92 protein-coding genes, 1 pseudogene and 1 riboswitch (1 of these 94 running past the window's edge) are annotated in these 115,343 nt (G+C 48.9%); of the genes and pseudogenes, 21 read left to right on the top strand and 72 right to left on the bottom strand.

Translation table 11 applies throughout. The annotated features are described in order from the left end of the window. Positions 1 to 849: the 5' portion of an ABC transporter substrate-binding protein gene (locus tag BLS15_RS14240; protein ID WP_090512119.1), read on the bottom strand. 204 nt of this gene lie to the left of the window's left edge; only the first 849 of its 1,053 coding nucleotides appear in the window; it begins with the start codon at positions 847 to 849; its stop codon lies beyond the left edge, outside the window. Between the two features lie 67 nt (positions 850 to 916). After that, entirely contained in the window at positions 917 to 2,311 is a 1,395-nt protein-coding gene (locus BLS15_RS14235; RefSeq protein WP_090512115.1) for an NCS2 family permease, read from the bottom strand. 248 nt (positions 2,312 to 2,559) lie between these two features. Then, positions 2,560 to 2,660: riboswitch (purine riboswitch) on the bottom strand. A 387-nt stretch (positions 2,661 to 3,047) separates the two neighbouring features. Here BLS15_RS14235 and BLS15_RS14230 point away from each other — a divergent pair. Then, the gene (locus BLS15_RS14230; RefSeq protein ID WP_090512110.1) at positions 3,048 to 5,453 is read left to right on the top strand and encodes a S8 family serine peptidase; all 2,406 of its coding nucleotides are present in this window, start codon (positions 3,048 to 3,050) and stop codon (positions 5,451 to 5,453) included. A 116-nt stretch (positions 5,454 to 5,569) separates the two neighbouring features. Here the strand turns inward: BLS15_RS14230 and guaA are convergent, their stop codons facing one another. Then, the gene (guaA, locus tag BLS15_RS14225) at positions 5,570 to 7,111 is read right to left on the bottom strand and encodes a glutamine-hydrolyzing GMP synthase (protein ID WP_028533672.1); all 1,542 of its coding nucleotides are present in this window, start codon (positions 7,109 to 7,111) and stop codon (positions 5,570 to 5,572) included. Positions 7,112 to 7,347: 236 nt separating this feature from the next. On the opposite strand from guaA, the gene BLS15_RS14220 reads away from it, so the two are divergent. Next, positions 7,348 to 8,484 carry a hypothetical protein gene (locus tag BLS15_RS14220; protein WP_090512106.1) on the top strand — a complete coding sequence of 379 codons (1,137 nt, stop codon included), beginning with the start codon at positions 7,348 to 7,350 and terminating at the stop codon, positions 8,482 to 8,484. Between the two features lie 304 nt (positions 8,485 to 8,788). On the opposite strand, the gene BLS15_RS14215 is transcribed toward BLS15_RS14220, so the two are convergent. The 7 genes from BLS15_RS14215 to tdh form a co-directional block, all read right to left on the bottom strand. Further along, the gene (locus BLS15_RS14215) at positions 8,789 to 9,754 is read right to left on the bottom strand and encodes an ABC transporter ATP-binding protein (RefSeq protein WP_028533670.1); all 966 of its coding nucleotides are present in this window, start codon (positions 9,752 to 9,754) and stop codon (positions 8,789 to 8,791) included. After that, positions 9,747 to 10,730, bottom strand: coding sequence for an ABC transporter ATP-binding protein (locus BLS15_RS14210; protein WP_090512101.1), 984 nt, complete (start codon positions 10,728 to 10,730; stop codon positions 9,747 to 9,749). Before BLS15_RS14210 ends, BLS15_RS14215 begins: the two co-directional genes overlap by 8 nt. A gap of 14 nt (positions 10,731 to 10,744) precedes the next feature. Further along, the gene (gene opp4C / locus BLS15_RS14205) at positions 10,745 to 11,671 is read right to left on the bottom strand and encodes an oligopeptide ABC transporter permease (protein ID WP_028533668.1); all 927 of its coding nucleotides are present in this window, start codon (positions 11,669 to 11,671) and stop codon (positions 10,745 to 10,747) included. A gap of 12 nt (positions 11,672 to 11,683) precedes the next feature. Beyond that, the gene (locus BLS15_RS14200; protein ID WP_028533667.1) at positions 11,684 to 12,640 is read right to left on the bottom strand and encodes an ABC transporter permease; all 957 of its coding nucleotides are present in this window, start codon (positions 12,638 to 12,640) and stop codon (positions 11,684 to 11,686) included. Positions 12,641 to 12,712: 72 nt separating this feature from the next. Continuing rightward, positions 12,713 to 14,452 carry an ABC transporter substrate-binding protein gene (locus tag BLS15_RS14195; protein WP_028533666.1) on the bottom strand — a complete coding sequence of 580 codons (1,740 nt, stop codon included), beginning with the start codon at positions 14,450 to 14,452 and terminating at the stop codon, positions 12,713 to 12,715. A 677-nt stretch (positions 14,453 to 15,129) separates the two neighbouring features. Then, positions 15,130 to 16,308: a glycine C-acetyltransferase gene (locus tag BLS15_RS14190; protein WP_090512097.1), complete on the bottom strand. Its 1,179-nt coding sequence runs from the start codon at positions 16,306 to 16,308 to the stop codon at positions 15,130 to 15,132. 60 nt (positions 16,309 to 16,368) lie between these two features. After that, complete coding sequence (tdh, locus tag BLS15_RS14185; protein WP_021252224.1) at positions 16,369 to 17,427, bottom strand: L-threonine 3-dehydrogenase; 1,059 nt, start codon at positions 17,425 to 17,427, stop codon at positions 16,369 to 16,371. A gap of 159 nt (positions 17,428 to 17,586) precedes the next feature. On the opposite strand from tdh, the gene BLS15_RS14180 reads away from it, so the two are divergent. Both BLS15_RS14180 and BLS15_RS14175 read left to right on the top strand, forming a co-directional pair. After that, a complete protein-coding gene (locus tag BLS15_RS14180) occupies positions 17,587 to 18,153 on the top strand; it encodes a helix-turn-helix domain-containing protein (RefSeq protein ID WP_021252225.1) in 567 nt (188 codons plus the stop codon). 126 nt (positions 18,154 to 18,279) lie between these two features. Beyond that, on the top strand, positions 18,280 to 19,362 hold the full coding sequence (locus tag BLS15_RS14175; protein WP_021252226.1) for a ChbG/HpnK family deacetylase: 1,083 nt from the start codon (positions 18,280 to 18,282) through the stop codon (positions 19,360 to 19,362). 70 nt (positions 19,363 to 19,432) lie between these two features. On the opposite strand, the gene BLS15_RS14170 is transcribed toward BLS15_RS14175, so the two are convergent. The 6 genes from BLS15_RS14170 to BLS15_RS14145 form a co-directional block, all read right to left on the bottom strand. Next, positions 19,433 to 22,126 carry a transglutaminase-like domain-containing protein gene (locus BLS15_RS14170; protein WP_021252227.1) on the bottom strand — a complete coding sequence of 898 codons (2,694 nt, stop codon included), beginning with the start codon at positions 22,124 to 22,126 and terminating at the stop codon, positions 19,433 to 19,435. Beyond that, on the bottom strand, positions 22,089 to 23,600 hold the full coding sequence (locus BLS15_RS14165) for a DUF58 domain-containing protein (RefSeq protein ID WP_021252228.1): 1,512 nt from the start codon (positions 23,598 to 23,600) through the stop codon (positions 22,089 to 22,091). The genes BLS15_RS14170 and BLS15_RS14165 overlap by 38 nt, the downstream gene beginning before the upstream one ends. Further along, entirely contained in the window at positions 23,597 to 24,790 is a 1,194-nt protein-coding gene (locus BLS15_RS14160) for an AAA family ATPase (RefSeq protein WP_021252229.1), read from the bottom strand. The genes BLS15_RS14165 and BLS15_RS14160 overlap by 4 nt, the downstream gene beginning before the upstream one ends. Positions 24,791 to 25,038: 248 nt before the next feature. After that, positions 25,039 to 26,514 carry a polysaccharide deacetylase family protein gene (locus BLS15_RS14155; RefSeq protein WP_021252230.1) on the bottom strand — a complete coding sequence of 492 codons (1,476 nt, stop codon included), beginning with the start codon at positions 26,512 to 26,514 and terminating at the stop codon, positions 25,039 to 25,041. A gap of 308 nt (positions 26,515 to 26,822) precedes the next feature. Further along, positions 26,823 to 28,178, bottom strand: coding sequence for an FtsW/RodA/SpoVE family cell cycle protein (locus BLS15_RS14150; protein WP_175460765.1), 1,356 nt, complete (start codon positions 28,176 to 28,178; stop codon positions 26,823 to 26,825). Between the two features lie 2 nt (positions 28,179 to 28,180). After that, entirely contained in the window at positions 28,181 to 28,513 is a 333-nt protein-coding gene (locus tag BLS15_RS14145) for a PadR family transcriptional regulator (protein WP_021252232.1), read from the bottom strand. 252 nt (positions 28,514 to 28,765) lie between these two features. Between BLS15_RS14145 and BLS15_RS14140 the strand changes: the two genes are divergently transcribed. The 3 genes from BLS15_RS14140 (at position 28,766) to BLS15_RS14130 (ending at position 31,489) form a co-directional block, all read left to right on the top strand. Beyond that, complete coding sequence (locus BLS15_RS14140; protein ID WP_021252233.1) at positions 28,766 to 29,542, top strand: ABC transporter permease; 777 nt, start codon at positions 28,766 to 28,768, stop codon at positions 29,540 to 29,542. Further along, positions 29,539 to 30,330, top strand: coding sequence for an ABC transporter permease (locus BLS15_RS14135; RefSeq protein ID WP_021252234.1), 792 nt, complete (start codon positions 29,539 to 29,541; stop codon positions 30,328 to 30,330). The genes BLS15_RS14140 and BLS15_RS14135 overlap by 4 nt, the downstream gene beginning before the upstream one ends. Before the next feature lie 181 nt (positions 30,331 to 30,511). After that, entirely contained in the window at positions 30,512 to 31,489 is a 978-nt protein-coding gene (locus BLS15_RS14130) for an ABC transporter ATP-binding protein (RefSeq protein WP_021252235.1), read from the top strand. Positions 31,490 to 31,689: 200 nt separating this feature from the next. On the opposite strand, the gene bcp is transcribed toward BLS15_RS14130, so the two are convergent. The 4 genes from bcp to BLS15_RS14110 all read right to left on the bottom strand — a co-directional run bounded on the left by bcp (position 31,690) and on the right by BLS15_RS14110 (position 35,040). After that, positions 31,690 to 32,169: a thioredoxin-dependent thiol peroxidase gene (gene bcp, locus BLS15_RS14125; protein ID WP_021252236.1), complete on the bottom strand. Its 480-nt coding sequence runs from the start codon at positions 32,167 to 32,169 to the stop codon at positions 31,690 to 31,692. A gap of 171 nt (positions 32,170 to 32,340) precedes the next feature. Further along, positions 32,341 to 33,126 (bottom strand): ABC transporter permease, encoded by a 786-nt coding sequence (locus BLS15_RS14120; RefSeq protein ID WP_021252237.1) that lies wholly within the window; start codon positions 33,124 to 33,126, stop codon positions 32,341 to 32,343. A gap of 5 nt (positions 33,127 to 33,131) precedes the next feature. Then, on the bottom strand, positions 33,132 to 33,926 hold the full coding sequence (locus tag BLS15_RS14115) for an ABC transporter permease (protein WP_021252238.1): 795 nt from the start codon (positions 33,924 to 33,926) through the stop codon (positions 33,132 to 33,134). Beyond that, entirely contained in the window at positions 33,919 to 35,040 is a 1,122-nt protein-coding gene (locus tag BLS15_RS14110) for an ABC transporter ATP-binding protein (RefSeq protein WP_021252239.1), read from the bottom strand. The genes BLS15_RS14115 and BLS15_RS14110 overlap by 8 nt, the downstream gene beginning before the upstream one ends. 181 nt (positions 35,041 to 35,221) lie before the next feature. On the opposite strand from BLS15_RS14110, the gene BLS15_RS14105 reads away from it, so the two are divergent. Then, positions 35,222 to 36,256 carry an LCP family protein gene (locus tag BLS15_RS14105; protein WP_072730527.1) on the top strand — a complete coding sequence of 345 codons (1,035 nt, stop codon included), beginning with the start codon at positions 35,222 to 35,224 and terminating at the stop codon, positions 36,254 to 36,256. Positions 36,257 to 36,271: 15 nt separating this feature from the next. After that, positions 36,272 to 37,588 carry a glutamate-1-semialdehyde 2,1-aminomutase gene (locus tag BLS15_RS14100; RefSeq protein ID WP_021252241.1) on the top strand — a complete coding sequence of 439 codons (1,317 nt, stop codon included), beginning with the start codon at positions 36,272 to 36,274 and terminating at the stop codon, positions 37,586 to 37,588. 108 nt (positions 37,589 to 37,696) lie between these two features. Here BLS15_RS14100 and BLS15_RS14095 read toward each other — a convergent pair whose 3' ends face one another. From BLS15_RS14095 to BLS15_RS14055, 9 genes are all read right to left on the bottom strand, one after another. Then, positions 37,697 to 38,509, bottom strand: coding sequence for a J domain-containing protein (locus BLS15_RS14095; protein ID WP_231515207.1), 813 nt, complete (start codon positions 38,507 to 38,509; stop codon positions 37,697 to 37,699). A 45-nt stretch (positions 38,510 to 38,554) separates the two neighbouring features. Then, positions 38,555 to 39,253 (bottom strand): helix-turn-helix transcriptional regulator, encoded by a 699-nt coding sequence (locus tag BLS15_RS14090; RefSeq protein WP_021252243.1) that lies wholly within the window; start codon positions 39,251 to 39,253, stop codon positions 38,555 to 38,557. Between the two features lie 282 nt (positions 39,254 to 39,535). After that, positions 39,536 to 40,987 (bottom strand): PTS transporter subunit EIIC, encoded by a 1,452-nt coding sequence (locus tag BLS15_RS14085; RefSeq protein WP_021252244.1) that lies wholly within the window; start codon positions 40,985 to 40,987, stop codon positions 39,536 to 39,538. A gap of 208 nt (positions 40,988 to 41,195) precedes the next feature. After that, the gene (locus tag BLS15_RS14080) at positions 41,196 to 42,053 is read right to left on the bottom strand and encodes a glucose PTS transporter transcription antiterminator GlcT (protein WP_021252245.1); all 858 of its coding nucleotides are present in this window, start codon (positions 42,051 to 42,053) and stop codon (positions 41,196 to 41,198) included. Positions 42,054 to 42,303: 250 nt separating this feature from the next. Beyond that, complete coding sequence (gene ptsP / locus BLS15_RS14075; protein WP_021252246.1) at positions 42,304 to 44,037, bottom strand: phosphoenolpyruvate--protein phosphotransferase; 1,734 nt, start codon at positions 44,035 to 44,037, stop codon at positions 42,304 to 42,306. A 42-nt stretch (positions 44,038 to 44,079) separates the two neighbouring features. Beyond that, on the bottom strand, positions 44,080 to 44,340 hold the full coding sequence (locus BLS15_RS14070) for an HPr family phosphocarrier protein (protein WP_021252247.1): 261 nt from the start codon (positions 44,338 to 44,340) through the stop codon (positions 44,080 to 44,082). A 93-nt stretch (positions 44,341 to 44,433) separates the two neighbouring features. Next, on the bottom strand, positions 44,434 to 44,916 hold the full coding sequence (locus BLS15_RS14065) for a PTS sugar transporter subunit IIA (RefSeq protein WP_090512088.1): 483 nt from the start codon (positions 44,914 to 44,916) through the stop codon (positions 44,434 to 44,436). A gap of 513 nt (positions 44,917 to 45,429) precedes the next feature. Beyond that, the gene (locus BLS15_RS14060) at positions 45,430 to 46,221 is read right to left on the bottom strand and encodes a DeoR/GlpR family DNA-binding transcription regulator (RefSeq protein ID WP_021252249.1); all 792 of its coding nucleotides are present in this window, start codon (positions 46,219 to 46,221) and stop codon (positions 45,430 to 45,432) included. A 141-nt stretch (positions 46,222 to 46,362) separates the two neighbouring features. After that, positions 46,363 to 47,421: an SIS domain-containing protein gene (locus tag BLS15_RS14055; RefSeq protein WP_028533653.1), complete on the bottom strand. Its 1,059-nt coding sequence runs from the start codon at positions 47,419 to 47,421 to the stop codon at positions 46,363 to 46,365. A 90-nt stretch (positions 47,422 to 47,511) separates the two neighbouring features. Here BLS15_RS14055 and BLS15_RS14050 point away from each other — a divergent pair, with 90 nt between their 5' ends. Beyond that, positions 47,512 to 48,381, top strand: a complete 870-nt coding sequence (locus BLS15_RS14050) for a class II fructose-bisphosphate aldolase (protein ID WP_021252251.1) — start codon at positions 47,512 to 47,514, stop codon at positions 48,379 to 48,381. A 20-nt stretch (positions 48,382 to 48,401) separates the two neighbouring features. Then, the gene (gene pfkB / locus BLS15_RS14045; RefSeq protein WP_021252252.1) at positions 48,402 to 49,334 is read left to right on the top strand and encodes a 1-phosphofructokinase; all 933 of its coding nucleotides are present in this window, start codon (positions 48,402 to 48,404) and stop codon (positions 49,332 to 49,334) included. Between the two features lie 67 nt (positions 49,335 to 49,401). Here the strand turns inward: pfkB and BLS15_RS14040 are convergent, their stop codons facing one another. The 6 genes and pseudogenes from BLS15_RS14040 to ptsG form a co-directional block, all read right to left on the bottom strand. After that, positions 49,402 to 50,460: a methyltransferase domain-containing protein gene (locus BLS15_RS14040; RefSeq protein ID WP_090512083.1), complete on the bottom strand. Its 1,059-nt coding sequence runs from the start codon at positions 50,458 to 50,460 to the stop codon at positions 49,402 to 49,404. Positions 50,461 to 51,126: 666 nt separating this feature from the next. Then, positions 51,127 to 51,180 (bottom strand): annotated as a pseudogene (locus BLS15_RS29965) (hypothetical protein); the annotation flags it as partial. Positions 51,181 to 51,892: 712 nt separating this feature from the next. After that, positions 51,893 to 53,131 carry an aminotransferase class I/II-fold pyridoxal phosphate-dependent enzyme gene (locus BLS15_RS14020; protein WP_254777340.1) on the bottom strand — a complete coding sequence of 413 codons (1,239 nt, stop codon included), beginning with the start codon at positions 53,129 to 53,131 and terminating at the stop codon, positions 51,893 to 51,895. Further along, a complete protein-coding gene (gene bioB, locus BLS15_RS14015) occupies positions 53,119 to 54,123 on the bottom strand; it encodes a biotin synthase BioB (protein ID WP_021252256.1) in 1,005 nt (334 codons plus the stop codon). The genes BLS15_RS14020 and bioB overlap by 13 nt, the downstream gene beginning before the upstream one ends. Before the next feature lie 296 nt (positions 54,124 to 54,419). Beyond that, positions 54,420 to 55,199: a dethiobiotin synthase gene (gene bioD / locus BLS15_RS14010; protein ID WP_090512079.1), complete on the bottom strand. Its 780-nt coding sequence runs from the start codon at positions 55,197 to 55,199 to the stop codon at positions 54,420 to 54,422. 436 nt (positions 55,200 to 55,635) lie between these two features. Beyond that, a complete protein-coding gene (gene ptsG, locus BLS15_RS14005) occupies positions 55,636 to 57,270 on the bottom strand; it encodes a glucose-specific PTS transporter subunit IIBC (protein WP_021252258.1) in 1,635 nt (544 codons plus the stop codon). Between the two features lie 214 nt (positions 57,271 to 57,484). Between ptsG and BLS15_RS14000 the strand changes: the two genes are divergently transcribed. Together BLS15_RS14000 and BLS15_RS13995 are read left to right on the top strand one after the other, a co-directional pair. Beyond that, a complete protein-coding gene (locus BLS15_RS14000; protein ID WP_021252259.1) occupies positions 57,485 to 58,267 on the top strand; it encodes a MerR family transcriptional regulator in 783 nt (260 codons plus the stop codon). After that, on the top strand, positions 58,251 to 59,153 hold the full coding sequence (locus BLS15_RS13995; RefSeq protein WP_090512076.1) for an alpha/beta fold hydrolase: 903 nt from the start codon (positions 58,251 to 58,253) through the stop codon (positions 59,151 to 59,153). The genes BLS15_RS14000 and BLS15_RS13995 overlap by 17 nt, the downstream gene beginning before the upstream one ends. A gap of 135 nt (positions 59,154 to 59,288) precedes the next feature. Here the strand turns inward: BLS15_RS13995 and BLS15_RS13990 are convergent, their stop codons facing one another. Next, complete coding sequence (locus tag BLS15_RS13990) at positions 59,289 to 60,164, bottom strand: ROK family protein (RefSeq protein ID WP_021252261.1); 876 nt, start codon at positions 60,162 to 60,164, stop codon at positions 59,289 to 59,291. Between the two features lie 326 nt (positions 60,165 to 60,490). Between BLS15_RS13990 and trpB the strand changes: the two genes are divergently transcribed. After that, on the top strand, positions 60,491 to 61,651 hold the full coding sequence (gene trpB, locus BLS15_RS13985; RefSeq protein ID WP_028533648.1) for a tryptophan synthase subunit beta: 1,161 nt from the start codon (positions 60,491 to 60,493) through the stop codon (positions 61,649 to 61,651). A gap of 72 nt (positions 61,652 to 61,723) precedes the next feature. Here trpB and BLS15_RS13980 read toward each other — a convergent pair whose 3' ends face one another. The 8 genes from BLS15_RS13980 to BLS15_RS29015 form a co-directional block, all read right to left on the bottom strand. After that, the gene (locus BLS15_RS13980; protein WP_090512071.1) at positions 61,724 to 63,082 is read right to left on the bottom strand and encodes an ABC transporter substrate-binding protein; all 1,359 of its coding nucleotides are present in this window, start codon (positions 63,080 to 63,082) and stop codon (positions 61,724 to 61,726) included. A gap of 45 nt (positions 63,083 to 63,127) precedes the next feature. Continuing rightward, positions 63,128 to 64,477 (bottom strand): ABC transporter substrate-binding protein, encoded by a 1,350-nt coding sequence (locus BLS15_RS13975; RefSeq protein WP_028533646.1) that lies wholly within the window; start codon positions 64,475 to 64,477, stop codon positions 63,128 to 63,130. A gap of 81 nt (positions 64,478 to 64,558) precedes the next feature. After that, entirely contained in the window at positions 64,559 to 65,323 is a 765-nt protein-coding gene (locus tag BLS15_RS13970; RefSeq protein ID WP_028533645.1) for a hypothetical protein, read from the bottom strand. Between the two features lie 189 nt (positions 65,324 to 65,512). After that, complete coding sequence (locus tag BLS15_RS13965) at positions 65,513 to 67,249, bottom strand: DUF4179 domain-containing protein (protein ID WP_231515204.1); 1,737 nt, start codon at positions 67,247 to 67,249, stop codon at positions 65,513 to 65,515. A gap of 267 nt (positions 67,250 to 67,516) precedes the next feature. After that, positions 67,517 to 68,251, bottom strand: coding sequence for a hypothetical protein (locus BLS15_RS13960; protein ID WP_028533643.1), 735 nt, complete (start codon positions 68,249 to 68,251; stop codon positions 67,517 to 67,519). A 21-nt stretch (positions 68,252 to 68,272) separates the two neighbouring features. Continuing rightward, positions 68,273 to 69,046, bottom strand: coding sequence for a hypothetical protein (locus tag BLS15_RS13955; RefSeq protein WP_028533642.1), 774 nt, complete (start codon positions 69,044 to 69,046; stop codon positions 68,273 to 68,275). A gap of 193 nt (positions 69,047 to 69,239) precedes the next feature. Continuing rightward, positions 69,240 to 70,979 carry a DUF4179 domain-containing protein gene (locus BLS15_RS13950; protein ID WP_231515203.1) on the bottom strand — a complete coding sequence of 580 codons (1,740 nt, stop codon included), beginning with the start codon at positions 70,977 to 70,979 and terminating at the stop codon, positions 69,240 to 69,242. After that, positions 70,918 to 71,469 carry an RNA polymerase sigma factor gene (locus tag BLS15_RS29015; RefSeq protein ID WP_175460776.1) on the bottom strand — a complete coding sequence of 184 codons (552 nt, stop codon included), beginning with the start codon at positions 71,467 to 71,469 and terminating at the stop codon, positions 70,918 to 70,920. The genes BLS15_RS13950 and BLS15_RS29015 overlap by 62 nt, the downstream gene beginning before the upstream one ends. A 245-nt stretch (positions 71,470 to 71,714) precedes the next feature. Here BLS15_RS29015 and BLS15_RS13945 point away from each other — a divergent pair, with 245 nt between their 5' ends. Beyond that, positions 71,715 to 73,091 carry a C39 family peptidase gene (locus BLS15_RS13945; RefSeq protein ID WP_021252272.1) on the top strand — a complete coding sequence of 459 codons (1,377 nt, stop codon included), beginning with the start codon at positions 71,715 to 71,717 and terminating at the stop codon, positions 73,089 to 73,091. Positions 73,092 to 73,215: 124 nt separating this feature from the next. Here BLS15_RS13945 and BLS15_RS29010 read toward each other — a convergent pair whose 3' ends face one another. The 15 genes from BLS15_RS29010 to BLS15_RS13875 form a co-directional block, all read right to left on the bottom strand. Next, on the bottom strand, positions 73,216 to 73,389 hold the full coding sequence (locus tag BLS15_RS29010) for a hypothetical protein (protein WP_155987356.1): 174 nt from the start codon (positions 73,387 to 73,389) through the stop codon (positions 73,216 to 73,218). Between the two features lie 201 nt (positions 73,390 to 73,590). Continuing rightward, positions 73,591 to 76,155: a DUF4179 domain-containing protein gene (locus BLS15_RS13940; protein ID WP_021252274.1), complete on the bottom strand. Its 2,565-nt coding sequence runs from the start codon at positions 76,153 to 76,155 to the stop codon at positions 73,591 to 73,593. Beyond that, positions 76,155 to 76,682 carry an RNA polymerase sigma factor gene (locus BLS15_RS13935; RefSeq protein WP_005543265.1) on the bottom strand — a complete coding sequence of 176 codons (528 nt, stop codon included), beginning with the start codon at positions 76,680 to 76,682 and terminating at the stop codon, positions 76,155 to 76,157. The genes BLS15_RS13940 and BLS15_RS13935 overlap by 1 nt, the downstream gene beginning before the upstream one ends. A 290-nt stretch (positions 76,683 to 76,972) precedes the next feature. After that, positions 76,973 to 77,959, bottom strand: a complete 987-nt coding sequence (locus BLS15_RS13930; RefSeq protein ID WP_021252275.1) for a PQQ-binding-like beta-propeller repeat protein — start codon at positions 77,957 to 77,959, stop codon at positions 76,973 to 76,975. A gap of 86 nt (positions 77,960 to 78,045) precedes the next feature. Beyond that, positions 78,046 to 78,327, bottom strand: a complete 282-nt coding sequence (locus BLS15_RS13925; RefSeq protein ID WP_036590108.1) for a hypothetical protein — start codon at positions 78,325 to 78,327, stop codon at positions 78,046 to 78,048. Positions 78,328 to 78,361: 34 nt separating this feature from the next. Next, a complete protein-coding gene (locus BLS15_RS13920) occupies positions 78,362 to 79,219 on the bottom strand; it encodes an inositol monophosphatase family protein (protein WP_028533641.1) in 858 nt (285 codons plus the stop codon). A 101-nt stretch (positions 79,220 to 79,320) separates the two neighbouring features. Beyond that, positions 79,321 to 80,145 carry a sulfite exporter TauE/SafE family protein gene (locus BLS15_RS13915; protein WP_028533640.1) on the bottom strand — a complete coding sequence of 275 codons (825 nt, stop codon included), beginning with the start codon at positions 80,143 to 80,145 and terminating at the stop codon, positions 79,321 to 79,323. Positions 80,146 to 80,291: 146 nt separating this feature from the next. Next, a complete protein-coding gene (fabI, locus tag BLS15_RS13910; protein WP_021252279.1) occupies positions 80,292 to 81,062 on the bottom strand; it encodes an enoyl-ACP reductase FabI in 771 nt (256 codons plus the stop codon). Between the two features lie 151 nt (positions 81,063 to 81,213). Then, positions 81,214 to 82,215 carry a UV DNA damage repair endonuclease UvsE gene (gene uvsE, locus BLS15_RS13905; RefSeq protein ID WP_021252280.1) on the bottom strand — a complete coding sequence of 334 codons (1,002 nt, stop codon included), beginning with the start codon at positions 82,213 to 82,215 and terminating at the stop codon, positions 81,214 to 81,216. A gap of 267 nt (positions 82,216 to 82,482) precedes the next feature. Next, entirely contained in the window at positions 82,483 to 82,911 is a 429-nt protein-coding gene (locus BLS15_RS13900) for a PaaI family thioesterase (protein ID WP_021252281.1), read from the bottom strand. Positions 82,912 to 83,008: 97 nt separating this feature from the next. Further along, positions 83,009 to 84,688, bottom strand: coding sequence for a long-chain-fatty-acid--CoA ligase (locus tag BLS15_RS13895; protein WP_021252282.1), 1,680 nt, complete (start codon positions 84,686 to 84,688; stop codon positions 83,009 to 83,011). Positions 84,689 to 84,725: 37 nt separating this feature from the next. Then, complete coding sequence (locus BLS15_RS13890) at positions 84,726 to 86,504, bottom strand: acyl-CoA dehydrogenase family protein (RefSeq protein WP_036590154.1); 1,779 nt, start codon at positions 86,502 to 86,504, stop codon at positions 84,726 to 84,728. A gap of 109 nt (positions 86,505 to 86,613) precedes the next feature. Next, entirely contained in the window at positions 86,614 to 87,795 is a 1,182-nt protein-coding gene (locus BLS15_RS13885; RefSeq protein ID WP_028533638.1) for an acetyl-CoA C-acyltransferase, read from the bottom strand. A 34-nt stretch (positions 87,796 to 87,829) separates the two neighbouring features. Then, entirely contained in the window at positions 87,830 to 90,226 is a 2,397-nt protein-coding gene (locus BLS15_RS13880; RefSeq protein ID WP_028533637.1) for a 3-hydroxyacyl-CoA dehydrogenase/enoyl-CoA hydratase family protein, read from the bottom strand. A gap of 425 nt (positions 90,227 to 90,651) precedes the next feature. Beyond that, a complete protein-coding gene (locus BLS15_RS13875) occupies positions 90,652 to 92,826 on the bottom strand; it encodes a heterodisulfide reductase-related iron-sulfur binding cluster (protein ID WP_028533636.1) in 2,175 nt (724 codons plus the stop codon). A gap of 209 nt (positions 92,827 to 93,035) precedes the next feature. Here BLS15_RS13875 and BLS15_RS13870 point away from each other — a divergent pair, with 209 nt between their 5' ends. The 3 genes from BLS15_RS13870 (at position 93,036) to BLS15_RS13860 (ending at position 95,684) form a co-directional block, all read left to right on the top strand. Further along, positions 93,036 to 93,620 (top strand): TetR/AcrR family transcriptional regulator, encoded by a 585-nt coding sequence (locus BLS15_RS13870; protein WP_028533635.1) that lies wholly within the window; start codon positions 93,036 to 93,038, stop codon positions 93,618 to 93,620. 268 nt (positions 93,621 to 93,888) lie between these two features. Continuing rightward, complete coding sequence (locus tag BLS15_RS13865; RefSeq protein WP_090512067.1) at positions 93,889 to 94,647, top strand: electron transfer flavoprotein subunit beta/FixA family protein; 759 nt, start codon at positions 93,889 to 93,891, stop codon at positions 94,645 to 94,647. Positions 94,648 to 94,703: 56 nt separating this feature from the next. Then, on the top strand, positions 94,704 to 95,684 hold the full coding sequence (locus tag BLS15_RS13860) for an electron transfer flavoprotein subunit alpha/FixB family protein (RefSeq protein ID WP_090512062.1): 981 nt from the start codon (positions 94,704 to 94,706) through the stop codon (positions 95,682 to 95,684). Between the two features lie 231 nt (positions 95,685 to 95,915). Here BLS15_RS13860 and BLS15_RS13855 read toward each other — a convergent pair whose 3' ends face one another. Next, entirely contained in the window at positions 95,916 to 96,239 is a 324-nt protein-coding gene (locus BLS15_RS13855) for a hypothetical protein (RefSeq protein WP_021256091.1), read from the bottom strand. A 271-nt stretch (positions 96,240 to 96,510) separates the two neighbouring features. Between BLS15_RS13855 and BLS15_RS13850 the strand changes: the two genes are divergently transcribed. The 3 genes from BLS15_RS13850 (at position 96,511) to BLS15_RS13840 (ending at position 99,972) form a co-directional block, all read left to right on the top strand. Further along, a complete protein-coding gene (locus tag BLS15_RS13850; RefSeq protein ID WP_021256092.1) occupies positions 96,511 to 97,584 on the top strand; it encodes a hypothetical protein in 1,074 nt (357 codons plus the stop codon). 297 nt (positions 97,585 to 97,881) lie between these two features. Then, positions 97,882 to 98,868, top strand: a complete 987-nt coding sequence (locus tag BLS15_RS29005; RefSeq protein WP_090512057.1) for a hypothetical protein — start codon at positions 97,882 to 97,884, stop codon at positions 98,866 to 98,868. A gap of 30 nt (positions 98,869 to 98,898) precedes the next feature. Further along, complete coding sequence (locus BLS15_RS13840) at positions 98,899 to 99,972, top strand: hypothetical protein (RefSeq protein ID WP_090512053.1); 1,074 nt, start codon at positions 98,899 to 98,901, stop codon at positions 99,970 to 99,972. A 187-nt stretch (positions 99,973 to 100,159) separates the two neighbouring features. On the opposite strand, the gene BLS15_RS13835 is transcribed toward BLS15_RS13840, so the two are convergent. From BLS15_RS13835 to BLS15_RS13780, 12 genes are all read right to left on the bottom strand, one after another. Continuing rightward, positions 100,160 to 101,011: an SGNH/GDSL hydrolase family protein gene (locus BLS15_RS13835; RefSeq protein ID WP_175460763.1), complete on the bottom strand. Its 852-nt coding sequence runs from the start codon at positions 101,009 to 101,011 to the stop codon at positions 100,160 to 100,162. A gap of 76 nt (positions 101,012 to 101,087) precedes the next feature. After that, positions 101,088 to 102,455, bottom strand: coding sequence for a nucleotide sugar dehydrogenase (locus BLS15_RS13830; RefSeq protein ID WP_036667638.1), 1,368 nt, complete (start codon positions 102,453 to 102,455; stop codon positions 101,088 to 101,090). A gap of 45 nt (positions 102,456 to 102,500) precedes the next feature. Beyond that, on the bottom strand, positions 102,501 to 103,307 hold the full coding sequence (locus tag BLS15_RS13825; protein ID WP_021256097.1) for a response regulator: 807 nt from the start codon (positions 103,305 to 103,307) through the stop codon (positions 102,501 to 102,503). 27 nt (positions 103,308 to 103,334) lie between these two features. Then, entirely contained in the window at positions 103,335 to 104,723 is a 1,389-nt protein-coding gene (locus BLS15_RS13820; RefSeq protein WP_028533629.1) for a glycosyltransferase family 2 protein, read from the bottom strand. Positions 104,724 to 104,754: 31 nt separating this feature from the next. Further along, the gene (locus BLS15_RS13815) at positions 104,755 to 105,948 is read right to left on the bottom strand and encodes a HEAT repeat domain-containing protein (RefSeq protein ID WP_021256099.1); all 1,194 of its coding nucleotides are present in this window, start codon (positions 105,946 to 105,948) and stop codon (positions 104,755 to 104,757) included. A 127-nt stretch (positions 105,949 to 106,075) separates the two neighbouring features. Further along, the gene (locus tag BLS15_RS13810) at positions 106,076 to 108,295 is read right to left on the bottom strand and encodes a hypothetical protein (protein ID WP_021256100.1); all 2,220 of its coding nucleotides are present in this window, start codon (positions 108,293 to 108,295) and stop codon (positions 106,076 to 106,078) included. A gap of 397 nt (positions 108,296 to 108,692) precedes the next feature. Then, positions 108,693 to 110,222, bottom strand: coding sequence for a PH domain-containing protein (locus tag BLS15_RS13805; protein WP_021256101.1), 1,530 nt, complete (start codon positions 110,220 to 110,222; stop codon positions 108,693 to 108,695). Further along, positions 110,212 to 110,691, bottom strand: coding sequence for a PH domain-containing protein (locus tag BLS15_RS13800; RefSeq protein WP_021256102.1), 480 nt, complete (start codon positions 110,689 to 110,691; stop codon positions 110,212 to 110,214). Before BLS15_RS13800 ends, BLS15_RS13805 begins: the two co-directional genes overlap by 11 nt. A gap of 27 nt (positions 110,692 to 110,718) precedes the next feature. Further along, positions 110,719 to 111,768 (bottom strand): LolA family protein, encoded by a 1,050-nt coding sequence (locus BLS15_RS13795; RefSeq protein WP_028533626.1) that lies wholly within the window; start codon positions 111,766 to 111,768, stop codon positions 110,719 to 110,721. 2 nt (positions 111,769 to 111,770) lie between these two features. Beyond that, the gene (locus BLS15_RS13790) at positions 111,771 to 113,267 is read right to left on the bottom strand and encodes a sensor histidine kinase (protein WP_021256104.1); all 1,497 of its coding nucleotides are present in this window, start codon (positions 113,265 to 113,267) and stop codon (positions 111,771 to 111,773) included. Next, complete coding sequence (locus BLS15_RS13785) at positions 113,264 to 113,971, bottom strand: response regulator transcription factor (protein ID WP_021256105.1); 708 nt, start codon at positions 113,969 to 113,971, stop codon at positions 113,264 to 113,266. The genes BLS15_RS13790 and BLS15_RS13785 overlap by 4 nt, the downstream gene beginning before the upstream one ends. A gap of 246 nt (positions 113,972 to 114,217) precedes the next feature. Further along, positions 114,218 to 115,321: a D-alanine--D-alanine ligase gene (locus BLS15_RS13780; RefSeq protein ID WP_021256106.1), complete on the bottom strand. Its 1,104-nt coding sequence runs from the start codon at positions 115,319 to 115,321 to the stop codon at positions 114,218 to 114,220. Positions 115,322 to 115,343: the final 22 nt, after the last annotated feature.

Raw genomic sequence — 115,343 nt, 5'->3', positions numbered from 1 at the left:
CCAGTTAATGAACTTTTCTGCCAGCTCTTTATGTTTCGAGCCTTTTACAATGTTGACCGTGTTCAAGAGCGCATATGCGCCTTCCTTCGGCGTTACGAACTTAGCGGATGGCAGAGCTTCCGTCAAGCTGCCCAAGAAGGTGTCCTGCATTGGTGCAGCCACAACCTCACCTTGCGCGAACATATTAACCAAGTCAGCGGACTTGGAGTAATACTTCACGACGCCAGGATTGATTTCTTTCATCGCTTTGAAGGCCGCTTCCGTATCCATATCCTTGCTGCCCGCTACCTTCGCCGCAAAATCCATCATCATTGGCCCTGTTGTAATCGTAATGTTAGGCAGGGCAATTTTATTTTTCAATTCAGGCTTCCACAGGTCGCTCCATGATTCAATCGGCGTTTTTGCCTCATCGCTGTTCACCGCAAGTCCAAGCTGCGCTACCGTGTGCGCCGGGCCATAGTCTTCGCCGATCGGCGCCTTAGCGATATCATACAGCTGCTCGATGTTCGGAATGTTCTTGCGATCAATCTTCTCGAACAAGCCTTCTTCAGCACCCTGCAGTGCATAGTAGTCGGACAAGTAGATCAGGTCTACCTTCGAGCTGCCTTGACGGACTTTGTTCAAGCGATCCGTGTTGTTGCCGATCTCTGTCACGATCTTAACGTTATACTCTTTCTCGAACGGCTCGTACACGTTCTTCTTCATCGCATCCTCGGCAAAGCCCCAAGTCGAGATAACCAATTCTGTCGGTGCTTCCTTGCCGCCTTCAGCTGCCTTGTCCCCGCCGCAAGCTCCCAGCAGTGTGCCCATCGAAAGTACGAATGTAAGTGTTAACGCTAATTTTTTCATGAAGTCCCATCCCCCTGAAGCCATTCTAAGTTGTGTATCTCGTGTAGTAAGTGTTCAAAAGCGAATCTTAGTGGCCGCCCATTGCGACATAGCGGACAATAACCAGTACGAACAGCACCCACATAAGCCAGTGAATCTTATATTTCTCACCCTTGCCGAATACGTTCGCTACGAACGCCAGCAGGACGTAACCAAGAATACCGAAGGAAATACCGTTCGCAATGCTGTACGTGAACGGCATGAATGCAATCGTCATAAATGCCGGAATCCCAATAACCAAGTCTTTGAAGTTAATTTCCGTAACGGCTTGCATCATCAATACGCCAACGACGATAAGCGCTGCTGCTGTAGCTGGACCTGGAATCAATGCAACTGCAGGAGCCAAGAACAGGGACAACAAGAAGCAAATCCCTGTGGTTACAGACGTAAGTCCTGTGCGTCCACCTTCTGCTACACCCGCGGAGCTTTCTACGAATGCAGTCACGGTACTTGTACCAAGTGCCGCACCACCCGCTACCGCAACAGAGTCAACGAACATCGCTTTCCCTACACGCTTGTTGCCTTCTTCACGATTTTTCATGAATCCAGCACGGTTGGCTGTACCAACCAATGTTCCGAATGTATCGAACAATTCAACGAATGTGAACGTTAGAATGATGGATACGATACCCACACCCATGATGCCAGCGAAATCGAACTCGAAGAAGCTCAATTGTGTCAAATCTGGAACCCAGTTTGCACCGTTCAACGAACTGAAATCGACGCGCCCCATCAAAATCGCAGCGACCGTCGTTCCCAAAATACCGAACAAAATCGCGCCGCGTACGTTCAAAATCATAAGAATCGAAATAAGTGCCAAGCCGATGATTGTAAGCAGTACATCAGGATTGGAGAAGCTGCCTAAGCCGAATACTGTTTCAAAACCTTGAAGCGGTGTGAATGTACCCTTAGGAATATCATTCACGGTCTCAACGGACACGGACAACATTCCGCTATTTTTCAAGCCGACAATCGTAATGAACAAGCCGATACCGACTGTAATCGCATGCTTCAGTGCATCAGGAACTGCTTCAAGCAGCATTTGACGTACATGTGTAATCGTAAGCAGGAAGAAGATAATCCCGGAAATAAATACTGCCGTCAGTGCCATTTGCCATGTGATCGGATGTTCCGAGCCAGCAGTCGATACGACGACTGTTGCAAAGTAAGCATTCAGCCCCATCCCTGGTGCCAAGGCAACCGGGAAATTAACGAAGATCCCCATCGCAATGGTGAAAATACCGCCTGCAATAGCTGTTGCAAGAAATACGGGATACCATTCCATGCCGGTCTTACCGAAGGCCGTTAGAATGTTCGGATTAACGGCCAAGATGTACGCCATCGCCATAAAGGTCGTAATACCCGCCATAATCTCCGTACTAATTGTCGAACCGTTCTCCTTGATTTTGAAGAAGCGCTCCATGTGTATAACATCCTCCCCATGACATCTCATGAATGTGTGTTTACTGCTGCTTCTGTTTCCCCCAGTAACCTGTCTAAGCACAAAAAAAGAACTCAGGTTGTTCTCCCGAGCTCTGGCGTGAAAAGAAGTGAGGCATTCCCTACTCGCACTGCCCGCTATATGAATGAATAGCAAGTTCCCATCCTGATATTGCACACAGATTATGGGCAGGCAGAGCGTATAAGACGAATCTTCTAGCTAGATTCATCCGGAAAGCCGTTCCTCTTCGTAGCCAGATCATTTACGGTGATCTCGTAGAAACTCTCAGGCCAATTCCCAAGATTATACGAAAAAGTTGCGTTATTAGGTTATCTACTCACATTGTATAGGCATTCGGCAGGGTTGTCAACGCCATTTCCGAACAATAAACAAAATATCTTATAACTCGTTCGTGTTTTGTGGCGAAAACAAATCAATTTCTCCATTACTGAAATCAACATTCTATGATGTCCCAGCATGCTAGAATTACAAAAAAAATTTTTCTGGAAAATCAAAGTAAAACTATTGAATTAATTCATTATTTTTTATAAAATGGGTTCATACATTTTTACCCAGTTCTGAAACTATTATGATTGCTTTTTACAAATGGTATTCGGGTAAACATGTAAATCTAGCATTTTGGAGGTGAGTTTATACGTTAAAAATGCCAGCTTTGTCAGACTAGACTATACTCTTTTATACCAAGGAGGAATAGCATTTGGCGAACAAAAACAACAAAAAAGTGCTTTCAATGATCATGTCGATTGCCATGGCAATCAGCCTGATGTCACCAGCGGTGTCAGCCTATGAAGGCCCCGCGAACAATTCAACCGAGAAGCTGCTCTATTTGCGAACAGGCACCGTCGATCTCCAGAATGAAAATGAACACTACGGACTGCAGCATGATGAAGAAAGCACGCAACGCCATTTGTACGTTGTTCAATTCAACGACGTCATCACAGATTCCTCCAAACAGCTCTTGCAACAGGCTGGAGCGGAACTCGGAGATTATCTCCCTGACTATGCTTATCTCGTACGCATGAACCCGCAACAAGCCGGCAACCTCGCCACCAACGATCAGATTTACAGAGTCACCCTCTTTCAGCCAGAATGGAAGAACGGCAACCTCGCCACATCCGAAAACACTTCACCAAGCAACTATGTCATCTCAGTATTCAGGGGCAGTGAGGCAGAAGTTGCCCAATCACTTAAGCAGCAAGCCATCCCCGTTACCGATGTGCAAGAAGGCTACATCGAAGCTGTATTAAGCAACGAATCACTCCCGCTCGTTCTTAATCAACCAGATGTCACCTTCGTCGAATCTAAGCCTCAAGAAGAGATCCTCAACGACTTCGTCACGAATCAAGTTGGGGCTGCTACGTCGAATGGCGTATGGAGCAAGGGATTGACCGGAAAAGGTCAAGTGGTTACCGTAGCCGACAGCGGCTTGGATTCCGGTAATCTAAGCACACTCCATAAAGATTTCGAAGGTCAGCTGCATACGACTCCTGTTCCTAACCCCGAAGGAACATGGAAGGATACGATCGGTCATGGCACACATGTAGCCGGTACCGTGCTCGGCACAGGAGCAATGTCCAATGGGAAATATAAAGGCGTAGCCTATGGAGCCAAACTGTTCGCCCAAACAATTGGCTGTGGTGGTACTTCTATCTGCCCAGGCGACCTGCGCGACTTGTTCGGCTCTGCGAAGCAGCAAGGATCGTTCATCCATACCAACTCCTGGGGCGCCAGCAGCTACAGCTACAATTCCAACTCTGCTCGCGCTGATGAATATACGTTCAACAATAAAGACTTCACCGTATTGTTCGCCGCAGGGAACGATGGCAGCGGGAACAACACCATCAATTCACCTGGCAATGCCAAAAACACCATTACGGTTGGTAATCTTCAAAAAACAAATTCGAATCAAATTGCCCCAACCTCCAGCAGAGGATATGCATCAGATGGAAGAGTTAAGCCTGACCTCGTCGTTACTGGTACCTCAATTATTTCTGCTCGTTCTTCAGCCTCAACTAGACCTGCAAATCCAAATCAGTACTACACCAACATGACCGGTACCTCCATGGCTACTCCAGCTGTCGCAGGATCGGCAGCCATCGTTCGCCAATTTTATACCGAGAACAAGCACGTAACGCCTTCCTCGGCACTCATCAAAGCTACGCTCATTAATGGAGCTGAAGATGTAGGCTATGGATGGATGAGCAGAGAAACAGGATGGGGACGCGTTAACCTCGTGAATTCACTTACCCCTACTGACGGAAGAACCAATAGCTTCATCGACAACACCACAGGTATCAAAACAAACGATTCTATCTCCTACCGCGTCAAGGCCGAAGCCGGCAAACCTCTCAAGATATCTCTTGTCTGGAGCGATTACCAAGGTGCCGTTCAAGCTGGCAAGCAATTGGTCAATGACCTCGATCTTGAAGTAAAAACCCCAACTGGCGAACTCTACAAAGGCAACTGCTTCGTACAAAATACAGCTAGCACAAGCTGTTCCAATTATGACCACATCAACAACGTGGAAAATGCATATCTTTCAACTCCAACTACGGGCGAATATACGGTGACCATCAAAGGATACAATGTGCCACAAGGCCCTCAGCCATTTGCATTAGTTGTATCGGGCAATCATTCTTCTATTCTCGGTCAAGGCCCTGAACAACCAGAACCGGTTGTGCTGAAGGCACCTGAGCAGCTGGCTGTAACGGCAGTCACGTATAATTCAGTAAACCTGAGTTGGAGCGATCCGAACACAGGAATTCAAGGCCTTACGTACGAAATCTATCAACAACAGCAAAAAATCGGAACCAGCAGTCAAACCAATTATGCTGCAACCGGTCTGAGTCCAGGCAATACGTATACCTTTACGGTCAGGATCATTGACGGACAAGGCAATGTCTCCCCTCATAGTCAATCCGTAACGGCTAATCTCCCAAATCCGGAGGGGAATACAGATCCATGGCAGGCAGGTAAGGCATACAAGGCAGGCGATCTTGTCTCTTATAATGGTGTGATTTATAAGTGTGTGCAACCGCATACATCTTTGACTGGCTGGGAGCCTTCGAATGTACCAGCACTCTGGTCTCCTGTACAGAAATAGGTAGCCGCCTCATCACTAACGAAGGAAAGTGAACCCTATTTCAATACCGTAACGCAAAAAGGCTATACCGCGGTTAAACGCGGTATAGCCTTTAAATTGTTAAGATTCGAATGGAATTACTCCCACTCGATTGTTGCTGGTGGCTTCGAAGTTACGTCATACACGATACGGTTAACGTTCTCGACTTCGTTGACGATACGTACGGAGATCTTCTCAAGAATATCCCACGGGATACGTGCCCAGTCAGCCGTCATGCCGTCGATGGATGTTACCGCACGGATACCTACTGTGTAGGAATACGTACGAGCGTCACCCATAACGCCGACACTCTTCATGTCCGGCAATGCTGTGAAGTACTGCCAAATTTCATTGTCCAAGCCAGCTTTCGCGATTTCCTCGCGCAAGATCGCGTCGGATTCACGAACGATTGTCAGCTTGTCCTCTGTTACTTCACCCAGTACGCGGATTGCAAGACCCGGTCCTGGGAATGGCTGACGCCATACGATTTCACGCGGCAAGCCGAGCTCTTCGCCGACTTTGCGAACTTCGTCCTTGAACAACGTGTTCAAAGGTTCGATAAGCTTGAACTTCATGTCCTCAGGCAAGCCGCCAACGTTGTGGTGGGACTTGATCGTCTGAGCAGTTGCTGTTCCACTCTCTACGATGTCCGTATACAATGTGCCTTGTGCCAAGAAGTCGAAGTCGCCCAGCTTCGCAGACTCTTCATCGAAGCAGTAAATGAACTCGTTGCCGATGATTTTACGTTTTTTCTCCGGATCAGATACACCCGCAAGCTTGCTCATGAAGCGCTCGCGTGCATCAATTTTGACCACATGCATATCGAACTTGCCGACGAATGTCTCCATTACGCCTTCAGCTTCGCCTTTGCGCAGCAAGTTGTGATCGATGAACATACATGTCAGTTGATCACCAATTGCCTTATGAATAAGTGCCGCTACAACGGAGGAATCTACACCGCCGCTAAGCGCGCACAATACTTTACGATCGCCGACTGTCTCGCGAATTTCTTGCACCTTGTCCTCGATGAATGTTTCCATCGACCAGTCGCCCTTGCATTCGCATACACGGAACAAGAAGTTGCGAATCATTTCATTTCCGTATACAGAATGACGTACTTCAGGGTGGAATTGTACCGCATGGAAACGTTTTTCCGGATGGCTCATTGCCGCAATTGGAGCATGCTCCGTACCTGCGTCAACGCGGAAGCCTTCTGGAAGCTCAACAACCAAGTCCGTATGGCTCATCCATACCGTTTGGTTTGCTTCCAAGCCATGTGCCAATTCACTGCCTGGCTGGAATACAACATCAGCTTTCCCGTACTCGCGCTTGCCTGCACGCTCAACTTTACCCTTCAGCTGATGCGACATCATTTGCATACCGTAGCAAATCCCCATGATTGGAAGACCCAATTCATAAATACGCGGATCTACCATTGGTGAATTTTCTTCGTATACGCTCGCTGGACCGCCAGAGAATACGATCCCCTTTGGATTCAGTTCTTGAATGCGTTCGATTGAAGTATTGTATGGAACCAGTTCACTGTACACGCCCATATCGCGAATACGACGTGCGATGAGCTGGTTATATTGTCCGCCAAAATCGAGGACAACGATCATTTCATGATGTTGCTTTGTCATTGCCGTGCCTCCCTAATACATATTGTCCACTATTATAACGAAATTGAAAAACGTCAGTCAATGTGTTATGTGATCAAGTTTGGATAACTATATAAAATTACTGGTAAAGTGTTATTATTTTTCTTCAATTTGAAAAGTATTCAAGTTATTATAGGATCGAAACAGTAAAATCATGGAACATCAGCCTCTTCCCATAGCGGTAACAGCTGATCCCCCCTAAAAATCGAGGTGTGTATATGCGAAAATCTGTTCATGGTTATTGTGCACTATTGTTGTTTATTTCCCTCTTCATTCCATCTATAAGAACTGTCAGTGCCGAAAATGCTCCATTGCTGTCTCCCCTTCCCAATACAAGCCTTTACTCTCAGCTTTATCATCTGTCAGACGACACAACACTGCTCGTTGAACCCAATTACGAGAAGAATTATTCAACATTGAATGCGATCAATCTGCCACAAGCCAAAATACTGTGGAGCAAGAAATTCCCCGAAATTTATGACGTATATGTCTTGGCCAACCCTACCAAAATCGTAGTCATGACTCGCGATAACGACAACCTAAAGAAAATCGTTCTCGATCAACACGGGAATACATTATCCCAACAATTATACCGTAATATTAAGCTTAATCTGGAATTAAACAGCATTAGCATCAAGGTGAGATGGTCGCCGCCACAGCAGAACATCGAAGAGCAAATTGTCGTACTTGAGCAGAATTATTATAAAAAGAAGTCGATTGCATCCCTTTACTCATCTCCTTGGATCAAGCCTCTCCTCCGTAAAGATATGCGAATCGAACCTGGAAGTTATGAGCATCTAACTATTATGGATATCGCCTTCCGAGCTCCCAATCTGGTCGTCCAGTACGAAGGGTCTGGCATTATGCAATCCCAATTTTTCTATAAGATCATCAATATTCGTAATTCGCAGGAGTCGACAATTCTAATCGAGGGGAATATACAAACCGATTTCGGTGTACAAGATGGAAACCTCATTATAACAACGGAGCATAACAGTATCGGAAGCCCGTTCGGCCCAGATCATAATAAAGGTAATTTGGTGTATGCTGTGTACGATTTGAACACAAAAAAGCAAATTCATCAGCAAGTATCTACCTTCACAGACAATGATACCTTCGGTTGGAATGCTTCCTACCAAGCCGGGAAGATATGGATGCATGATTTATCAGATAGCAAGTGGATCATTACAGATACATTTGGGAAAGCGTTAATTGAGGAACAAACAACTGTATTCCCAGAGGGGGTTGTACGCTTTATTACATACGCCCCTGTCGACAAAAAAGCGTATTTCATCGTGTACAAACACAAAGAAACAGCCAAATTGCTTGCATTGGAAGTCACGGACAGAAACTGATATTGTTCATAAAAATGGAAAATGCCTCGAAGTCGCAATCCGACTGTCGGGGCATTCTATTGGATTTGCGTATCAAAACCAGCCGATTTTCAGCACCGAGAAGGTTGCAAGAACTCTTAGCTGATGCTTCCGTAGCGAGTTTTGCTTCGCAAAACTTGTAAGGAGCAGCGGAATGTAGGCCAACTACATGAGCAGCTGCAATGTTTCCGGCAGGAAACATACGTCGAAAGCATACGCTGTTCGAGAGTGAATGCAAGATTCGATGCCGAATTACCCATTACATTACTTCGTGATCAAAATCGGCTTATACGAGGTGGCAGGCCACTTGATGGTCGTTACCTACATCCCTGAATACCGGAACCTGCTCACGACAAATATCGGTCGCAAACGGACAGCGTGTGTGGAACTTACAGCCAGATGGAGGATTGGCTGGATTCGGAATATCCCCCTGCAGGACGATTCGTTCACGCTTCAGCTTAGGTATCGGAATCGGCACAGCTGATAACAGTGCCTTCGTATACGGATGCAGCGGATTGCGGAACAATTCGTCTCGCGACGCCGTCTCCATCATGGTGCCCAAGTACATAACGCCGATCCGATCACACAGATGCTCCACGACGCTTAGGTCGTGGGAGATAAACAAATACGTCAAGCCGCGTGTCTTCTGCAGCTTGCGGAATAAGTTAATAATCTGCGCCTGAATCGATACATCGAGGGCAGATACTGGCTCGTCTGCAATAATGAGATCCGGGTCTAGGATAAGCGCTCTGGCAATTCCGATGCGCTGACGTTGGCCACCTGAGAACTCATGTGGAAAGCGATCATACTGATAGGCCGATAGACCGCATGCTTCCATAACCTCAAGCACTCGATCCCGAACTTCTTCCTTCGTGGTCATCCCATGATTCAGCAGCGCCTCGCCAATGGCATCGCCGACGCGAACACGCGGATTCAAAGAACTATACGGATCTTGGAAGATGAGCTGCATCTTCGGTCTCAGCTTGCGCAGTTCCTTCTCCTGCATGCCATAGATATCAACCCCCTGAAACTTCACTTCGCCTTCTGTCTTCTCCAGCAAGCGTATAATGGTACGTCCTACCGTACTCTTCCCGCTGCCGGATTCGCCAACCAAGCCGAACGTCTCTCCCCGCTTGATGGTGAAGCTGATATCATCTACGGCCTTCACATGGCCGACGGTTCGATTGAATATGCCTGAGGTGATCGGAAAGTACTTTTTCAAATGCTTCACTTCGAGCAATGTCTCAGCCATGTTGAATTCCCTCCTCATACAACCAGCAAGCAACCTGATGCCGTTCAGCTGTATCCTTCAGCTGTGGCTGCTTCGTTGTGCACACGGACATGCAGCGGTCACAGCGATCATGGAAATAGCAGGACTCAGTCAAAGACAATGGGTTAGGTACCTGTCCCGGAATCGAATACAAGTCATCCTGACGCTGGCCGATGACAGGCTTCGAACGAAGCAGACCTTGTGTGTAAGGATGCTTCGGATTCTCGAACAGCTCGACAACTTCGCCTTCTTCCACGATCTTGCCGGAGTACATCACGATTACGTAATCAGCGATTTCTGCAACGACACCAAGGTCGTGGGTGATGAGCAGAATAGACATATTCGAATCTTCTTTGATTTGACGCAGCATATCCAGAATTTGCGCCTGAATCGTTACATCAAGTGCCGTCGTCGGTTCATCCGCAATGAGCAGCTTCGGATTACAGGACATCGCGATTGCAATCATAATCCGCTGCAGCATGCCCCCGCTCAACTGATGCGGGTAACTGTCCAAGATCTGTTCTGCACGAGAGATTCCAACCAGCTCTACCAGCTCACGAGCCTGAGCTCGCGCATCCTTCTTCGATAGCTTCATATGCACCATGAGAGGCTCCATAATCTGCTTGCCGATCGTAAGCACCGGGTTCAGAGAGGACATTGGCTCCTGGAATATCATCGCAATATCGTTACCACGGATTTGGCGCAGCTCTTCCTTCGGAATGTGGAGCAGATCCTTGCCACCGAACTGAATATTACCGTTCACCACTTTACCTGCTGGCTCTTCGACGAGCCCCATTATGGACATTGCGGTTACACTTTTGCCGCAGCCCGATTCGCCGACGATGCATACGGTTTCCCCTTCACGAATACGCAGGCTAATATCATTGACTGCCTTAACTGCCCCTGCTTCGGTATAAAAATAAGTACTGAGATGATCAATTTCGATTACATTTTTCATCAACTGTCATTCCCTTACTTCTTCTGTTTAGGATCGAGAACATCTCGCAAACCATCGCCAAATACGTTAATAGCGATTACTGTAGTAAAGATAGCAACCCCGGGCGGTATCCATAGCCACGGACGCTTCTCAAAGTCCATAATGCTGTTCGCCGCCTCAATCATATTCCCCCACGTAGGAGTTGGAGGCAGTACCCCCAGACCGAAGAAGCTGAGTGTGGATTCGCTCAATATCGCTCCGCCCGTACTTAAAGTAGCAGCTACGATAATAAGAGGTGCAATATTCGGAATCATATGGTTGAAGAGCTTGCGCTTGTCATCAAGCCCAAGCACAATTGTCGCCTGCATAAATTCTCGTTCGCGAATACTGAGCATCTGGCTTCTCACCAGTCGTGCTAATCCAGGCCAGCCTATAAAGCTGAGTATAATCATGATGAAATACATACGATATTCCGTTGGTACCTTCCACTCGGACATCAAAGCCCCCAGTATGAACAAGATCGGCATGCTCGGAATTGTCAGCAGCAAGTCAGCAATCCGCATAATTACTTGATCGACAACACCACGATAATATGCCGCAACCGCACCGAGAATTGAACCTATAAATACGGAGATAATCATTGATGCAAAGCCTACAGTTAATGATATGCGCCCGGCTTGCAGCAGCCGTGTCAACACATCTCGTCCGAGCCCGTCTGTACCGAGCCAATGCTTCATCGAAGGTGCTTTGTTCATCATAGCCAGATTGCTCTTGCCATCCACATATGGTGAGAATAGTGGTCCGATGAAACAAGCCAAGAACATAAATATGAAGAAGAACAAGCCGAATACGGCCAGTTTATTTTTTAATAGTTTGTGAAATGCTTGACGCCATAGAGACGTTCGTGCCGCTGCTGGCACCGTCCGCTGAACCTCTGTTACCCCGCCGGTAATGGAAGACATGATGGAACCCCCTTAATGCAATCTGACGCGCGGATCGGCGACTTTATACAATACATCGGAAATAAGTGTGCCAATTATCGTCAAGATAGCAATGAACATCGTAAAGCCCATGAGCAGCGGATAGTCCCTCGTACCGAAGGATTGCATGTACAACTGCCCGATCCCAGGCCAGTTAAAAATTTTCTCGATAATCATCGAACCACCGAACAATCCTGGAAGTTCAAATCCCACCAGGGTGATTGCTGGAAGCATCGCATTGCGAAGCGCATGCCGATACAGCACCACTCGCTCCTTCATCCCCTTTGCTCTAGCTGTCCGAACATAGTCCTGCCGAATAACGTCAATCATGTTGCTGCGGAAATATCGAGTTAATGAACCTACTCCGAGCAATACCATTACTGCTACCGGCATCACCATATGATCCACGACTTCCCATACATGAGCCATCCCTGTAGCATTGCTTCCTGTTGTAATCATTCCTCCGGGAGGCAATATCTTCAAATCAACTGCGAGCAGCTTAATCAGATACAATCCGATAAAGAACGATGGAATGGACATCGCAGCAAATAAAAAGACCATTACGGCCGTATCAAAGAAGGAATACTGCTTGTACGCCGATACAACCCCGATAATAACCGCCAATAGCCATGTGAAAAAGGTAGATACAATGGCTAGCAAAAACGAATTCCACACATAATCATTAAACAGCGTCACTACAGGCTTCTGCTGTGCAAGAGAATATCCAAAATTGCCATGGAACGCATTGGTCATCCAGTTCCAATACCGCTCCAGCACCGGTTGGTTAAGACCATATATGGCCCTGAGCTCCTCCTTCCGTTCAGGCGACAGCTTCGTATTTCCCGCCAAAAAATCACCTGGCATCATTGCAAACAGCACAAAAATAAATAAGGATGCGGCAGACAAAATGAGGATCATGTACAAAAGTCTTCGCAGTAAAAAGTTACTCATGATCGCACTCCTTTTGGAAGTCATTCGCCCCTGGCTGCGAATGAAGATGCAGGCCAGGGGCTCCAATAATCATTATTTCAATTCCCAGTCAAACACGCTTCCAGCTACGCCAGTCAGCGGAGTAACCTTCAAGCCATGGATGCGTCCGTTGTAGGCATATACGGATTTGCGATAGCTTGCGAAGATGTAAGGCATATCATCGTTCAACACTTGGAACAATTCTTTATAGATTTTCTTGCGCTCTTCAATATCCGAGGTTGCCAAGCCCTTCTCGTACAACTCCTTCACCTTCGGGTTGTCATAGCCCTTTACTTCACCGTTCACGAAGCGGCGAACGCCATCCGCAGGATCCACCAGAACTGGCGTTGAGAAGGAAGCAATGTCGTAATCGCCACTGTCTGATTTCGCACCAAGTGCGTTGAAATCTGCGAACAGCTCTGGCTCAAATTGAACCCCTATCGCTGCGTAATTTTCCTTCGCAATCGTTACGAACAAGTCATTCCCCTTACTCTTGGAACCGATAAAGTGGAGTTTCAGCTTTTGCCCGTCCTTCTCGCGAATGCCGTCGCTACCAGGTTTCCAGCCAGCTTCGTCAAGCAATGTTTTTGCTTTTTCCGGATCATAGTTGTATGGGTTAATTCCCTCTTCTGTATATGCCCAAGAAGTTGGTGAACTTGGGATGTTCGCCACTTGACCTGCGCCTTGGTTCGCATCTACGTAGATGGATTGGCGATCCAGTCCATAAGTCAATGCCTGACGAACGCGCTTGTCTTTGAACGTGGCGTGCTCGTGGTTAAATGCCAAGAAGCTATAGTTGCTGGATATAACCGGAACGAGATTCAAGAAGCCCAAGGATTTCAGCTTCTCAATATTTTCTTGTGTTGCCGTGAAGGAACCGTAATCCTGCTCACCTGTCTCGATGAACTGCCACGTATCGCCCTCCGTTGTTTTGTATATGAAATGCTCAGTCTTTGCCTTGCCCTTATAATAATTTTCGTTAGCGACAAAGCGAACCTCTTGCCCAGGAATAAACTTCTCAAGCTTGTATGGGCCTGTTCCAACCGGATTCGCATGCAAATTTTTGATAAAGTCCTGAGATTGACCAGGTTTGTAATCTTTGCCGTAGTAAGCTTTGGACAACACATCCCCGCCAAGAACCGTCAACGCTTGAGCATTTCCTTTTTCCAACGTGACGGAAATTGTATTGGCGTCGATGACCTTAATACCAGAAATGGAAGTTGCTTTGCCTTCTTTGAATGCCTTTGCCCCTTCAATACCAATGATGGACAGATCCTCCTCACCGGAGTAACCCTTGTCATTTACCAGTGTCCATGTGAACGCAACATCATCCGCCGTAATCGGTGAGCCGTCACTGAACTTCAAGCCTTGGCGCAAATGGAACGTAAATGTTTTTCCATCCTCCGTAATCTCCCATTTCTCGGCCAATCCTGGAATCGGCAGTCCCTTCTCGTCATTCGTAACGAGTGGAGTGTACAGAATGGAGGACACGTTGCCGTCATACCCGCTCTGCTGGAAGTAAGGTGTAAATGCACCGCTCGGATCTACCAATCCGACAATGATCGTATCGGTACGCTTCTTCGCTTGTTCTGGGAGCTTCGACATATCCGAAGCACTAACCGGTTCTGTCAACAAATCCGCAGGAGGCGTCGCGGTCTCTCCCGAACTGGAGTTGTTGGATGACACCTGACTTTGTCCTTGGTCTGCAGGTGCGGCACTGTCATTCGAGCAAGCTGCCAGAAGCAAGCTGCTAGCCATCGTTAGAGATAAAAGAAGAAGCAATGTTTTCTTCATGTTGACCCTCCTGAAATGAACAAGTATATTATCGACTATTCCTATAAGCTCAGTAGGAATTTCATAGGCCTAATTATAGTCCAGTGGTAAATTTATGTACATAGTAAAAATGGTTCAATTTATGATCAATAAGTCGGATTTTCCGTATATTTACCACATATTCCTGTAAAAACTTCCGTTTAATCTAAATATCTCTTTATTACACTGATTATCTAACTCGTTAATGAAGAAAAAGCTATCTGCTCAAAAGCATAGTTGTACGGCGATGATGTCAGAGCGGTGACGCTTGGTCATGTGATGGGGTATCGTTCTGTTACCATAGGGATTTTCTATATTTCTGTAAAAAAATTAATAAATATACATTTTAGAGGTATCGCTAACTCTCCGAGGGATTGTCCACCATATAAAGTCAAAAAACACTGTTATTCCACGGTTCATGAACATAAAAGACGACTTTGAAATAGAGACAAAACACCTATCATTCACGTGCATATGTATGTATTTCTATGTATTATACTGCATAGATCCGAAGATTGATAGTTATTTTTTTACATTAAGATTCCGGTCATTAGGCTGCGACTAGTCTCAACGGTTCAGCTATATATAGCGCTTACATTTAGAAAATATTCAAAGAAGCTTGCAGATATGCCTAAGCATATCTACAAGCCTCCTCAACCTTACAATATTCCAAATTCAGTGCCAACCTTCTTCAACACATCTCGTGCAAACTCCAAATCATCAGCTGTATGTTGTGCGGTTACAATTAATCGAACCCGGCCACGCTCTAGCGCTACAGTCGGATATACAATTCCTTGCGCACATATCCCTTCTTCCAACAATCGCTGTGAGAAGGCCATCGTTCGTGCCGGATCACCCACAATAATCGGGATAATCGGCGTCTCACTCTCTCCGGTATCGAATCCGTCTGCCTGCAAGGAAGCACGGAATGAATTCGCGTTGGTCCACAGCCTCTCCGTCAGCTCCGGTTCACGCTGCAGAACGTCGATGGCTGCCAAGCATGTTGCCGCGACAGAAGGTGGAAGCGCCGTGCTGAATAGGAACGAACGCGCCGTATGGGTTAAATAGTCCTTCAACACTTGAGAGCTGGCCACATATCCCCCAACAGCTCCAATCGCCTTGGACAAAGTACCTACTTGAATATGCACCCGGCCATGCAGCCCAAAATGATCGGTAGATCCCTTGCCGCATTTGCCAAGCACGCCGCTTGCATGCGCATCATCGACATAGACAAGGGCGTCATACCGTTCAGCCAGCTCTACAATACTCGGCAGTGGGGCAATATCCCCATCCATGCTGAATACGCCATCTGTTACCACAATCCGTTGACGATACGAGCCGGATTCCTTGAGTACGTCTTCAAGCTGATCCATATTTTTATGCGCATAAATGCGTTTATTGGTTTTCGTTAGGCGGATGCCATCAATAATACTCGCATGGTTCAATTCATCACTGATAACCACATCATCCGGACCAAGAATAGAAGATAGCACACCTAGATTCGTCGTAAAACCAGACTGGAATACAAGTGTAGCCTCCGTCCCCTTGAATGCCGCCAAGCGCTGCTCCAGTTGGTCATGAATGTCGAGAGTCCCCGTAATCGTTCGTACCGAGCCTGCCCCTACTCCATAGTCTTCAATCGCCTCAATGGCAGCTTTCTTAAGGGCTGGATGCTTCGTCAATCCCAAATAGTTGTTCGAAGACATTTGCAGCACACGGCGACCATCCTGTAACGTCATCCAAGAATCGGAGCCCCCCTCCCATACAGTGAGCGGCCGATACCGTCCTTCTGCCTTCAGGCTCTTCAGTTGACCCTCGATTACTTCAAATCCTGCCATTAGTCCAACCTCCCGAATTAGATTACATATTGAATCATTTGAATCCTTCACCTAAGGAACCTATATTGCTCGGTTAAGGTCATGCGAGAATACAATTTTCCCACATTTCCCAGACGCCATTAGCTCAAATGCTTCTTCATACTGATCCAGTCGGAAATGATGCGTAACGAGCGGCTCTAAATTCAAGCGGCCGCGATTGAGCAGACCCTTGATCTGATACCAAGTATCGAACATGCGCCGTCCTGTAATCCCTTCAATATGCAGACCTTTGAAAATAATATCTCTTGCCAAGTCAAATGGTACTTCCTCTGTAGGAATACCAAGCAGAGATACGCGAGCAGCTTGTGCAGCCGCTTTCAAAGCATCGCGGATCGCCCCAGGATGACCGGACATTTCCAGCACGACCTCTGCGCCCTCACCGCCAGTATGCTGCATTAAGGTGTCGACAAGCGGCTCCTCCGCACTATTAATGATGACATCAGAGCCCATCGCTTTGGCCATATCCAATCGGTACGAATTCACATCTACAGCAATTACAGTTCCGCTTCCGCAGGCCTTCGCTACCGCAATCGCCATCAGTCCGATCGGTCCGACGCCGATAACCGCTACACTCTTGCCTACGATATCGCCGGACAACGCAGCCTGCACCGCATTGCCGAGTGGATCCTGCAAGCATGCAATATGCGGCGGAAGCTTCGGATCGTTATGGATGACATTGCTGTCTCGAACGACTGCATATTCCGCGAAACAGCCTGGTATCGTTATGCCGAAGCTGCGTGTGTTCGCGCACACATGCGCATTGCCCGTACGACAAGCCTTGCACATCCCACAGACCACATGCCCTTCGCCTGACACATAATCCCCTGGCTTCACATTCGTCACTTCATTGCCAACGGCAGTAACTACGCCTGCGAATTCATGACCGAACACATTAGGTGTAACAACGGTCCGCGCAGCCCAATCATCCCATTTGTAAATATGAACATCCGTACCGCATATCGAGGATGCCTGCACCCGAATGAGTACGTCATGGGGGCCATAGACAGGTATAGGTACCTCTTGTAATACTGCTCCAGGCTTGCGCTCTGCCTTCACTAATCCGATCATCGTTTGGGTCATAAACTGATTGCCCCTTCCTCGATTTTTTCTTACAATAGAAGCAGTAAATATTTCTAACATTTTCCTGTATAATATATTATACGTTTGTGCGTTATATTGTACATGGTGATTTGTATGATTTTGGAACGGATTGGATGAACAACCAGAGAGGAGTATCCCATGTCAGAACCGATACATAAGAAAATCGGCAAGAATCTACAAGAAATACGCAAATCACGGGGCCTTAGCCTTGATCAAGTATCCGAAATGAGTGGAGTAAGCAAGGGGATGCTGGGGCAAATTGAACGCGGAGAATCGAATCCAACCATTTCTGTTCTATGGAAAATTGTGAATGGACTCCGGATTTCATTTGCAACTTTAATGGAAGAATCAACCCCGAACGTCACCGTTGTGCACATGGACGAAACGACGCCCCTTGTGGAAGAAGAGGGGGATTACCGCGCATATCCAATTTTCCCGTTCGAGCAGGATAAAGGATTTGAAGTATATAGTGTCGTCATCGAGCCGGGCTGCAGCTATACCTCCGAGCCGCATTACGAGGGTGTCGATGAATTCATCATGGTCATGAATGGACAGCTTCAAGTCGGCATTGGCGGAAACACGTATATCCTCGAACCGAATACGGCGCTCCGTTTCACCGCGAACGAAAGTCATACATACATCAACAATACGGATGAAGTAATCCGCTATATCACACTGCTTCATTACCCTACCGTGGGCAAATAATCGAGACGGGCATAGGGCTCTCCTTTTTAATTGTCAGCTAATTTATGGATATGTGGACAATTGCACTTTCCTTTGCACCCGCCTCATCATCTATTAGTACTAAAACAATAGAAGGTGGGATTGTCATTGTCTCGATATGTAATCATTAATGCTGACGACCTCGGTCTATCGAACAGCGTGAATCGCGGTATCTTGGAAGCTCACCGGCTTGGAACAGTCAGCAGTGCGTCCTTAATGATCAACACCCCTGGCTTCCTCGATGCTGTGTCCATTGCTCGATCTACCCCCTCACTGGGAGTGGGACTGCACTGCAATTTAACCTATGGCTCGCCTGTTACCGATCCAGCTCTTATCCCTTCTCTCGTACGAGAGGACGGTTCCTTCCACGGCATGCTGGATGATTGGACTGAGCAAGATATCTCACTTGAACTCGACAATCAGTATCAGCGCATGGTGCAGCATGGTCTTCATCCTACCCATATTGATTCGCACCACCATATCCATTTCTATAGTCAAGGCGTATACGCATGGGTCAAACGCCTTGCTCAACAGGAGCAGCTTCCTGTGCGTGTGCACCCTAGTAGGCCAGATCCCGAACTTCCATGGGTTGCGGACACGCTAATGATGCACACATTTAGCAAAGACACAGGTGTATCCCTGCTCTTGAAGCTGGTGAACAATGCCCCGCAAGGAATCACGGAGATTCTATGCCACCCTGGATATGTGGATGACGATGTTAGGCGCTTATCGACGTGGACGACAGCGAGAGAAGAGGAATTGCAGGTCTTCCTCGATCCCCAAATTTCTGCCCACCTTGCGAGCCTGCACAAGCGCGGTGCTCTTCACTTGGTCCATTATGGACAGCTGCCAACCATTCGCACACATGGCGATCTTCGATATTGGACTGATGCATCTATGTCTATCCCTGCTGCTAAGGAGAGCGCTGCTCCAGTTCACTACCCACGTAAACGCAGAACCGCTTCCTCCACTTCCATACGGAATCGCAAATACGGTAAAAAAAGAAAACGTAGAACCGCGCGTTCCGGTGCCAGACTTACTCGACGCAGCAGTAGACGTATCAATAAGCGCATCAATAGACGTCTCCGCAAACGTCCGCTTAGAGGAGGAGCCGTGCTTGCCAAGAAGCGTGTACGAAGCAAAACATCTTGGCAAAATCGTCGAATCTCCAAGAGAAAAAAATCTGCGTAATTCCTATCAGGCATAAGTCTCCATGATAATCGGCGGAAATAAAAAAATGAATCCTCCCTAATTGGAGGATTCATCGCTTATCTCGATTACAGTCGCGAAGCACTCGTGCACAGCCATCAACAAACTGCTGCTGTACAGCTGCATTCCCTTGCTGCCCCCCGAAGAAAAGCAAATTGCATGCAGTTATAAATTGATCTAGCGGTTCCTTATCACGCTCCAAGTCTTGATGTTCTGTATGGCGTGTCGGATTGCTTGCAGATGGAATACGAGTTCTGGCAGCTTGCCCAGCATACTCATTCCATGTCATTCCACATGGCTTAGCACCGTATTTGCGCTCGACAAGCGACCAAGCGATACGCCCCATTTCCTGTACGCGACTCATACGGAAGCTGTGCTGCTGCGCATGCACCAGTCGGCGAAGTTTGCGCTGCATCGCATTGCGCTGCCATGCCCATTTCATAGTGAGCAATAGAAACACGATAAAGATCACGCCACCAAATAGGAGAACCGGCATCTGTGTAACCGCCTTGCGGACAAGGGATAGCAACGCTGTACCAATCCCACTGCGGGAAGCCTCGCTTGTCCATTCCTCGGGAACACGCTGAAGCGCATGCCATTCCTGCTCAATATGGGCACGAGTGGCCTGTACTCTAGCGTCCCACCATTGTGCGATCTTGTTGCCGAACTGACGAACGGCGCCCCAACCCTCTCCAGTCTTCTCGGCTGCTGCATCGTTCAACATCGCGACAACCTCTGGTGGCGTACGGTACCCGGCTTGTTCTGATGCAGCAGTAGATAATCCGCCCGTACCTTCGCTTATGGGAGTAGAAGCCGTAATGACGTCAGGATTCGAAGCAGCCACAGAGCCTCCTGGTACGCCTATAGGCGGAGTCGCTTCAAACGGCACCCATCCTATGGAGGCGAAATACACCTCAACCCAGGAATGAGCATCCGTCCCTCGAATTGTGTAATGTCCAGGCGAATCAGCTTCTCCCAGAGCGAACCCCTTCACCCAGCGGGCTGGAATGCCCTGAGTTCGAAGCAGCACGGCCATTGATGTCGAGAAATGATTGCAATACCCCTGCCTCGAGTCAAACAGAAAATAATCGACAAAATCCCTTCCGGCTGGCGGGACGGTTGTATCCGACTTGGTATACATGTATTCCTGCTGCAAAAACTGCTGCACCCTCCGAACCTTGTCATATTGACTGTCCGCCCCCGCTGTAATGCGTTTACCTAGCTCACGAACGCGATTCGGAAGCGCCTCTGGCAGCTGCAATCCCGCCGCACGTATATCATCCGGCCAAGTCTTCTCCGGTGCTGATTGAAGCAGTTCTGTCTGAAAACGAAACACCCTTGTCTCATACTGATAGGTTAATGGAATCCCCGTCGTATCCGATATTCCGATGTCAGCTCCGTACCGTTCAGATAGAGGATTATAACGGACGAAATACTGTGAAGGAACTTCATTCCCAGCCTCTTCCGCATTAGCATTAGGAACCCAAGAGGTTATCCGCTCAGGAACCCCTCCGAACAGCAAGGGATACTTCGGCTTGAACCCCTTCCATATAATCGTCTGTTGAAAAGGTTCCGACCACCCTTCATGCCCACCCGTTTGGTCTAATTTCAAAGAGCTTGACAGTTCAATTTTCTCTTCTCCCTTTTGCGGGCTCGTCCAGCCCCTCCCCGTATAGATGGATTTGCTCTCTCCCCGCCAATACGTAGGCTCAGGAGATATCGCGGTGAACCATTCCTCATTATTGTCACGCAATGGTCGTCCCAGCTCAGAGTCGTCTGTGCTATAGCCTGTTACCATCATCGATGTACGGACTTGGTCCTGCCCCTCTACAGCCGATCCGTTATTCCCATCTTTTCTTCCCCTGCCTCGTTCCGCCAAATCATTTGGTTGTAATGACTGCGTCAATGCTTCGAACGATGCCAGCGGCATTGGCTTCGGCCATGCATACACCTGCCTGATTCCTTCAGCAATCCCAACCACGGCTAAGGATAGCAGCAAGGCGCACAACAACCAGCTAAATGGCCAATGACCAATTCGTGAGCGTTCTGTATCAGATTCCAACTGTTCATCCAAATACAGCCACGCTGACAAGAGCAATCCCCAGCCAACCGATCGCGCGATCGATCCCGTTATATCAAGACCGAATCCCAATTCGAATCCGAATAAATAAACAATTGTTGACACCGTAAAAAAGAGCACCGTCCTGCGGCTTAACATAAGCGATTGAATCGATGACGCCAGCATCGCCCAACCGATGAGAAGAAGCAGTGTCCGCAATTCACCACTTGTGTTCAGCCAATGGCCATCCATCCAGCCATTGATATCTGTGCGCAGTGCGGTACCGATTCTTCCTATGCCTGCTAACAAAGAACGGACAAACCCTTCACCCATTAGCCAGGTGTCTGACGCATGGGGAAGTACTCGAACGGAGCCGAACATCCAAGCGGTCGTTCCAATCGCCACCATCCCATACAGAACCACAGACAGTGCAGTATGGTGAACAATTAAGCCAAGAAGCAAATATATCGCCACCGCAACGAGAAATGGGCGAACATCGCTCAAGTCAATATTGCCTCCCACCTCTTGCAGGGGATAGAACCACTCTGCGAACAAGGCGAAAAGCAGTACAGTAAATCCAGCAGCCTTCCAACGCATCAACCAGGTAAGCTTGCTGCTTGGAGCCGCAGATGTATGCAGCGGTTGCGATTTACCCTTGTGCTGTCGTCCAACTGTCGGTAGATACACGATACTCACCTCGGTTCTCACTATCGTTCATTCGGTCACTGCTTCTCACTCCGACTCGCTCACTTGCTGCCGCCGAGACACTCGCATTCGCTGTGTTCTGGCTGCCCACAATTCTAGTCGCTGATGGCTCGAATCGTTGCATCTCGTCAGCATTCAGCCATTGATCCACTTGGTGAAGCCCCGTAAAATGCTGTGCAGCCCCCCACTTCTGGGAGTGTCTGTCCCAACTTACAACGGCAAGCCTTCTAGGGACTGCTGCATTTGCATGCACCATCGAAGGAGTTCCCTCTTCATAGTTCCAACGGTGTTCTACACGCTTGCCCAGCTGCTCGGCAGCGAGTGCGATAATAGCATTCCGAGCACCATGCACACTAGCTCCATCACTAATCCAGAATAAGCGAACGGTATGTCCCGCTTCCATCTTCTGTCTTACAAGGGCTGCTGCCGCTGAAACCGTTGCTTCCATTTGTTGCAGCAGCTTCGTTTCCTTTTGCAAGTCACCCATATTTGCCTTCGCGCTCGATTTCTGATTCGCAGTCGTTTTGGTATTTGTACTTTTATTTGTGTTTTTATTTATGTTCGTATTTGTTTTTGAGTTCATGTTCGTCGTATGCTGAGTCAGCTCATTCCGCCACCCTGTATCATCCACTGCAATATCCCATTGTTCGAGTTGTCCCGCTTCAGGAACACGAACTGCAAGCAATCGGCGCTTCGCATACATTCTCCAGTCAATAGATCTCCATTGATCCCCGGCACGGTACGTTCGAAGCTCAGCACTTCGCATCCCACTCGTCACTGCTGTGCACGGCTCGCCCCCTTCTCCATATAAGGATGGGGAGAACAGCTCTGAGTCTAGTTGTCGCTCAGTCGTCCCAAAGATGCTTGTGTCCTCAGGGCCTCCCAAGCTTTCCGTAATTTCCATTGCATATTGCTCGTTAGCCGACCCATTTCCTGTGCTGAGATCAGGCGCAATAATACATACAGGCGCATTCTCTTCACTCGGACGGATGATTACATTGTGCTTGAACCAACCGAATACATCCCCATACTGAAGCTCAATGCGGGTAAGCTCATATACACCTCGCGGAGCCCCTGCAAAGGATGAGGTAAAAGTAAGAGATTGGCGGCGGCGAGGAAATAGAAGTCGTCGACACATCCACACCCCTCCTTCCCCTCCTGTACGAGTCCAGAACTCTGTCATTCGCAGCCACAATACAGGAAACGGACGCTTCATTGTCATGGTGACGAGAAATACCATGTTCCTGTTTTCATTGCGCTGCGGAATAATCGGTTGGTGTACAGTCAGCACCGAGCGTAGCCTGCTTCCTATCCAATAAGAACGGGCGCTGCTAACCAACATGACACCCAATATGGCTACCAGGAAGCAGACTGCAGCACTTTCCCGTTGAAACCCGATCCACGCCAGCGCCAAGCAGCCGATAGCTGTGAATAGATGTCTTAGCGCTTGCTTCATTGATAATCTCCTCCGAACCATATGCGCTTCCCTGCTTGGCGTAAGTTCGTCTGCTCTCCTTGAACAGATGGGAACTGCACATCCCTTGCATGTGTACGATAAGTGGAAGCTTGTCTAGTCCTTCCAGCCAGACTCGTAGAGGCTGACGAACCACCTCCGCTCGTCCCCTTCTTGCCTGCAGAACCCGATGGGAATCCGGGTACAGCTGTGTGACCCAGCACCTCCAACACAATTTCCTCAGCCACAATGCCTGCTCGTACGGCATGGTTGTGGAGCTGCAGCCGATGCGCCAGTACATAGACTGCAACAGCCTTCACATCGTCCGGCACGGCATAAGTTCGTCCCTCTACCCAAGCATGTGCCTGTGCTGCGCGCATCAACGCAAGCGTTCCCCGGGGACTGACCCCGAGCGCTACCGATTCATGAGTACGAGTCGCCAGCGCCAGATCCGCCATATAGCGGCACAGTGCTTCATCTACATGCACCATATGCACGCGCCTCACGAGTAAGCGCCATTCCTCTGGAGTCCATAATGGCTTAACACGCAACAATGGATGCTCTTCTCGCTGGCGGAGCAGCATATCTGCCTCATGTTCAGCATGCGGATATCCAATAGATAATCGCATCATGAAACGATCTGCTTCCGCCTCCGGCATCCGATACGTACCTTCGAAATACTGCGGATTCTGAGTACCGATCAGCATAAATGGATCCGGAAGTGGACGCGTCATGCCGTCCACGGTCACCATCCGCTCCTCCATCGCTTCAAGCAGAGCTGACTGCGTCCTAGCAGGGGCTCGATTCAACTCATCAGCGAGCACTACATTCGCCTGGAGTGCTCCTTCGCTGTAGCGCAGCTCACCGCTGCTTGGCTCCCAAACCATACTGCCCGTAATATCAGTAGGCATCATATCTGGCGTCATCTGAATGCGACGGAAGGCCCCCCCTGTCACTCGCGCCATGGCACGTGCCAGTACCGTCTTCCCAACCCCAGGCACATCCTCAAGTAGAATATGTCCCCCGCTTATCATCGCAAGCCCCGCCATCGTAATCACTTCTCTCTTGCCCACAATGACCTGCTCCATACGTTCCAGATAAGCAATCCAGCCCCGCTGCGCGAACTCGGCCAGCCACACATCTGTATCCCGCTGGGGACGCTGTCCACCACTAACACTCCATTCATTCGTCATGCGATTCCCTCCCTATCAACTCTGAACGGTGTATATCATTTTTAACTTTCTTTTCTGTGCAATTCATAGACAACAACATGACAAAAAAAGCCCGGAACGATTCCCGCGTGCCTCTGCACGTCCTGTAATCGTCCCGGGCCGTTCTATATACCAGTGTCGCCCAAGCTATTTGTTTTCAAACCTATCAATTTTGCATTCTCTTATCCATAGCAGGTACATTTTCATCATACATCTACTCTTTATTCCATCTACTCTTGCTTCTCTATTGGTTTAAGCGGGGACAGCATATAACTAGTCATCTTTACACCGAATGCATCCAACACTTGCCGTAATGGTACCCATGTTACATACTTCTCGGTCACAATACGAAGAGGCTGCACCTTCACCTCACCGTCCTCTCCTGATTGTCCAATCAACTCCATCTTGCCCGCTCGTACATCAATGCCAACCAAACTATTGTTCCACTCCATATCTACCCGTTCCAATTCTGTATTCCATTTCACGGTACCGTTCAATCGCTCCACCAGCATACGAAGCGGAACATAGGTAAGATCCTGATAACTCATGAACTGATCCGGCGCAAATTCAAGTTCACCTTGCTCCGTCGCAATCGTCAGTTGTCTGTCCAGCTTCACTGGTTCAGCAGGCTTCTGATTCGTCTTCGGATCCGGTGTGCCGCCTGCGGTTATGTCTGGCTTCTGATCTGGCTTTTGACCCGGCTTCTGTGCCTTATCGTTGCTCACTGTCTGAATCGGCTTCACGTTGGCCTCTATCCATGCTTTACTTACGGAGGTTCTCGACCAGCGCTGCTTGGCAGCCAGCTTGAACTGCACAGGTTTCACATAAGAAGAGAGCACATCAAAGGTATACCCCTTCGTTTTGTAGTAGCGAATAATTTCCGGCAGTGCCTTCACGGTCTCGCCATGCCCTACCCCATCGTGCATGAGCACGACGGTTGACGGAAGCAGAGCACCGTCTTTGACGCCTTGAACAATCTCCTTCGCAGGAACACCGCGCCGCTTCGAATCGTTGCTGTCTACATGCCAGTCATAGACGAGATAGCCTGCCTGATCCATCAAATCAAAATACTGCTTGTCAAAGTTCAAAAATGTACCGCCTGGAGCACGAACAAGTTCTGGCTCATAGCCTACGATCTTCTTAACAGCCTCGCCTGTACGCTTGATTTGACTCCAGAATTTACGAAAATCACTGTACAGCTCTGAATAATCATGATTATAACTATGATTGCCTAATGCATGGCCTTCATTTACAATTCGCTCCACTAGCTTGGGGTTCCGTTCTGCTTGCTGACCTAATACGAAGAACGTGCCCTTCACTTTCTCCTGCTGCAAAATATCGAGTACTTCTTTCGTATGTACACTTGGTCCGTCGTCGAATGTCAGATACACGACCTTATCCGGCTTATTGGCAGGGACTTCAGACTTGCTCTTGCTGCTTACTAGAACCGGTGCAGCCGCAGGCTCAACACCAACCTGTTGCCCTGCAATCTGTGAAGAAACAGCCGCTGACAACACAGAAGTCTGATCTCCGACCCCCACCAGTGTATGTGAACTAGATTCATGCCTATCCACCTCATGCCCTGACGAAGCATAAGCGATATGCTCCGTTGGCGTCTGTCCATCTACGAACGTCAACGTTCCAATCAGAACAAGCAAGGCGCATAGCGCCGTAATCATTACCGATTTCAACTTGTCATTCATCATTATCATCGTCTCCTTCTTCCCTCTCGTAGTGCAGTCAATCGTGGACTTGTCCTTGTTTCTATTACCCTATTGCTAGATTATATGGCGGAAATAAAAAAAGATGACACCGAATGGGTGCCACCTTCATTTCATTGCGGCTACTCCTTGATCATACGATTTCATCCGTTGAATAACAACATTTTCCTATTCAAAAAAAGGGGACATCGATTGGATGTCACCTTTTCCTCGTTGCTGCTACTATGAGCATATGTAAGTCTTCAACTCATACTCTCTTAAACGCAATAATCCACTTACTCTCACAACTCAGATCATCGATTTAGAACAGGTACCATGTCTTTGTTCCAATATGCACTAGAATACAATCCTATCAGCATCATCCATAGTACAATCTCACTCCCGTCTGATCCGAGCAGAGGAAGTCCTGCACCGCCGTTCATGGGAACGAACCCGAAAATCCCCCCGATATATAACAAGCTCTGGATCCCCATCATCCCGCTCACCCACATACCAATTCCTCTAGCAAACGGATCACGGAATATCAGCGCTGAATTATACATCGTAACGATAATAACGCCAAGGCAGATTATCAATACCAAGCCTCCTGCCCACCCAAACATATGCACGATCGTCACAGTTAAATTTTCACTATCTAGGTAAGGAAGAAGTCTGCGGATATTTTCAACTCCGTTCCCGAACCATCCTGCTTCGTGAAACAACTGCTGTGCCACTTTTTGAGTGTAACCCCCGTCTCCGTCTCTCCAAATGCTATGAAACCATCCTCCAAATCTGCGATTGGCCATAAAGCGCAGACTCTCTATGAACCAATAGCAGATTCCGCCTGTTAGGAGTGTCACACCGGCCGCAATCGCCATGTTCTTGCTCTTCACTCCTACCAGCTTAAGCACGATTATTCCTCCGACAAGATAAGTGGACACTTGAAGCAGATTCCCATTTACAAGAAATACAATGATTGGCAGTATAAAAAGAACCATTTTCGGGAGAATAGAGCGATACGGGCTCTCCGGTTTTCTGTTCCACATCGAATACAAAGATAAGAGGTATAGATACGGACTCATATAAATGATATCGATAGGAATGCCATCAAGGATAGGAATTCCCTTAAGTCCAAATTGAGGGTACCCATTTATGATGTACACGGGAAAAAACACAGTATACACATTTAAACACAACGTAATGCCATATATCCATGCTGCTTCTTGTTGCAATTTCAGATAACCTACCCAAAATGCAAACAAAAAAGCCACCACCCCCGGTACTAGACGCCATGCATAGCCCTCGGCAGATAATCGATAAATATCTTGAGGATTCCCAGCTTGCACGGCGAACAATCCAAGTACACAAATGGAAATCCACACCAACACGGAAATCCATAGCTTCCAAGGCGCCTTAGGACGATGCACCTGATTGAACTGCGCCGCCACAACCGAAGGCTCTCCCATATTGCGAACCGCTTGCTGCGCAGCCGATGATTCATCCATGCCTTGATCCATCCTATACTCGATCTCATTCAATAGATGATCCTGCAGTTCTGCCCGAATTTCGTTGTGCATTTGCTTGGCCTTCACGTGAGCTAGAACCTCACCCACAAATTTTTCAAGGATCGAGTCATGCTGCGTGACTCTTGATTCCTGATCACTTCGCATCCTTATACCTCCCCCAGCACCTGATCGAGCGAACGACGGAATAAGCGCCATTCTTGCGTCTTCTCTTGCAGAAGCTTACGCCCCTGATCCGTAATTCGGTAGTATTTGCGGGCTCTGCCGTTTGCCTCATTCCAATAAGCTTCCACCTCGCCTTTACTTTCGAGTGCATGAAGAATTGGATACAGCGTCCCTTCCTTCAGAGCGAACAATCCCGAAGACGCGGCTTCCAATCGCTTGGACAACTCGTAGCCATACATTTCTTCCTTCTCCAGCATGGACAAGATAAGCATAGCCGTACTGCCTTTTAATAGTTCCTTGCTAACCTTAGGCTGCATGATATCGATTATCCCTCCCACATCTATGTAATACCTAGATATACTATATATCGTAAATCTAGGTATTGGCAAGTATAGGATCAAGGACAGGAATATGAGTATTAACTTTCAGCCGTTCCGTGCTGCATCCAAAATAATACTTGCCATCTCAACAACGTATCTGGTACTATATTCCTCGCTCTCTTTTTATTCATTTCACCTAGCATCACTAGTATGGCACGCCGCAATACGAGAAGATGACGGAGGTGGAGAATGCTCTTTTTTACTTTGGCTCGCAAAAAGTATCTCAGTAATTTGCAATACCGCAGTGCCCATATGGTGCACAACATCGCCAGCTTCATGTTCGGATTTATCTACATTTCGATCTGGACAGGGATTGGCGAAGGAAGGCCGCTTGGCGAGTATGGCTTGAATGGCATTGTAAGCTACGTCGCTTTCAATCAAGCTAGCTTGTGGGTCGCTGCCTTTCTAACGAATGGACTTGGCATCCAGCAGTCCGTCCGAACCGGACAGATCGCCCTTGATCTCGTTCGTCCCGTTCACTTGTTCTATCAGCTGATGAGCAAGGAATGGGGGCAAATTGCCTACCAGTTCGTGTACAAGTTTTTACCGATCTACATTTTATATTTCTTCGTAATGCCGCTTCACGTCCCCTCTACGATTATCACTTACGTGTGGACCGCTGTAGCTTTGACGCTGGCCGCGTACATTTCAATATGCCTGAACTATCTGATCGGAGCCGCTGCGCTCTGGACGACAGAATCAGTCTGGCTGTACTGGGTCAATTATGCGTTCAGCATGCTGCTGTCGGGCTTTCTCATTCCAATCGAATGGCTGCCATCTTGGCTTGCCGACATTAGTCGTGCCTCATTCTATCCGTTCTTGCATTATGTCCCTACTCGAATCTATCTCGGCATGGAATCCCCGTCCGCGCTGTTAGGTTCGCTGATGTGGTGCATCGTATTCACCGCCGCATGTCTCGCCGTTACCGGGATTATGCGACGCAAGGTGGAGGTGCAGGGCGGATGAAGTGGATTCGTATGTATGTGCTGCTTGTTCGCGCAAGTATTCGCAGCCGCATGCAGTACAAGTTTAATTTCTGGTTCTCTACGCTAATGGCGGCCGTTATCAGTGTCGTCGAATTTCTTATGCTTGCAGTCATTTTGCTGAAGTTCGGCCATATTCAAGGCTGGAGCTTGGCGGAGGCTGGATATTTGTATGCCATCCTATCCTTGTCCAAGGCAATATACCGAATGATTGCTTCGGACGTGCACCACTTGGAGAACTATCTGGTTAACGGAGCTCTTGATAGTCTGCTCCTGCGTCCTGTCCCTGTACTGCTGGCACTGATGTCACAGAATTTCTCCATTAGGCTCGGAGAGTTCATCCAAGGGACGGCGATATTGACCATCTGCATGAGTATTATGATGCGCAGCGGACAGATTGGATGGACTGCCATACCGCTCACGATATTTGTCATCTTATCGGGTGCCGTCCTGCTGTTTGCCATTGGATTGTTAACCGCATCGGCCGGCTTCTGGGTAACCCGTATCGAGGAATTGCAAAACATTACGGAGGATGCTGCTCGTACGGCAGCGCAATACCCAATGACCATCTATCCGAAATGGATGCAAGGAGTGCTGCTTAGCATCATTCCCGTCGGGTTCGCGAACTATATTCCTTCGCTCTACATCTTGCGTCATCAATCCGGCATATGGCTAATTGGTCTGTCCACCGCGATTACGGCCGTCGTGTTCCTGATTGCCCTGCGCGTGTGGAAGATTGGGATTTCCCGTTATCAGAGCACAGGAAGCTAAGCTGATGTCCATATTGAGCTCAATGCAGAGCCCGATATGGAACTCGATATGTAGTTCGGTATGAAGTTCGATCAGCAGCTTGATATGAAACTAGGTATAGAGCCGACTGTAATAACGGCACAATTAACCTGAAAAAGCAACAGGCAACACACGTAACGAACGGAATTAAAGGGGGATACTCGTGATTACCGTAACCGATTTACATAAACGTTTCGTCCGGCCCGCCCCGAAGGAAGGTGCCTTCAAGGGCATACGCTCCCTGTTCTCTCGCGACAAGATTGTGAAGGAAGCTGTTCAGGGCATCAGCTTCACGATCAATAGCGGTGAATTTGTCGGATATATCGGGCCGAATGGCGCAGGCAAGTCTACGACAATTAAGATGCTGTCCGGTATTCTACATCCGACATCTGGCGACGTGCGGATATTTGGACTAAGTCCTTATAAGGCGCGTCGGCAGGTAACCCGCCGGCTTGGTGTCCTCTTCGGACAACGGACTCAACTATGGTGGGATCTCCCAACGCGAGATTCCTATGATATTCTGTCCGCTATGTATGGGCTCGATCCTGCAGAGAAGCAGAAGCGCATCAAGCAGCTGACCGAACTGCTGGAGATGGACGAATTCATGAATACGCCCGTCCGTCAGCTCTCGCTCGGGCAGCGAATGCGCGCCGATATTGCGGCCGCGCTGCTGCATGATCCGGACATTCTGTTCCTCGATGAGCCAACGATTGGCCTTGACGTCATCGCCAAGCGGAATATTCGCCAGTTCCTGAAGACGATTAATCAGGAGCTTGGCAAGACGATCCTACTGACAACGCATGACATGGACGATATCGAGCAGCTATGCAATCGCGTTATCGTCATTAATCATGGCAAGCTCGGCTTCGACGGCACAATCGACGACTTGCGCAAGCGCATCGGCTTGCCGACTGTCATCTCGGTTACCTATCGAAGCAGCTGCCAAATCCCTGACCAATCTAAAAACGTACCCAGCCCGCTTCGCTTCCGCGAGTTGAACGGCCAGACCTTGACCGTGGAATGCAATCGCGAGGAACTGAGCGCTATGGAAGTACTCCGCATACTGGGTCAATTTGGCGAAGTGGAAGACGTCCATATGGAAGAACCGGATTTCGAGGATGTTATCCACCGTGTGTACTAGGGCAGCTCACGATTCAAAAAAGGGCAGCCCCAGCAGTCAATGTTGAATTTGGTGCACCGTATTACTTTGAACTTGCATGAAAAAAGACGCTTCCGTTCCACTAATCCAGTGGTTTTGGAGGCGTCGTTTTCTCCCTTGCGGGACTTATTCATTTGTGATCCCCTGATGGGGACAGCCCTTCCTATATAGATGAAGCGACGTTATACGAGCTCGCGTACCGCTTCCAGCACTTCATTCGTATGTCCCTTCACCTTGACGCTCCGCCATTCCTTGATGAGCTTGCCTTCTTCATCAATGAGGAAGGTCGAGCGAACAATGCCGTAATATTCGCGGCCGTACATCTTCTTAAGCTGCCATACTCCGAACAGATCCGCTACTTCATGCTCCATGTCAGACAGCAGCGTGAATGGCAGGCTGTGCTTCTCAATAAATTTGGTATGCGACTTGATCGGATCTGGGCTAATGCCAAGCACGACAACGCCATGTTTCTCAAAGTCTCCATGATAATCACGGAAATCACATGACTCCTGTGTGCAGCCTGGCGTCATATCCTTTGGATAGAAATAAATCACGACTTTCTTGCCCCGGTAGTCGCTCAGCTTCACGTCCTGTCCGGTAGATGCCGGCAGCGTAAAGTCAGGGATAACTTGTCCAAGTTCAACTTGAGTGGATTGTGTCATTGTTTGAGGCTCCTTCCCGGCAGCCAAGACTGCCGTTCTATTGCATTAAGCTTATCATCCCCCACTCTTTTTTTCAAAAACGACGAGGCTTAGATTCTAATTCTCTCTCCTTTGTATAAAAAAATCGCCTTCCAAACCCATTGCTGACTTGGAAGGCGACAACCTTTTCGATTATGATCCTGCCCCGCGGTATCGCTTAACACCGATGTTCCACAGCGTTAACCCAAGGGCGAAGAAGATAACTCCCACAACCGGTGTCAGGAGCGCCATCTGCTGCAATCCTTTGCCCTCCATGAAGTAAGAGGCAGGTATGATGCCCACAAATGCGAACGGCAGAATCCATGTGAGCAGCACTTGAATGAACCGATTGTAGATCGTTAGCGGATAACGACCGTAGCTCTGAATATTCCACACGAGCGGCAGAATGCCTGTCGGCGCATCCGAATAGAATGAAATCGATGTTAGTGCAGAATAAATGCCGAAGTACAGCATCACCGATCCGATCAGCATCACGAACAGCATGAGCAGCTCCATGATGCCGAAGTCGAGACCAAGCCTGTTCCAGCAAATGCCCATCATGATTGCACCGACGATAGATCCGATAATGGAGGGGGGATCTACATTTTCAAGGAGAATCTGAAATAGATTATGCGCTGGACGCGTCAATATCCGGTCCATTTCCCCTTTTACGATATATCGCTCACTGAACCCCCACAGATTGAAGAAGCAGCTGAATATGCCATATGGAATCATGAAATAGCCATAGACGAACACCATCTCATCACGCGTCCAGCCAGCCAATGTTGGCGTATGCATGAAGACGATGAAGATGAAGATTAAATTCGTGACCTGAAAAAGTAGATCCGATGCGATCTCTATCCAGAAGTCTGCACGATAGGTAAGTCGTGTTTTAATATAGTTTTTCAAATACTCACTAACAAGTCCGAAGTAATACATCGTGATCAACCTCCCTGCACGAACAAGCGTCTGCGCGCGGAACGCCACAGCAGCACAATTGGAATAACAAGCACTACCGCCCACAGCAATTGGATGCCGAGCGCCGCCCACACTTGATCGCCCGCCACTCTGCCTGTAAATACAGAGCTCGGCAAATACGTGATCGCTTGGAATGGCAGCCATTCATTCAACACGAGCAGCCAGCCTGGGAAGAAGCTGATCGGTACAATAACACCGGAGAACAAATCGACGACTACCCGCTTCATACGAATCATGCCCTCATTATTTTCGATGAAAAAGGCCGTCAATCCCGTCAGCATATTCAACTGCGAATTGATCAGGAAGCTCATGAACAGCATGACGCCGAATACCGCCCACTGCTTCGGATCTTGCGGAAGCTTCACCGGGAAAAGAACACATGCGATAACCATACCCGGCCCCATGAAGAGCAGCAACCGGAACAAGCCTTCGCCGAACGCCTGCATCAGCTTGACGAATAGGTAGTTGTAAGGCCGAATAAATTGGATCGCTACGCTGCCATCTCGAATTTCCGTGGCAATATCACGATCCATGTTGTTGAAGTAAAAGGCGCGCGCCATCCAAGATACCGCGATGTAGGTCGTCATCTGGTCAGCCGTAAAGCCTGCAAGTGTTCCTTGTCCGCCGTAGATCGCTTGCCAGGTGAAATAATACACGCCAATGTTGAGCGTATAGATGAGAATGCCGGAATAGTAATTAACACGGTAAGCCAGCATCAACAGGAAGCGAATGCGGATAAATTCAAGATATGCGCTAGCCATGAGTCACCGCTTCCTTCTCTTCCTTCTCCTTGTCGTTCTCTTCCTTGTGCTCAAGGTCCTCTATCTTCGACTCTTGCGCATGCATAGCCAAGAGAGGGCTCAGTCCTTCCGGCTTCTCCGCCGTGCCCGCCTTGTAAATCTCACGAACGATATCGTCGGTATTCGTCTCAATAATGCTCAAATCCGATATCGACGCTCCGCCTACCACTCGCCCAATGACATCCGATACATTCGTGGCAAATGGCACAAGAACTCCCGCTTCATAAGGAGATTCAACTGTCCATTCCACATCAAGGCCGGACGTAAGCGCCTCAACATCACCTGCTCGCATAGGCTTCGCAAATTGGAAACGGACCTCTCGTCCCTTGCCCCACGTCGACTTGAGCGTGTCTAATCCGCCGTCATAAATAATGCGTCCATCATCGAGCATAATGACACGCGTACAAAGAGCTTCGATATCCTGCAAATCGTGAGTAGTCAGCAAAATCGTTGTTCCATGCTCTGCATTCAGCTGCTTCAGGAACTCGCGAATTTCCGTCTTCACGACAATGTCGAGTCCAATCGTTGGTTCATCCAGAAATAGCACAGAAGGACGGTGCAGCAGGGATGCCACCAATTCACAGCGCATGCGCTGTCCGAGACTCAGCTTCCGTACCGGGCGGTTCAACAGCTCCTGCAAGGCAAGACGCTCAACCAGTTCATCCAGCCGCTGCTTGAAATCATGTTCAGAAACGCGATACACTTTGCGCAGCAGCCGGAAGGATTCAATTACGCCGATATCCCACCACAGCTGGCTGCGCTGCCCGAAGACGACGCCGATGCCCTGCACGAACTTCTCTCTTTCCTTATGCGGGATAAATCCATTCACACGAATATCACCGGAGGTTGGCACAAGAATGCCCGTCAGCATCTTGATTGTCGTCGACTTGCCTGCACCATTCTCCCCAATATATCCGCATATTTCCCCTTGTGGGATCGTGAAGGAGATATCCTTCACTGCCATTACTTCGTTATATTCCCGCTTGAATAAATCAAGGAGCGCTCCCTTCAGTCCATCGCGATTTTTCTGTACCTGGAACGTTTTGCGCAAATCCCGCACGTCAATAGCGTTCATATATACTTCTGTCACCCTTTCCCTGGTCACCGACCCGTTATGCGGGTACAAGTCATTCAATTGATTCGATTCTGTAAAAATTCTATAATTGATTAGACAAGATGCGGAGCATTTGCCCATAACCTTTACTATAGCACGTAGGTCGACTTGAAAGAATGCTGAATGCACCGGATTCGACATCATGACTCTCGCCGCTTTGCCGCCGGATGCGGAAAGGACGATCCATATGTTGAAAAAGTATTGGAAGCATGCCCTTATTTCTGTTTGTGTATTCCTTCTGGCTGGTGCCGGTTATTATATGTGGTCCATGTACAGCAGCTTGGACAGTCTGCAGAAGCCGCCCGAAGCCTCTCGCTTCACCCCCGTCGTACATCGCGTGCCGGAGAAGGTCGACATAGAGCCTCCCAAATGGCAGGGAGAAGAGAGAGTCAACATATTACTGCTGGGCGGAGACTCTCGCGGACTGGAAGCTAACGAAGTCCCACGGTCAGACTCTATTCTGCTCGCCTCCTTCGATCCGAAGACGAAGCGCGCCAACTTGTTCTCCCTCTTGCGGGATACATACGTTGACATCCCTGGCTTTGGCAAGGATCGCCTCAATGCGGCGCTCGCCTATGGCGGACCGGAGCTGGCTATGAAGACAGCAAGCGACTTGACAGGACTGGACATTCAATATTATGTGTATACAGACTTCGTCGGATTTATCAAGTTGATTGACGCGCTGGGCGGCGTGGAATTTGAAGTGGAGAAGGATATGAAATATACGAGCAAGGCAGATAAGCATCAATACGATATTGATTTAAAAAAAGGAAAGCAGCTGCTAAATGGCGAAACGGCGCTTATGTACGCCCGCTTCCGCTATGATGCGATGTCCGATTATGCTCGCACCCAGCGGCAGCGCGATCTGCTCGGGGCATTAGCCAACAAGCTCAAATCAACCTGGAACCTGCTGCAGCTCCCCTCTCTTATCAGGGAAGTGTCGCCCTATGTCGAGACAAACTTATCAGCCGATGACATCGTGAAGCTGGCCGCGCTTGGCTACGACAGCTCGATTGGGCAGAGTCATCAGCTCCCGCCGATGGACAATGTCACTGATGCACGAGTGAACAACGCTGCCGTGCTCCGGGTTATTGACGACGATAAGCTGAAGCAATACATTCAAAAAGCTTTGGAAGTGAATGTCACGCAATCCGTATCTGAAACTAATTCACAATAAAGGGGATTCATCTACATGACTACGAATCGCAACCGTTCTGCACAACTGTACGAAGAAGCGCTTCAACATATCGTCGGTGGGGTCAACAGCCCTTCCCGCTCATTCAAAGCGGTCGGCGGCGGTGCCCCCGTCTTCATGGAACGCGCACAAGGCGCTTACTTCTGGGACGTAGACGGCAACCGCTATGTTGACTACTTGGCTGCTTATGGCCCTATCATTACAGGTCATGCCCACCCCCATGTTACGAAGGCAATCGTTCGGGCTGCGCAGAACGGTACCTTGTACGGAACGCCGACCGAGCTGGAAATCAAGCTGGCTCGCATGTTGAAGGAAGCTGTTCCGTCTATGGATAAAGTACGCTTCGTCAACTCGGGTACCGAAGCTGTTATGACGACAATTCGCGTAGCCCGCGCTTATACGAAGCGCACGAAGGTTATCAAATTCGCCGGATGCTACCATGGTCATTCGGATCTCGTGCTCGTTGCAGCTGGTTCTGGCCCTTCTACGCTTGGTATTCCGGACAGCGCAGGGATTCCATCCAGCATTGCTAACGAAGTAATCACCGTTCCATTCAACGATCTGGACAGCTTGAAGGAAGCACTGGAGCATTGGGGAGACGATGTGGCAGCCGTGATGGTTGAGCCAATCGTCGGCAACTTCGGCATGGTTATGCCTGCGGAAGGCTTCCTTGAAGGCTTGTGCAAGCTCGCTCGCGAATACGGGGCACTCGTTATCTATGATGAGGTCATCAGCGCATTCCGATTCCATTATGGTTCGGCGCAAACTTACCGCGCCTTCCCTGACTTTGCAGCAATTGAACCAGACTTGACAGCGATGGGCAAAATCATTGGCGGCGGCCTGCCGATCGGCGCCTATGGCGGACGCAAGCATATCATGGAACAAGTTGCTCCGCTCGGCCCTGCATACCAAGCAGGCACAATGGCAGGCAACCCTGCTTCAATCTCAGCCGGCATTGCGTGCTTGGAGGTTCTGCAAGCAGAGGGCGTATACGAGCAAATGGAGGAGCTGGCAATCCGCTTGACGAACGGCATTCAAGAAGGCGCTGACCGTTATGGCGTACCGCTTACGATCAACCGCATTCGCGGCTCCTTCTCGACGCACTTCTGCGATCATCCGGTCACGAATTATGCAGAAGCACAAGAGACGGATACCGAAGCGTTCGGCGCATTCTTCCGTCATATGCTCGATCAAGGCATCTGTCTTGCGCCTTCGAAGTACGAAGCATGGTTCCTGACTACCGAGCATACCGCGGAAGACATCGAGCGTACGATTGAAGCTGCGCATGAAGCGTTCCGCCGCATGAGAGGCTAGTTGTACGAAGAGACGAGTAGCTGAACCTGTTTTCTAAAAAAGAAACGTTATGTACAGTACAGCGCCCCTCCCCATGTGATAAACATAGGACGGGGCGCTTATTATTTATCATCTTGCTGTGGGACTTTCACGGCGAATCCGGCTCGCTTGATACGCATCGTACGCTTCCTTTACCCATGTAAACAAATACGCGCTTCCGCCGTGATCAGGGTGCAGCACCCGCAGCAGCTTGCGGGACTGCTTCCTCACTTGCTTCGCATCCGCTTCTTCAGGGACACCAATTATCGTATGAAAGGTCAAATCCTTACCGGCAGAGGGTGCGTTCACCGATGAACGCGAGCTGTCTCCATAAGTGCGGTTGTATGTATTCCTCTCGCGAGATGCCTCTTCCTCCCATGCGGCCAGCTCCCGCTGCCATGTTGAAAGCACATGCTCCAGCTCATTTTCATCTGTAGGTAGCATGCCTTGCCAGAAGTCGTACTCCATTTGCCTCATTCGCTGTTCGAGCTGATCCATAACATCATTCCGAGCAATTAGTACAGCCTTCACACGCTCCGCTTTGCGAAAGAGCTGAATAATTTGCCGGGTCGCCCATTCTGGTATCTCGGTGGCAAAGGCATGCAGCACCTTAGACATTTCCTGATCACGAACATGAAAGTCCTGAAGGAACTCCATTAGCCATTCCTGTTGGATTACACTCAGGCTGGAGCCGATTTGAACGGCAAACTGAAGCTTAATGCCGCCGTTCTTCAGCTTAGAAGACCAAGACTCTGTCAACTGCTCTAATGCATTCACGATGGAAATCAAATAAGGATCAGTAACTTCAATAGCTTCATTACTTTCATTATTTTCATTACATTCGATCCCGACTGATGTCTCAGCCCCGACATCCTTTTGATCAACCTTCCGCTTCATCATCATTCTCCTTTCCCCAGCAAGCTGCAACCACGCTAAATCGATTCATGCTCAGATGCCTGTATCCTTACATTCCGGTTCAGACCATTCACACAGTTCCCCTGGATCCGGCTCAGCGATACGGAACATACATCTCGTGCCACCTTCCACAATACTTTCTGTCCGGTCAACATCCGCTTGAAGCACCGCGGCAAACATCGACTGCTCGCATCTGCAAGGGGAACCGAATTGAACCGCAACTTGGGAGATCGGGCAGTTGGCCTCTTCCAGCCAATAGCTGCCATCCTCACATCTTCCCCATCTAACCATGTAGCCTTCCTTGTCCTGTAATGCTGCTAATGCACAGATTCTCTCCTCTAAGCTTGCTTGATTCAATAACGGAGCATATCGCCTCTCCAACTTCTGCCTGCGATAATGGAATAGCTGCTCCACCGTATCTTCACCGGATCGCTCCTGCAATTGCTCAAGAATATCGATGATCAGCGCATCATATGCACTGACGAACAACATACTTGCCTTGTCAGCCAGACTATACTCATAGGTAGGTCTTCCTAGCTGCTGACGAATCAGATGAGCATGTACATACCCGCCCTTTTGCAGCGCATATAAATGCCTGCGAACGGCTATAGCCGTCAGTTGAAGATGTCCCGCGATAGCTGGCACCCCGACTGTTCCTTGCTGCTTCAAAAACAATAAAATATTCCGACGGGCTGGATGATTAATCATATTGGCTTGCTGCGTAATCGTCATCGTCCAGCCTCCTTAACTCGCAGGCGCTGCTGGTCTATCATTTTCCTTTGTCCCAATTCCACCATCTCCTTATCCTTCGGTCTGGAACAGCGGTTTGAGTTCCTATGGATGCACGTATAGTATAGAAAATATTTTGCCTTGGATCAACTTTGTTTCCGTAAACAATTATACCTTCTCCTTTAATGCCCTCTTTTTTCGACATACGAAAAAAGCCAGCGGAACAAATCCGCTGGCTTTCTGCCTTGCCATCTTGCCTATGTGACAGTGTCTATTGAACACTGCTTACAGCTTTTTAATTTCTTCCTTCAAGAGCTCGGACTGCGTTCCGAATACAACTTGAACGTTACCCTTGCCAAGCTTCATGACGCCAGCTGCACCGAGGGACTTCAGACCAGCTTCATCCACTACGGAATCATCCTTCAGCGTCAAACGAAGGCGCGTGATGCAGGCCTCATTGACAATGATGTTGTCTTTGCCGCCAATCATCCCCAGCACTTTCACAGCCTTCTCTTGCAGTGTTGCATTGCCGCCGCCAGCTTCAGTCTTGGTGCCTTCGCCTTCAACGTCATCTTCACGTCCAGGCGTCTTCAGGTTCAATACCTTGATGAGGACGCGGAACAAGACGTAGTAAACAACGAAGTATACAAGACCTACAGGGATAAGCATCAGCGGCTTAGTCGCAAGCGGGAAGTTCAACACGTAGTCGATAAATCCTGCCGAGAAGCCGAATCCGAGACGTACGCCAAGCGTTGCCATTACGAAGCCGGAAATACCAGCCAAGATTGCGTGAACGACGAACAACACAGGCGCTACGAACATGAACGCGAATTCAATCGGTTCTGTAATACCTGTCAAGAAGGAAGCAATCGCTGTTCCGATGAAGAGCGATGCAACTGCCTTGCGCTTCTCTGGCTTCGCTGTATGAATAATAGCGAGCGCCGCACCCGGAAGCGCGAACATCATGATTGGGAAGTACCCTGTCATGAATCCGCCAGCTGTCATGTCGCCATGGAAGAAGCGAGCGATATCGCCGCGCCATACTTCGCCAGCTGCGTCCGTGAATGTTCCAAGCTGGAACCAAGGAATTGCATTCAATACATGGTGCAAACCGAACGGAATGAGAAGTCGGTTCGCTGTCAGGTACACCCCGGAACCAACCGCACCAAGCGATACGATCCAGTTGCCGAAGGAATCAAGCGCTGTCTGGACTGGACCCCAGACGATACCGAATGGAATCGCAATCAAGATCATCGTAGCAGAAGTGACAATCGGCACGAAGCGTTTGCCGCCGAAGAAGCCGAGCCAATCTGGAACCTTGATATTGTGATATTTGTTGTACATGAAGGCTGCAATGGAACCAGCCAAGATACCGCCGATAACCCCCATGTCCAGCTTCATATCAGCTGGAATGAATGTAAAGGCTGCCGGAATCTTTGTCAGCACTTTCAGCAAAATCATATGTGCGATAACTGCTGCCAGTACAGCAACCGCGTCTGCGGCAAAGCCTATCGCAACCCCGATTGCGAACAATAGTGCTAGGTTATCAAAAATTGCAGATCCGCCTGCATCAAGGAATGGGGCGATGTATTGGTTCAAGAACCCGCCGACCGTATCCCCCAAGTGAAAATCTTTCACATAGTCAATTTGACCGAAGCGAAGCAGAATCGCCGCCGCCGGCAGAGTTGCAACCGGAAGCATCAATGCACGACCAATTTTTTGCAAAAAGGCTAGCATATGTCGTTCCTCCTTGTGGTGAATAAGTAAAGTATGGATAAAAGGTCAAAAATTTATGCTCTGACCTGTCATCTCCTCCGCCAAAATGTAAGCGCATTAGAGAATATAAAAAAGGCATGAGCTTGCGACGGGACGACATCCAAAAAAATTAGATGTTATCCCCCAGCAAGCTCATGCCTAGTCGAACTAGTAACACGCTTGTCCAGCGTTATTCTGAGTCTTTATGAAATAAACGATATAAATGCATTGCGATGTACGCCGTTTCATCTTCAGGTATTTCGATCTCCAGCTTCTTCGACATTACGTCCGCACATTTCTGTGCGACACTAAATTCGTAAGGCGCCATTTCCTTCAAGTTGTCTCGGAATGGATTCTTCGTGGCATCACCCTGGCGAATTCGTTCCATCGCAAAGCGCAAATGCGTAATTAATCGTAAATAATCAATGCTATCCTTCGGAATGACCCTGCCCCGCTCTCGTTCGATGAGAGCGACCAAATCCTTCAGAAGATGATTATATTGAACAAAGTTCCCGACAGGGACATGGGCAACCGCAGACTGAATATGGATCGTCAAGAAACCAATCTCATCCTCCGGTACCTCTACCTCAAACGTCTTATTAATCAGCTCAGCTGCTTGAGACGCGAGTTCGAATTCCTTCGGGTTCAATGTGCGAATCTCCCATAGAAACGGATTCTCAATCGCTATATTGTTGCGAAGACGATAAAGCGCATATTCGATATGGCTCGGCAAAGCGAGATGAATATGCTCGTTCAAATCCGGCGTCAACTGCTCCGATACGATCGAAATAATCTTCTCCGAAATGACAATGACTTCAGGATCAATTTGACCAAGCAGCATCTGATACTGCGATAAATGCTGTTTGTCCTCGATCACAAAGGTCTTCTCGATTCGTGTATCACTCGTCTCCAAAGAACCTCCGGGCTTTGCCCCAAAGCCGAGCCCTTTCCCCATAAGGATGGTTTCTTTGTTAGCCAACACATCGTTTGCCAATACGACATTGTTGCTTAATGCCCGTACGATTTCAAAGCGACGTTGTTCTGACAAAGTAAGGCTCCTTTCCCCTGAGCGTACACATGGAAGATTACGTTTTGGAAACGTTTTCGATTCGTGCGTCAACTACATCATTCATTCTAGGTGAATCTACAATCAATGTCAACGAATAAATCTAATTTTGTCGAATATGTAGAATTATTGCAGAATATTATTTATTTGTAATTTTATTGACACATATGTAAACGATGAGGTAGCCGGGAAAGGAGCTTATCCTCACCCGACTGCAACATATTCGTTACTATTAGATAGACATTTCTTGAACTGCCGATACACGGTCAACGACCATAACTTGAATCTCTTCAGCCGTCTCCAGCATCAACGCTTCTTCCGCTAGCTTGCGCATCTCTTCACGGTTCAAGCGGCTCAGCAGTACACGTACTGGAAGTACAGAGCTTGCACTCATGCTGAATTCATCAAGACCAAGACCGAGCAGGATCGGAACAGCCTTCAGGTTGCCAGCCATTTCACCGCACATGCCAGCCCACTTGCCTTCTTTGTGCGCAGCATCGATAACCATCTTGATCAAGCGCAGTACCGCTGGGTTGAATGGCTGAGTCAAGTGGGATACTTGCTCGTTCATCCGGTCAGCAGCCATCGTGTATTGTACCAAATCGTTCGTACCGATAGAGAAGAAGTCAACTTCCTTCGCCAATTGATCTGCAATAATCGCAGCAGCAGGAACCTCGATCATCATGCCGACTTCCATCTCTTTATTGTACGCAATGCCTTCTGCATCCAGCTCTGCTTGCGTCTCTGCCAGAATCGCATTTGCTTCGCGAAGCTCGCTCAGCGTAGAGATCATTGGGTACATCAGCTTTATGTTGCCTTTGGCGCTTGCACGAAGGATCGCACGAAGCTGTGTCTTGAACAGATCTTTACGATCCAAGCATAAGCGAATCGCACGGTATCCAAGGAATGGGTTCATTTCCTTCGGAAGCGGCAAGTAAGGCAGCTCCTTGTCCCCGCCGATATCCAATGTACGGATCACGACTGGCTTCTCCGTTCCAAGTGTTTCACATACGGCAACATAAGAGTTGTATTGTTCCTCTTCAGATGGGAAGTTGTCACGACCCATGTACAGGAATTCTGTACGGTACAAGCCTACACCCTCAGCACCGTTGTTGCGTGCGCCAAGCGCATCTTGTGGGTTGCCGATGTTTGACACGAGTTCAACCTCATGACCATCAGCTGTGATCGAAGGTTTGTCTTTGTACAGCTTCATCTCTTCCTGACGCTTCTCAAACTTCACCTTCTTCTCTTGGTAAGTTGCAATCGTATCCGAATCTGGATTGATCAGGATAATGCCGCTTGAACCATCGAGAATGATCATGTCGCCGTTCTTCACTGTAGACGTAGCGTCCTGCAAGCCGACAACCGCAGGAATCTCCATCGAGCGTGCCATAATGGCCGAGTGGGAAGTACGACCGCCAATGTTCGTCGCAAAGCCTGCTACCTTGCTGCGATCCAGCTGGGCTGTATCGGAAGGAGTCAAGTCATGTGCGAAGAGCACTACTGCCTCTTCGAAGTCATTCAGAGAAGCAGATTTCTTGCCGGACAATAGACCGAGTACACGCTTGCTCACATCGCGGAAGTCCGCTGCACGCTCACGCATATATTCACTGTCCATGCTGCTGAAGATGTCGACCAGCTGCTGAGTCACTTCCGAAAGAGCGAACTCTGCATTTACCTTCTCACTGCGAACCTTCTCAATCGCTTGCCCAACAAACTCTTCATCTTGCAATACAAGGATATGTGTAGCGAAGATTTCAGCTTGATGCTCGCCTAATTTTTTCGCTGTGTCTTCTTTGATCTGCTCCAGTTCGTTCATAGCCTGCTGTACAGCTGTCTGCAAGCGAGTTGCTTCTGCCTGTACATCATCAACCTGCTTGCGCTCAACCTCAGATGTATCGTGCTCCAGGATGAATGCTTGGCCGATGGCATAACCGGATGCAGCTGGAATACCTTGAAGTAGCATCGGTTCCTCCACTCCTTTTTCCGCGTTAATGATTACGTTCTATTAGTCCAATACGGATTCGATTACTGCGCCTACTGCTTCAACTGCTTCAGCAGCCTTATCGCCTTCAGCAGATACTGTTACTGTGTCGCCAGCTTTCATACCGAGTGTCAATACGCCAGTGATGCTTTTTGCGCTTACTTTGCGGCCGTTGAATTCGATTGTAATTTGCTCTCCTGCAAATTCAGCAGCTTTCTTCATGATTGCGCCCGCTGGACGAGCGTGGATACCTTGTGGATTTTTAATTGTAAATTGTTTTTCCATTGTTATGCCCTCTTTTCGGTAATAGTAGAATGTGTTGCCTCTCTCGCTCAGAACTTAGTTAAGGACTTAGTTTAAAACTTAGTTCAAAACCATCTATTTCAATACAACTTCCATCAATTCATCGGAATCTGCTTTTACATTGCCTGTGTTCGCTTTCAGCTCAGCAACGATGTCGCCGTTTGCTACGATAATTGGTGTTATAACAGGAAGGCCAGCTTCTTTAATTTGTGCAATATCGAACTCGATAAGCGTTTGGCCTTTTTTCACTTTGTCGCCGGATTTCACATGTGGCTTGAACGGTTTTCCTTGCAAGGATACGGTGTTCACACCGATGTGAACGAGTAGTTCCAAGCCGGATTCATGCGCAAGCACCAAGGAATGATGAGAATCGATCAAATGCACGACATGACCGTCGAATGGAGCGATAAATACACCTTGTGTTGGCTCTATAGCAATTCCGTCACCAATAATTTTTTGTGCAAATGCTGGATCTGGAACTTGCTCCAAAGGTACTGCTTGACCTGTGATCGGTGCTGTAATAGAAATTTTCTTTTTCTTTTTACCAAAACCAAACATATTGAGTTCCTCCTTGTATTTAACCATGTGAACTTTCGTCCGTCATTGTGGTTGTTGTGATAACCGACAAAAAAATCCAATTTCTCTTATGAGAAAATAAAAAGGCATGCGCTAAAGCATGCAGTTCACCCCGTGAACGGCCGCTTAGCTCATGCCTAGTCGCACTAGTAACACGCTAATTTCATGTGTAAAGATTCACACCCATTGTATCATGGTGGTTGCGCGGGATGCAAGCGAGCGGACTGTTGGTGAAATCTAGTCGATTCGTCCATCCTCAAGTGGCTGCTGAGTTATGCGGTATCCATAAGATGTGCGTTCTGGATACAAATCATACCGTCTGCGATTCGCCATGGTTTCAATACAAATATACCCACTATATCCACATTTGCACCACATGATTGGGTGTTTAATTGATGATTACATCTTATTGCATATCATACGCAGCACTGGAGAAAACGTTTCAAACCGCATATGACACAAGTTTTTCATTCTTTCTCCACCCTTAACAGCTGATTACTGTTCGTCCCCCGCATAATAGCAAGATACCCCCATCTGTTGCAAGGTGCTGACCATATCGTCCGGCAATAGGCTGTCCGTTATGCATCCCGTAAGCCCATCTACAGTAGTCACTGTAAATAACGATGCTTTGCCCACCTTCGTATGATCGAATACCGCGAAAGTCTGCTGCGCTTGGCGCATTAGCATGCGGGCCGTCTGGGCTTCCAGCTCGGAATACGTGGTGATCCCTTTCGTTGTCGAGAACCCGTCTATTCCCATGAACAGCTTCTCAATATTCAAATGTTCAATCGTCCGTTCTGCTAATGGCCCGCACAGCTCGAAGCTGTTGCTGCGCATTACGCCTCCGATGACAACAACTTGAATTCCCTCACAATCAGACAGCTCCATCGCAATATTGACTGCATTGGTTACAACGGTAATCCCTTGGCGCTGCTTCAATAGCCGAGCTAGCAGGAATGTCGTCGTTCCCCCAGTCAAGCAGATGCTGTCGCCTTCTTCAATGAAATCCAAGGCTCGTCTTGCGATCGCTTCCTTCTCCAGCCACAGCAATTGACGCTTCTCGTCGAAGGAGACTTCTCTTACCGTGCCTGGCCCTTCAAGCAGCGCACCACCAATTGTGCGGATCAGTTCCCCCTTGCGCTCCATGAGATCCAAATCACGGCGGGCCGTAGCTTCCGAACATTCGAACCGATCTATGATTTCTGATATCGTGATGCGTCCATTCTGCTTCATGACTTGCAGGATTTGCTGGCGTCGCAATTCACCCTTGGATAACGATTCACTCATAACTTACACTCCATCCGTTCCATAATCATACCTGTGTCGGGGCTTGCTTCTCTTTATGAAGAAACGCGATCCTAAAGCAAAGGTGCGAGCTGCTATCTGTTCCTGCAACCTTGATGCTTAGCCTGAACGGCTCGTTCTGCTTTAAATGGATACGAACTGCGTCAAGTTCCGTGGATCATCCGGATTCAAGCCCCGCTTGAGCGCTGTGTAATATCCGTTATATTGAACAAAAGGCAGGTACAGCACTGCACGCGCTTCATCGCTTGCGTCCACATGGCCAAGCTCAATGACCTTGTCTGCAAATGCAGTGTCCGCACCCGCTTGCGCTGTTACAATGACAACTTTCGCCCCGTACGCCTTCATTTCTTGCGCTACCTTGAGTTCGTAGGCACGAGCACTCTCCGATAAGAGCAGCACAATCTGCGTTCCTGGCTCAACAATCGACTTCGGTCCGTGACGGAATTCCAATGTGCCGTATGCTTCTGTCCACGTGTAGGTCATTTCCTTCAGCTTCAGGCAAGCTTCCAATGCCAATCCATACAATGCGCCCATACCCAAGTAAATCGTCTTATCAAATTGATTGCTCTTCACCCACGCAGATGTCGTGTCATCCGCCATTGTAACGAAGGCACTGCTGGATTGCAACACTCCCTCAAGCTCGGACAATTCCTTCGTCCGTCCTACACCCAGTGCAATTGCCGCCTGCATCATGAACGTCATGCTGCTGAGCGATTTCGTCATAACTGTGCTCTTCTCAGCGCCTAGCGGAGATACAAGACATGGCGTCATTTGCGCCATCTTGCTGTTCGGATGACAAGTAATGCCGCATGTTGTCCAATGCGTCAAGTCCTTGACGGAATCCAGCGCCAGAATCACTTCATGGGATTCGCCGGAGCGAGATACACCCACAAGCAGCACCTTCTTCGATGGCGTCACCGTCTGCTCGCGAAACAAGAACAGATCAGAGGACGGATGTGCAGCTGCACTTCTTCCTGTCCACTTGCGGTATGTTGCCGCCATTGTCATTGCTTGGTACCAAGAAGACCCGGAACCAATGAATACAACCTCTTCAAATTGATCGTTTCCTATATATTGATCTACCCAATCCTTCTGATTGTGCAGCTGATCCCAAGCCGCTTGCAGCGCCGCCGCTTGATCGCTGATTTCCCGGTACGTATGTGTATCAAGATGGTTTGACATATCACAAATTCCTCCCTTATAATCAACTTAATGAAATTATAAATCATTATTTTGATTGTTTCAATCATTTATATGCAGGAGGTTACGGAAATGGGACATCTTATCAGCTCTACATCCATGCTCCAAGCTGCACGTGAACAAGGATTCGGAATTACTGCATTTAATGTACATACACTGGAAATGCTGCAAGCGGTCGTGGAAGCTGCGGAAGAGACGAATACACCGCTTATCTTGCAGACAACAGTCGGAACCGTAAAGCATCTAGGACCAGAATATATTGTAGCTGCCGCTCAAACAGCAGCGAAGCAAGCTTCTATACCCATCGCATTGCATCTGGATCACTGCACAGACTATGAACTGCTCGTTCAATGTATCCGCGCAGGCTATACATCTGTTATGATTGATGCTTCCATGCATCCTTATGAAGAGAACGTTCGCCGTACGCAAGAGGTCGTGAAGGTAGCAATTGCTGCTGGCGTCAATATCGAGGCGGAACTGGGCAAGGTCGGCGGCGTGGAGGATGACATTGTCGTCGAGGAAGAGGATGCGCGTCTGGCTGTTCCTGAAGAATGCGTGGCATTCGTAGAAGCGACAGGTGTTCCAACGTTGGCTCCTGCTATCGGAACTGCGCACGGCATTTATAAAGGCGAACCGAAAATCGCCTTCGATCGCCTAGAGCAAATTTATAAGCAAGTTAGCGTACCACTCGTACTGCACGGCGGCTCCGGTATTCCTGAGGAGCAAGTGAAGCGCTGCGTGAAGCTGGGCATGGGTAAGATGAACGTCGCAACAGAGCTGCGCATCGCCTTCTCGAACGCGATCAAAGATGTGTTCACAGCGAACCCAGACGAGAATGACCCACGCAAATATATGGTGCCTGCGAAGCAAGCGGTGAAGGAACTGGCAATCCGCAAGATGGAAATGGCGGGCTGCATCGGGAAGGCGAGCGCCGTTCGCTAATCGCGGCTGGAGGATTGAAGATGATTACAACTGTTACCCTTAATGCAGCTATTGATAAGACCTATTACATTCCCGGATTCGGCAGTAATGCGCTGTATCGGGCTGATGAGACACTTGCTACGGCAGGAGGCAAAGGGATCAATGTCGCTCGCGTCATCCATGCATTAGGAGAAGAAGTGACGGCGACTGGATTCGTGGCCGGCTACAATGGCATGGCTATCGTGGACATGCTTCGTCAGGAAGGTATTCAGGCAGATTTCCTCTCCGTGTCCGGAGAATCCCGCCTCTGTCTGAACATTATTGATCCGGTAGGAGGCTCGCAGACGGAGCTGCTGGAAGCTGGGCCTGTGATCACACCGGAAGCGATTGAGGCCATGAAGGCTAAGATCGAAGAGCTTGCTTCTCGTTCTTCTCATATGGTCTTCTCTGGCAGTATGCCGAAGGGATGCGACACAGATCTATATGCCAACTTGATTCAGATCGCGCGAAGCCAAGGCGCGATTCCGATCTTGGATACGAGTGGCGATGCACTGATCGCAGGCATCCAGAGCAAGCCTTACTTGATTAAACCAAACGAGCATGAAGTTACGAAGCTCACGGGTGGTTCTGCCGACAATGAGGACGAGATCGTACGAGCCGTTCAGCAGCTCATGCAGGATGGTATTTCCAATGTGATCGTCTCCCTTGGCGAGCGAGGTGCTCTGGCAGGCTGTGATGGGAGATTGTATGGCGTATCCATCCCGCGCGTAGAGGCCGTTAATGCTGTAGGAAGCGGAGACTCTATGGTTGCGGGACTCGTCGTCGCAGATCATCGCGGCTGCTCTCCTGAAGAGAGGCTGAAGCTTGGCGCCGCTTGCGGTACAGCGAATGCGCTTATGCCTTCAGCCGGTATGGTGAAACTGTCTGACGTGGAATCCCTTCTACGTGACATACAGGTTACCTGCTTTTCTTAATTTGTCCTGTCACAGAACGTTCGAACGGTCGTGGGCACTGTCAACCGAGACAGTCGCAGCACGGCCGTTATTTGTATCGCCTACAACGGCGGTCACTTCCTTCAATCCCCGAAATACTAGGTATGCAGCCCCTCTGGGTAAGGCAATATGCTACTTCATAAGTAAGCGGAACTCGCCCATCGTCCTGCTGGAATGTTGCTTGATAGGCTTGCAGCATCGCATGAATGAGCTCCCTGCTGGTTGTACCCTTACGTTGTCCATCACCCATTGTTCTAGCATCGTTGTGTGCGAGAACTGCATTTCCAGCACCGACACGTCTCACCTGCGCGAGTGCAGTTCGAACATCAGGAAATGTATAGCGATAGCTGCTTGTCTCCCAACGAATTGCAGGGCCATCTCCTCCATGTTCGAGCAGCCATGTCATCCAATCTTCCTTATTCGGATAGCTCTGGCCGTGAGGTTGGGTAGGAAAACCAAGCAGCGCTTCCGCTTGGCGGAAAGCGTCATGCAGCTCTCTCACCGTTCCTGGAAAGAAGGTAGCAAACGCCAATAGCCCGCCAGGAGCCAGCAATTGCAGCAAGCGATGAGTTGTATCAGCCGGGAAATTGAACCACTGGAAAGCTGCGCTAGACGCAATAATGTTGAAGGTTGGCCTCCCCGTCCCCTTCTGCCCACAAGCACTCTCCAGCCAGGCTTCCGCATCGGCAGTGATAAGATGTATGTTGGCAGGTGAGACTCCCGCATGTGTCAGCTTCGTACTAGCCCGCTCCAGCATGCGCGAAGACAAGTCCACCAGCGTGAGCTCCGCTCCCGGAAAGGCACGCGCTAATCGTTCCGACAGCATCCCCGTCCCGCATCCGATATCAAGAATGCGCACTGCACAGCTTACTTCATCGATCGATGCAGTCATTTTATCAAGGTCTATGTCGTAAATTAGTGACTCCGTATTAGGAGGATTCCCTTGTGGTGTTCCTTCAGATAAGGGCGGTCTTATAGTCTGACACATACGCTCGACCAGCTCATCCGCCATTACCCGCTGCACTTCGGCATAACGGTCATACTCTTTAGCGTGCCGATCAAAGCGCTGCCGCACGATTCGTTTGTCCACATTCGCCCCCGCAAACATCACGCCCCCCCTCCCTGTTCCATCTGAAAATCATCGAATAGCGACCCCTTCGATGATGCGCTGCACCACATGCGTATATGGTGCAGCCATTGCGCCGTCTGCGTAGCGAACGGCGCATGCCCGGCGTGCGGGAGCACCACGAACCGCGCGTGGCCGCACGTCGCTTGTGCCCGCTGCTGCGCAGCAAGCGGGCATACGCTGTCGTTCGCGCCATGAAGCCAGTACAGGCGCGGATCATCCGGTGCGTCGGTAAGACGCGCCCACGCCCGCTCAAGGTCGGCCTGCTGCAAGTAGGCCAGACCTGCATCAAGCCCCGCGGGCGTGATGTCCTGGCCGAGAGCTGCCGTGTGCTCCAGCAGCCAGCGGCAGCTCTCGGCGCTCGCGCGCTCCGCCGCAGCCGGAATACACTCCGCGAACGCGCGGAGTGTATCCGCCGGCGCAGCTTGCGCCAAGCGGCGGCGCATGCGCCGGACGACCCGGTCTGGCCAGCCGGCCTGACCTGTGTCGTCAATGAAGCGCAGCGTGGTTCCCGTCAGAATGACGCTGCGCACAACGGGCAGGCGAACAGCTGCGACATAGTCGCCCATGCAACCTGTTCGCCCAATCCCCCGCTCATGCTCTTGCTTTTGTTCTTGCACTTGCTCTTGCTCTTGCTTTCGCTCCTGCTCATGCACTTGGTTTTGCACTTGGTTTTGCACTTGGTTTTGCACTTGGTTTTGCACTTGGTTTTGCACTTGGTTTTGCACTTGGTTTTGCACTTGTTCTTCCATTGGCTCTAGCATCTGCTCTTGCTCTCGATGACTCTCCAGTTCTTTCTCCTGCTTTTGTTCATGTACCTGCACTTGCTCTTGCTCTTGCTCTTGCCTTTGCTTTCGCTCCTGCTCTTGCCCTTGATCTTGCTCCCACGCTTTATTCAGCCCGATGTCCGATGCCTCGCGCCATTCAGTCAGCAGCTCTAGCAGCAGCATGCCGCCCATCGACCAACCAATCGCATGCCATTCCCCTTCCGGCTCATCTTCAAACGGCCGTCGAACCGCAGCCAGCAGCTCTGCAACTGTACTCGCATCAGCATACGACACATAACGATGCTCGAACTCAGGCAGCATCGCTGCAAGATGCCTCCACACCGAAGAGGACATTCCCCAGCCATGTACCCATAACAGCTTCGGTTTAAATGGGAGCTTCAATGATGCCGCAACTTGCATGCAGCCTTTTTCAAATCTTGTCGATTGAATCTCCATCCTCCCCATATCCCCTTCAGCATGGACGGTATGATAGCATACATATTTCATGCCATCGCTTTCTTCTTTCTTCATCCATATATCAACCTCTATCTTCATGCTCTATCCCGCATCAATTTTTAATTTCTAGTTTTGCATCTTTATCCTCTATATTTCTAAGTTTATATCCTTTACTGTCGCCGATCAGCGTGTTACGCTTCCTGCCATTGATTCGCAGCGTCCACAACCCTATCTGCTGCCCGCAGCAGCTCCTCATCCTGATGCAGCGGAGACGGTGCGAACCGGATGCGCGCTGTACCCTCCGGCACAGTTGGGGGGCGAATCGCAAGACCCGCTACGCCAGCTTCAGTCAGAGCCGCGCTTACCGCAACTGCTCTCTGATCAGAGCCGAGCATGACGGGAACGATATGACTGTCCCCTTCTCCCGTGTCGAGGCCGCCAGCCTGCAATCGCGTACGAAAGAGCGCCACCTTATGCATCAACTTCGAACGAGCCTGGCCTGCAGCGCGCACTTCCCTAAGCCGTGAGCGCACAAGCGCTGCCACAAACGGCGGCAAACCCGTATTATAGATAAAAGTTCGAACATGGTTCACAAGATACCTAATCACAATATCCTCCGCAGCGACATAGGCACCGACTGCCCCGAAAGCCTTGCCGAACGTGCCCATAATGATATCCACATGCCCATGAATGCCAAGCTCATGACAGAGTCCTTCCCCCTCGGCACCGTACACACCGCCACTATGCGCCTCATCCACCATCAGGATTGCACCGTACCGCTCCTTCAACATAACTAGCTCTTCCAGCGATGCCCTTGTTCCATCCATGCTGAACACCGCATCGGTCACAATCAGCTTGCGTGACGCCCTCCCCGCCCCTGATGCACCAACCGTCCACTTCTTCAATTGGTCTTCCAGTCGATTGAGATCGCGATGCGGGTAGCGAACATGCGCTGCACGACTTAGCACAATCCCATCCACAATGCTCGCATGATTAAGTCGATCACTAAATACTACGTCGTGACGACCAACAAGCGCAGGGATGATTCCCGCATTAGCCATATATCCACTTGAGAAAATGAGACATGCCTCCGTCTGCTTGAAATCCGACATCTCCCGCTCTAATGCCTCATGTTGAGGATCATGCCCTGTAATGAGGCGCGAAGCCCCAGACCCGATCCGCAACCCCGGCTCCCCCAGTTCTACAGCTTCCTCATTCAACGATCGCCACATTGTCTCAGATATCCAAGGGTACAGCCCCAAGTAATAGTTGGAGGCAAGATTAAGCACCCTCTTCCCATCACGACTCACCCAGCCATCTGGCAGCCAAGTTGTCTGCGTCAATTGGCGCAGCCTTCCTAACTGCTCACGTTCCGCCAATTGCTCGCGCATCCATGCCCAGCGGTCAGTCCCAGAACTTATAGCGCGCATCGTTCAATCTCAAATCCGAGATCTTCGATCATCCGGTGATCTTCTGTTGCTTCCTGCCCTTCTGTCGTCAAGTAGTCGCCGACAAAAATGGAATTAGCCGCATAGAGCGCTAACGGCTGCAAGGAACGCAGATTCACTTCACGACCTCCGGATGCCCGAATCTCCTTCGATGGGCAGACGAAGCGGAACATCGCCAATGCCTTCAAGCAGCGGCGCGGATCCAATTCATTCAGATGAGCCAGTGGCGTACCAGGTATTGAATTTAAGAAATTGATTGGAATCGAATCTGCATCCAGCTCGCGCAAGGAAAAGGCCACATCCACCAACTGCTCGTCAGTCTCCCCCATCCCCATAATGACACCTGAACACGGAGACATACCTGCTGCCTTGGCTGTACTCACCGTATGTACTCGATCCTCATACGTGTGCGTTGAAGTGATATGCGAATAATGATCGGCACTCGTATTCAAATTGTGGTTGTAACGATCAACGCCAGCCTGCTTCAGCCGATCCGCCTGTTCTTGCGAGAGTATCCCTAGGCACGCGCATATTTTCATTGGCATCGTCGTCTTGATTTCTTCTACAGCTGCAACGACCTGATCCAACTCCCGCTTCGTAGGCCCCCGCCCACTGGCGACAATGCAATACGTCCCCACCTTCATTTCCATCGCTTTGCGCGCACCGTCCACAAGTGTAGCCTTCTCCAGCATTGTATACTTCTCGATTGGGGCATCGGATTGAGTCGACTGTGAGCAATACCCGCAATCTTCCGGGCAATAACCGCTCTTTGCATTAATAATCAAGTTCAGTTTCACCTTATTGCCGTAATAATGCCGCCGCACCTGGTACGCCCCATCCATAATGGCAAGCAGCTCACTATCCTTAGCCTGCAGAATGGATAGCGCCTCCTCACGCGATAATACCTTCCCCTCAATGATCTCTGCTGCAAGACCGCGCCAATCCATACCCGCCTTTACCAACTGTTCCTTCATCCTCATCTCTCCCTTAAAGGTTGTGACATCCTCATTTCATCTTCGCTCCATCTGTAGAACGTTGCATCTATCTATGTCTATCCATTTATGTATCTGCATTTATGTATCTGCATTTATGTATCTGCATTTATGTGTCTGCATTTTTGTGCCTGCACCTCTGCGTCTATATCTATGTGCTTATATCTTTGTCTATATCTATGCGTCTACATCTCTATATCGTTGCGTCTACATCACTGTGCTACATCTTTGTGTCTATCCATCTCTATGTCTATCCTTCGTTATGTCCCCAGTACCGTTTATATCCGCTTCCGCAGCCAATCCATCATTTTCTCCATTCGGACAAAGGATTCAAGCCACTGCTCTCGCCAAGCCACCCAAGCTTCCATTTCCACTGCTTGAGCATCGGCAGGCTGCATTAGCCAGGGAACAATCCCGCATACGGGCACACCAGCCATGGCCTCAATCATCCGAGCATTTTCCGCAATCTCTCGCTCATCTGCCAATGACCGCGGTCCGCTGAATACGACTGCTATATCCGTGATGCCTCGCTCCCTCGCATACTGCACTGCTGTCACCGTATGGCTTACTGTCCCTAAACCGGGCGAGGCTACGAGCAGAACCGGTGTACCCAGTTCGCGAGCAGCGTCAGCCATCGTGTACTCTGCGCTGAACGGTACTGCGATCCCTCCCGCTCCTTCAACCAGCAAAAAGGAACCATCCTCCTGCCGTCTCCGTCCTTCCTCCAGCAAGCGCCCGAATGCAAATGGAACCCCCGCCCGTTCAAACGCCATCCATGGCGCCAACGGATCTGGCAGCGTCCATGTCACGATCTCTTCTTCCGGTGTCTCTAACAGTCCGCTTCCCATTCGCAGACGATAGCTGTCTGCCTCAGGATCACCTAAGGTTACCCCGCTCTGTACCGGCTTCCATATTCGAATTCGACGCTGGCATATCTCGCGGCAGTACACCCCTATTCCTGCGGTCACAATCGTTTTCCCTATCCCAGTTCCTGTGGAGGATATAAATAACCCTCTTAAGAAATGGTGTTTCTCGTCTGTATGTATATATGGAACCATATGCAGCACCTCCTCAACGTTAACCGTAAAAATAAATATATAGTTAACATTTCAGAAATATATTTTACCTAATGATTTCTCAAAGGACAAGAGTTTGTTAACCAAATATTATGTTAATGGGTTAACGATTATGTTGTAGTAACGGAAAATTTCTAATCAATACCTACACATACACATCACACTTTACTGTGATCATGAGCCTACCAAGCAGGAGAAGTTTTTGGGAGATGTTGTTGTGAATCCAGATAACAAGCCTTACAATCAAAAATCCCCCCACAACTCAAGTTGTGAGGGGACAGTCATCATCAATCACTGACATTCAGTTCGAAGCTGCTTGTATTTCTCAGTTGCCTCATTCGGTTGCCAGCAATCAGGTATATAAAACAGGTTGTACGTCTTACTTCTACGCCTTATTTCTATAGCTTTCTTCTAAGCGCTATCGAGTATCACCCGTATCGCGATCCGATGTCTGACGACTGTCTCGATCCTTTGGCTCTGTATCTGCATCACGATGAACTTCTGCATCTCCATCGTCAGGCCTCAGCTCCATCGATTCCTGCGTGATGAGCTCATTAATCTGATGCTTAATAGTTTCAGAGCGCGTACCGAATATCGCCTGTACGCTGTTGCCGACCTCAAGAACCCCAGAGGCTCCGAGCTCCTTCAGACGATCCTTATTCACATCACCGGAATCCTTCACCTGTACACGAAGACGCGTAATACATGCATCGAGGGAAGCAATGTTCTCCTTGCCGCCAAGCGCATTCAAAATGCCGCGTGGCAGTTCATTGGAGGCGGCTGACCCCGTAGCTGCGGCAGCTGCTGGAGCTGTGTCTTCACGTCCCGGTGTTCGTAAATTGAACTTGCGAATTGCGAAGCGGAAGCCAAAGTAATAGATGACGGCGAGCACAAGCCCAACCGGAATAACGAGCCAGTAAGGCGTTCGATTCTGCAAGACGCCGAACAACAAATAGTCAATAACGCCGCCCGAAAACGTCATGCCGATCTTGACGCCAAGCAAATGCATGGTTAAGAACGACAGCCCCGCAAACACCACATGCACAGCAAATAGTAAAGGAGCAACGAACAGGAATGAGAACTCGAGCGGCTCCGTAATTCCTGTCAAAAAAGAAGTTAGTGCAGCCGAACCCATCAAGCCTGCTACTACGGCTTTGTTCTCCTTGCGCGCTTCATGATAGATTGCCAGTGCAGCCGCCGGGAGTCCGAACATCATGAATGGAAATTTACCAGTCATGAAGGTTCCGGCTGTTAGAGGCACCCCATCCTTTAACTGGGCAAAAAATATTTTCTGGTCGCCGCGAATGAGCTGCCCTGCCTTGTCCATATATTCCCCAAATTCGAACCAAAATGGAGAATAGAAAATATGATGCAGCCCAAACGGGATCAGTGCCCGCTCACAAATACCAAATATGAACGCGGCCAGCGCTCGATTCGAATCAAGCAAAGAATGCGAGAAGGCATTCAAGCCATGTTGAACAGATGGCCAGACGAACACCATGATGATACCGATAATGAGCGAGGTTACAGCCGTAATAATTGGTACGAACCGTTTGCCAGCGAAGAAGCCCAAATAAGATGGCAGCTCAATCGTGAAAAATCGCTGGTAGAGAACAGCTGCGACAATCCCGATTATAATCCCGCCGAACACTCCCGTTTGCAGAGTCGGAATACCTTGAATCGTAGCATATGCCGAATTGCCAGCCACAACATCAGGTGTAACGTTCATCATGACCTTCATCGTTACGTTCATAACGAAGTAACCAACGATGGCCGCCAAGCCCGCTACCCCGTCTCCACCAGCAAGACCGATGGCAACGCCAACCGCGAACAAGAGAGATAAGTTATCGAATACGATGCCTCCCGCTTGCTCCATGACGTTCGTGATGACACTGACTGCACTATTTCCAAGCCAAGGTAGTCTCGCAATCATATCCGGATTGCGCAGCGCATTGCCGATGCCAAGCAAAATACCTGCCGCAGGCAGGATGGCGACAGGCAGCATAAGCGCCTTGCCTACTTTCTGCAACACGCCGAACGCTGATTTGAACATGTGATTCAACCCCTCATCGCATCAAGGTATGTAAGTACGCTAAGTACGCCTTACCTTTCCCTAGTGCAGGAAAAAGTATGCAATCCGATGAAATATGCTAGATCAGACAGTGTAGGGATGTCGTAGATTAAGCAGCCAAGATGCATGAAAGCAAAAATAAGGCTTGCGCGTGACGCTACGTCATATGGGAAAGTAATTGCAGGAGGTGGAAGATTTGGAGGAACTACAATACACAGTTGGACAATTAGCGGAGCTGTGCGGTACTACCGTAAGAACCATTCAGTATTACGATAACATCGGTTTACTGGCGTCTCAGCGCTACGGAGGCAGCAATAAAAGAACCTATAGAGAGCGTGATTTGGTAAAGCTGCAGCAAATTCTTTTTTATAAAAGCTTAGGCTTTAACCTAAAAGAAATTCAAGAACAATGCCTTGCGTATGAAGATAAAGGAGATCTAAAGCGGATACTGCAGCGCCAAAGCAGCCTTCTATTCACAAAAGAAATGGAATTCCGCTCAGACCGGTCTTTCATAGATGCGATGGTATCGTGCATGGAGAACAGTGACTCGATCAATGTGGAAACGATCATGAAGCTGACTTTGAATAAACGGAAACATCTTCTCTTGGACTATATCGACATGAATCTTCCTACGGAAGCCAAGGCAATATTCGAACTGAATATTATAAATGATCAAGCCGCGATCCAGGTATATTGGCAGTGGAAGGGACTGACTTTGGAAGCTTACATGCTCATGATTAATGGCATTCATCCCGTCAGCGACGCCGGCTACTCCCTTGGAAAGAGGTGGGATTCCTTTGTTCGGTATGCTACGAAGGAGAAGCAAGAAATGCGGGAGGCATACCGGATAAGCTATGAGGAGAAGGAACACTGGCCAGAGGAAGATAGGTTCCTAACCGAATACTGCGAACACTTTATTGAAGAAGCTCATCGACATTTCTTAGGGAGCGGAGAGAGAAAGAATGAAGAGGAGAAATGACCGTTCAAAAATCGGACGATATGTTTCAGAAATGGGGAAGGCGAACTTTGAAGCAGCTTATTGGGAAGCGATGAAGCTGCTCCCTGAGCCGCAGGAAACGTTGGATATCGAGACCTCCTTTGGAAGCGTAAGAAGCTATTTGTTCACAAAGCCAGAAAATCAGGGGAAGGAGCCCCTCCTGCTGCTGCCAGGGCGCTCGGCATCTACGCCGATGTGGGCACCGAATCTTCACGGCCTCCTGAAGGAAAGGCCTGTCTATACACTCGATCTGCTTGGAGAGCCGGGAATGAGCAGGCAGAGTAAACCGATTCGCAGCTCCGTAGATCAAGCCAACTGGCTTATTGAAGCATTGACTGGCTTAGGAGTACGGGCTATACACCTCGTAGGCGTATCGATAGGAGGCTGGTCAGCGATGAATCTCGCAAGGCATGCCCCTTCGCAATTGGCCTCCATCAGTCTATTAGATCCAGTCTTTGTATTCGCTCCCCTATCGCTGAAGATGATTGCAGCTTCCATTCCGGCAGCGGTTCCAATCGTACCCAGGTTTATACGTCAGAAAATGTTGAGCTACATCTCTGGAGGAGCCAAAGCGGATGAGAGTCAACCAATTGCCAAACTAATCGAGCTCGGCATGCGAAATTATAAGATCAGCCTGCCTGCGCCGGTTTTGTTCAGCAAGGAGCAATTACGGACAATCGATGTGCCTATTCTAGCACTCATGGCCAAGAACAGCGCGATGCATGATTCAGAGAAGGCGGTGCGGCAAACTTCTTCTTATGCCCCTCATATTCAAATCGAATGCTGGCCCAATGCATCCCATGCAATCAACGGGGAGTTCCCGGAAGAAGTAAATAATCGCATATTGGCTTTTATTAATCAGCTATGAGGGCCTGAGGTACATGGACCTCTGCAAATCGCGCAAACACAAAGAAACCGTTCCTTCACCCAATGACTGATCGTGCATCCATTTAGCAAAGAACGGTTTCTTTTTATTTTTCCAGGGGAACGCTCCCTAGGTTCTCTATTTCAATGCTTGTACCGCAAGTGCAAGCGCGCCTGTAATACCCGCACGATCTTGCAATGCTGGAGGCACGATGTAATCCTCGTTCACTTCCAAGATGGCAGGATGTTGAACATATCCGTTCAACAATGTCTTCACTTGCTCGCGAATGCGCGGGAACAAGTGCAATTGCTTGGAAACGCCGCCACCAAGAATGATTTTCTCCGGAGAAATCGTCAAAATGTAGTTCATGAGCGCTTGTGCCAAATAGAAGGTCTGAAGCTCCCAAGCCTTATGGTCTTCGCCTAACTCGTACGCTTTCACACCCCAGCGCGCTTCGATTGCCGGACCTGCAGCAAGACCCTCAAGGCAATCCTTGTGGTATGGGCACTTGCCCTCATACGTATCTTCTGGATGGCGCTTCACCATAATATGTCCCATCTCTGGATGAAGCAGACCGTGAACCAGCTTGCCTTCCACGACAGCACCAGCCCCAATGCCTGTACCTACCGTGATGTACAAGCAGCTGTTCAATCCTTTAGCCGCGCCGAATGTCGCTTCACCGAGTGCCGCTCCATTTACATCCGTGTCGAAGCCGACAGGGACATTAAGATGGCGCTTCAAATGTCCGACTACATCATATCCGCTCCAATGCGGCTTAGGTGTCTTTGCAATATGTCCGTATGTGGGACTGTTCGGATTCAAATCAACCGGTCCAAAAGAACCGAAGCCAATACTACTAATCCCTTTATCTTTAAAGAACGCAACCGTACGATCCATTGTTTCTTCCGGTGTCGTCGTCGGGAACGATTCAATTTGCTGAATTTGTCCATCTTCGGTACCGACAGCAACGACAAACTTCGTGCCTCCACCTTCAATAGCGCCTAACAATTTCATGTTTCTCCCTCACCTTCTCAAGCCTGACTTTATCTGTCTCGTTCAGAGGAGATCCCCCATATGCCAACTTATGATCGCGCTTACGCAAATCGAAAACGCAAATCGAAAGACAACGTTTTCATCATATTGATTATATCATTAGGTCATTCATGTTCCAATAATATGACGCACATCATCTAAGATTCGGACACACCTCCTGAACTTTATACCCTTTTTCATCTCTATAAGGAGCTGATGCACCAGAAATAATGTTAGACTTTAACCCGATAGTGCGCTAAAATATGGACAAATTATTGCTAATCATTGGAACCGAGGGGGTAATTCACATGACCGTATCAACAGAGCAAGGCATGTTCGGGCAGTTCGGAGGAAGCTATGTACCGCCCCAATTGCAAGGAGTATTGGAGCGTCTCGCAGAATCTTTCTACAAATACAAGGACGATCCGGAATTTATCCAAGAATACAATATGTACGCACGCGAATACGTAGGTCGTGATAATCCGCTCACCTATGCGAAGCATCTGACAGAGAAGCTCGGCGGCGCCAAGATTTATTTGAAGCGCGAGGATTTGAATCACACCGGTTCCCATAAAATCAACAACGTACTCGGGCAGATTCTGCTTGCTAAGCGCATGGGCGCACAACGCATCATCGCGGAAACAGGGGCAGGCCAGCACGGTGTTGCGACAGCAACGGTATGTGCCATGTTCGGCATGGAGTGCATCATTTACATGGGAGCAGAAGATATTCGCCGTCAGGCATTGAATGTATTCCGGATGGAATTGCTTGGAGCCAAGGTCGTGTCGGTCTCGAAGGGGCAAGGACGTCTGAAGGATGCGGTGGACGTAGCACTGGATGATCTGGTGGAAAACTATGCGTCTACGTTCTATCTGTTAGGTTCTGCCGTCGGTCCACACCCATTCCCGTCTATCGTGAAGCATTTCCAATCGATTATTAGCGAAGAATCGAAGCGTCAAATTGTGGAAAAAGAAGGCCGTCTCCCTGATGCCGTTATCGCCTGTGTTGGTGGCGGCAGTAATGCAATCGGCGCTTTCGCCCATTATATTGAGGAGCGATCTGTACGTCTAATCGGTGTTGAGCCGGATCAAGCGCCATCCTTAACTAAGGGAGTTCCTGGTGTACTGCACGGCTTCAAATGTCTTGTTCTCTTGGACGAGGAAGGTAATCCTGCTCCAACCTACTCCATCGCAGCAGGCTTGGATTACCCGGGTATCGGACCGGAGCACAGCCACTTGAAAGAGTCCGGCCGCGCGGAATATGTGACGGTAACGAATGAAGAAGTGCTTGAAGCCTTCCAAGTGCTGTCGAAGACAGAAGGCATTATTCCTGCACTTGAGAGCGCACACGCGATTGCTCATACCTTGAAGCTCGCTCCAATGCTTGGAGAAGAGCAGATCATCATCGTCAACATCTCCGGTCGTGGGGATAAGGACGTCGAGCAAGTATTCCAGATGCTGAATAAATAAAAATAAGGTAAGACACCTATCCTGGAACAAACAGCCATAGTCCGTTCGCTACGGCTATGGCTGTTTATTGCTTTATTTGTCCTTGCGGGCAAGATCCAGCTTCGCTTGCGCCTGCTGCTCCAGATCCGCAATCGCCTGTTCCAATGTCATCTTATCTCCGGCCACCGCATGCAGCGCTTCATTCAGCAGCGGCTCATACACCTGATAGAAGCTGTCTGGAATGTTCTTCTTCCACTGCTCGTTCGTATGATGCTTCGATGGCTTCAGCATATAAATGGATTCAGCGCCTCTTTCCAAGCTTCTTGGGATATATCCCGTCCGCGCTGGTAAATCACTTCTTCCTGAACGGGATATGATCTTCGCAATCCCTGTGCCGTTCATGAACTTGACGAGCTCCCAAGCATCATGTTTATTTGCCGAATCGGCGGCAATGGCGAATATTTGCGTGGCAGAGATTCTGTCGGACTCATCTGCGTGCGCCGGATTGATAGGGACGGTTACCATGCCCCAATTTATCTTGGAAGAAGACCCGCCAATGTGTGCTGCAAAGGACGAATCATTGAGAATCATCGGGGATTCCCCATTAACGAATTTGTTCATGGCTAAAATATAACGCGATCCCGGATCGCCGCTCTGCTCCGGCGAACGAACGGATACCGCCTTTTTCCGGATCGCATCAACCGTTAACTGAAATGCTTGCTTCCAGCCTTCGGACTGCAGCAGCACCTTCTTGCCTTCCGTATCGAACAGCTGCAAATCCATCGTATCCGCGACTTCCCGCAATACATCAGAAGCTTGATTATTGATCAATCCATAGGAAGCATCTTCATCCGTCCTGCCGTTATGAAATCTTGCAGACAATTCAAAAAGATCCTTCCACTGCATTTTGTTCACCGGCAGATCAATACGTTTCTCCTGGAACATATCCGCATTGTAGTATAAATACCGAGCCCAGATCGTGGGAGCAAGCCCAAGTAGAGAACCGTTACCCTTCTCGCGCAGCATGTCGATCAAACCGGGCGCAAAACCGTCCAAGTCAAATTGATCCTGTTTGATCACCGATTCCAAATCATACAGCTTGCCCATGCTGGATAAATGCTCGTACTCATCCAGATTGAGAACAAGGACGTCCGGCTTCTGCTGCTCCATCATGCGCTGCAGCTTTTCCTGTGGGCTTACTTTGTCCGATGCGTCTTCTCCTTCATTCCCCGACTTGATGATCTCGATTTCAATGTCCGGGTACTGACTGGTAAATAACTGGCCGTACTTGTTATGGAAGTCCTCCACATAGGGATAATACACCTTCAGCTTCCCGTTGCCTTCACCGCCAAGCCCATCTGGTACGGACTTACTCCCGAAGCATCCGCTTATGACCAGGACGATGCTGAGCAGAATCAGTACAGCCGCCTTTCGTTTTCCGGTTCGCCTCATTTCTCCACTTCACTTCTCCTTTACACGCCTATTCAACGATCTCTTTTATTTCACTTTGTCTTGGCGCACCTTCTGAAGCGCTGCCTGCGCCTTCTGCTGTAGTTCTGTCAAGGCCTCATCCACGGTTTTCTCTTTGTCAATGATGGCCTTCAATGCTTCCTCCTGCAAAGGAGCATATGCACTGTAGAATTCATTAGGAACCCGCTTTATCGCCGACTCGTATTTCATATTTTTTATTTGCAAGGCATAGAAAGCTTCTGTACTCTTGCCCTGAATCGACTTGACGAATCCGGTTCGCGTCGGCAGCTTATAGTAGATGGCAGAGCTTGCCTTCGCCATCTCCGGTCCGTTGACGTACTTTACAAATTCCCAGGCGGCCCGCTTATTGCTCGAATGCTCGTTAATGGCAAAATACTCATAGAGCCTTGCACTAGTCGTTTCATTTGGGTGGGAGGGATCAATAGGGACAGGAACCATGCCCCAATCCATCTTGCTTGCCTTCTTGTTCTGCGGATCGCTAAACTCGCTAATAAAGCCTGAGCTGCCGAAGGTCATGGCCGCGTTGCCTTGCAGGAAGAGATTGTTGGACGAAGGAAGAAACATCGCATCCGATTTCTGAACCTGCAGTGCGCGGGTACGTATTGCATCCGTCACCATCTGATAGGCCTGCTTCCAACTCTCGGATTCGAGCAGAATATGCTCCCCCTTGGCATCGAATTCCTGCAGGCCCCATGTGTCCGCTATTCGTTTCAGCATCCCAACCGCGTTCTCATAGCCAGCATATAGCCCCGGCATTCCCGCATCTTCGAAGCGCGCAGCCAGATCAAACAGTTCTTTCCAGGTCATGCCGCCTTTGGGCAGATCTATCGCATTCGCTTTGAATAAATCGGCATTATAGTAGAGTACATCCGTATAGAAAAACGGCGGCAGGCCAAATAGCGCGCCTCCTCCCTGCTCTCTCACCATATCGATCAAGCCTGGCATGAACCCTTCCAGATCGAATTGCTCCTGCTTGATGATCGAATCTAGATTATATAATTTGCCGTCCAATGCGTACTCTTCATAGCTTGGAGCTGATAGAGTCAACACATCTGGCTGCTGTTCATCGATCAGCTTCGTTAATAGCGTCCCATAATCAACACCTTTTTGGATTTGCATCTGCTGGTATAATCCCTTGGTCTCGACCACTTCGATGTCGATATTCGGAAATTTGAGCGTAAATACATTTCCGTATTCTCGAAAAAAATCGCCCTCATTAGAGTAAAGCACCTTTAATTTGCCGCGGCCATCCTTACCAAGCTCCTCCAGCACAGGCTTCGTTCCGAAGCATCCGCTCACCAGAGCCATAATGCTTACCAGAATCGTGCCTTGCTTCAACCACGAACCCCATCGCATCTCGCCTATCATTCTCCTTTGCTTCCGTATCCAAAGCCGCAGGCAACCCTAACCTGCAGCTTCTGTCGGCCTTATTCCCTATCATTTCTTGATCATCGTTTTCGCGAGCTCGATCAGCTCTTCCTTCGCCAATGGATTACCGGGATTCGTGGCAATGGTGAATCTTACCCCTTTCTCCGTCCATGACACCGAATTTCTAACGAATTGAGGATACTTCTTCTTTGTTTCTGCATCATATTCGTCAGCAGATTTGTACTCGAACCCTTTGTCTTTAGCATTCTTATCTGTCTCTAGCGTGTAGAGTTCCATGAACAACTTATCATTTCCTTTGGCGTACTCCAGCTTGATCTCTCCCACCTCTGGCGCTTCTACCTTTTTGGAATACACCACTTTGCCTTTAGCTTCTGCCTTCACTTGTGCCTCCAATATCTTACGACCGATTGAATTCTGGATTTCTCCTTTGACAAAGGTATATCCCTCCGGCATGCCCTCTGGCTCCTGTATGATAGGCCCTTTTAATGTAGAACTATATTTTTCGTAGTCTTCATATTTGGTGAATGTCGGGAAATTTGTATAGTATAGAAACTCACTTCCGCCATTCAGCTTCTTATCGCTGACATACACGAGATAAATATCCCCAGGATTTTTTTTGATCTGTACTATCCTTGCCTTCTCCGCTTCGATCATTTTCTTTTTCTCTGTATCAGTCGGAGCTTTGGCTGCTGCCGTCTTGAGCGTAATGCTGTTGAATGATTGCGACGATGCTGCCTGTACAGCAGCACTCATGGAACCTAGCAGCAGAATGCTGCAAAGTGTAGCGATTGTTACTTTCTTTGTGTTTTTCATGGGTAATGCTCCTCTCTAATTCAAACGATATTGGATGTTAGTCAGGCCACACTATAGTGTTTTGGGATCCCTTAGGCGCAAGCCTCTATCCTAATTAACACAACCGCCCTCATTTAGGTTCACTAATTTGGAAGGAATGAAAAAAATGCTGCCTCACGTCATATCATGACGTGGACAGCATCGTTCATCCTATTGCAGTTTAATTTTCAAATTCCGATCCCAATGTCGAATATCGAAACTAAACAAGCAAAGCTCCGTTTCGGTTCCCTTAAATCCGCGATAGATGTTCATGAATTTGTTGGAGTTCCTCCAATCTACCCAGTTATTCTCCCATTGGTAAAATAGGACTTTCCCGTATATCCTCTCATTCCCCTGTTTTATGTATGTCTGAGAAGCGCCGCTGTACTCTAGATTCTCGCTCTCGTTCTCGACATACAGGTCACCGTCTTTCATATAGTAGGTCACTTTTACCGGATAACCCTCTACGTTCACAATCGTTTCTTTCTTTTGCTCTGTAATGTGAGTCAACTTGATCGGCTTGTTGTAGTCTCTTATCTCCTCAAACTCATGTTCCAGAAGCAATTCTATCGGCACGTCTACGGTCAGCCGCAAATCAAGGGGTGTCGAGAATGTATACACTTTCCTGTAAGCACCTAACGGAGAATTGGCATAATCCCATGTTTCTTCTCCTTCCAGCTTATGACCGTTCACCAGCAACGAAACCGAGTTGTACGGAAGTCCGCTAAATCCGTTCTTATTATCCACTTCTAATTTCATGGCTGTCGGTCTGATGATCAGCTTGCGGAGGATCGATCCCCCTTGTGCCGAGCGGATCGGAATGTTCATTTCCCGGGTCACTGATGCCTGCAGCGCCTTCTCCTTGTTCAAGGTGAACATGCCGATATCCCATTCTCCCTCAATATAGCTTCCCTTCACGCCATACACAAATTCGAATGAGTTGCTGCCCTGCAGTAGTTCACCCAGGTTATAGCCTTCTTGCGCGCCCCATTCCGGATGCCCTTCAATCTCAATATATTCAGTCATCTTATAGCCCGTTCGATCTACCTTCTTCCCACCCTTTTTTACTACGATTTGAGGGCCAACGATGTTAAAATTCGAATCATTCGTATACGACACGGAGTATTTGAGCAGTACTTGCTCTTTCCTGCCTTTCACGAACTGCACCTTCAATTCCTTGATCCCGCCGCCGTGAATCGGAAAGGTCTGTACTTCTGTCTTGCTCGGATCCAGAGCAATCGGAACGTGAACGTAGTCATATGCCTGCAGCCCGCGCACAGACAATTGCATATCCGTCTCATTGCCGGGCACCGTCCAAGGCGTTTCGAAAAAGCCGTTGTAGGTCTGGGTTTCTTCATCCCATGCATGCGAATAGTAGCCTTTTCCCCAGTGCATTTGCATCTTCTGCACATCATCCAGGTGTGCAATGAAGTTTCCTTTACTGTCTTTGAAATCGAATTGATCGAATATCCACTTTCGTTCCTGCCTATCCCCTGTATTCAGGCTGTATAACAGCGTGGTACCATTATCGTCGGATACCGCCGTATCAATGGCGAATGTGACGCTGCTATTCGTAACCTTCTTATTTATCGGCTGCCCGAATCCATGTTGGATCGCTGATTCCACACCTTGATGATTATTAAAATCCCACTTCTCGGTAATATAGGCGAGCACCGGAGTAGCCAACAACACAAACACAGCCACTGACAACACGGCCAACCGGCGTCCGTGGAACAACGGCCTCATCTGTAACGAAGCGGCAGAGATCCTTCGATCGCCCTGCTCGTTCCTAGCCGCCTCGATCCACATCCACATCGCCTCGAAGTCCGGGTAGGAATGGTTGCCTTCATCGCCCAACTGCTGGAAAAGTTTTGTTATTCCGTTTATTCTTTTTTCCAGATCCCCCACCTTCCTTTCCTCCCAAGTTCTTCTGATTTAAATGCTCTTCTGGCCCCTTCAAGTCGTCGTCCAGCGGAGACAAGAACCTCGAGCAAGTATTCCATATGCTGAATAAACAAGATTAAGATATCTAACCTAAGCAAACAAACAGCCATAGCCGGGGGGAAACGACTATGGCTGTTTCTGTTTTATTTGTCTTTGCGGGCAAAATTCCAGCTTCACTTGCGCCTTCTTCACTGCTCGTCCGTATAATGCTTTGCCGGATTCAGCATAGTATCATTTTTTAATCATCGTTTTCGCAAGCTCCATTAAATCTTCCTCCGTCAATGGATTCTCGGGATTCACAGAGAGGAAAAATATCTTTCCGTTCTCCGACCAGGTAACTTGATTTCGATCCGTATGCTGGCTATCTGCGGCGGATTCGTATGTGTATCCTTTAGCTTCCTTTTCTTCGGTATGAACCGTTTGCATTTGGAGAATGATATTATCTTTTCCTTTTTTGTACTCCAGTTTGATCTCTCCCGCTTCCGTCCATTCCATCTTTTTGGAATATACTACTTTGCCTTTGGCTTCAGCCTTCACTTGTGCCTCGAATTTTTTGCTGAACGGACTTTGGATTACTCCTTTAACAAAGGTATATCCTTCTGGCATCCCTTCTGGCTCCTGCACGATTGCTCCCTTCAATTTAGAAGTCCATTTCTCGTAGTCTTCGTATTTCTGAAATGTTGGGAATTCCACATAGTATAAAAACTCACTATCGCCATTCAGCTTCTTATCGCTGACATACACGAGATAAACATCACCAGGATTTTTTTTGAGCTTTACTATCCTTGCCTTCTCCGCTTCGATCATTTGCTTTTTCTCTGCATCAGTCGGAGCTTTGCCAGCCGCCGTTTTGAGCGCAATGCTATTGCTTGATTGCGATGATGCTGCCTGTACAGCAGCGCTCATGGAACCTAGCAGCAGAATGCTGCAAAGGGTAGCGATTGTTACTTTCTTTGTGTTTTTCATGGGTAATGCTCCTCTCCAGAACTATTTTTTAATCATCGTTTTCGCAAGCTTGATCATCTCTTCCTTCGTCAAAGGATTCTCGGGATTTGTGGAAATCGTGCAGCTTACTCCTTTTTCTGTCCATGACAGTGAATTATTGATGTCTGGAAGGATTTCATTCTTTGGCTGTTTAGCATTTTCTTTGGCCTTCTCGTCAGCGGACTCATACTGGAATCCTTCTTTAGCTTTCTTTTCCACTCCGTTTTCTATCTTTCTCAGACTCAGCACCAATTTGTTTTTGCCATTGGCATATTCCAGCCTGATCATTCCCGCTTCATCCCATTCTATCTTTTTGGAATACACCACTTTGCCTTTGGCTTCAGCCTTCACTTGCGCATTGAACTGTGTATACGGATTTTGGATTACTCCATTTACGAATTTATATCCTTCTGGCATCCCTTCTGGCTCCTGAATAACTGCTCCCTTCAATTTAGCTGTCCAGTTCTTGTAGTCTTCATATTTTGTGAATTTGGGGAACTCCGAAGAATATAAAAACTCACTTCCGCCATTCAGTTTTTTATCACTGACATATAGAACATAGAAATCCCCCGGATTTTTTTTGATTTGAAATATCTTTTTCTTCTCCGCTTCGAACATTTTCTTTTTTTCTGCATCAGTCGGCGCTTTGGCTGCTGCCGTCTTGAGCGTGATGCTATTGATTGATTGCGACGATGCTGCCTGTACAGCAGCGCTCATGGAACCTAGCAGCAGAATGCTGCAAAGTGTAGCGATTGTTACTTTCATCTTATTTTTCATAGGTTATTCTCCCCTCTTATTCAAGCGATATTGGTTGTTATTCAGGCCGCACGATAGCGTTTTATGGGATCCCCTAAGCGCAAGCCTCTATGCTAATTAACACAGCCGCTCTCATTTAGGTTCACTAATTTGGAAGGAATGCAAAAAAATGCTGCCCTCACGTCATATCCTGACGAGGACAGCATCGTTCATCCTATTGCAGCTTTATTTTCATATTCCGATCCCAATGTCGAATGAAGAACTCGAAAAAGTAAATCTCTGTTTCATGTCCCTTAAATCCGCGATAGACGTTTACGTACTTGTTGGATTTCTCCCAATCGAGCCAGTTCTCCTCCCATTTGAAAAACAGGGCTTCCCCGAATTTTCGCTCGTCTCCCTGTTTCATATACGTCTGAGAAACGCCGCTGAACTTTAGATCCTCGCTCTCGTTCTCGACATACAGGTCACCGTTTTTGGTATAGTAGGTTACTTTGACCGGATAACCCTCTACGTTCACAAGCGTTTCTTTCTTTTCATCTGAAATAGCTGTCAACTTGATTGGCTTCTTATAGTCCTTTATCTTCTCGATCTCACGTTCCAACAACAATTCTACCGGCGTGTCCGCGGTCAAACGTAAGTCGGGCCTTGCCGGAAACGTGAAGGCTTGCCGATATCCATAGAGCGAAGTATTGGCATATTCCAGTATCATCTCCCAGCCTTCAAGCTTACGTCCGTTCACGAGCAACGAAACTTCTCGGTATGGAATGTACTCGAATACTTTCTTATTCTCTACCTCCAATTTTATCGCTGTCGGTCTGATAATCAGCTTGCGGAGGATCGAATCTCCTTGCGACGTGTGGAGCGGAATATTTAATTCCCGGGTCACTGATGCCTGCAGCGCCTTCTCCTTGTTCAAGGTGAACATGTCGATATCCCATTCTCCCTCGATATGGCTTCCCTTCACGCCATACACAAATTCGAATGAATTGCCGCCCTGAAGCAGTTCGTCCGAGCTATAGCCTTCTTGTACACCCCATTCTAGATGCCCCTCAATCTGGATCATTCTATTCGCCCTATCACCTGATCGAATTACCATTCCCCCTTCCTTTTTCACCACAATTTGAGGGCCAACGATGTTGAAATTCGAATCATCCGTGTAAGAAACAGAATATTTGAGGAGTGCTTGCCCTTGTCCGTCTTTCACGAACTGTACCTTCAATTCCTCAATCCCACCATCATGAATCGGAAAAGTCTGCACCTCTGCCTTGCGCGGATCCAAATCGATTGGTACACGAACGTAGTCGAACGCCTGCAGCCCGCGCGCTGACAATTGCACATTCGCTTCCTTGCCGGGAACCGTCCAGGACGTATCGAAGAAGCCGTTGTAGGTTCGGCTTTCTTCATTCCAATTATGCCAATAGAGGCCATTATCCCATTTCATCTTCATCATCTGTACAAGATCCATACGCGCTATGGAATTTCCTTTATCGTCTTTGAATTCAAATTGGTCGAACATCCATTTGCGCTCCTGCTTATCCCCTGTATTCAAGCTGTATAACAGCGTGGTTCCATTATCGTCGGACACCGCTGTATCGATAGTGAATGTGACGCCGCTATTCGTAATCTTCTTATTGATCGGCTGCCCGTATCCCTGTTGGATCGCTGATTCCACACCTTTAAGATTTTTAAAATCCCACTTCCCGGTAATATAAGCGAGCACTGGAGTAGCCAATAGCACAAACACAGCCACTGACAGCACAGCCAACCTGCGCCCGCGGAATACCGGTTTCGTCTGTAACGGGGCCGCATAAGTTCCTTGTTCGTCCTGCTCATTTCTGGTCGCCTCGATCCGTATCCACATCGCCTCGAAGTCCGGGTAGGAATGGCTGCCATCATCGCCCAGCTGCTGAGAAAGATTCGTTACTTCGTTTGTTTTTTTCTCCAAGTTCCTCACCTTCCTTTCTTCCCAAGCTGCTGTTCCGCTTGGGTGATTTCTCATCCGGCAGCTTCAAGTCGTCGTCCAGTTCGTCCAATATGACCCTCATCATCTTCAATCCCCGGTTCAACCGAGATTTCACGGTTCCCACCGGAATATCCAGAATCTCCGCGATGTCGGCAAGCGGCAGATCGTTCGTATACCTCAGGGTGATGACGATGCGGATTTTGTCAGGCAGCTTCGCGAGGCGCCGCTTCCACTCGTCCTCCGATTCCTTTTGTTCGACTACAGTTAGGACTGAAGGCTCCACCTGCTCCCGTTGGAACAAGAGCAGCATCTTCTCCTTCATCCATCTCGACTTACTCCTGCGCAAGTGATTCAGGCAATGATTGACCGTAATTCGCATGAGCCACGTCTTGAGAAACTCCACCTGCTCCCATCCCGACGTGAGCGCCTTCATAAACACCTCCTGGCAGACGTCTTCCGCATCCGAGGCATTGCGCAGCATATAGTAGCAGGTCCTGTATACATCTCTGTTGTATCGTTCGAAAAATTCCCTGTCCGTCAACAGGTTCTCCACCTTTCCTACACATCGCTAGTTGCTGCTCCCCTTGAACATGCACTACTAGATTAACAACTATCTTCTATAAAAGGTTCATTTATTGGATAAATGGGGTAAAAAATTTAGTACCTAATGAAACCTCGGTACATTGCCGATATAAGAAGGGAGTATGTCTGAGGAGGGTATAAACTTTGCCGCGAATCGTCAGGCAGCTGAATCGATGGCTGCTGTTTCTTATATTGCTAGCTTTATGTGCATTTCCCTTTCAAAATTTTATTCTCTCTAAGCTCAAGGAAGGTTCCCTATCCTTCTCCTTCGGGCCGCCTTCGGATGACATTGTTCTGTTGCTGTACAGCAACACTGCAAGGGTAGGCCGCTATCTGGTGCCGCTTGCAGAGTCCGAGCCGAAGGCTGCTCCTTATCAAGAGAAGGGAGAGACACTTGTACCTGCCCGCTTCTTGGCGGACAAGCTTGACGCAGAGCTGGCTGTCGATAAGAGTGGCCGAACTCTTACGTTATCAAGAGACGACGCGAAGATTACGTATTCGCTCGAGGCAGGCAAGGTTAGTATCGCGACCCCATCCGGCAGCAAATCCGCAGTCTCTGTCAACACATTGCCCGTCCAGAAGGACGGAGTTACCTACGTCCCGCTTCGACCGGCTAGTAAAGCGTTTGGTCGGCATATTTACAGCAGCGACGGCGTTATCGCGCTGACCACGACACCGAAGGCGCCTAAACAAGAGAAGTGGAACGAGTGGAGAGAGGAATTGTCCTCCTATCTAGCCTACGATGCCTTCGGCTCGTATGCGGTCAAGATGGGAACAAGCTATACCGCACTGTTCCACCGCTGGGAAGACGCCGTTAACTACGCGAAGCAGGTTCCTGGACGCAGAGTCACCTACCGCGGTCAGCATGTGATGTGGGATCCGAAGAAGCCTGCGCCGAAGTCGATCCGCTTGAATGGAGCACCGCTTATTTTGCAGCTCCCTGAGCTGCCGCGCGGCTGTGAAGTGACTGCGCTTGCTATGCTCTTGCAATCCGCAGGTCAGAAGGTAGACAAGATGGAGCTTGCGAAGAATATCCGTAAAGATACAACGCCTTATGAGAAGAAGAATGGCGGCATTTATTTCGGCAATCCGCATCGCGGATTCGTCGGTGATATGTACACGTTCGCCAATCCTGGTCTCGGGGTGTATCATGAGCCGATAGCAGAGGTCGCGGAGAAGTATTTACCGGGACGAATCATTGATATGACCGGTACTTCCTTTGATCATCTGTTATGGACGGTTGGACAAGGAACGCCAGTATGGGTAATCCATACGACACTGTACGATTCTGTTCCCGCTAACGCTTGGGTCACTTGGAATACTGCTGATGGGCCAATCCAAGTGACCTACTATGAGCACTCCTTGCTCGTGATCGGCTATGACGAGCAATATGTATACGTGCATGATCCGCTTGGTCGCCGCGATCGTATCACGCGCGCCGCCTTCAAGCGCGGATGGGAGCAAATGGGCAGCCAAGCTATCACCTATACGAAGGCAGCGCCAACTGCACAAGCAACCTAGGCGCACCGTTAGCACAAAAGGAACTGTCCTCCCTGCATCCAGTTATGCAGAGAGTCAGTTCCTTTTTTTTCTGGCCGTATTCAAACTTTGCCCCAATGATTCTTAGATAAAAGATAAACTCTCCCTAATCATAGTTGCGCAAAATGAGATAGAGAATAATCCCTACTGGACCAAGCAGGAAGACAACAAGCGCCCATAAACAACCAATATGCTTCCCCTTGCGCGCTGATGCCTCGCCCCATATCCAGAACAGGCACACCCAGCTTAACACCCATATCAGAAAGCCAATCAACCGCATCCCCCCGCTCCAACTAAGAAACCTGGCCGTAATAGCTCATGTCGGCTGTACCTAAACACCACCTTTTTGATATGTACGCAGGGAGCTCTACAATTAGGATTTCTTTTTCTACAGCCTGACTACCCCTATGAACACAGAAAGCTGACCCACAAAGCGAATTCTGCTTCGCGGGTCAGCTTTTCTAACCTTTTTTTCTCTTGTCTAATTTAAATTTATATCGTTATTAGTATCAATATCCAGGCGGTAGAACTTCGAATAACGATTCATTTGCCCTTCAATCGTCAGACTGCCTTCTCTTTTGAGGATATACCAGTTTTGACCGTTATATCGCTCAACCGAATACCCGTTCAGATCAATGCCGAACAGCCTTTTCACGTCAGGTGCCGCTGCGTCAAGCACCTGCTTATTCGAGAATTTGTCGAAGAGGGCCTCGGTTGCATTCGTTCCCGTTTCTAAAATGTCGGAATCATAAACGGACAGTATGCGTCCAGTGTTATAGCCAACCTGAATGGACAAATCACGCTCCTGATCCTCTAAATCGTAATAATCCTTCGCAATTCCGATACGGCTGTCATAGCGATACGTACGGCTTGCAAGCGCCATCGGGGTTTCTTTCCCTCTAACGGTGAGGGAAGCTTTCTTAGCCGACTCAAGCGCCTTAGCACTTACTTGATCCATCGGAATGTCATAAGACATGCTAAGGACTCGCTCTCCCTCCATCTCGATGTCGATATCTTTTCCTGTAATCCAGGTATGCACATCCCGATCGACCCTTGTCTTTGCCCGAGTAATGTCCTGAATACGGGCAGCCAGCTGATTTTCGTCCAGTCCTGTTTGTGCTTCAACAATCCGCTTCATCTTATCTGGCAGCTCAGCGTAGTTCATAGAGATGTTCACATCGAAAGTTCCCCGCTTCACATCAAGAGCGGCATAGCTCTTGTTATCCTTACTATAGACGGTAACATCATGATAAGTTGATCCACGGTATTCCTCGACTCCATGCAGATCAATGTCACGACCAGCAACTTCTCGTACTGCCTGCTTGATGCGCTCTAACAAGGGAGAATCGAGGTCGTTCACCGTCTTGCCATGCTTCGCCTCCGTCAAGCTGCCTACTTGATCGTGTTCTCCTGCGAGCGGCGGGATTGTAAACTCAATCTTCTGATTAACCTCAACCGGCTCATTGTATCTTCGTAGCGATATTTCATATTCGTCCAGCTTCGGGGCCATAATCGCAATATCATAAACATCTTGCTTGACCTTCTCCTGCCCCCACTTATCCTTATCCTCAAAAATCGTTCCCAATACCCAATTGAACGTAATATTTCTTTCATATTTTTCGTTTAATTGCTTGCCAGTCATTGGGATAGCTCTCGTCTCTGGTGTATCCAGCTTCAAGTCATATTGCTTCCAAGTCTCGTTCGATCCTGATCCCTGAAGCTTCAAGTAGTAAGGCTCATACGTCAAGAATGTGCTCTGAAACGGGTTATTTCCCGCTTGATCTGGCTGAACCTTGAGATGGAGGACTCCCTTATTGTCATACTCCGTGCCTAATATCGTTATATCCTTGCCCTGATATTGGATCTTTTTCGGATATTTATCATCCATGCGAAGACGGAACGTATGATTGGGCCGGGCTTGAGTCACATACAATCTCTTCAGTTCCAGGGTCATGCGCTTCGGCTTATTCTCGAAATAAATAGACGGGACGAACTCCCACTGGTTGCGACTGACCCCATTCACCAAATCATTAAATCCTGAAGACTGTCGAATCGGATATACTTTACCGGTCTCGTCTTTCAGAATAAGATTTTCTCGGACAATCTCATCCCAATCGTACCCTGGATGCAGATCTGCCTTTCCTTCATCTTGAATTCGAGTTCGAGTCTCCAGCAGCATACGGGTTGGTGAGATCGTAATATCCTTAAGAGCAAACTGCTGTACAATCGAGTTTGCCTGCTCTGCCGTCCGCTCCAGATTGACCACACGAGTTGGTTTTATATTATTGATACCGAGCGGAACCTGAATATCCTCTGATTCGGAATAAATGTTTTTGTATTCGTCATTGCGTTTAATTTTTGTGAGCCGGATCGTTATTTTCCGATCCTTATCTTCTCGTTTCAGCTGTTCGACGTATTCTGGCAGCAAAGGAATGTCATATGTCCAAGTAACAATACCATCCGCTTTTGCTTTAGCCTGTTTACGCGACTCATCCTCGGATTCAATATGATAGGAAGTCGTATGATTGCTTCCATCCGAGAATCGGTGTTCGTCAAATTCAGGCAGCGTAGCCGTATAATCCTCGAACTCGTCATACAATCGGCGGGAACGCTGCGCCTCGGCAATATCCTCGCCCTTGATTGTAACCGTAACGAACAGACGATCATCTTCCAAATATAAATTATCGACGCTTACTTCCCGCTCTCCCCACTTTGTACGGTAGGTTTGTACCGGAATGTAGCCATGCTCCTTGGCATTGCGGATACCCATAAAGCTGCCCGCCCCCTCCAGCCACTTGACTGCGGCCTCCAGTCCGGGGATTTGCTTCGCATACGCGGCAAAGGAAGGCACAAACATGATCGAGCCAGAGAACAGCAAAACGCCGGCCGCAACCGTTCCTATGCTGCGCTGTACAATCTTCGTCCGATGGCGGCGGCGATCCATATTTTCGATCCGCTCCGCAATCCGTTGAGACAGATTAGGTGGAATAGGCACTTCGGGCAATTTTGCGAACATTGCTTCGATCTCCTCATCCCTAAATTCCATCAGCATCTAGCCTCCTTCATTTCTGGCATCATTTGCTTTTTAAACAACTTAATTGTGTTATATATTTTCGTTTTAACCGTGCCTAGCGGCATATCTGTCATCTCTGCAATTTCTTCTAGTGTGTATCCTTGGACATACTTCAATTGGATGAGCATCCGCGTCATTGGCGGCTGCTGCTCCATAAGAGCCTGAAAATCCAGCATTTCGTCCGTCGGCGGACGCTTTGCGACTCCCATAACCTCTTCGTCCTCTATGTAGACTATCGATTTATTTTTACGCAAATAGGTTTTGCACTGATTGATGACAATCCGAGTGAACCAAGTGTTGAATTTTTCGGGGTCTTTCAATTTCTGTATATGAATAAGGGCCTTCTCCACAGCATCGCATACTGCGTCCATACTGGCGGCCTCATCGTGTAGATAACTATATGCGATTCGGTACGATCGGTCTTGAATTTGCTGTACCGCTAGTGCAAAGCTATGTGTATCGCCCTGCTGCGCGCGGACAATCAGCATCTTCTGATCCATAGTTCCTCCCCCTTCGGTCACCACTATGATGCATGGAGGCCCTAAATAGTTTTGGAAACGGAAAATATGATATTACGTCGTTCCTTTGGATTCCGAGACTGCTTCCAATTCGACTTCCTTGCCTGTTAGTTGTTTTTTATTTGATCTCATGATTATCGTTCCTCCTACTTTTGAAGTCAATTTCGATAATAAGATGCACAACCATTTAAAATAGTTTTTTTATACAGAAATGAAAAAAATAGATAAAAAAACATGCACTCGCGAAAAGCAAGTGCATGTAGAGTAACTGTTCATTGACCCGAAACTTCAAGAGAGTAGAACTCTCCCTTTTCATTAATATTTCCAGAAACCTCCGGCTTCCCATCTTTCTTAAATGTAAAGCGATTGGCCATCTCACCTTTTCCGCGAGTTACGCTGTAGCCTGTCAAATCAATTCCGAACACTTTTTTAGCCAGCGGCTTAACGGCAGCCAGTACATCCTCATTTTTAAATTTGCTGAATTTTTTATCGGTAATGTCAAGCAAGGAGCCTGCCGACTTCCCAGATTGATTGAATTTTGTTGCTTTTCCGGTTTCACCGTTTACATCAATGATAATCCGTTTTTCCTTGCTTTTATACGCCGTGAATTGCCAACTCGATTTATCCTTTGCTTTGTTCAATGTCCCTTCCTTGATCGAGAAGGATTTTGCATCCAGTGCTTGCAACACTTGCTCTGCTCCTTTTTTGACCTTCGCAGGCGCCTTCGAATAGTCATAGGTGAGGTTAATGCTCATTACCTTATCGTTATCAAGCGATACCCAAATATTATTTCCCGTAAATGACGTGAATAAAGTCTCAGTATCCTTCTCGAATGTGCGCTGCACTTTATTAAAAGATACATTCCAAGAAGAATCCAATTCCTTAACCGCCGTGATAGCCGCTGTTCGAAGGGACTCATTTCCTTGATCCGCCTTTGCAAACCAAGTTGCCCTCTGAACTTCACCAGTCTTTTGGTTCACTTGTGCTTGATTCCCATCCTTCCCCATAAAGAAATATAAATTATTCGGGCTTTCAGTAATTCGCTCCCATGTCATTTTCAAATCCGAGTTACCCGATAATTCCTGATACACGGCATCCAGATTTCCAAGGATCTCCTTGTCGATCTGTTCCGGCTTCAGGATTCCGTTCTCCTGTTTAACCTCTTGCTTGGATTGGGCTGCCTCCATACTTATCGGCGACGCAATGATGAGCATGCTGGATACGGATAATACGGCAATCATCTTCTTGTACGACATCATTTCAACAACTTCCTCCCTCAAAATGAATTTCGATAGTAAGATGACTCACTTCAGTCAATGGTTTTGGTACACAAAAAAATCCCGGACTATGTCCGGGATTCTCCATCGCGCTTAGCGCGCTTCATATATTGGTCATAACGGTCGTCTACTTCCTCAGCGATAGAGCGATACCGATTCGTCTCTTCCACGATTGGATCCAGCGTCGTCTGAATACGGATTTCGGTCCGCGGCGTTATCCGCCGTCGCACAGCCTCACTTGGCTCTTCGGACTCCATCTCCCCAGCCGTCAGACGCTCATGCAGCTCCGCTTCCAGTCGTTCTTGTGAATCCTTGTCCCGTTCAGCCACAGGAACACCTCCCTCAAACATATGCTTCCACTAGTATGAGCTTGAATGCTATTCTCTACCCTTGAGCTTTCGCATCTCTTAGCGCTTCAATGAAGGAGCCATGGATATGTCCGTTCGAAGCAACGACATCACGCACGCCCAAATGATAGGGCTTGCCATACGTATCTGTCACCTTGCCACCAGATTCCGTGATCAGCAAGCTTCCTGCCGCCAAATCCCAAGCATTCAGGTTGAGTTCCCAGAACCCTGTCAAGCGGCCTGCCGCTACATAGGCCATATGGAGAGCAGCCGAACCTGCGGTACGGATGTTGCGAACCTGCGGCGCAAGTGCAGTAATTCCCGCCAGATTCGCAGGCAGCGCACGCTCGCGCTCCGTGGGGAATCCGCTTGCAATCAAGCTGGCTCCAAGCTGCTGCTCAGGCGCCACCTGCATTCGGCTTCCGTGCACATAGGCCCCCTTTCCCTTCTCTGCGACGAATAGTTCGTCTCTCATCGGATCGTACACAATCCCAACAATGACTTCTCCCTTATGCGCCAAAGCAATTGAAACGGAGTAGAATGGGAACCCGTGAACATAGTTCGTGGTACCATCAAGCGGATCGATGATCCATACATATTCCTCCTGCAGTGCATTCTCCAACGCCCGCTTGGCTGCATCCTTGCCAGGATCTACTGATTCTTCACCGAAAACGGCATGCTGTGGAAAATGAGTCAACAGCAGACGACGGATCATCTGCTCGGCTCCTTTGTCAATTTCGGTAACGAGATCGTGCATAGATGATTTTATATTGAGCGATATGTACTGCCCTAATTTACTCTTGATCCATTCACCTGTCTTAGCCGCACAGTTGACCGCTACCGCTGTATAACTTTTACTGGTGACCACGTGTGGAGTTTTATCTGAAGTATTCAAGGCTTCACGCTACTTTCTATTAAAAATTGCTTCCTTTTCTTCCAATATACGTAGTAATCAGTTATAAGTTTCGTTCGAATATCCTAGCCTATGTAAAATGTTCATGAGCCTGCAAATCCACTCACAATCATGCGAATTGCCAGTACGAACAGGGTAATTCGGAGGACAAGCAACAGCCCTTTGCCAGACATTCGATTCGCAATTGCAGCCCCTAATCTTCCGCCGATCCAAGCGCTTGGAGCCAATACCGCTACCAGCATCCAATCGACCGATCCATTCCAGGCATGAACCGTAGTTCCGAGAATGGAGGATAGAAAAATGACAAACATGGATGTGGCTGAAGCGACATGCGGCGGATAGCGAAATAACAGCACCATAAGCGGAACGAACAACGAGCCTCCCCCAATCCCGAACAGCCCTGAGATGAAGCCGACTGCAAATCCAATAAACAGCATCGGCACAACGCTGTATCCATATTCGGTCTCTTGACCAGAGAGATCTACATACGTACGTGTGCCTCGCCATGTGATATTCACCGGCTTCAGCCGTTCCTTCACGATCATCAGAATTGCCATCCCGAGCATGAAGAACCCGAACACCAAGTTAAATACATTGTCCTTGAAATACTCCGTTAATGCCGCACCCAGCATAGAAGCAGGCCCGCTCGTTATAAAATAAATCGCACCGCTTCGCCAATCCACCCGCTTCACCTTCATATAGGCAAGTGTGGAGGAAAGCGCTGTAAAAATAAGCACCGCTAATGAAGTTCCCACCGCTGTCTGGGAGGATATCGCTTCTCCTAGCAAATGCGGCCCGAAAAAAATCAGCCCCGGTACGATGATAATACCGCCGCCCAGTCCGACAAGACTGCCGAACGTTGCTGCAATTAGGCCAATAAGAACAAGAAATACAATGGTTGCTGCCATTTGGATGCTCCTACTTTCTCCTCACATAGTAAGCCCCTATTACTGAGCGGTATGAGATTGCCCGCCACCCGGATAAATAAAAATCCGCCCGCAGGCAGCTACCAATTCAGGCGGCTGCCAGGCAAGGCGGATATGGAAGTCGAGTGTTACACGCCGACAATGTGGAAGCCGCTGTCCACGTAGATCACTTCACCTGTAATGCCGCGTGAGAAGTGGCTCATGAGGAACATTGCAGTATCGCCAACTTCCGCCGTGTCTGTCGTGCGGCGCAGTGGAGCCTTCTCTTCAACCTGCTTCAAGATCGAGTTGAAGTCGCTGATGCCCTTCGCAGCAAGCGTACGGATCGGACCTGCGGAGATCGCATTGACGCGAATGTTGAACTGTCCCAGATCTGCCGCCAAGTAGCGAACAGAAGCCTCAAGCGCAGCTTTCGCTACACCCATGACATTGTAGTTCTTCATCGCGCGTTCTGCGCCGAGGTATGTCATCGTCATAATGCTTCCGCCTTCTGTCATGAGCGGATGCAAGCGCTGTGCTACAGCTACGAGAGAGTATGCGCTAATGTCTTGCGCAAGCGCAAAGCCTGCACGGGACGTATCTGCATACAGTCCTGTCAATTCTTCTGTTTTCGCAAATGCGATACTGTGCACAAGACCATGCAGTGTACCGAATTCTTCACGAAGTCTATCTGCCAATTGATCAATCTCTTCATCTACTGTAACGTTGCACGGAAGAATGATGGCGTTTGGAATCGTCTCTGCCAACTTGCGTACACGCGCTTCTACACGTTCGCTCTCGTATGTAAATGCCAATCTTGCGCCTTGTGCGGCGAGTGATTGCGCGATGGCCCATGCGATGCTGCGATCGTTCGCGACACCCATAACCACGATATTTTTACCTGCTAATAATTGAGACATTGCTAAATTTCCTCCTCTCGCCATTTCGCATCATCAAATTTGGTTTCATGAACTATGCATGTCCCTTTTGGCTGTTGCGGAAAAGCTCTTTTTTCAACGTATCCTATTTTTGCTTGATTTTCAAGTAGCAAGTGGATCTCATCGCTAAGAGCTACGGATCAATTCGCACGCTCGCTTGGTCGAGAATCGTAACCCCTTCCGCCGTATAAGGGACAAGATCCCGCATCAATTGAAATAATGCCCCGTCCTTCTGCTTCGCTTCCAGCATGACATCGATGCGCTCCGTATAGGGAGCAATCGCCCTGAGGAAGGCGAGCAGGGGCTTCACTTCCACATAATCGGCATGGCCACGTATATCGGAAGCGCTCTTCGGACTGGATACATGGATTTTAGGTGGGAGGGGATCGTCCGGCGCTGCGTCCGCCTGCCCAAATGGCGTCTGCCATGTCTTCAATATGCGCGGCCACAGCTCATCCAACGATTCCTCTTCATGATTTACCCACTGATGGTGAATATCCAGTACCATCGGAACACCAAGCTGCTCGCTTATATGAAGTGTCTCTACCGCATTGAAGGTTTTGTCGTCGTTCTCCAGTGTCATGCGCTTCTGTACCTCTTCAGACAATGTCTTGAAGTTCTCTATGAATCGCTCTCCCGCGATCTTCTTATTTCCGTATGCCCCGCCGACATGAATGTTGTTCTTCGCACGAGCATCCACTCCCATGGCCTTGAACATCCGAACATGATGCTCCAGATCCTTTACAGACTTGATGAGCACATCTTCGCGCGGCGTACTCAGGACGGTAAAGTGATCGGGATGGAATGACACGCGCATATGATGCTCGTTAACATATTGTCCAATTGCCTGAAATGCCTCCTGCAAGGCCGGGAATGGATCCCAGTCGCTTAGTTCGGGATGTGTAGCCAGCGGGATTAGCTTCGAAGAGAAGCGGTACAATTGAATGTCATGCGCACGATTATGCTTCAAGAGCCGCAATGTATTATGCAAATTTTCTTCCGCTATGCGTTCCGCCTTGCGCAACGCCGCGGCGCGATCTTCCAGTTTACAAAATGATGTGAATGTCATCGTGCGCGACGGCGAAGCATTCGCCACCGTGACGGACATCGCCACGTATCCGAATCGAACCAGCATACTTCGGACTCCTCTCCACTTCTATCGCCGTATAGGCCCTACTTCTACCCTGCCTGATAGGCATTCTCTCCTTCTAGCATAACCTTACTAACCTACACTTAATCGAACTAGGCTAAGAGATATTCGTAGTTGCGGATGTACCGAGTGCCGTCTCTCCTCATCACTAAATTTGCGCCAACACTCCTAACCTTCTTAACAATGCAAAAACCCCTGACCGATTGGTACAGGGGCTTGCTTTATGAAGTTACCGTTACCTATTACATGGTGTTATATCACCCGGAATGTCGCCAGCGCAAGGGAACCGAGCTTGCCATCTGCATCCGTTACTCGTCCTGTGCACGTAATTGAACGGCGCGTTTCATGCACGATTTCCGCCGTAACTCGAATTTCTCCGGTATGCAGCGGCGCAACGAAGTTGACGTTCAAGTTGGACGTAACGGTATGTTCATCAGGACGAGCCAGCATCGTAGCCAATCCCATAGCGTTATCCAATAGGGAGGACAGTACCCCTCCATGAACGATGCCAATGACGTTCAAATGATGGGGTTCAGCATCAAGTTTCAGAACGACATGCCCCGGCTCTGCCGTAATCGTCTCGCAGCCAAGGTAATCCCAGAAGGTTCCCTTCGCTTGCGCATACAATTGATCAAGTCGCTCACTGGCAATAGCTACTGGGGATGCGGCCTGTTCTGCCATAAAAATCTCCGCCTCCGATCGCTTTCGTATTCAACCTTATGCCTGCTAGTGGTTCTACTGCTTTTCGCTTAATTGCTTATTCGCCTTTTTTGCTTCTTTACTTTTTCACCAGTAATTCTTCCTCTTCCAGAAGCATGCGGCGCAGCACCTTGCCTGCAATCGTCTTCGGCAGCTCACTGCGAAATTCGTATTGGCGCGGTACCTTGAAGGAGGCCATCCGCTCGCGGCACCAGACATTTAACTCCTCTTGGGTCACATGGGTACCTGTGCGAGTCACAATATATGCCTTGACTGTCTCTCCTCGGTAGGAGTCGGGCACACCGACGACGACGGCTTCCTTCACGCAAGGATGCTCGTACAGCACTTCCTCCACTTCCCGCGGATAAATATTGAACCCGCCGGCAATGATCAAATCTTTTTTTCGATCAATAATGGAGAAAAAGCCATCCTCATCCTGCCTGCCCAGATCCCCTGTATACAGCCAGCCATCCCGAAGCGCTGTTACGGTCTCCTCCGGCTTGTTCCAATACCCCTTCATTACTTGTGGTCCGCGGACAACTAGTTCCCCTACCTCGCCCTGTGGCAGCTCTTCTCCCGTGTAGGAATCAACAATCTTCGCCTCCGTATCGGGGAATGGAATGCCAATAGAGCCGTTTTTGCGCTTGCCCCAGAGCAGGTTCGCATGCGTAATCGGCGATGCTTCCGTCAAGCCGTACCCTTCGATAAGCACGCAGCCTGTTATCGCCTCGAACTTCTCCTGCACCTCAAGCGGCAGCGAAGCTGCACCGCTAATGCACGTGTGGATGGAAGATAGGTCATAACGATCCGTGTCAGGATGATTAATGAGCGAAATGTACATCGTCGGTGCCCCTGGGAACACGGTCGGGCGCAGCTTATGAATAATGCGCAGCATCTCAGTGGGCTCGAATTTCGGCACAAGCACGTTCATCCCCCGGCATAACGTACACAGATTCATCAAAATGGTCATTCCAAACACATGGAAAAATGGAAGCGCTCCCAAGAAGATTTCTTCTCCGCGCTTTACCTTATAGAACCATGCAGCCGATTGCATCGTATTGGCAACCAAGTTCTGATGAGTCAGCATCACCCCTTTTGGGGTGCTTGTCGTCCCTCCCGTATACTGCAGCAATGCCAGATCATGTTCTCCATCCACCTCGGCGCACATAAATCTTGGCGGTACGCTTTTGAGCAGCGGTACGAAGGCATGAACATGATCGTTATAGGTGATCCCTGCCGCCTGAACATTTTTCTTCATTTTAAAGGCAAACAGCACGTTTTTCGGAAAGGGCAAGTAATCCTTAATTGAGGTTATGATCGCGTGCCGAAGCGGTGTGCGTGCCTGAGCGGCACGCACACGCGGATATAATACATCAAGAGTTATGATCGCAGCCGCACCGGAATCGGCTAGCTGGATCGCCAGCTCCCGCTCCTTATAAAGCGGATTCGTCAGTACAGCTATGCAACCAGCCATTAACGTACCGTAATACGCAATAACGGTCTGTGGACAGTTGGGCAGCATAATTGCCACTCGTTCTTGCCTGCCAATCCCAAGCCGCACAAGCGCGTTTGCGAATCGGCAGCATTCTTCAAGCAGCCGCTCATAGCTCAGCTGCTTCCCCATGAATTCGAGCGCAGGCCGTGTCGGATATTCCTGGGCTGCATCAATGAGGAATTGGGCGACATTTTGTCGCGGGTAATCATACGTCGGGTCAATTTCCTGCGGGTAATGACGGAGCCATGGCTTCTCCAATGGCATGCCTAACCATCCCTTCCTCGCGGGGAGCTCCCGCGTATTACGAGACCACGTATTTTTCCGCTTGAATCACGCGTTCCGCTATCTCACGCTTGATGCCAACGCCGTCAATCGGCGTGCTCTTCGCCAGCTTCTTCAGAATGGACAGCTGCGTGCGCAAGACATCGCCTGACTCCATTGCCGCCAGCGTTTCCTTGGCTGTTCGTTCAATATCAGCGAATGCCTCATGCATGTATACGGTTGTCATCTGCATCGCAAGTTTTGCTTTCGCTTCGCCGGACTTCGCCATCAGCTTGCGAGTGCGCAGCAGCGTGCTTTCCATTGCATATACAGCAATCATTAAATCAGCAAGGTTGCTCAAGATTTCCTGATGCTGCTCAAGCGATGTACCGTATTTCTGAGCCGCCAATCCACCAAGCATAAGGAATATCTTCTTGGCCATCTGAACGAGATGTTCCTCCTGCTCCATCGCTCCACCTGATTCCGGCCTGGATACGATAGACATCAGATCGGCTTGGAGCGCCTTCGCCTTCTGCAGGAGCGGCAATTCTCCCTTGGCGGCCCTCTTAAGCAGCGTTCCTGGGATAAGCAATCTATTGATTTCATTCGTTCCTTCGAAAATGCGGTTAATGCGGGAGTCACGGTAGATGCGCTCAATTTTATACTCCTGCGTAAAGCCGTAGCCGCCGTGAATTTGTACGCCTTCATCGGCTACAAAATCAAGCACCTCTGAAGCGAACACTTTATTAATGGAGCATTCAAGCGCATATTCAGCAATTGCCTTGGCCATTAACTGCCCCGAATCCGGCTGCTTGTAATCGATGTCCTTCAGCACATTGTCCACCAAGCCAGAAGTCCGATACACCATCGACTCCGTTACATAAGTACGGATGTTCATATCCGCCAGCTTATTGCCGATCAGAGAGAATTCTGTAAGCGCCTTGCCGAACTGTTTGCGTTCGCCAGCATATTTCACGCTCAGCTCGATCGCTTCCTTCGCTGCTCCGAGACATCCCGCGCCCAGCTTGAAACGGCCGATGTTCAAAATATTGAACGCAATGACATGTCCGCGGCCTACCTCTCCAAGCACATTCTCCACTGGAACCTTGACGTCCTCGAAGAAGAGCGGACAAGTGGAAGAACTCTTGATGCCCATCTTCTTCTCTTCCGGCCCAACCGTGAAGCCTTCCATTCCCTTCTCAACAATGAATGCCGTGAAGTCCTTGCCGTCTACCTTCGCATATACGATAAAAATATCCGCGAAGCCTGCATTTGTAATAAAAATTTTAGAGCCATTCAGCACGTAATGACTACCATCCTCAGACAGCTTCGCTGTCGACTTCGCACTAAGCGCGTCTGATCCGGATGACGGCTCCGTCAAGCAATAAGCAGCGATTTTAGCGCCTGTCGCCAGGTCAGGCAAGTACTTGGCCTTCTGCTCCGGTGAGCCGAAGAACACGATCGGCAGTGTTCCGATACCCACATGCGCGCCAACCGAGAGCGCAAAGCCAGATGCTTTGGTCAGCGTTTCGCCGATCAGCGTAGAGCTGACCTTGTCGAGCTCAAGACCACCGTATTCCTCTGGAATATCTGCGCCAAGCAGCCCGATTTCCCCGGCCTTGCGCATCAGCTTAACCGTCAAATCGTAATTCAATTTTTCCAATTCTTCGTCGTGCGGCAGCACTTCTCCTTCTACGAAATCACGAGTTGTATCCACCATCATGCGCTGTTCTTCGGTGAAGTCCTCCGGAGTAACAATCGCATCGGGAGTGATGTCATCAATGACAAAGCTTCCGCCTTTGATTTTCAGTTCCAACATGGTCATGGTAATCTTCTTCCTTTCGAAGTGGATTAAGAATGGATAAATGGCTTTGAATCATTTGATCAATCTGAGCAACAATGCAAGGCAATAAGTCTACGCACAGCGTTTAAGCAAACACTTCGAACACTCCGGCAGCTCCCATTCCACCACCAATGCACATGGATACGACACCATAGCCGCCACCACGGCGGCGAAGCTCATGCAAGAGTGTTGCCGTCAGCTTCGAGCCGGTGCAGCCAAGCGGATGGCCGAGCGCAATCGCGCCGCCATTCACATTCACCTTGCTCTCATCCAGCCCTAAGTGGCGAATGATATGCAGGCATTGCGAGGCGAATGCTTCATTCAGCTCAAACAGATCGACCTGATCCTGCGTAATACCGGCCTTGCACAGCGCCTTCGGAATCGCTTCTACAGGTCCGACGCCCATAATGTCAGGCGCGACGCCAGCCAACGCGAAGCTGCGGAAGGCCGCAAGCGGCTTCAATCCAAGCTCCTTCGCTCTATCGGCGCTCATCAGTACACAGGCTGCCGCGCCGTCATTCATCGGCGAGCTATTGCCTGCCGTGACGCTGCCGCCCACGGAGAACGAAGGCTTCAGCTTCGCAAGCACTTCTTCTGTCGTGTCCGGCCGAACGCATTCATCCATATCGAATGTCAGTTCTTTTTCCCAAGGCCGTCCATTGCTGTCGACCCCTCTCTGTACCGTTGAGACAGGTACAATCTCATCACGGAATTTGCCTTCGGCGATGGCTGCCGCAGCCTTGCGATGACTGTTAGCAGCGAATTGATCCTGATCCTCACGGCTAATGCCGAATCGCTTCGCAACATTTTCCGCAGTGTATCCCATGCCCATGTATACTTCCGGCATTTCTGAGATCAGCTTCGGATGCGGTGCAAGCTTGAAGCCGGTCATTGGCACCGCGCTCATGCTCTCTACTCCGCCGGCAACAATCGTGTCCGCAGAGCCGGCCATAATCCGTTCTGCAGCAAATGCGATCGATTGCAGGCCAGAAGCACAAAACCGGTTAACCGTAACCGCAGGCACCTCCTGCGGATAACCTGCATACAACGACAAGATTCGTGCCATGTTCAAGCCTTGCTCGCCTTCCGGCATTGCGCAGCCGAGTATGACGTCCTCAATATCCGATTTGTTCAAGCCTGGTGCGCGTCGAACAACTTCCTCCAGTACCGTTCTCCCCAGATCCTCAGCTCTCGTCTGCGCGAGACTCCCCTTCTTCGCCCGGCCAACCGGCGTACGCGCTATAGATACAATGACAGCTTCTTTCATTGCGATCTCCCCTCATTCCTAATTTGGAAGGATATTAATTGCGCAGCGGCTTGCCCTTGGAGAGCATGTGCTGCATGCGCGCCTGCGTCTTCGGTTCGCCGCACAGGCTTAAGAAAGCTTCACGTTCCAGATCGAGCATGTATTGCTCGCTCACCAAGCTGTTCGCCGGTACGTTGCCGCCCGCAAGCACATGCGCCAGCTTATTGGCAATCAGTCGGTCATGATCTGAAATATAGCCGCCGAGGTGCATCGTATAGGCTGCCAGCTGTAGTACGGATTTGCCAGGTTCACCAACGACACGGATGCGCTCCTCTTCTCTCGGCGCATATCCGACCCGATCCATTTCCAGCACGGCCATCTTCGCCTCATGTATACGGCGATCCGGGTTGATAACGACGGAGTCGTTAGACCCCATATAGCCGAGCCGCTTCGTGTCATGTCCACTTGTCGATACCTTCGCCATAGCAATTGTTTCGAAATAGCTGTTGATGTACGATTGCAGGTCTGGATTCGTTTGGCCGACGATTTGGCTTGAGCGCAAGGCCATCTCTTTACAGCCGCCGCCCGCTGGAATCAAGCCAACGCCCGTTTCGACCAATCCGAAGTACGTTTCCGCAGAGAAAATGATTTTGTCTGCCGGCAGGCACGCTTCTACCCCACCACCAAGCGTCATTTGATGCGGCGCAGCTACAACAGGCTTCTCCAGTCTCTTCAGCGTCAGCATCGTAGTCTGAAACTGGCGGATGATAAGATCAATTTCATCCCATTCCTCTTCCTGAGCCTCCATTAGAAGCAGCATGACATTGGCGCCCACGCAGAAATGACGCCCTTCATTTGCCACAACGAGTCCGCGGTAATTACGGCGAACTTCCTCCACGCTTTTCTGAATCATGGTCAAAATATCCGCACCGATGGCATTGTTCGGCGAATGGAATTCCAGACAAGCTACGCCGTCCCCGATGTCAATCAAGCTAGCACCCGGGTTAGATAGCACGACCTTGTTCTGCTGCTTGAGCAGCTTGAGCGAAATATGCTCCGCTGCCGACTCCAGCTCAGTCCACTCCCCGCCATGAACGTAAAATTGTTGTGCCTCCCGCTTCTCATAGAAGTGAGTATGTCCTTCAGCAATCCACGCGCGTACCCAATCTGGCAGCACGTCGCCCTCTGCCTCCATACGTTTGGCAGCCGACACCAAGCCGATCGCGTCCCATACTTCGAACGGCCCGAGTTCCCAATTGAAGCCCCATTTCATCGCATTGTCGATATCGACAATCGAATCGGCGATTTCGCCCAGCTTGTGCCCCGAATAGAGCAGCACCGGCTTCAGCGTATTCCATGCCAGTTCGGAATAACGATCCTTTGTACCGAGCAGCGCCTTGATTTTATTCGCTGCGCCCTTGGCAGACTTTGACGCTTCCAAGGAGGCGGAAGAAATTTTGCGTACCGGCTCGTAGTCCATCGTGTCAAAGCGCAGCGCCTGTATGACCTTCCCAGAGTCGGTCTTTACCTTCTTATAGAAGCCCTGGCCCTGTTTCTCACCTATCCAGCCTAAGTCAACCATCCGGGTAAGAACATCCGGCGCGCTGAATACATCTTTCTCTACTGTCGCTGCTGTCTGGTCATGCACATTCGCTGCTACATGCACGAACGTGTCCAGTCCAACCAGATCAAGTGTACGGAACGTTGCGCTCTTCGGGCGACCAAGCGCAGGTCCAGTGACAGCATCTACTTCCTCGACCGTGTACCCAAGCTCCATCATATTTCGCAATGTAATAAGCAGTCCGAATGTACCGATTCGGTTGGCGATAAAGTTCGGCGTGTCCTTGGCTACAACGACGCCTTTGCCGAGGCGACGTTCACAGAACTCATGCATGTAGGACACAATTTCCGGATCTGTCGTCTCTCCTGGAATAATTTCAAGCAGCTTCATATAACGTGGAGGATTGAAAAAATGAGTGCCTAAAAAGTGCTTTTTAAATGACTCTCCGCACGAAGCAACCATGTCGTTGATGGATATGCCCGACGTATTCGATGTTACGATCGTTCCCGGCTTCCATACCCCTTCGATTCGCTTCAGCAGGTCGCGCTTCACATCCAGTCTCTCGACGACGACCTCAATAATCCAATCCACGTCTGCAAGCTTCGACAGATCATCTTCGAGATTGCCCGGTGTAATTCTGCCCGCGAACTCTTCACTATAAAGCGGTGCCGGCTTCGTCTTCTTCAGGCGCGCAATCGCATCCGAAGCTAAACGATTGCGTACTGCTGGATGCTCCAGTGTGAGTCCTTTCTTGGATTCAGCTTCTGTAAGCTGGTTCGGCACAAGGTCGAGCAGCAGGCAGCGAATGCCTGCACCCGCCAAGTGGGCGGCAATAGCCGCACCCATTACGCCAGAGCCGATAACGGCGGCGCATTGAATCGGTTGAACCATATGCGAGTTCCCTCCCAATTTGTAATGGTCTGTGTCACATGATGAGAACAACAAGAACGACTTCAAGACTTTAATAGATATGAAATTGTTGGCTGATGACGATACTCTGAGATGTTCCCTGCTTCAGAAGTGCTGGGTGCACTTCGTAAGATGTTCCTGCTTCAGGACTTGTAAGTGTGTAGTTCGTGAGGTGTGTATTGCTTGAAATGTGTACTTCTGAGATGTGCAATGCTCCGCTGCGGTTCAGATCGCTGCTTGATGTTAAGCTGCTCTTGAGGGTACATATCTGAACTTTGCTTGTTGCTGTGGTTGCAGATTCTATAGAAGATTGATATATGGAGTAGTTCATTGATGGCGAGAGAATGAGGTTATTGACCATTGTTCAAAAAATACAATCATTTCTTGTGGTTATACTGAAGGCTGTCTTATGAAACCGTCATCGGCTGCTTGTCATCCAATTTAACCGCCCCGAACACAGCTAATTCCAAAATTTCAGCGATGTCGCGCGTCTGAACGGATTCCTCGGCTTCAAGCAGTTTCGTGCCGTCCTCCATCATCGTGAGGCAGTACGGGCATGCCGATGAAATTACGGTCGGCTTTGTGGCCAGTGCTTGCTCAGTGCGCGCCAGATTGACACGCTTGCCTGCAGTCTCTTCCATCCACATCATGCCGCCGCCAGCTCCGCAGCACATGCCATTCTCACGGCTTCGCTCTATTTCAAGCAGGGTTACGCCGCGTATCGCGCGCAGGATATTGCGCGGTTGTTCATAAACGCCATTATAGCGTCCAAGATAACAGGAGTCGTGGTACGTAATTCGTTCCTCCACCTCATACTGTGGAACAAGACTTCCCGCACGAATCAGTTCATCAAGCAGCTCGCTGTGATGGAGTACTTCGGCTTCCAGCCCAAACTCGGGATACTCATTCTTTAACGTGTTGTACGTATGGGGACAAGCCGTAACAATTTTGCGTACATTATATTTTTGGAAAGTGACGATGTTCTCCTCGCATAGCTGCTGGAACAAAAATTCATTGCCCATGCGCCGCGGAGTATCGCCCGAATTCTTCTCTTCATTGCCGAGTATGGCAAAGTTCACGCCGGCTTCATTCATCAGGCGCACAAGCGCCCGGGTCACCTTCCGGCTGCGATTATCATAAGAGCCCATGGAGCCGACGAACAGCAGGATATCAAACTCCGGATTCTCCTTCACGGTTGGTACATGGAGCACACCTTCAGGATCAACTTCCTTCACCCATTTCACACGATCACTGCGGCTAATGCCCCACGGATTGCTCTGACGCTCAATGTTCTGCAGCGCCCGCTGCCCATCATGCGGCATGCTCCCTTGCGTCAGCACCAGATAACGGCGCATATCGACGATTTTGTCGACATGTTCATTGCCGACCGGACATTGATCCTCACAGTTGCGGCAGGTCGTGCATGCCCATATTTCAGCCTCGGACATCACATCGCCGATAAGCTCAAGTTGCTCTGGGGGGTGTTGTGCAATTTGCCAAGTGGCTGCCTGCGCCTGCATCGTCGAAGCAATGTCGGTTATCCCCTGTCCATGCCACTTTCCAAGCTCGGCCCCCTCTGGATTCATGCTGTGAGTACCCGTTGATTTGAATGCAAAGGCAGGAGTCCATGGTGAACGAGAGGTAATAGCCGCTCCTTTCTCTGTCAGGTGATCGCGCAGCTTGACGATCATATGCATGGGCGACAGCCATTTCCCTGTACTGGCAGCCGGACATACATTCGTACAGCGCCCGCATTCGACGCATGCGTACAGATCCACTAGCTGCTTCTGTGTAAAATCCTCCACTTTGCCCACACCGAACGATTCGGCTTCCTCATCTTCCAAGTCAAGCTTGCTCAACCGCCCGACAGGCTCTGTGCGCCGAAGCAGCAGGTTGACGGGAGCCGACAGTAGATGGAAATGCTTGCTCTGCGGCACATAGACAAGAAACGCAAGCAAAATCAACAAGTGCGCCCACCAGAATGCGATATAGAGCGCCTCAGCCACCCCGTGGGATATGCCGGTAAAAATACCTGCTATAAGGGAAGAAATCGGCGCGTATCCCGATGCCCCTTCTCCTTCAGCTAACCGATGGAATCCCATCGTCAATAAGACAGACAACATCAAAGCGTAAATAAAGAAGACGACAATCGATGGCTTCCAGCCCCGCTTCAGCCTTCCTAGTTTCTCCCCGTATCTGCGATAGGCAGCATACCCCATGGCAATGAGTATCAACGTCACGGTTGCTTCCTGCAGCAGCTCGAATGCCTCGTACCCGGGAATGGGCAGCGGTTTGCCCGACAATCCTTTATAAATAATATCCAGTGCGCCAACTTGTAAAATGATGAAACCATAGAAGATGACAATATGCATCAGGCCGCTTTTCTTATCCTTCAGCAGTTTCGTCTGCCCGAACACTTGGGCGGCAAATGCATGCAAATTGTGCTTCACCCGTCCGCTCCAATTTACCGGCTGTCCGAGTTTGACATACAAGAACCGGTGATAGACCGCTTTGGCAAACCAATAAACGCCGAGTCCCGTAACGGCCAAAAATAGGACAAGCTGCACAATCGCTCCCGGCATCGGAACCATCCCCTTTCTCAGTATTGCAAATGAATGAATTACCTACAGGAAGCGTTTTCATCCCCTTGTCACCATGTGCCTTTCTACTGCCTTAACCCAGATCTATATCCAATGATTGACAATGATCTCAGTTCTAATTTATGATAGCAGCAGAAACTGAATGAGCATTCATTCATTTGTATTCCATATTCTAGCACCGAGGTGATTCCATGACAAGTCAGAAAAAAGAAAAATATTCCCAAATTCTCGAAGCAGCGGTCAAAGTCTTTGCAGAACACGGGTTTCACCGCTCGCAAGTTTCCAAAATTGCAAAAACTGCCGGAGTTGCTGACGGCACGATCTATCTATACTTCAAACGAAAGGAGGATATCCTGATTTCCTTATTTCAGGAGAAGCTTGGAGAGCTTATCGCTAAGTTTCATGCAAGCCTCGAAGAAACGACCGGGGCCAAGGAAGCATTGCGTAATGTATGCAAAATCCATTTTGCCGAGTTTGAGAGCAATCCGGATTTGGCGTTCGTCACGCAAATCGAGCTGAGACAAAGCTCCCTTGAGCTTCGCAAGGAAATCGGAAAAATTATAAAACCCTATATTGTACTGATTGAACGAATCTTATTGCAGGGCATTGAAGAAAAGGTATTCCGTGACGATATTGACGTCAAGCTTACCCGTCTACTCATATTCGGTTCTATGGATGAAGTCGTGACGTCGTGGCTCATTTCCGGGCAGAAGTATTCTCTGGTCGGACAGCTGGATGGCACGATCACTTTTTTCCTAAAGGGACTCGAGCCTTAGCTCTCCCCTTCTAATTTCCCGATTACACCCTGTTCTTAAGGTCAGGTTCTTATTTATTCTTGTTCTACCAAGACCCATCTTGGATATATGATCATGTCTCATCTTGGATTCACTATCACGTTATCGCCATATAGGAAATGGATACCGACGTTGTAATCCCCCTTCTCAGAGCTGTACTCCTACCCAATCTCCTGCATGGCAGTCCACTTGTTCTGCAAGTCCGCTTTAGATATTTTGAAACTAAATAAAGCGAAAGGGGCAATGAACGATGAATATCATCGTATTAGTCAAGCAGACATTCGATACGGAGGAAAAGATCATCACCGAAGGAGGCAAAATTGCAGAAGACGGAGTCAAATTCGTCCTTAATCCTTATGATGAGTATGCAGTTGAGCAAGCGATTCGCATTCGCGACGACCAAGGCGGCAAGGTTATCGTCGTCTCCGCAGGACCCGAGCGTACATCTGAGACGCTGCGAACAGCACTTGCCATGGGCGCTGACGAAGCCGTGCTGCTCAACGATGAGCGAATCGGCAGCGATGAGCATGCCGTTGCGCATGCCTTGCACGCATTTGTCGGAACAGAATCTTACGATCTTATTCTTGGCGGCAACTTCTCGGTCGACAACGGTTCCGGCCAAGTGGCCGTTAGACTTGCGAAGCTGCTTGGCATTCCGCATGTATCGTCGATTACGAAGCTTGAAATCGCGGATGGCCGTGCCGTCTGCTCCCGGGATGCCGAAGGAGACACAGAAGTAGTAGAGGTGCCTCTTCCAGCCCTATTCACCGCCCAGCAAGGTCTGAATGAACCGCGCTATCCTTCTCTGCAAGGCATTATGAAGGCGAAGAAGAAGCCTTTCCGTGAGCTTACGCTCGACGACTTCGGTGTATCGGTTGAAGCACGTACAGCTCAAGCGGAGCTATTCCTGCCTCCGCAGCGCCAAGCCGGCAAGCTGCTCGCCGGGGAACCAGCCGCTCAAGTCCAAGAGTTGTTCCGACTGCTGCGGACGGAAGCTAAGGTCGTATAGTTCTGCATCGAATGCAACGAATCCGGTAAGTTCATATTCCAAGGAGGCGTATTGATATGTCCAGAACGATTCTTGTCGTAGCCGAAGCGAAGGGTGGAAGTCTTCGCCAGGTGTCCTATGAAGCGATTGGGGCAGCCCGCACAGCCGCAGGCAATGGAGGCATTGTAGCCGCTGTGATCATCGGTGCGGATGCAACCCGCTATTCCAGCGACTTGGCGGCCTACGGCGTCGATCATATTTATACTGTGGAGCATACTGCACTCATTCATTATCATCCGGAGGCTTATTTTGCCGCGCTGCAAGCCGTTGTGCAAGCAGCCAACCCGGATGGCGTATTTTTCGGCCATACTGCTTGGGGCAAAGACTTGGCACCGCAGTTGGCTGCTTCCCTGCATAGCGGCCAAATTTCCGATATCATCGCAATTGAAGTGGACAGCAGCGGCGAGGTATTATTCACGCGCCCGATCTTTGCAGGCAAGGCCATGGAGAAGAAGAAGTTCCTTGCTGCACCATGGATCGTAACCATACGCCCGAACAACATTCAGCCTCCGGCAGCAGAAGCTGGCCGAACAGTGCCTGTAACGGCTATTGCTTACCCTGAACCGCCGCTATCCGCTGTTATTCGCGAGGTCGTGCAAAATACGGTTGGCAAAATGGATTTGAGTGAAGCGAAAATCATTATATCTGGAGGACGAGGCGTCCGCAGCGCCGAGGGATTCAAACCGCTTGAGGAGCTCGCCTCTCTACTTGGCGGTGCTGTTGGCGCTTCCCGCGGTGCCTGCGATGCGGGTTATTGCGACTACGCCCTGCAAATCGGACAGACGGGCAAGGTCGTCACGCCGGAGCTGTATATCGCCTGCGGCATTAGCGGCGCCATTCAGCATCTGGCGGGAATGAGCCAATCGCGCGTCATTATCGCGATCAACAAAGATCCGGAAGCGCCAATCTTCCAGATTGCCGATTACGGCATCGTGGGCGACCTGTTCGAAATCGTGCCGCTCCTGACTGAGCAATTGAAACAGGCGCTGCAAGCATAGCATAAAAACGGTAAGGCAGGGCATTCCGGTTGCTTAAGACGATCGGGGTGCTCTTTTTTTCGCAAAACACCCAATTCACCCCCGGGCTCCCAGTTTCGTAGGATTGTTCAGTTATTTCAACATTAACTGCCTATAGGAACCGTCTACAAACGTCCATCACTGTATGCGAAGACGCAGCCAAATACAAAGAAGCCCCCATACCTCTCGGCATGTAGGGCTTCTACTGAACAATTATTTGCGATTTGGATCTCCGAAAAACATTTCATGCGCTAATGCAGTCTGAATACGTGATTCATCCTCATTCAGCTTGCGTATTAACTCCATCTCCACCTCGGTTACTTCATCCCCTTGGAAATTGATTTCCGCGATCGAAGCAACAATCTTTACGATAGCTACGGCCACATTATCTGGTGTATAGGCAATCACCTTCTGCCCTGTCGGAAACACTCGAAAGCCCTGCTTCGTCATTTTGCCCCGTCCATATTCCAGCAGCTCATACAGCTCCTGCTCCGTCTTAAATTTGCATACCGAATTAAACTCAGTCTGAAATCCCATGTTATCCGCTCCTTTGCCTGTAAAAAGTGTACCTATATTGAATCACGGCAAGGTGGAGACTGGCAACCGCCTTCTGACTGTCAACATGATAGGCAATCACGCTCTCGGTAGAAATGATGTCACAAATGAGAGAGTTGATATTGTTATATTTATACACCTTCATTTCTGATTTTTTCCTTAAATTATATTCAGAATCTATTAAGTTGAATCTTAATTATCCAATGTTAGCATGGAAATATATCTCATATATTCATAAATAGGAGGAAATGAAATGAATATCAAAAAAGCAATTCTAGCATCCCTGATCGTATCTAGTATGCTGGTCACCGTAGTCGGCCCGGTTCCTGTCGAAGCCGCGGCTGCACAAGAGCAGAAGCAGCCGGAGAAGATGAAGGTTCAGATTGACAAGAAGATGGCCGACAAGCTGAAAAAAGCAATAAAGGAATTGGCCGGAAAAGAAATCAAGCTGCAGGATGCTGTCGAGACTTACAAGGGTTTTGTTGGAAGTGTAATCGTTCGATCTGTGGATGGGAAATACTCGATTAGCTTCAATCCGAAAACAGGGGTTATAGGGGATGGATCTGCAAATATCTCGATCGATGAAGTCAGTAAAGAGGATCGGAATAAAGTCCTTCAAAGATTAAAAGAGTTGTATCCAAACAAAACCTATGTGCTGAGTAATGAAGTGGAAATGCGTCGACGATATGACGACAAACAGGGTAAATTTGTAGATACGAACTATTTTTTCACAGAGGAAGACTTCTATATCTCGCTCTATAAACCAGGTGCCGGGTCTGATGCAAAAGATCAACTGAATGGGTACTCGATTACAGTTGATGCCAAAGAACTTGATCCAAAATGGACAAAAGCAGCAGCAGAATTAGTGAAAACAGCGTTCAATCATGAATTGAAAGAAGTGACGGAAGCAACACTCCGTGATGGTAATTTTGACTATGAAAAGGTGCTGGCCATACCGATGTGGGTATTGCAAGGAGACGGTGTTTACATTCAAATTGATACAAAGTCGGGGAAGGCGATAGAAGTCATTCACAAATCGCGTCTAAAGGAAAAGGTAACGACCGACAAGGAGATTACGGCAAAAGATGCAAAAGAAGTGATTGCTCCACTGGCCCAAAAGGTGCTGGGTGTCGATATTAGCGGATGTGAAGTGGAATGGGATAACAGACTGAAAGAGTACCGCTTCCACAATGACTATATGGATAAAAAGGACAGAAAGGTAGTCGCAACGAAGCTGAGAGCTGCATTGGATGCTGACAAAAACGCAGTGTATCTGGTGGGTGGAACAAGCGCGATACACGGTTCGAATGAGACGATGGAGAAGTAGACGTTACAACCTTTTTACCTTACACCGTAAACGAACGAGCCTGATGGATACACATCCACAGGCTCGTTCGTTTACGGTATTACAAGGGGCGCCTGCAATTCGCGCTGCATCTAGTCAAGCGCATCACGAACCGTAGTTTTTTCATCAAGCATATCAGCCATATAGGTTTGAGAAAACTGACAAAATAATAGAGATGATGTCACAAATGAGTGGATTGATATTGTTATATACTGTATGCGATAGTAGGCGATACAACAGTGGTACACAATGAGAATATGAAACATAGGAGGATTTTGTATGAATTTGAAGAAAGTCATTCTAGCATCCCTGATCGTTTCTAGTATGTTGGCCACATTGGCCGGCCCAATTCCTGCCGGAGCGGAGGCAGCGCAAGAAAATCAGCAAGAGCAGCAATCCGATAATAAGAAGGTTCCCATCGATAAGAAGTTGGCTCCCAAGCTGCAAAAAGCGGTAAATCAATATGCGGGGAAAGAGGTTAAGCTTAAGGATACCGGTGAACATATCAATAACAATGAGAGTTTGGTCACGGTTCAATCTGCAGATGGAAATTACGGTGTTGGCTTTGATCCCAAAAGCGGAAATATATGGTTTGTTTCCAACAAGACGACAATCGACAAAGTCGACAAAAAATTTCAAGACGAAGCTTTAAAAGAGTTAAAGAACGCCTATTCAAAGAAGAAATACGTATTTAACAAAGACGTTACACAGTCACGATCCTACGATAATAGTAAGGGCAAATTTGGAGATTATATGTTTTATGAGTTTTCCGGGAAGGATTTTACTGTTTCAGTAAATGCTAATATTTCAGAAGGTTATGTCATCCCCGTTGCGAGAATCGATATTGACAAAAAAGAACTTGATCTGAATTTGCTGAAATCGGCAACGGAAGCGATCAAAACGGCGTTCGATCATCAATTCGACGTGACGAAGGCGCAGATTGAGCAACGTACGTGGGTGCTTGAGGACGACAAAGTGACGGTTTACATGGAGAAGGGGAAAGCAATCAGCCTGATCAATAAACAAGGCAATCAGGTCACGACGAACAAAGAGATGACCGAAAAAGAAGCCAAAGAAGCGGTCGCCCCGCTCGCGAAGAAATTATTCAATATCGACATTACGGGATATGAAGTGAAATGGGACAGCTTATTTAAAGATTACCGCTTCATCGAAAAAAATGATGTTACGGCGGTGAGAGCGGCATTGGATGCCGAGAAAAACGTCGTGTATATAAAGTCCGGGAGCAGAGCGGCCGCAGGGAATTAAAAACACAAACAGATGCATAGGAGGATGATCATGTTTATGAAAAAAGCTATCATAGCAACATTGGTCGTATCCGGCATGCTAGCCTCATTGGGAGGACCGATTCCTGTCGAAGCTGCGGCTGCACAAGAGCAGAAGCAACCGGAGAAGGTGAAGGTTCAGATCGACAAGAAGATGGCTGACAAGCTGAAAAAAGCAATGAAGGAATTGGCCGGAAAAGAAGTCAAGATGCAGGATGTTGGCGAGAGCTACTCCGGTTCGGTTGGGAGTGCAACAGTCCGATCTGTAGATGACAAATATTCCATTGACTTCAATCCGAAAACTGGTGGAATATGGTGGGGTTTTGCAAAAATCTCAATCGATGAAGTCAGTAAAGAGGATCAGAATAAAGTCCTTCAAAGATTAAAAGAGCTGTATCCAAACAAAACCTATATGCTGACTAATGAAGTAAAAATGCAACGACGATATGATGACAAGCAGGGTAAATTTGTAGATACGAACTATTTTTTCACAGAGGAAGACTTCTATATCTCGCTCTATAAACCAGGTGCCGGGTCTGATGCAAAAGATCAACTCAATGGGTTCTCGATTAAAGTTGATGCCAAAGAACTTGATCCAAAATGGACAAAAGCAGCAGCAGAATTAGTGAAAACAGCGTTCAATCACGAATTGAAAGAAGTGACGGAGGCAACACTCAGACATGGTAATTTTGACTATGAAAAAGTGCTTGCCATACCGATGTGGATATTGCAAGGTGACGGTGTTTACGTTGAAATAGACACAAAGTCGGGAAAGGCAATAGAAGTCATTCACAAATCGCGTCTAAATGAAAAGGTAACGACCGACAAGGAGATTACGGCAAAAGTTGCAAAAGAAGTGATTGCTCCGCTGGCTCAAAAGGTGCTGGGTGTCGATATTAGCGGATGTGAAGTGGAGTGGGATAACGGACGGAAAGAGTACCGCTTCCACAATGACTACACGGACAAAAAGGACGGAAAGGTAGTCACAACGAAGCTGAGAGCTGCATTGGATGCTGACAAAAACGCAGTGTATCTGGTGGGTGGAACAAGCGCGATACACGGTTCGATGGAGACGATAGTGAAGTAGACGTTACAGCTTTTCCACCTTACGCAGCAACGAGCCTGTGGATGCACATCCACAGGCTCGTTACGTTTTCGATAATATGAAGGTTCTATCCCCCCTCATGGAACTTCTCGCAAGAGAAGGGGTTGATTGCGCCGGAGGATATCTTCCCGAAGGCCGACGTTTGTTGAACCGCGAAGCAGCTCTCTCTTTACTTCACTCGGTCATACCACACGCGCAAGTGATGAACCGCTGCTCCTGCGAAGGAGGAATGGCTTGCACCGAGCTCCTTCACATCACGCAGTTGCTCCTCGAAATAATCAAGCGGCTTGCCGTGGAAGGACAAGTAGCCTCCTTCATTGGTCTTGCCCAGTTCAAGACCAATGACAATCGGCTTGCCAAGCTTGTCCGCCTGCGAGAGCAGATTCTTGGACGATTCATAGATCGAATCCGAGTTGTCCCGATATGCCATAATCGTCAAGGAGTCGAATTGCTCCAGCATCCAGCTGCTTACCTTGCCGTTCCCAGTCGGCATATCCAGGCGCGGCAGCCAGAAGGGAACATCCGCAGCCATGTACAGGCCTGCCTCCCGCCCTTCCTCCAGCCAGATCTTCATGTTGTCAACCCAGCTGTGGACGAGGCTTGCTTCATCCTGCTTCCATTCTGGCAATAAATAAGGCTCTACATCCAGATGAACACCAGCAAATCGCTCGCCTTCTGCGGCCTGCTGATTATAATCACTCACCCACCGAATGAATGACTTCCCTTCCTCCTCATGCCGTTCCTTCGCCCATTCCGGCGCACCGTTCAAGGCATGAACGTCAATCCCGGCTTCGTGCGCCTTCCGAATAAATTCACGGTAGGTGGCCTGCTCTACTCTGTCACTTATCTGCAAATAGACGAGATTCACGCCATTCGTCCGGCAGAACGAGACGATATCCTCCCCCGAATCGCGAATCCATTCCGTATCCCACAACCATGTTGCCTTTGTCCGATCCGTATCCGCAGATCGAAGCGAGAATAGGACTGCGACACAGCAGCATAGCAGTAGCGTAATTAACACCCCCCGTGAACCTCGAGAGAATCGTAGAAATCTCCCTATCCTACTATCCCGAGGACGCATGGGATTCGTACCCGATTTAGACAAGAACCGCCTCTTCTACTTCTACATCTCGTACGCTTTCTTGTTCGGTATAACCGAGCTTGTGAATGTTCGGGCGATGAATGCCCTTGAATGCATTGCGCGTATCCAATATCGGGATATTCAAATCCGCGAGCTGTTCGTAATCGAACGATTGATGGTTCGTAATCAGCACCATGCAGTCATATGTCTGGAACGCCGGCAAATCATAATCGATCGTATGCACCGTCTTGCCAGCTTTGTTCTTGAAGTGTGTCGCATGCGGATCAAAATAATCGATCTGAGCACCGCTCGCCTTAAACAGCTCATAGATTTCAAGACCCGGGGATTCTCGCAAATCGTCGATGTTTGGCTTGTAGGCCATACCCAGAATCAATATTTTCGAGTTTTTAATCGACTTAGAGCTTTGATTCAAAATTCGTGATGTCTTCTCCATGACATGGTATGGCATATTGGCATTGGTAGCTTGTGCGATATCGATAAACTTGCTATAGAAACGATACCCCTTCGCTTTCCAAGACAGGTACATGGGGTCAAGCGGAATGCAGTGGCCGCCGATACCTGGTCCCGGATAGAAAGGCATGAATCCGAACGGCTTCGTCGCTGCAGCATCGATGACCTCCCAGATGTCGATGCACATCCGGTCGCACATCATCGCCATCTCATTAATGAAGGCGATGTTGACACTGCGGAACGTATTTTCCAACAGCTTCGACATTTCTGCTACCTTCGTCGAAGTGACGGGAACGACGCTCTCTACGATATTGTCGTACAGTGCTGCTCCCAGCTTGAGGCAAGTTGGTGTCGTCCCGCCAATGACCTTCGGTGTGTTGAATGTATTGAACTTCGGATTGGACGGATCCACGCGCTCCGGTGAGAAGCAGAGGAAGAAATCCTCTCCTGCTTGGTAACCCAAGGAGGCTTCAATTTCATGTTGAATCAGCTCTTCTGTCGTGCCTGGATACGTTGTACTCTCGAGCGTAATCAACAGGCCTTTCCGCATATATTTCTTAATTTGTTCCACAACACGCGTAATGTAGGATGTATCTGGATCTTGATTCTCGCTAAGTGGAGTCGGCACGCAAATGCTGACCGCATTAAGCAATTGAATATGACTGAAGTCAGTCGTCACGAACAACCGGCCTGTGTTCATGCACTGCGTCAACGTCTCATCGCTGATATCCTTAATATAGGAATGTCCGTTATGGATACTCTCGATCTTGCGTGAATCAACATCAATTCCGACGACCTGAAAGCCCTGCTTGCACATCTCAATGGCAAGCGGCAGACCGACATAGCCTAACCCGATGACTCCGATTACAGAAGTTTTGTGTTCGATTGCATGTTCTAAATTGGCAGCATACATGTTCACAGTTGTTCACCCTTCCATCCACTAGATAATTGTGTATAGTTATGACAAACAGCGACTAAGCCGTTCATCAAGTTCTACCGGCGAGAATGGCTTCGTAATATAGTCGCTAACGCCCTGCTCGAAGCAGTAATCAATCGTCTTTCCTACCCGTTGCTCGGACAGAATCACGATTTTCGGCTGCTTCTCCAAATTCATCTTCTGAATTTGCGAAATGAACGGCAGACCATTAATCCCATATAAATTCAGCTCCGTTAAGATTAAATCGAATTGACCTGCATGAATAACATCGAGCGCTGTCAAGGCATCTTCAGCCTCGTGCACCTCATACCCCTGCGAAGTTAGCCAAATGTTCAGGAACTCTCTTACGCTAGCATCGTGATCCACGACTAGAATGCGCTTCGCTCCTTCGAGCTGAAGGTGATCATGGAGAACCCGAATATGGGAGGAATCTGCAGCCGGCCAGTCGTTCCAACGACCGAGAATAATATCCTCTGCCTCCTGTGAATCTGCCACTGCGGCAACCGCACATACGATTGGCGTCCCTGCCAACCGCTCTTCTACCACGCTCTTCAGCATGAGTGCGTAATAGTGCGTCTGATCCAGAGTAACGCGCGGCAGCATAACCGCAATTACATTCTGATCTGTGGCATTCATCAGCTCAAATGGAATTTGCTCTCTATCCAGCGTTGACCTGAGCTCAGCCTCCCACGTACGTCCAAGCGGCTTCGCATGGATAAAGATAATGCCTACGCTATGTCCGGGATAACTCATCACCAGATGATTCACCGTTTGCTTGAAAGTCGGTACAAATTCGAACTCTGCATTTCGTTCCATTACTTGAAGCATGTGCAGTCTCCACCTTCCCTGCGCCGTTTAGGCGGTTTTCGTTTGTTCTCCTTCTTCACTCCAACTCTGACGCGTCATGGCTCCCCATGAATTGTTGTTCTGGAAAAATTGAATATGCCCTTGAATGCGCCATAGGCTGCCAAGCTGCCGATAACCGAAGAACATCAGCACACTGAATGCAAGCATTCGCACGAGATCGCTAATGCGCGGATAGCGCTTGAACGCAATCTCCTCCAGCAGAAGCGAGCCTACAGCTAGCAATAAACCCGATAAGAAGTTAATGAGCATAAATACCAGCACAATTTCCCAATGTGTCATGTCATACAGCGCATAACCGATTAAGGACATCAATCCCGTTACTTTGAAATAAGGATTAAGTGCTTCGAATATAATCGTATACGGCAGTGACAACAGACCGAACACCTTGTACTTCGGACGGAACGTCATATCGTAGTTCTCGATCATATTCTTCAAGTTCCCTCGCCCCCAACGCTTACGCTGGTTGGACAGAATATGGTACGTATCCGGCGCCTGCGTCCAGCATACTGCCTCCGGACAGAAGGCAATTTTGTAAGGCAGTTTATTTTCCAGCATATAGCGATGAAGTTTAATAATGATGTTCATGTCCTCGCCTGGATAGCCATCGCGATATCCACCGACCTTAATGACATAGTCCTTGCGGAACAACCCGAATGCCCCCGACACAATAATCAGTCCATTAATCGCACTCCAGCCGATTCGACCGCCGAGGAACGCCTTTAAGTACTCCAGCGTTTGGAACATCGGCCACCATTTCTTCGGCAAGCGCACTTCCTTCACCGTTCCATTCTCAATCGAACAACCGTTAGCGATGCGTACATTGCCTCCGATCGCCACATATCGCTCTGGATCGGACATATACATGGTTGTCATTTGAATTAAGGAATCCTTCTCCAGTAGCGAATCCGCATCAATGGACGAGATAAGCGGGTAATGCGAGAAATTAATGCCTGCATTTAAGGAATCCGCCTTCCCCCCGTTCGCCTTATCAATGACATAGAGGAATGGATATTCTGGATTATGATAGACAGCATTGATCTTGGTACAATTCACGGCATACCGAATGGACAAGTTATCCATGCGATATAGGGCGAACTCCTCGATCAACACGTTCAAAGTCTCATCCTTGGAGCCGTCATTGATGACGATAACCTCATAGGTTGGATAATTCAGCGTCATTAATGACTTTACATTTTCGATAATCGTCAGCTCTTCATTGTAGGATGGTACCAACAGCGAGACCGGCGGGACATGCTCTGAACCCGCTATCGTCCCGCTTAGTGCGTAACGTTTTCGGCGAACGATCGAGAAAATGCTTTTGAACGAGAAGAGCATGATGCCGAAGTAAATACTATTGACGACGATCACATAGTACATGGCGAATAAGCCGTACATGAGAAGCAGGTCTCTAAGCAGAATAATCGCCTCCTACGCTTCGAAATATCGGTGCTGTCGCAGCCTTGCCGAAATACTGCTCATATAAGAGCCGCTTCGTTGCTTGGCTAGACACGTGTTTCCGCCGATTCGTATTGTAATGCTCGCGCAGAAGCTCCTCTTGAATACGGTCTTTGGCCATATCCGACTTGTAAGGATCATCTCTCTCAAGCGCTGCTTCACACAGCGCACGAAAGCCCTCATCCCCCATCGTAGCCAAGCTCTTCGAGCTGTAATACCGAACCCACCAATTAGAATCCGTCAATGCTTCCTTCAAGATGACAATGCTGGCAGTATGGTTGTACGTGCTGAGCGACTCTGCAACAGCCGCCCGCACTTCCCACTCAGGATCCTTGAACCAACTGCACAATGTCTCCTTCGTCAGCACATTGCCGGTGCGCACCAGCAGCTTAATCGCTAAGGAGCGTATATCCTTGTCTTTGTTGTCAGCAAGCTTGAACAACGCAGGCGTAAGTTCTGCACCAGCATGCCCGCGCAGCGCCAGCAGAGCTGTCTTCACCAGACGATTATTGCTATCCGCTAAGCATCCAACAAGAAGTGGTGTCACGTCTAACGTTGATTCCTCCAATATCTCTGCAGCAAACAGCTCATTGTGCTGCTCACGGCTCGCCAGCTCATCCAGCATTACCCCCAGAGATGCCGTATCGTCCGCGCATTTCGCAACAGCTCGGGCAATAACTCGAATCAGCTCTGCCGACTTCTCCTGCTTAAGCAGTTCCAGCAGCTGCGGAACCGCCCTGGACGATCTCATTCCTCCCAAGCGGAAAGCCGCTTGCATCTGCTTCGCGTAGAACATGCTGTTCAGATTCTTCATATCCAATTGAACGAGCCCCATATCTTCGCACAGCTTCGTCAGCTTGTCCCGCTGAGTCCCACGGAATTTCTCGATCCATTCGATCAGCTTGTCTTGGATAACCCTAGCCTCCAATTGTGCAACTGCCCCCTTCGGCGGCTGGAAGGAACCCTCGTCACCGATATGACGCTGCAAATAGATAAAATAAGGTTTATATTTCTTCATGATCGCGTCCCGTTGCTGCATCAGCCGTATATTTCGGGCTTTCATGATGAGCAGTATCAATACGCCGAAGCCAATCAGGCCCAGACAGACGTAGATGAAAGACACAGCAAGGTCTAACTTTGTATACATGTAACGTGTGCCTCCTTTGTTCCATGAGAAGTGGCAGTTCTTCAAGCCCCTATCAATGTTGCTTTCAGCAAGGAACTTGCCGAACCGCTTTCGGAAGTCGCATGCCACCTATGGGTGGCCGCATGTGTCATGGAAGACGATGGAACACTTCCTTCATGTCGTAATAGCTTTGCTTCAAACGTTCTGTATAGCCAACTTTATCCCACTGTTTCCATGTGTATACTTGGATATTGTGTAAAGAGTAGTTCTTCCATGCACGAGTTTGTGCACCTGTCGATGAATTCCCTCCTCGTTCCACAACCCAAGGCAAGAATCGTATCCCTTCTGTTGCAATCGTCGGCAGATCTCGCTTTCGTTCCACGTCGCCATATGAAATGACTTGCTTCGTACTCGGGTCTGCGAAACCAAGCAGCATCCACGGAATTCGAATTTCGACGGTGTCGCCCTTCGCCTCCCAAGCTGCAAGCGAGTTGTATGACTTGCTGTTCGGGTCGCTCGTCCCTCGATGCAGCTTGCCTACAAAAATATCTTGAAATGGATGCGCCGATCTTGTATCCGGGGGTTCCATCTTCAGACTAACTGCCAGCTTCCATGGATTGAACAATCCTGAATTATCCTTCATTTCCTGCGGCTTCGGTTCAACCATCCAATAACCGGATGGGCCATACAGCCTGTTGTTGAAGTCATAATTCGAAGCGATGCGAACCTCACTATCCTTGCCGATGACCGTAAGTGTCTCCAGCCCTTCGTCCAGCTTAATACCCGGAAGCTCCTTCATGGTGCGATTGCCGCCTGTTTGCGTATTCGCCCCGATGTATAGCGTCTGCTTGTCAGGATCGAACGGCTTATCCAGCTTAAGCATTGTATAGACATAGCCCTCGTCATGGGTGATCCACATCTCACGAACCCCCGGCAAATCTGACTTCAGCAGCATTTTCTCATCGTCTGGAATAGCATCCCAATCCTTGGAATCCCCATCGATAACAATGGCATCCGCCTTGCTCGGGTACATGCCCAGTAGCCCAAACATTTTCTCGTTCGTTAACACATTGAGCCAATACGGCCTGCGGTCAGCAGGAACTTCAATCTTCATCGTATTCCACGTCTTCTTGAACCACTCATCCTGCCACATGAACAGAATTGCTCCTGCATAATGCTCATCGTAAATGTCCTGTGTGAGCGATGCATCGATACGCCCTTGCTCACGCTCATTATGACCGCCTTGATTGCGTCCTCCCATACCCAGATGAGAGATGCCAATCGAAGATGGCACGCCATATTCCGTGATCATGACCGGCATATCCTTGAACTCCGCCTTCAGCTTGCGCAGATACGCCTTGTACGTATTGAACTGCCCTTGCTTGTCGCGAATCGTCTGCAGCGAAGTATCCAAGTGGAAGAAGTCTGGGTAGTACGGATAGACGTGATAAGCAGCGAAATATCCCGCGCTCCAAGCCTTCGGCTGAATTTTCCTTGCGTCGACGCTCACCATATCTTCTTGGAATAGTGGCTCTCCCGGGTGCTTCAGCACATCTGTGGTTACCCAGTTCGTGAACGTCATCGGGTGATGCCACCCATATTCGTTCTCCACCGCGGCAGCGTGATCAAGCATTTCGGCGAGCCAGCTCTCAAATGGGCTTGCTTGCCCAGTCGCGTTGAAAAAGGAACCTGTGTAAGCCGATACCTTGCTATGCTTCTTGTTTGTCTTATCAACCATCACTGGATCCCATTCCGTCCCGATATGCCAAGCCATCAAGTAATCACTGGCGTTCGTCCTATACTTCCCTCTCGCTGTACCGGATTGATCTGGTAGCGTAATATCGCCGTATACCGCTCGTACAACCTTCTCAATTTCGTGCTTGAACTTCTCTTTGATCTCGGGCAAGTATGCATCTTGCGACTCGATCAGCTCTTCCTCAGGCGACCATATGCCTTGAATAAAATAGAGCGGCCGCTCCGCTTTATCGCGGTTAAACTTCACAAGCGCTTCGTAAAACACCGGATTGTGCACGGTGTATACCCGGATCACATTCGCGCCCATATCATGTATCTGCTGGAACCAACGCAGATAATCTTCTTCTTGTATCGGGAACTCCCCTGGGAAGTATCCAGGCAGTGTAGCGCCCAGATTGACTCCTTTAACAAAGATTGGCTCGAAGCCATCTTCTTTGTACTCTAGGATGCGGTCGCCCTCCGTCTTGAACTTCAGCTTGATGCCATCCTCACCAGCGTAGGCGACAGGCTTGGAAGACAGCAACTCCGGCATCCAATACAATCCGCCTGCAAATATAATTATGACCGGCATCAGTATGCCTATAACGAGATTTCGCTTTTTCCTACGGTTCATAGATATGTGACCTGTTCACCCTTTCTGTGAGTGTTGTCCGCAACCTCTTTTACTATCTAACCAAGTTTTTTTCTGGAATAACATGGTTAGATAGTCGCGTTTTGAAAACTAGGACCCTCATTTTCTGCTGGTTATTGCAGCGCTGAAGCAAAGAAAAAGCCTGCTGCGAAGCGATTTGATCACTCCCTTTCGGATTACGCGAACGATTAGGTTGGAGAAATTGTAAATCGATATCATTTGTCATCATTTGACGCAAATACATCGAAAAAGTTGCGTTTTTGTAACCATTTTACCAATAAAATGTATATTTATCGGACTATGGTCACCCCTCGTCTGAGCGTTTTGTACCATAGTTTTACAGAACATAAAAAAACAGGAGGATCCCCCTCCTGTTTGGTTATTCAGGTTTGTGACGGCTGTACCATTGCCATACATGTGCGACGTCGCGGTCGTCGAAACATGTCGCAGTATAGGAATGTCCGCTCATAATCGTAACATGTAGGGAGCGAATATTTCGCTGACGCTGAAAGTAACTGTCTTTCGTTGAAAGCGAGACAATATGCGGTCTCAACATATAGCAGGACTTTCTAGCGATCGCGCGGCTTCGTATCATTAGCTGCTTGTTCTGGATACCAATTCCCGCGTCCTTAAGTCGCAGTGTCCCCATCCCGAGCAATATCGGCATTAAGAGCCACAGCCAATGGGCCATATTCCCCTGCCACCAATAGAGCAGTCCGTAAGTGGTAAGGAAGAGCAGCAGTTCCATACGAACATAGTACCACCAGGCCCGACCAGGCGGACGATGCTGCACAGCATCGTCCGCCAATTCAACTTGCGGTACAAAATGGGCTAACAAATGCGGAAGATCCCGAACCCGAATAAGCGGATGCAGCAGCAAGGATTCTTTCTTATCTGCTGACAGCACTCCGACCTCCACCTGTGCGTACCCGAGCAGCTGACGAAGCATGCCCTCCTTCACAATGATTTCCTGCACTCGGCCTGGTTTGAAGGCGTTCACTTTCTTCTCGAATAGTCCGTAGGAAATGACAATCTCGTCCCCCTGCACCACCGCTGTAAATCGATAGTACTTCACGACGAACAACAGCGTTGAGATGAGCCATGCAAGTATAAGACCACCGACTCCGAGCACGACATAAGTCAGATGGCTTGGGATCGCGGACATCATCTGCTCCATTAGTCTTTGCATCAGCCCATCTGGCAGAATCAGCTTCAGCAGGTCATCTGCGAAGTTCGTAATCGCCAAATAGAAGGCAAGCAGCATGCCTAAATGGATCGTTGTCGCCGAGGATAGGAATAATGTTCCTACCTTCAGCCTTATGTCCCGTGCGGACAAGCCCGCCTCCTCTGACGGTTTGTCCTGATCCTTCTGATCCGCGCCTGCTGTCGCATGGACATTGTTACTAGGCAGCATATGATTAGCGCCTGCCGTCTTAGGTATATCGCCGCTCTCTAGGCCGATCTGCGGAGTACTCTGCTTGCGCTGCGTTAAAATAGTGCGCAATTCCTCCGCATGTGCAAGCGACAATGTAGGCAGCACGCCATCTCCATCCGCATCTCCACCAGGCGTCTCAATCTTCAACTGAGCTGTCCGGCTTACACGCTGCAGGAAGGACTGCTCCAAGCGTACCGAGTGAATGCGCCGATAGAAGATTGTTTTTTCTTCCCGAATCCAAATCCCTTTATTGATGACGAGCTTGTCTTCCTCGAAGCGGAAGGTGAACCTTCTCCAATCCAACACCGCATCTACGATTGCATAGACAACAATGGCGGCAAAAAGAATCTGCATCCACGAGTGATCCTTAGCCTTCCATGCGTAGAGAATGAGGAAAGGCCATATGGCCTTGGCTACCTGTAGAATCGAAAATCCCATGTGCAGTGGATGAAGGCGCATCTCCTTATTCTTCATGGTCATCCACCTTCGCCAGCTCTGCAATTTTGGCCTTTAGCCGCTCCGCTTCTTCCTCTTGGACTGCCAGAATCCGATGAGTCGTCGCCGCAGTTACGACTGACAATTGCGAGAGCCCATACTTGCGCAGCAGCGGCCCGCGTTCTGTCTCTACATGCTGTACGCGATTCATAGGCACAATCGTATGTTTCAAATAAATAACTCCTGATTGAATGTGCAGTTCTTCCTCAAATACTTCGAATGCAAAATAACGATAAGTCAGTACCGGTTCAATCCATACGAACCAAATGAAAGACAACGCCCATAATCCTGATGCAATCCAAGCGGGGTACTGTACCCAACCTTGTACAGAAGCGATAATAACATAGGCAATAATGACTGCGGCCATAATGCCATGTGCAATGACGCCTGCAATGCGAGATGCTTTCCTATAGTCAGGATGCAACTTTTGCCCCAGCTTACTCTCCATTCTACATCCCCCTCCCACCATCGGGACTTATTTACTCATGCCCTCTGCAATCTTGATTAGTTCTTCTTGCGTAACATCTGGGTTCGACGGAATCATCGTGTAACGGAATCCATCCTCGTCCCACGTAAGCGAGTGTATTTCGTCCCAATACCATCCTGATTTTCCTCGCACCGTTACTGCCGTGCCCAAATCTCTTTGTGCGTCAGCAGGGGTTCTGAACAGACTGACACTTACATAAGATATACCGTTTTTGTCATACTCCAAAGAGATTTCCGTACGCTTCATCTCTTCCTCTAACTGCGCCAGCTCTATCTTCTTCAACGAAAAATCCTTATCCGTTATTTGTAGAAATGGAGCTCCTGCCGCTTTCTTCGCTTCCTCCAGTGATACCTGCTTCGCCGGGTTCAGCTCATTGATGTCACGCACCGGAATATCTTTCGGTATGCTCAACTGGAACGTATCTGCCGTGAACTTCGGCGCCATATCCAGCTTCGTATATTCGAAAGTGGATTTGACCGCACCGCTATCGATTTTGCTCTTTATCACCATCCAAGTAGATTGATCGACCCATAACTCCATTTGCTTCAGCAGGGCATTCTTCTTTTTGGATGAAGCCTTAATATGAACCGTTTGATGTTCGCCGACTTTTTCGTCTCCCATCGATTCAATACGATACGATTTGTTCAAATGTTCCAGCATATTTTTCAACTGCTCCCGCTGCGTCATCGGCCGCATCCCGTCACCTACGTCCATTTTGAACGCTTGCCGATTATGCTCATCCCATACCGTAATCAGCTTGCCGTCACTCACAGATATGGCTCGCTCATTGTCCTTAATTACTTCTTCCCGCTTCTTCTTCGTCTCTGCATCCGACCATTCCTTCAGGATATAACGCTCAGTTTCTTTGCCGTTCTCATAAGAAACCGTAACACCTTCCGCGTAGTAGGAGACTTCCTTCTTACCCGCTTCCAGCGCTTGACTCACGAGTTGTTCCCCGCTCAATTTCACCGAACTGGTACAGCCTGTAAAGATCAAGCTGCTTGCTAGTAATAGACTGCCTGCAAATCGGAACATCATCTTCATTCATCCTCTCTGTCTGATCCTTGTTCGTAACTAAATCGACAGGCCAATAATGTGCCATGCGCCGCAGCCGACCATACGCCGATGCTCCCGCCATGCCGCTCCGCGATCATATTTGCGATACTAAGTCCTAGTCCTGATGCTCCGCCAGTACGAGACTTCGTCCTCGACTGGTCAGCCTGGTAAAAGGGTTGGAACAGCTTCTCGATATGCTGTGTCTCTATCTCTTCGCCTTCATTCTGAACGAGCAGCACTAGCGCATTCCCTCTCCAAACCTGAACACGGTCAACAAACGCCGGGAACAACCATTCCGGCAGCGGCTGATTCTCTGAAAAAGCCCCCAGCCAAATCGTTTTCCCATACGGCGTATACCGGATTGCATTCCCCATCAAATTATCCACGAGTCTCATCATCTGCTTCGCATGGAATGGATAGACGCCGGCCACCTCATTTCGAATGTCGAGATGAATGCCTCGCTGCGCACAAACCGCATCATATCCCGAGAACAGCATATCGAACAGTTCTTCCCCGTCCACGAGGACTTGCTCCTGCCCATCCCCGTTCTCCGTAGAACGAAGTGCTGTGTAGGTCGCCAGATCGTCCAGCATCTGCTGCATGTAGCCGATTTTATCAAGCATAATGCCGAAGTATTCCTTCTTCTCATCCGCTGTTACTTGCTTATCTTGCTGCAACGATTCCGCATATGCTCGAATGGAGGTAAGCGGCGTCTTCAGGTCATGGGACAACGATGCGACCATGTAATCCCGCTCCTGCTGCTCCGCAGCAATTTGCGCTCTGGCCTGCCCAACCTGCTCTCTCATGTCGTAAAAATGGGCAATCAGGGTTCCCATCTCGTCCTTGGAGCTGCGGCTAATATCAGGAACAAGCTCATTGCGTGCAAATGCAGTCATCTGCCGCATCAACTGCTTCATTGGAAGATTCAACTTCCGCTGAATAACAAAGAGCGCCGCGCCATATAGGGCAATAAAAAACAGCACGGCACAACCAATGACGATATACGTCCTATATTGGAAGGCGTTAAGCCATTTTTCGCGCACCATCGTGACTTCATAGAACCCAATAAGTGTTCCTTTCTCGAACACGGGCTTTTTCAACGTATACGTATCATGGCTTTGCTCCAGCTTGTACAGGTTCTCGTACAATTGCTCTGGATTGACACGATACATGGATGGAAGCAGCTTGTTCTCCATCGATGTAAATACTTGAACGCCATCTGCCCGATATAGCGTGATCTTGAGCGAGTGGTCAGCGACTCGACTGACCGCCTGGAACTTGTCCTGCGGCTGGATGCGATACAGCGAAGGCGCTGCTATAACCTGCTCCACTTCACTTAGGCGCTCCATCACATCCATATATTCGGCTAATCCTTCCCGTTCATCATAGGACTGCAGCAGCCCGAACAAAGCAGCGAATGCCACGAGCGGCAGGATCATAACGACAAGACAAGTGATCATCAGCCAATGTGTAATCTTCATCTGCGCTGCTCACCAATGAACCGATAGCCCGTTCCCCACACCGTCTGTATATAAGTGGGATTGCGTACGTCATCTCCAAGCTTCATGCGCAGACTCTTAATATGAACAGACACTGTGTTGTTGCCTTCCGCATCGGCCTGCTGCCATACATGCTCATATAGCTCCTTCTTCGTAAACGCACGCTGCGGGTGATGAGCAAGAAGTACGAGAAGTGCCCATTCCTTGGCTGTTAGGGTGATGGACTGATCTCCCATGCTTGCAAGTTGGTGCTTCTCATCAATAGCGAGCCCACCCTCGAAGGACAAGCTGTCCGTTGAGGCTTCTGCCCCATCCGTATAACGCTTGAATCTTCGCAGATGCGAATCGATTCTAGCCGTAAGCTCGGACAAGCTGAACGGCTTCGTCACGTAATCATCCGCCCCGAGCTTCAAGCCCTGTACCTTGACCTCATCCTCCAGCCGCGCACTTACTATAAGAAGCGGAACGTTACTCGACAGCCGGATATTTTTACACAAGGTGAACCCATCCATCTCCGGCAGCATCAAGTCTACGATAACCATGTCATAGGTACCAATGCGGAAGTCCTCCCACCCCTCCAGTCCTGTGGAAGACCAGGTGACCTCGTATCCTTCCCGACGCAAATGATCTCTAACAATTCTCGCGATTTCTCTATCATCTTCGACAAGTAATATGTTCGCATTCATGTGTACCTCGCTCCTTGCCCACATTATAATTGTTCCTAAGCTGCATCCTTCGGATTTCATACTTTCTTTATAAAATCGACCGCAATTGGATAGACCATATGCATTCTCGTTATTACCATAAAAAATGGGCCTGCCCTGCAAGTAGTCGCTCTACTCACAAGACAGCCCATTCTATTTCTTCCTATTTAATTAGGTGAAACAATTTCCGTATTCGTAACCTGTAATATCTCAAGCAGCACCTTCTGCTTATACATTTTCAAAATAAAGCTGCTGCTTCATTTTGTAGCGTTCCATCGCTAATTGAATCAAACGATCCAGCAGCGCTCCGTACGCAACCCCTGTTTCCTTCCACATGAGCGGATACATGCTAAAAGGCGTAAAGCCGGGCATCGTATTCACTTCATTGATGAATACCTGCATATCCGAACGCCGTACGAAGAAGTCGACGCGAGACAAGCCTGAGCCGTCAATCGCTCGGAATGCAAGTACCGCCATCTCTCGCAGGCGATCCAGAAGCTCCTCGTCCAGCGGAGCAGGAATAACGATTTGCGATTTGCCATCGATATATTTTGCTTTGTAATCATAGAACTCACCGGAAGACACAATTTCGCCTGGCACGGATGCTTCTGCTTCGTCATTGCCAAGCACGCTGACTTCTACTTCGCGAGCGTCTACGAACTCTTCTACAATTACCTTGCGGTCATAGCGAAGCGCAACCTCGATTGCCTGCTTCAACTCGGCATCATTGCGCGCCTTCGAAATGCCTACCGACGAACCCAAGTTAGCTGGCTTAATGAAGCATGGGTAGCCAAGTTCTGATTCAATATTGGCCATCACATCGGCTTGATGATGCTCCCATTCGCTGCGAATGAAGTGAACATATTTGCATTGCGGCAAGCCGGCATGCGCAAATACCTGCTTCATGACAGCCTTATCCATACCTACGGATGATGCCAATACACCTGCGCCGACATAAGGCACATTCGCCATTTCGAACAAGCCTTGGATCGTTCCGTCTTCCCCGTTCGTTCCATGAATAAGCGGGAACATAACATCGATGCCGTTCCCCGCATTTCCGGTGCTGTCGACCCGAGCGAACAGCATTTCCATTGCGTCCTTCGTGTAACCGGCAGCGCCTTCTAATGTCAGCTCTGATTTATCGCTAAATGGTTGATGACGCAATTCTCCTACGCGCCATTCCCCTGTCTTTGTAATATAGAATGGAATAATATCATACTTCTCGTAATCCATTGCTCCCATCACGGCAAATGCCGTCGATAATGATACTTCGTGTTCTCCTGATTTGCCGCCGTACACCAAGCCGACGCGCATCTTCTCCTGTTGTCCCATAATTCCCTCCGTCAGCGCATCA

Source organism: Paenibacillus sp. cl6col (assembly GCF_900102125.1).
In the GTDB taxonomy this organism is placed as follows: Bacteria; Bacillota; Bacilli; order Paenibacillales; family Paenibacillaceae; genus Paenibacillus_B; species Paenibacillus_B suaedae.
This window is presented reverse-complemented; position numbering and strand designations above follow the sequence as displayed.

What these genes read in the sequence shown, in the direction of transcription:
- BLS15_RS14235 (WP_090512115.1), bottom strand. Translation starts at nt 2,311, where the DNA reads ATGGAGCGCTTCTTCAAAATCAAGGAGAACGGTTCGACAATTAGTACG.
- guaA (WP_028533672.1), bottom strand. Translation starts at nt 7,111, where the DNA reads ATGACAAAGCAACATCATGAAATGATCGTTGTCCTCGATTTTGGCGGA.
- BLS15_RS14220 (WP_090512106.1), top strand. Translation starts at nt 7,348, where the DNA reads ATGCGAAAATCTGTTCATGGTTATTGTGCACTATTGTTGTTTATTTCC.
- BLS15_RS14215 (WP_028533670.1), bottom strand. Translation starts at nt 9,754, where the DNA reads ATGGCTGAGACATTGCTCGAAGTGAAGCATTTGAAAAAGTACTTTCCG.
- BLS15_RS14210 (WP_090512101.1), bottom strand. Translation starts at nt 10,730, where the DNA reads ATGAAAAATGTAATCGAAATTGATCATCTCAGTACTTATTTTTATACC.
- opp4C (WP_028533668.1), bottom strand. Translation starts at nt 11,671, where the DNA reads ATGTCTTCCATTACCGGCGGGGTAACAGAGGTTCAGCGGACGGTGCCA.
- BLS15_RS14200 (WP_028533667.1), bottom strand. Translation starts at nt 12,640, where the DNA reads ATGAGTAACTTTTTACTGCGAAGACTTTTGTACATGATCCTCATTTTG.
- BLS15_RS14195 (WP_028533666.1), bottom strand. Translation starts at nt 14,452, where the DNA reads ATGAAGAAAACATTGCTTCTTCTTTTATCTCTAACGATGGCTAGCAGC.
- BLS15_RS14190 (WP_090512097.1), bottom strand. Translation starts at nt 16,308, where the DNA reads ATGGCAGGATTTGAAGTAATCGAGGGTCAACTGAAGAGCCTGAAGGCA.
- tdh (WP_021252224.1), bottom strand. Translation starts at nt 17,427, where the DNA reads ATGACCCAAACGATGATCGGATTAGTGAAGGCAGAGCGCAAGCCTGGA.
- BLS15_RS14180 (WP_021252225.1), top strand. Translation starts at nt 17,587, where the DNA reads ATGTCAGAACCGATACATAAGAAAATCGGCAAGAATCTACAAGAAATA.
- BLS15_RS14165 (WP_021252228.1), bottom strand. Translation starts at nt 23,600, where the DNA reads ATGAAGCAAGCGCTAAGACATCTATTCACAGCTATCGGCTGCTTGGCG.
- BLS15_RS14160 (WP_021252229.1), bottom strand. Translation starts at nt 24,790, where the DNA reads ATGACGAATGAATGGAGTGTTAGTGGTGGACAGCGTCCCCAGCGGGAT.
- BLS15_RS14155 (WP_021252230.1), bottom strand. Translation starts at nt 26,514, where the DNA reads ATGATGAATGACAAGTTGAAATCGGTAATGATTACGGCGCTATGCGCC.
- BLS15_RS14150 (WP_175460765.1), bottom strand. Translation starts at nt 28,178, where the DNA reads ATGCGAAGTGATCAGGAATCAAGAGTCACGCAGCATGACTCGATCCTT.
- BLS15_RS14145 (WP_021252232.1), bottom strand. Translation starts at nt 28,513, where the DNA reads ATGCAGCCTAAGGTTAGCAAGGAACTATTAAAAGGCAGTACGGCTATG.
- BLS15_RS14140 (WP_021252233.1), top strand. Translation starts at nt 28,766, where the DNA reads ATGCTCTTTTTTACTTTGGCTCGCAAAAAGTATCTCAGTAATTTGCAA.
- BLS15_RS14135 (WP_021252234.1), top strand. Translation starts at nt 29,539, where the DNA reads ATGAAGTGGATTCGTATGTATGTGCTGCTTGTTCGCGCAAGTATTCGC.
- bcp (WP_021252236.1), bottom strand. Translation starts at nt 32,169, where the DNA reads ATGACACAATCCACTCAAGTTGAACTTGGACAAGTTATCCCTGACTTT.
- BLS15_RS14120 (WP_021252237.1), bottom strand. Translation starts at nt 33,126, where the DNA reads ATGTATTACTTCGGACTTGTTAGTGAGTATTTGAAAAACTATATTAAA.
- BLS15_RS14115 (WP_021252238.1), bottom strand. Translation starts at nt 33,926, where the DNA reads ATGGCTAGCGCATATCTTGAATTTATCCGCATTCGCTTCCTGTTGATG.
- BLS15_RS14110 (WP_021252239.1), bottom strand. Translation starts at nt 35,040, where the DNA reads ATGAACGCTATTGACGTGCGGGATTTGCGCAAAACGTTCCAGGTACAG.
- BLS15_RS14105 (WP_072730527.1), top strand. Translation starts at nt 35,222, where the DNA reads ATGACTCTCGCCGCTTTGCCGCCGGATGCGGAAAGGACGATCCATATG.
- BLS15_RS14100 (WP_021252241.1), top strand. Translation starts at nt 36,272, where the DNA reads ATGACTACGAATCGCAACCGTTCTGCACAACTGTACGAAGAAGCGCTT.
- BLS15_RS14095 (WP_231515207.1), bottom strand. Translation starts at nt 38,509, where the DNA reads ATGATGATGAAGCGGAAGGTTGATCAAAAGGATGTCGGGGCTGAGACA.
- BLS15_RS14090 (WP_021252243.1), bottom strand. Translation starts at nt 39,253, where the DNA reads ATGACGATTACGCAGCAAGCCAATATGATTAATCATCCAGCCCGTCGG.
- BLS15_RS14085 (WP_021252244.1), bottom strand. Translation starts at nt 40,987, where the DNA reads ATGCTAGCCTTTTTGCAAAAAATTGGTCGTGCATTGATGCTTCCGGTT.
- ptsP (WP_021252246.1), bottom strand. Translation starts at nt 44,037, where the DNA reads ATGCTACTTCAAGGTATTCCAGCTGCATCCGGTTATGCCATCGGCCAA.
- BLS15_RS14070 (WP_021252247.1), bottom strand. Translation starts at nt 44,340, where the DNA reads ATGGAAAAACAATTTACAATTAAAAATCCACAAGGTATCCACGCTCGT.
- BLS15_RS14065 (WP_090512088.1), bottom strand. Translation starts at nt 44,916, where the DNA reads ATGTTTGGTTTTGGTAAAAAGAAAAAGAAAATTTCTATTACAGCACCG.
- BLS15_RS14060 (WP_021252249.1), bottom strand. Translation starts at nt 46,221, where the DNA reads ATGAGTGAATCGTTATCCAAGGGTGAATTGCGACGCCAGCAAATCCTG.
- BLS15_RS14055 (WP_028533653.1), bottom strand. Translation starts at nt 47,421, where the DNA reads ATGTCAAACCATCTTGATACACATACGTACCGGGAAATCAGCGATCAA.
- BLS15_RS14050 (WP_021252251.1), top strand. Translation starts at nt 47,512, where the DNA reads ATGGGACATCTTATCAGCTCTACATCCATGCTCCAAGCTGCACGTGAA.
- pfkB (WP_021252252.1), top strand. Translation starts at nt 48,402, where the DNA reads ATGATTACAACTGTTACCCTTAATGCAGCTATTGATAAGACCTATTAC.
- BLS15_RS14040 (WP_090512083.1), bottom strand. Translation starts at nt 50,460, where the DNA reads ATGTTTGCGGGGGCGAATGTGGACAAACGAATCGTGCGGCAGCGCTTT.
- BLS15_RS14020 (WP_254777340.1), bottom strand. Translation starts at nt 53,131, where the DNA reads ATGCGCGCTATAAGTTCTGGGACTGACCGCTGGGCATGGATGCGCGAG.
- bioB (WP_021252256.1), bottom strand. Translation starts at nt 54,123, where the DNA reads ATGAAGGAACAGTTGGTAAAGGCGGGTATGGATTGGCGCGGTCTTGCA.
- bioD (WP_090512079.1), bottom strand. Translation starts at nt 55,199, where the DNA reads ATGGTTCCATATATACATACAGACGAGAAACACCATTTCTTAAGAGGG.
- ptsG (WP_021252258.1), bottom strand. Translation starts at nt 57,270, where the DNA reads ATGTTCAAATCAGCGTTCGGCGTGTTGCAGAAAGTAGGCAAGGCGCTT.
- BLS15_RS13995 (WP_090512076.1), top strand. Translation starts at nt 58,251, where the DNA reads ATGAAGAGGAGAAATGACCGTTCAAAAATCGGACGATATGTTTCAGAA.
- BLS15_RS13990 (WP_021252261.1), bottom strand. Translation starts at nt 60,164, where the DNA reads ATGAAATTGTTAGGCGCTATTGAAGGTGGAGGCACGAAGTTTGTCGTT.
- trpB (WP_028533648.1), top strand. Translation starts at nt 60,491, where the DNA reads ATGACCGTATCAACAGAGCAAGGCATGTTCGGGCAGTTCGGAGGAAGC.
- BLS15_RS13980 (WP_090512071.1), bottom strand. Translation starts at nt 63,082, where the DNA reads ATGAGGCGAACCGGAAAACGAAAGGCGGCTGTACTGATTCTGCTCAGC.
- BLS15_RS13975 (WP_028533646.1), bottom strand. Translation starts at nt 64,477, where the DNA reads ATGCGATGGGGTTCGTGGTTGAAGCAAGGCACGATTCTGGTAAGCATT.
- BLS15_RS13970 (WP_028533645.1), bottom strand. Translation starts at nt 65,323, where the DNA reads ATGAAAAACACAAAGAAAGTAACAATCGCTACACTTTGCAGCATTCTG.
- BLS15_RS13960 (WP_028533643.1), bottom strand. Translation starts at nt 68,251, where the DNA reads ATGAAAAACACAAAGAAAGTAACAATCGCTACCCTTTGCAGCATTCTG.
- BLS15_RS13955 (WP_028533642.1), bottom strand. Translation starts at nt 69,046, where the DNA reads ATGAAAAATAAGATGAAAGTAACAATCGCTACACTTTGCAGCATTCTG.
- BLS15_RS29015 (WP_175460776.1), bottom strand. Translation starts at nt 71,469, where the DNA reads ATGCTGCGCAATGCCTCGGATGCGGAAGACGTCTGCCAGGAGGTGTTT.
- BLS15_RS29010 (WP_155987356.1), bottom strand. Translation starts at nt 73,389, where the DNA reads ATGCGGTTGATTGGCTTTCTGATATGGGTGTTAAGCTGGGTGTGCCTG.
- BLS15_RS13940 (WP_021252274.1), bottom strand. Translation starts at nt 76,155, where the DNA reads ATGGAATTTAGGGATGAGGAGATCGAAGCAATGTTCGCAAAATTGCCC.
- BLS15_RS13935 (WP_005543265.1), bottom strand. Translation starts at nt 76,682, where the DNA reads ATGGATCAGAAGATGCTGATTGTCCGCGCGCAGCAGGGCGATACACAT.
- BLS15_RS13930 (WP_021252275.1), bottom strand. Translation starts at nt 77,959, where the DNA reads ATGATGTCGTACAAGAAGATGATTGCCGTATTATCCGTATCCAGCATG.
- BLS15_RS13925 (WP_036590108.1), bottom strand. Translation starts at nt 78,327, where the DNA reads ATGTTTGAGGGAGGTGTTCCTGTGGCTGAACGGGACAAGGATTCACAA.
- BLS15_RS13915 (WP_028533640.1), bottom strand. Translation starts at nt 80,145, where the DNA reads ATGGCAGCAACCATTGTATTTCTTGTTCTTATTGGCCTAATTGCAGCA.
- fabI (WP_021252279.1), bottom strand. Translation starts at nt 81,062, where the DNA reads ATGTCTCAATTATTAGCAGGTAAAAATATCGTGGTTATGGGTGTCGCG.
- uvsE (WP_021252280.1), bottom strand. Translation starts at nt 82,215, where the DNA reads ATGCTGGTTCGATTCGGATACGTGGCGATGTCCGTCACGGTGGCGAAT.
- BLS15_RS13900 (WP_021252281.1), bottom strand. Translation starts at nt 82,911, where the DNA reads ATGGCAGAACAGGCCGCATCCCCAGTAGCTATTGCCAGTGAGCGACTT.
- BLS15_RS13895 (WP_021252282.1), bottom strand. Translation starts at nt 84,688, where the DNA reads ATGCCATTGGAGAAGCCATGGCTCCGTCATTACCCGCAGGAAATTGAC.
- BLS15_RS13890 (WP_036590154.1), bottom strand. Translation starts at nt 86,504, where the DNA reads ATGTTGGAACTGAAAATCAAAGGCGGAAGCTTTGTCATTGATGACATC.
- BLS15_RS13885 (WP_028533638.1), bottom strand. Translation starts at nt 87,795, where the DNA reads ATGAAAGAAGCTGTCATTGTATCTATAGCGCGTACGCCGGTTGGCCGG.
- BLS15_RS13880 (WP_028533637.1), bottom strand. Translation starts at nt 90,226, where the DNA reads ATGGTTCAACCGATTCAATGCGCCGCCGTTATCGGCTCTGGCGTAATG.
- BLS15_RS13875 (WP_028533636.1), bottom strand. Translation starts at nt 92,826, where the DNA reads ATGCCGGGAGCGATTGTGCAGCTTGTCCTATTTTTGGCCGTTACGGGA.
- BLS15_RS13870 (WP_028533635.1), top strand. Translation starts at nt 93,036, where the DNA reads ATGACAAGTCAGAAAAAAGAAAAATATTCCCAAATTCTCGAAGCAGCG.
- BLS15_RS13865 (WP_090512067.1), top strand. Translation starts at nt 93,889, where the DNA reads ATGAATATCATCGTATTAGTCAAGCAGACATTCGATACGGAGGAAAAG.
- BLS15_RS13860 (WP_090512062.1), top strand. Translation starts at nt 94,704, where the DNA reads ATGTCCAGAACGATTCTTGTCGTAGCCGAAGCGAAGGGTGGAAGTCTT.
- BLS15_RS13855 (WP_021256091.1), bottom strand. Translation starts at nt 96,239, where the DNA reads ATGGGATTTCAGACTGAGTTTAATTCGGTATGCAAATTTAAGACGGAG.
- BLS15_RS13850 (WP_021256092.1), top strand. Translation starts at nt 96,511, where the DNA reads ATGAATATCAAAAAAGCAATTCTAGCATCCCTGATCGTATCTAGTATG.
- BLS15_RS29005 (WP_090512057.1), top strand. Translation starts at nt 97,882, where the DNA reads ATGAATTTGAAGAAAGTCATTCTAGCATCCCTGATCGTTTCTAGTATG.
- BLS15_RS13840 (WP_090512053.1), top strand. Translation starts at nt 98,899, where the DNA reads ATGTTTATGAAAAAAGCTATCATAGCAACATTGGTCGTATCCGGCATG.
- BLS15_RS13830 (WP_036667638.1), bottom strand. Translation starts at nt 102,455, where the DNA reads ATGTATGCTGCCAATTTAGAACATGCAATCGAACACAAAACTTCTGTA.
- BLS15_RS13825 (WP_021256097.1), bottom strand. Translation starts at nt 103,307, where the DNA reads ATGCTTCAAGTAATGGAACGAAATGCAGAGTTCGAATTTGTACCGACT.
- BLS15_RS13820 (WP_028533629.1), bottom strand. Translation starts at nt 104,723, where the DNA reads ATGTACTATGTGATCGTCGTCAATAGTATTTACTTCGGCATCATGCTC.
- BLS15_RS13815 (WP_021256099.1), bottom strand. Translation starts at nt 105,948, where the DNA reads ATGTATACAAAGTTAGACCTTGCTGTGTCTTTCATCTACGTCTGTCTG.
- BLS15_RS13810 (WP_021256100.1), bottom strand. Translation starts at nt 108,295, where the DNA reads ATGAACCGTAGGAAAAAGCGAAATCTCGTTATAGGCATACTGATGCCG.
- BLS15_RS13805 (WP_021256101.1), bottom strand. Translation starts at nt 110,222, where the DNA reads ATGAAGAATAAGGAGATGCGCCTTCATCCACTGCACATGGGATTTTCG.
- BLS15_RS13800 (WP_021256102.1), bottom strand. Translation starts at nt 110,691, where the DNA reads ATGGAGAGTAAGCTGGGGCAAAAGTTGCATCCTGACTATAGGAAAGCA.
- BLS15_RS13795 (WP_028533626.1), bottom strand. Translation starts at nt 111,768, where the DNA reads ATGATGTTCCGATTTGCAGGCAGTCTATTACTAGCAAGCAGCTTGATC.
- BLS15_RS13790 (WP_021256104.1), bottom strand. Translation starts at nt 113,267, where the DNA reads ATGAAGATTACACATTGGCTGATGATCACTTGTCTTGTCGTTATGATC.
- BLS15_RS13785 (WP_021256105.1), bottom strand. Translation starts at nt 113,971, where the DNA reads ATGAATGCGAACATATTACTTGTCGAAGATGATAGAGAAATCGCGAGA.
- BLS15_RS13780 (WP_021256106.1), bottom strand. Translation starts at nt 115,321, where the DNA reads ATGGGACAACAGGAGAAGATGCGCGTCGGCTTGGTGTACGGCGGCAAA.